The organism is Vibrio sp. HI00D65 (assembly GCF_001635455.1).
Lineage (GTDB): Bacteria > Pseudomonadota > Gammaproteobacteria > Enterobacterales > Vibrionaceae > Vibrio.
Map to the genome: position 1 here is coordinate 1 of NZ_LWEH01000011.1, position 115,343 is coordinate 115,343.

Annotated in this window: 75 protein-coding genes and 10 pseudogenes (1 of these 85 running past the window's edge); 40 read left to right on the forward strand and 45 right to left on the reverse strand. The window is 42.6% G+C overall.

What is annotated here, in order from left to right:
• Positions 1-108: 108 nt before the first annotated feature.
• Together A3712_RS02545 and A3712_RS02550 are read right to left on the reverse strand one after the other, a co-directional pair.
• The gene (locus A3712_RS02545; RefSeq protein WP_063522149.1) at positions 109-726 is read right to left on the reverse strand and encodes a peroxiredoxin; all 618 of its coding nucleotides are present in this window, start codon (positions 724-726) and stop codon (positions 109-111) included.
• Positions 727-1,023: 297 nt separating this feature from the next.
• Positions 1,024-1,785, reverse strand: coding sequence for a winged helix-turn-helix domain-containing protein (locus A3712_RS02550; protein ID WP_231891755.1), 762 nt, complete (start codon positions 1,783-1,785; stop codon positions 1,024-1,026).
• 259 nt (positions 1,786-2,044) lie between these two features.
• On the opposite strand from A3712_RS02550, the gene A3712_RS02555 reads away from it, so the two are divergent.
• Complete coding sequence (locus tag A3712_RS02555; RefSeq protein WP_063522150.1) at positions 2,045-2,335, forward strand: hypothetical protein; 291 nt, start codon at positions 2,045-2,047, stop codon at positions 2,333-2,335.
• A gap of 9 nt (positions 2,336-2,344) precedes the next feature.
• Positions 2,345-3,202, forward strand: coding sequence for an EAL domain-containing protein (locus A3712_RS02560; protein WP_063522151.1), 858 nt, complete (start codon positions 2,345-2,347; stop codon positions 3,200-3,202).
• Between the two features lie 144 nt (positions 3,203-3,346).
• Here A3712_RS02560 and A3712_RS02565 read toward each other — a convergent pair whose 3' ends face one another.
• The 6 genes and pseudogenes from A3712_RS02565 to A3712_RS26455 all read right to left on the reverse strand — a co-directional run.
• Positions 3,347-3,739 (reverse strand): hypothetical protein, encoded by a 393-nt coding sequence (locus A3712_RS02565; RefSeq protein WP_231891756.1) that lies wholly within the window; start codon positions 3,737-3,739, stop codon positions 3,347-3,349.
• Positions 3,740-3,822: 83 nt separating this feature from the next.
• Entirely contained in the window at positions 3,823-4,398 is a 576-nt protein-coding gene (locus A3712_RS02570) for a nucleoside 2-deoxyribosyltransferase (RefSeq protein WP_063522152.1), read from the reverse strand.
• 334 nt (positions 4,399-4,732) lie between these two features.
• On the reverse strand, positions 4,733-6,454 hold the full coding sequence (gene cydC, locus A3712_RS02575; protein WP_063522153.1) for a heme ABC transporter ATP-binding protein/permease CydC: 1,722 nt from the start codon (positions 6,452-6,454) through the stop codon (positions 4,733-4,735).
• Positions 6,447-8,231 carry a heme ABC transporter permease/ATP-binding protein CydD gene (cydD, locus tag A3712_RS02580; protein ID WP_063522154.1) on the reverse strand — a complete coding sequence of 595 codons (1,785 nt, stop codon included), beginning with the start codon at positions 8,229-8,231 and terminating at the stop codon, positions 6,447-6,449. The genes cydC and cydD overlap by 8 nt, the downstream gene beginning before the upstream one ends.
• 161 nt (positions 8,232-8,392) lie before the next feature.
• Complete coding sequence (gene trxB / locus A3712_RS02585; RefSeq protein ID WP_063522155.1) at positions 8,393-9,352, reverse strand: thioredoxin-disulfide reductase; 960 nt, start codon at positions 9,350-9,352, stop codon at positions 8,393-8,395.
• A gap of 708 nt (positions 9,353-10,060) precedes the next feature.
• A pseudogene (locus A3712_RS26455) lies at positions 10,061-10,534 on the reverse strand (reverse transcriptase domain-containing protein); the annotation flags it as partial.
• A gap of 232 nt (positions 10,535-10,766) precedes the next feature.
• On the opposite strand from A3712_RS26455, the gene A3712_RS02595 reads away from it, so the two are divergent.
• Together A3712_RS02595 and A3712_RS02600 are read left to right on the forward strand one after the other, a co-directional pair.
• The gene (locus A3712_RS02595) at positions 10,767-11,852 is read left to right on the forward strand and encodes a phospholipase A (protein ID WP_082856160.1); all 1,086 of its coding nucleotides are present in this window, start codon (positions 10,767-10,769) and stop codon (positions 11,850-11,852) included.
• A 1,594-nt stretch (positions 11,853-13,446) separates the two neighbouring features.
• Positions 13,447-14,229, forward strand: a complete 783-nt coding sequence (locus tag A3712_RS02600) for a hypothetical protein (RefSeq protein ID WP_157618697.1) — start codon at positions 13,447-13,449, stop codon at positions 14,227-14,229.
• A gap of 356 nt (positions 14,230-14,585) precedes the next feature.
• On the opposite strand, the pseudogene A3712_RS28800 reads toward A3712_RS02600, so the two are convergent.
• The 3 genes and pseudogenes from A3712_RS28800 to A3712_RS02615 form a co-directional block, all read right to left on the reverse strand.
• Positions 14,586-15,106: pseudogene (locus A3712_RS28800) on the reverse strand (IS5/IS1182 family transposase); the annotation flags it as partial.
• A 586-nt stretch (positions 15,107-15,692) separates the two neighbouring features.
• Positions 15,693-16,580 carry a LysR family transcriptional regulator gene (locus A3712_RS02610; protein WP_063522159.1) on the reverse strand — a complete coding sequence of 296 codons (888 nt, stop codon included), beginning with the start codon at positions 16,578-16,580 and terminating at the stop codon, positions 15,693-15,695.
• 297 nt (positions 16,581-16,877) lie between these two features.
• Entirely contained in the window at positions 16,878-17,888 is a 1,011-nt protein-coding gene (locus A3712_RS02615) for a linear amide C-N hydrolase (protein ID WP_063522160.1), read from the reverse strand.
• A 733-nt stretch (positions 17,889-18,621) separates the two neighbouring features.
• Between A3712_RS02615 and A3712_RS02620 the strand changes: the two genes are divergently transcribed.
• The 5 genes from A3712_RS02620 (at position 18,622) to A3712_RS02645 (ending at position 23,753) form a co-directional block, all read left to right on the forward strand.
• Positions 18,622-20,148, forward strand: a complete 1,527-nt coding sequence (locus A3712_RS02620) for an amidase (protein WP_197465785.1) — start codon at positions 18,622-18,624, stop codon at positions 20,146-20,148.
• Positions 20,149-20,263: 115 nt separating this feature from the next.
• Positions 20,264-21,124 (forward strand): LysR family transcriptional regulator, encoded by an 861-nt coding sequence (locus tag A3712_RS02625; protein ID WP_063522161.1) that lies wholly within the window; start codon positions 20,264-20,266, stop codon positions 21,122-21,124.
• Between the two features lie 124 nt (positions 21,125-21,248).
• Positions 21,249-21,863, forward strand: coding sequence for a CSS-motif domain-containing protein (locus tag A3712_RS02630; RefSeq protein WP_063522162.1), 615 nt, complete (start codon positions 21,249-21,251; stop codon positions 21,861-21,863).
• A gap of 1,046 nt (positions 21,864-22,909) precedes the next feature.
• Positions 22,910-23,326: an SRPBCC family protein gene (locus tag A3712_RS02640; protein ID WP_063522164.1), complete on the forward strand. Its 417-nt coding sequence runs from the start codon at positions 22,910-22,912 to the stop codon at positions 23,324-23,326.
• A gap of 70 nt (positions 23,327-23,396) precedes the next feature.
• Entirely contained in the window at positions 23,397-23,753 is a 357-nt protein-coding gene (locus tag A3712_RS02645; RefSeq protein ID WP_231891757.1) for a MarR family winged helix-turn-helix transcriptional regulator, read from the forward strand.
• Between the two features lie 112 nt (positions 23,754-23,865).
• Here the strand turns inward: A3712_RS02645 and A3712_RS28805 are convergent, their stop codons facing one another.
• The 6 genes and pseudogenes from A3712_RS28805 to pyrE all read right to left on the reverse strand — a co-directional run.
• Complete coding sequence (locus A3712_RS28805) at positions 23,866-24,699, reverse strand: EamA family transporter (RefSeq protein WP_082856163.1); 834 nt, start codon at positions 24,697-24,699, stop codon at positions 23,866-23,868.
• Positions 24,700-24,760: 61 nt separating this feature from the next.
• The gene (locus A3712_RS02655; RefSeq protein WP_063522167.1) at positions 24,761-25,321 is read right to left on the reverse strand and encodes a Crp/Fnr family transcriptional regulator; all 561 of its coding nucleotides are present in this window, start codon (positions 25,319-25,321) and stop codon (positions 24,761-24,763) included.
• Between the two features lie 419 nt (positions 25,322-25,740).
• On the reverse strand, positions 25,741-26,061 hold the full coding sequence (locus A3712_RS02660; protein WP_063522168.1) for a hypothetical protein: 321 nt from the start codon (positions 26,059-26,061) through the stop codon (positions 25,741-25,743).
• 216 nt (positions 26,062-26,277) lie between these two features.
• Positions 26,278-26,673 (reverse strand): lipocalin-like domain-containing protein, encoded by a 396-nt coding sequence (locus A3712_RS02665; RefSeq protein ID WP_063522169.1) that lies wholly within the window; start codon positions 26,671-26,673, stop codon positions 26,278-26,280.
• A 174-nt stretch (positions 26,674-26,847) separates the two neighbouring features.
• On the reverse strand, positions 26,848-27,258 hold the full coding sequence (locus tag A3712_RS02670) for a rod shape-determining protein (protein ID WP_082856164.1): 411 nt from the start codon (positions 27,256-27,258) through the stop codon (positions 26,848-26,850).
• Between the two features lie 125 nt (positions 27,259-27,383).
• Positions 27,384-27,812: pseudogene (pyrE, locus tag A3712_RS02675) on the reverse strand (orotate phosphoribosyltransferase); the annotation flags it as partial.
• 440 nt (positions 27,813-28,252) lie between these two features.
• Between pyrE and A3712_RS02680 the strand changes: the two are divergent.
• The 5 genes and pseudogenes from A3712_RS02680 to A3712_RS02705 all read left to right on the forward strand — a co-directional run bounded on the left by A3712_RS02680 (position 28,253) and on the right by A3712_RS02705 (position 33,448).
• A complete protein-coding gene (locus A3712_RS02680; protein WP_157618699.1) occupies positions 28,253-28,603 on the forward strand; it encodes a hypothetical protein in 351 nt (116 codons plus the stop codon).
• A 1,048-nt stretch (positions 28,604-29,651) separates the two neighbouring features.
• Positions 29,652-30,404 (forward strand): hypothetical protein, encoded by a 753-nt coding sequence (locus tag A3712_RS02690; RefSeq protein ID WP_063522173.1) that lies wholly within the window; start codon positions 29,652-29,654, stop codon positions 30,402-30,404.
• 649 nt (positions 30,405-31,053) lie between these two features.
• The gene (locus tag A3712_RS02695; RefSeq protein WP_063522174.1) at positions 31,054-31,770 is read left to right on the forward strand and encodes a glycosyltransferase; all 717 of its coding nucleotides are present in this window, start codon (positions 31,054-31,056) and stop codon (positions 31,768-31,770) included.
• Positions 31,742-31,934 (forward strand): annotated as a pseudogene (locus A3712_RS28695) (hypothetical protein). The gene A3712_RS02695 and the pseudogene A3712_RS28695 overlap by 29 nt, the downstream one beginning before the upstream one ends.
• A gap of 992 nt (positions 31,935-32,926) precedes the next feature.
• Positions 32,927-33,448: a 4'-phosphopantetheinyl transferase family protein gene (locus A3712_RS02705; RefSeq protein WP_063522176.1), complete on the forward strand. Its 522-nt coding sequence runs from the start codon at positions 32,927-32,929 to the stop codon at positions 33,446-33,448.
• Between the two features lie 425 nt (positions 33,449-33,873).
• Here the strand turns inward: A3712_RS02705 and A3712_RS02715 are convergent, their stop codons facing one another.
• Both A3712_RS02715 and A3712_RS02720 read right to left on the reverse strand, forming a co-directional pair.
• A complete protein-coding gene (locus A3712_RS02715) occupies positions 33,874-35,055 on the reverse strand; it encodes an MFS transporter (RefSeq protein ID WP_063522178.1) in 1,182 nt (393 codons plus the stop codon).
• Position 35,056: 1 nt separating this feature from the next.
• Positions 35,057-35,404 (reverse strand): Ldh family oxidoreductase, encoded by a 348-nt coding sequence (locus A3712_RS02720; RefSeq protein WP_063522179.1) that lies wholly within the window; start codon positions 35,402-35,404, stop codon positions 35,057-35,059.
• Positions 35,405-35,667: 263 nt separating this feature from the next.
• Between A3712_RS02720 and A3712_RS02725 the strand changes: the two are divergent.
• The 3 genes and pseudogenes from A3712_RS02725 to A3712_RS02735 form a co-directional block, all read left to right on the forward strand.
• A pseudogene (locus A3712_RS02725) lies at positions 35,668-36,806 on the forward strand (ISL3 family transposase); the annotation flags it as partial.
• A gap of 1,171 nt (positions 36,807-37,977) precedes the next feature.
• A complete protein-coding gene (locus tag A3712_RS02730; protein ID WP_063522180.1) occupies positions 37,978-38,610 on the forward strand; it encodes a 2OG-Fe dioxygenase family protein in 633 nt (210 codons plus the stop codon).
• A complete protein-coding gene (locus tag A3712_RS02735) occupies positions 38,588-39,844 on the forward strand; it encodes a cysteine desulfurase-like protein (RefSeq protein ID WP_063522181.1) in 1,257 nt (418 codons plus the stop codon). The genes A3712_RS02730 and A3712_RS02735 overlap by 23 nt, the downstream gene beginning before the upstream one ends.
• Positions 39,845-39,982: 138 nt before the next feature.
• On the opposite strand, the pseudogene A3712_RS26460 reads toward A3712_RS02735, so the two are convergent.
• Positions 39,983-40,186, reverse strand: a pseudogene (locus tag A3712_RS26460) (type 1 glutamine amidotransferase domain-containing protein); the annotation flags it as partial.
• Between A3712_RS26460 and A3712_RS02740 the strand changes: the two are divergent.
• Both A3712_RS02740 and A3712_RS02745 read left to right on the forward strand, forming a co-directional pair.
• Positions 40,181-40,564: pseudogene (locus A3712_RS02740) on the forward strand (LysR substrate-binding domain-containing protein); the annotation flags it as partial. The pseudogenes A3712_RS26460 and A3712_RS02740 overlap by 6 nt on opposite strands.
• Positions 40,565-40,864: 300 nt before the next feature.
• Positions 40,865-42,115 carry a sensor domain-containing diguanylate cyclase gene (locus A3712_RS02745; protein ID WP_063522182.1) on the forward strand — a complete coding sequence of 417 codons (1,251 nt, stop codon included), beginning with the start codon at positions 40,865-40,867 and terminating at the stop codon, positions 42,113-42,115.
• 108 nt (positions 42,116-42,223) lie between these two features.
• On the opposite strand, the gene A3712_RS02750 is transcribed toward A3712_RS02745, so the two are convergent.
• From A3712_RS02750 to A3712_RS02765, 4 genes are all read right to left on the reverse strand, one after another.
• Positions 42,224-43,048, reverse strand: a complete 825-nt coding sequence (locus A3712_RS02750) for a DUF2797 domain-containing protein (protein WP_063522183.1) — start codon at positions 43,046-43,048, stop codon at positions 42,224-42,226.
• Between the two features lie 424 nt (positions 43,049-43,472).
• Complete coding sequence (locus tag A3712_RS02755; protein ID WP_063522184.1) at positions 43,473-44,843, reverse strand: SLC13 family permease; 1,371 nt, start codon at positions 44,841-44,843, stop codon at positions 43,473-43,475.
• 199 nt (positions 44,844-45,042) lie between these two features.
• A complete protein-coding gene (locus A3712_RS02760) occupies positions 45,043-45,795 on the reverse strand; it encodes a SanA/YdcF family protein (protein WP_063522185.1) in 753 nt (250 codons plus the stop codon).
• A gap of 160 nt (positions 45,796-45,955) precedes the next feature.
• Positions 45,956-47,644: an NAD-dependent malic enzyme gene (locus A3712_RS02765; protein WP_063522186.1), complete on the reverse strand. Its 1,689-nt coding sequence runs from the start codon at positions 47,642-47,644 to the stop codon at positions 45,956-45,958.
• A gap of 183 nt (positions 47,645-47,827) precedes the next feature.
• On the opposite strand from A3712_RS02765, the gene A3712_RS02770 reads away from it, so the two are divergent.
• Both A3712_RS02770 and A3712_RS02775 read left to right on the forward strand, forming a co-directional pair.
• On the forward strand, positions 47,828-50,224 hold the full coding sequence (locus tag A3712_RS02770; RefSeq protein ID WP_063522187.1) for a helicase-related protein: 2,397 nt from the start codon (positions 47,828-47,830) through the stop codon (positions 50,222-50,224).
• A 203-nt stretch (positions 50,225-50,427) separates the two neighbouring features.
• Positions 50,428-50,805, forward strand: a complete 378-nt coding sequence (locus A3712_RS02775; RefSeq protein ID WP_004738481.1) for a hypothetical protein — start codon at positions 50,428-50,430, stop codon at positions 50,803-50,805.
• A gap of 111 nt (positions 50,806-50,916) precedes the next feature.
• Here the strand turns inward: A3712_RS02775 and A3712_RS02780 are convergent, their stop codons facing one another.
• From A3712_RS02780 to A3712_RS02810, 7 genes are all read right to left on the reverse strand, one after another.
• A complete protein-coding gene (locus tag A3712_RS02780) occupies positions 50,917-52,020 on the reverse strand; it encodes a phosphoribosylaminoimidazolesuccinocarboxamide synthase (RefSeq protein ID WP_063522188.1) in 1,104 nt (367 codons plus the stop codon).
• Between the two features lie 237 nt (positions 52,021-52,257).
• On the reverse strand, positions 52,258-52,665 hold the full coding sequence (locus A3712_RS02785) for a SulA-like leucine-rich domain-containing protein (RefSeq protein ID WP_063522189.1): 408 nt from the start codon (positions 52,663-52,665) through the stop codon (positions 52,258-52,260).
• A 330-nt stretch (positions 52,666-52,995) separates the two neighbouring features.
• Positions 52,996-53,184 (reverse strand): hypothetical protein, encoded by a 189-nt coding sequence (locus A3712_RS02790; RefSeq protein ID WP_063522190.1) that lies wholly within the window; start codon positions 53,182-53,184, stop codon positions 52,996-52,998.
• Positions 53,185-53,349: 165 nt separating this feature from the next.
• Positions 53,350-54,408, reverse strand: a complete 1,059-nt coding sequence (locus tag A3712_RS02795; protein WP_063522191.1) for a J domain-containing protein — start codon at positions 54,406-54,408, stop codon at positions 53,350-53,352.
• A 154-nt stretch (positions 54,409-54,562) separates the two neighbouring features.
• Positions 54,563-55,228, reverse strand: a complete 666-nt coding sequence (locus A3712_RS02800) for an OmpA family protein (RefSeq protein WP_063522247.1) — start codon at positions 55,226-55,228, stop codon at positions 54,563-54,565.
• 116 nt (positions 55,229-55,344) lie between these two features.
• On the reverse strand, positions 55,345-56,034 hold the full coding sequence (locus tag A3712_RS02805; RefSeq protein ID WP_063522192.1) for a DUF2786 domain-containing protein: 690 nt from the start codon (positions 56,032-56,034) through the stop codon (positions 55,345-55,347).
• 210 nt (positions 56,035-56,244) lie between these two features.
• On the reverse strand, positions 56,245-56,928 hold the full coding sequence (locus A3712_RS02810; protein ID WP_063522193.1) for a DUF3334 family protein: 684 nt from the start codon (positions 56,926-56,928) through the stop codon (positions 56,245-56,247).
• A gap of 221 nt (positions 56,929-57,149) precedes the next feature.
• On the opposite strand from A3712_RS02810, the gene ydiJ reads away from it, so the two are divergent.
• The 4 genes from ydiJ (at position 57,150) to A3712_RS02830 (ending at position 64,539) form a co-directional block, all read left to right on the forward strand.
• A complete protein-coding gene (gene ydiJ / locus A3712_RS02815; RefSeq protein ID WP_063522194.1) occupies positions 57,150-60,185 on the forward strand; it encodes a D-2-hydroxyglutarate dehydrogenase YdiJ in 3,036 nt (1,011 codons plus the stop codon).
• 67 nt (positions 60,186-60,252) lie between these two features.
• On the forward strand, positions 60,253-60,714 hold the full coding sequence (locus tag A3712_RS02820; protein ID WP_063522195.1) for a methyltransferase family protein: 462 nt from the start codon (positions 60,253-60,255) through the stop codon (positions 60,712-60,714).
• 142 nt (positions 60,715-60,856) lie between these two features.
• The gene (locus tag A3712_RS02825) at positions 60,857-62,494 is read left to right on the forward strand and encodes a trypsin-like serine protease (RefSeq protein WP_063522196.1); all 1,638 of its coding nucleotides are present in this window, start codon (positions 60,857-60,859) and stop codon (positions 62,492-62,494) included.
• Positions 62,495-62,883: 389 nt separating this feature from the next.
• Positions 62,884-64,539 carry a S1 family peptidase gene (locus A3712_RS02830; protein WP_063522197.1) on the forward strand — a complete coding sequence of 552 codons (1,656 nt, stop codon included), beginning with the start codon at positions 62,884-62,886 and terminating at the stop codon, positions 64,537-64,539.
• Between the two features lie 94 nt (positions 64,540-64,633).
• Here the strand turns inward: A3712_RS02830 and A3712_RS02835 are convergent, their stop codons facing one another.
• From A3712_RS02835 to hutC, 6 genes are all read right to left on the reverse strand, one after another.
• A complete protein-coding gene (locus tag A3712_RS02835; protein ID WP_063522198.1) occupies positions 64,634-65,359 on the reverse strand; it encodes a DUF3581 domain-containing protein in 726 nt (241 codons plus the stop codon).
• A 207-nt stretch (positions 65,360-65,566) separates the two neighbouring features.
• Positions 65,567-67,099: a histidine ammonia-lyase gene (hutH, locus tag A3712_RS02840; RefSeq protein WP_063522199.1), complete on the reverse strand. Its 1,533-nt coding sequence runs from the start codon at positions 67,097-67,099 to the stop codon at positions 65,567-65,569.
• Positions 67,100-67,113: 14 nt separating this feature from the next.
• Positions 67,114-68,808, reverse strand: coding sequence for a urocanate hydratase (gene hutU / locus A3712_RS02845; protein ID WP_063522200.1), 1,695 nt, complete (start codon positions 68,806-68,808; stop codon positions 67,114-67,116).
• A 60-nt stretch (positions 68,809-68,868) separates the two neighbouring features.
• Complete coding sequence (hutG, locus tag A3712_RS02850; RefSeq protein WP_063522201.1) at positions 68,869-69,930, reverse strand: formimidoylglutamase; 1,062 nt, start codon at positions 69,928-69,930, stop codon at positions 68,869-68,871.
• Entirely contained in the window at positions 69,917-71,161 is a 1,245-nt protein-coding gene (gene hutI, locus A3712_RS02855; protein WP_063522202.1) for an imidazolonepropionase, read from the reverse strand. The genes hutG and hutI overlap by 14 nt, the downstream gene beginning before the upstream one ends.
• 113 nt (positions 71,162-71,274) lie before the next feature.
• Positions 71,275-71,988, reverse strand: a complete 714-nt coding sequence (hutC, locus tag A3712_RS02860) for a histidine utilization repressor (protein WP_063522203.1) — start codon at positions 71,986-71,988, stop codon at positions 71,275-71,277.
• A 177-nt stretch (positions 71,989-72,165) separates the two neighbouring features.
• On the opposite strand from hutC, the gene A3712_RS02865 reads away from it, so the two are divergent.
• A complete protein-coding gene (locus tag A3712_RS02865) occupies positions 72,166-72,909 on the forward strand; it encodes a sporulation protein (protein ID WP_063522204.1) in 744 nt (247 codons plus the stop codon).
• Positions 72,910-73,018: 109 nt separating this feature from the next.
• Here the strand turns inward: A3712_RS02865 and A3712_RS26465 are convergent.
• Positions 73,019-73,244, reverse strand: a pseudogene (locus tag A3712_RS26465) (DUF3187 family protein); the annotation flags it as partial.
• Between the two features lie 128 nt (positions 73,245-73,372).
• Between A3712_RS26465 and A3712_RS02870 the strand changes: the two are divergent.
• The 4 genes from A3712_RS02870 (at position 73,373) to A3712_RS02885 (ending at position 84,889) form a co-directional block, all read left to right on the forward strand.
• Positions 73,373-74,824 (forward strand): trypsin-like serine protease, encoded by a 1,452-nt coding sequence (locus A3712_RS02870; protein ID WP_063522205.1) that lies wholly within the window; start codon positions 73,373-73,375, stop codon positions 74,822-74,824.
• Positions 74,825-75,869: 1,045 nt separating this feature from the next.
• Positions 75,870-82,637 carry a TcdA/TcdB pore-forming domain-containing protein gene (locus A3712_RS02875; protein ID WP_063522206.1) on the forward strand — a complete coding sequence of 2,256 codons (6,768 nt, stop codon included), beginning with the start codon at positions 75,870-75,872 and terminating at the stop codon, positions 82,635-82,637.
• Positions 82,638-82,860: 223 nt separating this feature from the next.
• Positions 82,861-84,006: a hypothetical protein gene (locus A3712_RS02880; protein ID WP_063522207.1), complete on the forward strand. Its 1,146-nt coding sequence runs from the start codon at positions 82,861-82,863 to the stop codon at positions 84,004-84,006.
• Between the two features lie 10 nt (positions 84,007-84,016).
• Positions 84,017-84,889, forward strand: a complete 873-nt coding sequence (locus A3712_RS02885; protein ID WP_063522208.1) for a hypothetical protein — start codon at positions 84,017-84,019, stop codon at positions 84,887-84,889.
• Positions 84,890-85,113: 224 nt separating this feature from the next.
• Here the strand turns inward: A3712_RS02885 and A3712_RS02890 are convergent, their stop codons facing one another.
• Complete coding sequence (locus A3712_RS02890) at positions 85,114-85,581, reverse strand: hypothetical protein (RefSeq protein WP_017106387.1); 468 nt, start codon at positions 85,579-85,581, stop codon at positions 85,114-85,116.
• 941 nt (positions 85,582-86,522) lie between these two features.
• On the reverse strand, positions 86,523-87,422 hold the full coding sequence (locus A3712_RS02895) for a LysR family transcriptional regulator (protein ID WP_063522209.1): 900 nt from the start codon (positions 87,420-87,422) through the stop codon (positions 86,523-86,525).
• A 113-nt stretch (positions 87,423-87,535) separates the two neighbouring features.
• On the opposite strand from A3712_RS02895, the gene A3712_RS02900 reads away from it, so the two are divergent.
• From A3712_RS02900 to A3712_RS02930, 7 genes and pseudogenes are all read left to right on the forward strand, one after another.
• A complete protein-coding gene (locus A3712_RS02900) occupies positions 87,536-88,147 on the forward strand; it encodes a short chain dehydrogenase (protein ID WP_063522210.1) in 612 nt (203 codons plus the stop codon).
• Between the two features lie 889 nt (positions 88,148-89,036).
• On the forward strand, positions 89,037-90,965 hold the full coding sequence (gene thrS / locus A3712_RS02905; RefSeq protein WP_032549211.1) for a threonine--tRNA ligase: 1,929 nt from the start codon (positions 89,037-89,039) through the stop codon (positions 90,963-90,965).
• Positions 90,966-90,967: 2 nt separating this feature from the next.
• Positions 90,968-91,519: a translation initiation factor IF-3 gene (gene infC, locus A3712_RS02910; RefSeq protein ID WP_080566530.1), complete on the forward strand. Its 552-nt coding sequence runs from the start codon at positions 90,968-90,970 to the stop codon at positions 91,517-91,519.
• 104 nt (positions 91,520-91,623) lie between these two features.
• Positions 91,624-91,818, forward strand: coding sequence for a 50S ribosomal protein L35 (rpmI, locus tag A3712_RS02915; RefSeq protein ID WP_004738430.1), 195 nt, complete (start codon positions 91,624-91,626; stop codon positions 91,816-91,818).
• A gap of 42 nt (positions 91,819-91,860) precedes the next feature.
• The gene (gene rplT / locus A3712_RS02920; RefSeq protein ID WP_004733517.1) at positions 91,861-92,214 is read left to right on the forward strand and encodes a 50S ribosomal protein L20; all 354 of its coding nucleotides are present in this window, start codon (positions 91,861-91,863) and stop codon (positions 92,212-92,214) included.
• A 209-nt stretch (positions 92,215-92,423) separates the two neighbouring features.
• Positions 92,424-92,738 (forward strand): N(4)-acetylcytidine aminohydrolase, encoded by a 315-nt coding sequence (gene yqfB, locus A3712_RS02925; protein ID WP_008224694.1) that lies wholly within the window; start codon positions 92,424-92,426, stop codon positions 92,736-92,738.
• Positions 92,734-92,922, forward strand: a pseudogene (locus A3712_RS02930) (hypothetical protein); the annotation flags it as partial. The gene yqfB and the pseudogene A3712_RS02930, both read left to right, overlap by 5 nt.
• Positions 92,923-93,045: 123 nt before the next feature.
• Here the strand turns inward: A3712_RS02930 and A3712_RS02935 are convergent.
• The 5 genes from A3712_RS02935 to A3712_RS02955 form a co-directional block, all read right to left on the reverse strand.
• The gene (locus A3712_RS02935; protein WP_063522212.1) at positions 93,046-94,284 is read right to left on the reverse strand and encodes a leucine-rich repeat-containing protein kinase family protein; all 1,239 of its coding nucleotides are present in this window, start codon (positions 94,282-94,284) and stop codon (positions 93,046-93,048) included.
• Between the two features lie 115 nt (positions 94,285-94,399).
• Positions 94,400-95,974, reverse strand: coding sequence for an ATP-binding cassette domain-containing protein (locus A3712_RS02940; RefSeq protein WP_063522213.1), 1,575 nt, complete (start codon positions 95,972-95,974; stop codon positions 94,400-94,402).
• 491 nt (positions 95,975-96,465) lie between these two features.
• Complete coding sequence (locus A3712_RS02945; RefSeq protein WP_063522214.1) at positions 96,466-97,053, reverse strand: TetR/AcrR family transcriptional regulator; 588 nt, start codon at positions 97,051-97,053, stop codon at positions 96,466-96,468.
• Positions 97,050-98,486, reverse strand: a complete 1,437-nt coding sequence (locus tag A3712_RS02950; protein WP_063522215.1) for a coniferyl aldehyde dehydrogenase — start codon at positions 98,484-98,486, stop codon at positions 97,050-97,052. Before A3712_RS02950 ends, A3712_RS02945 begins: the two co-directional genes overlap by 4 nt.
• 233 nt (positions 98,487-98,719) lie before the next feature.
• A complete protein-coding gene (locus A3712_RS02955; protein WP_063522216.1) occupies positions 98,720-99,424 on the reverse strand; it encodes a class I SAM-dependent DNA methyltransferase in 705 nt (234 codons plus the stop codon).
• 352 nt (positions 99,425-99,776) lie between these two features.
• Between A3712_RS02955 and A3712_RS02960 the strand changes: the two are divergent.
• The 3 genes and pseudogenes from A3712_RS02960 to A3712_RS02970 all read left to right on the forward strand — a co-directional run.
• Positions 99,777-100,112 (forward strand): annotated as a pseudogene (locus A3712_RS02960) (arginine decarboxylase); the annotation flags it as partial.
• On the forward strand, positions 100,112-101,041 hold the full coding sequence (speB, locus tag A3712_RS02965) for an agmatinase (protein ID WP_063522218.1): 930 nt from the start codon (positions 100,112-100,114) through the stop codon (positions 101,039-101,041). The pseudogene A3712_RS02960 and the gene speB, both read left to right, overlap by 1 nt.
• Positions 101,042-101,697: 656 nt before the next feature.
• Positions 101,698-115,343, forward strand: the 5' portion of a protein-coding gene (locus A3712_RS02970; RefSeq protein ID WP_063522219.1) for a retention module-containing protein. 3,904 nt of this gene lie beyond the right edge of the window; 13,646 of the gene's 17,550 nt are visible here — the first part of the coding sequence; the start codon lies at positions 101,698-101,700; the stop codon falls past the right edge of the window.

Consider the following 115,343-nt stretch of genomic DNA (forward strand, 5'->3'; position numbering starts at 1 on the left):
CTCGGGCGATTGGTTTAGACGATGGATTGGCTTGGTGAGATAAGCTAGGGCGGGGAAACCGGGTGGGAGAGTAGTGGGCGACAGAATGGCCCACTACTGAAGTCTGGATTAGAAGTATTTTTTCGCTACTTCAACAGCTTTGTCCAAATCTGGAATCATAGTCAGCTCTGGAACTCGCTGAATATGAACGATTTTGTTGTCTTTATCGACAACGAATGTGCTACGAGCAAGTAAACCAAGCTCGTTGATTTGTGTGCCTGATTCAAAACCAAAAACGTGGTCTTTGGCATCTGAAAGCAAAGTTAGGTTGTCTGTAATACCTTTCTCATTCTTGAATCGATCCAGTGCGAAAGTCGTGTCTGCACTTAGGCCGATGAATTCAATGTTATCTGTCAGTTCAGGGTTTGCTTTTACAAAGTTAGAAAGATCCTGAGCTTGTTGGTTACATACTGGTGTGTCAATCGAAGCCAGTACACTAAAGATACGCACTTTGTCTGTTTTTGCTGTGGTATCGTACGGCTGGTTTTTGTTTGTCATCAAGGTTACTGAAGGCAGGTAATCACCAACAGCCAAGCTATTACCGACAAGGTTGAACGTTGTCTCGTAGTATAAAGTCAGCGTATTATCTCTCCCTGTTGGAGCTGTTTCACTGGTTGTTAAGTAGTCCGCAGCACCAGCCGTTGTAGTTAAAATCAGTGCCGCTAGCGTGATTAGCGTTTTTTTCATGTTGAGTCTCTTGAATTATATTAGTTAAGCTCAGTTTCAAGCGGAGCGAACTCTAGCTAAATAAGATGTGGTTTGTGCAAACCAACAGATAATGAAAATCACACCGTTCGATTTTATTATAAAAATATCAACGACTAAGAGAATAAGGCCCTATTTAAAATGAGATTTTACATAAGCTGAGTATCTTGGATATTTGTAATATTCTAACTTCAGAACTGTCATTTTTTATTTTGTATGAATTCAAGTAATTATGGGCTTTATTCTTATAAACTATCGAAAGTCAGTCTCAAAAACACCTTAGCCATTTTTAGTTACTGTTATATCAATATGTCTGGCTCTACAGTCCTTATATGAGCTTACTCGGATTATCCCCTCCATACTATCAAGGTCTAACATCCCCGCATGATCAACAAGGTTATATGAAATGTTTTCTGTGGACACCAAACGCTGAGTCATATTTTTGTTTATATTATTTGTGTTATAGCAACCTCTAATGAGTGACAAGGAGGAAATGGCCAGCATTAACATGAATAGCTTCTTAAGATAAACCAGAGTTTCGTGGGGTTTATTCGGCAGCTCTTGGTGATCGTTTACTTCGACAGGTACTGAAACTTCACTCGTTGCTCCATCTATTGCAGCAGCGGCTATTGTTTCATCCTCCTGGGTTTCGGAAGTTACATTGGTTTCAGTTGGTGAATGGCTTTCAGTAGGTAGATGGGGTTCTGGTAGCTCTTCATTGGATATTTTCTCAAGCAAATAGCCTGCTTTACTCACCGTGGTGAGCTTTGTATTTTTAATACCAATCGTTTTGAGCGACTTTCTTAACGTACTGATCGTATTGGTTAGAGATTGATCAGAGACAATGGCACCATTCCAACATTCACTAAAAAGCTCATCTTTACTCACACATCGACCATTGTGGTTGTGCAAATAGAGTAAAACACGGAATGGTTTTGGCCTTAATTTGATTAAGGTTTTATTTTCGATATTCATTATCGAACGATCGCTCAGGTTTATATGTAACTCATCATTAATTACAAGTGAATTATCATTAATCATTCTACTTCTCTCAAATTAATTATTTTTATTGTTATTACGCCTAGACCAACTTGTCGTCGATTCTATTTTTTTTCATCGCTTTGGCTATCAAAAATCAAGTTCGTTTGAAAAATGTTTGGAATGTACATTTGGTGTGTTTTTAGTGAGTTTTGAATGATGTGGTTTAGATTGGGCGCAAGTACGATAGACGCATAATTCACGGATAGAACATCAACAGATATAGGGATTATTAATAACGTTGTTTGTTTTTGGAGTGAAGATGAAAGTCGTATCAAAAGAAAGTGTTACACGTGTTTTAGGCAGCATTGAAGAATATAAACAGGTAGCTTGTGTTGAATCCCAAGGCTTAGATGTCATCAGCTTACTGGTTCGCCTATGCCACCTTCAGAGCAAGAAGATCTCAGAAGACGATCGACAAGTCTTAGTGGACCACATCAAAGATTTGATATCAGAAGAGCTAGTCTTTGCCCAAAAAATGGAACTGGAAGAAGCTGAAGCGATATTAATGGATTCTGTTAGCCCGCTATGTAATCCTGCACAATCCAAGTGAGGCTAACTGATGCTTGAGTGGAATTCTGAACACTGTCGACACGAGATGTCGGTTCTTGGATTTAAAGTGCATAGTGCCTTTCAGTCGATTAATGACGCTGACCAAAACGTGTTTGGCTATGAGGCGATATGCCGAGTAGAGATGCAAGGTGCAAAGGTAAACGTTAAACGCTTCTATAAAATTCTTGAGGACTTTGGTGAGAAGTCTGAGTTTAGGTTTAAGTTTTTCTTGAACATTATGCACTTGAGAAACTTTCGGAACTCGAGCATCTTCGGTCGTGATCTGAAGCTGTTTCTCAATGTTACTCCATGCTTTTTTAAGTACTTTTCATACGGGAACGACTTAAACAGCTTATATCTCCCGCTAATCAAGGAGGAGCAGGTAGACTTGAGTCAAATCGTCGTAGAAATTGTCGAGGACTATTGCCCTTTAGCTGACATAGAGAGTTTACATCGAGGTACTGAGTACCTCAGAAACATAGGTATCTCGTTCGCACTGGATTACTTTGGCTCTGGCTGGGCGGGTTATAGCCGTATGGCAGTCGTGAAGCCTGACTACCTCAAAGTGAGCCGTGAAATGTTGATTGAGTTTGCTATGAGTAGCTCTCAAGACGACAACCTTTTGGAAGAACTGAACACCATTACGACGATACAAGGTATTAAGGTGATTTTTGAGGGGATTGAGAACGTGGGTAACTTACGTTCTGCGGCCCAGTATGGGGCTGATTATTATCAGGATTACCACATAGATTTCCCTAAATCTTATCCTGTAAACATGCTAGACCAGGGTGTTGTCACACCAGATGAAAAATTCAGGCTAAACACTTATCTCAATAAGAAAACCAGAATTACTAGTAAAAGCGCTTAACTCACCAAGTGACTGAACCCGCGATCCAAAGAATCAATTTGTCGATTTCCCTTATCTGAACTATTACTCTTTGGTTCACTAACCTCTCGTGTGGGAGGTTAGCTTTTTGGCTAGTGACATCGATATGAGTGTGTTGAATTTGAATTACTTTGGATTGAACGGTTTAGACGTTGGGGGAGGGCTATCGGTATTCAAACGATGATTACAGTTCGTTTTCTGAATTACTTTCTGAATCAATTCGCTTTTGCTGTAAGTGCAATAAGCATGGAGAAATCTCTCAACCTCTTCAATTTCAACTTGATTCACTCTGCACGATACATACCCTTCCTCCTGATCAACACCAAGCTTAATGTTGTAAAGATGCTGTTCTCGATCCACAAAAAGACAAGTCCCTTCATTGGTACAAATACTAACGTTGGCGTTTTCGTTTGAGTTAATCGAAGACCATAAGTCATCAAATGATGCTTTGATCGCATCATAGTCTTTACGTTCCGCTACTTCGTCTCTTGTGAGAGACATCATGCACATCTCGCTCATAGTTTTCCTCTCTATTCACAAAAAATTTTCCCAGCATTGTGAGGATGCTGGGAAAATCAATGTCATTCAGTTTAGATAGCGAGTTACGCAGCCTTAGCGTCGCTCTTTAGCTGTTCTAGACAACGCATGAAAGCACGTAGGTTACGATACACGTCTGTTTGATCATAAAACACGCCAACATTCTCTAATTCTATCGGGCCTGATACTGCGTTATCTAGCATTAGGTTATCAACTAAACCAAAGTTTTCTAGCGTCATGCCGATGCCATCCACATAGGTTTGCTCATCGACTTGCTTAGCGTTTGGCAGTTGGTCTAGGTTTCGCTTTAAGAAAAGATCAGAATTATTGCTGTAGGCAAGTACCGTTTTACCTAGCGCTTTACCAAAGCCCATTTCATAGGCTGTACCCACATCGCAGCTCGCGCCTCTGAAAGGCGTCATGTTGGCGATGACGATATCACAGCTCTCGATAAGCTCTTCATTAGCTCGGCCAATCTTTAAGCCATTTTGCTGAGGGCTAGGTTCATTCAACTCTAGAATATTGTCGAGTGGGAAAATACCCTCGAAGCCATAAGCTTCACAAATCTTCTTTTTTTGATCACCGATAGAGACAGCGTCACTTAGAAATACCTCTGGTCCTGCTAGATAAATACGTTTCAACGTTTAACTCCTGATTCGCAACAGTGCTTGTGTTAGTGCTGATATTTTTATCTATTGGACTGTTTAAGTAATAACCGAAAGTACACGGTTTGCTAATGTGTAGTTTTGGTGTGTTTTTAGCTTTATGGTTTAAAAAGTGATTCACAAGCGCTGTTTTGCTTAAGCTCATGATTTGAATATCACTTTGAGGCTATTTCTTGTTAGTTTAAGGCGGGAACGTGACGGTGAGTCGAATGGGAAGGTGACCTCTTTAGATGCAGCAAAATCGATAGGTAATAAAAAAGCCCGAGTATGAACTCGGGCTTTGGATGTTTCTTTGTCATCGATGAGGCGACTAGATTGCCTGACGAAGTTGGAAATAGCGTCCTTGTTCGTTCAACAGTGTTTCGTGAGAGCCATGCTCTACAATCTCACCTTGTTCAATCAGAACGATAGAATCCATCGCTTCCAGACCAATCAAACGGTGAGTAATGAAGATAACCGTCTTACCTTCAAAATGCTCTTCAAATAGTGCCATGATGCTCTGCTCAGTTTGCTTATCTAGGCCTTCTGTAGGCTCATCAAGAAGCAGGATAGGGGCATCATGAAGGATGGCACGTGCAATACCAACACGGCGCTTCTCGCCACCAGACAGTTGACGACCACCGTCACCTAACCAGCTATCAAGACCATTGTTCTCTAGCAGCTTTTCTAAGCCAACGTCTTTAAGAATGTTAGCTAGGTGCTCATCGTTAGCATCTGGCTTCGCAATCAACAGGTTGTCGCGTAGGCTGCCATTCAAGATGTCGACACGCTGGCTGACCACACTGATCGATTCACGCAGTTGTGATTCGTTCCATTGTGTTAGTGCAATGCCCGCGATAGAGATATAACCTTTCTTAGGATCCCAGTAGCGAGTTAGAAGCTGAATCAGTGTCGATTTACCAGAACCCGTTTGACCCACAATCGCAACCTTGTTCGTTGCCGGAATTGTTAGGTCGACAGCGTTCAGAACACTGCGCTCAGAGTCAGGGTAGTTGAACGTCACGTTTGAGAACGTAATATCAAGTGGCTTGTTGATGTCTAGCTTTTCTTTCGCGAACTGAACTTCAGGCTCGGACAGAATCACTTCATTCAAGCGACGTGCAGAAGACAGAGTCTGACCTAAATGCTGGAACGCGCCTGCGATAGGCATCAATAGTTCAAAACTAGCCATGGTTGCGAATGCCATTAACGCGATGAACGGATCAGGGGCATTGCCGCCAACACCATCAGCCGCTAGCCAAAGCATAAGAACCAGTGTCAAACCGTTGAACAACATTAGCGCTGCTGAAGCCATACCGGTTAGGTTAGCGTTCACAAGCTGGTTCGCCATCAGCTTCTGTTGGGTCTCTAAAATCGCATTACGGTAACGCTCTTCTGCACCAAACAGAGTCAGTTCGCTGTAGCCTTCAATCCAATCCAGAGTGGTAACACGAAGATCCGCTTTGTTTTGTGTAAGCTCACCACCGTTACGTTTACCCAGCTTGTAGAATAAGACAGGCCAAATCAACAGCATGATAAGCAGGATAGAACCTAAGATAAGGCCTAGCGAGCTATCAAACCACATCAAGAACAGAGTCAGGAAGAAGATACCAAACACACCAACCGTCACAGGGCTTACTAAGCGCAAGTAAACGTGGTCCATGGCGTCGACATCAGCAACCAAGCGGTTCAGTAGGTCAGCGTCACGTAGGTTTGAAATACGACCTGGGATCAGCGGAGCCAGTTTCTTGAAGAAGAAGATACGCAGATCAGTTAGTAGTTTGAATGTTGCATTGTGGCTCACAACACGTTCACCCCAACGACCCGCAGTACGGCTCATTGCTAAACCACGTACACCACCGCCCGGTAGCATGTAGTTGAAGGTTTCACGTGCAATCGTCAGGCCTGCAACCGCAGAAGCTGAAATGAACCAACCGGATAGCGTTAACAAGCCAATAGAAGCTGACAGAGTAGCAAAAGCCAGAAGCATACCTAGCGATAGTCCAAACCAATGCTTTTTATAGAGTTTCAGGTAAGGCACTAAATCACGCATCTAAATTACCCTTATTGTCTTGTTGAGCTAAGTTCGCGTTCAGCATCTCTTCGAATAAACCACCCGCAGTCGAAAGCTGAGAGTAATGACCTTGTTCCACAAGACCACCATCGCGCATAACCATAATGTTATCGACCGATTGAAGAGGAGCCAGTTGGTGCGTCACAAGCAGGGCAGTGCGACTTTCAATGTTGCTGTTGATGCCTTTCATCACTAGCTGCTCACTACGAGTATCTAGGCTAGCAGTAGGTTCATCAAGCAACCAAAATTGGCCGTCTTGGATCATTGCACGAGCCAACGCCAAACGCTGAGATTGACCAACAGACAGGCCGCCAGAACGATCAGAAATCATGTAGTCCAAGCCATGCTCATTAACGAACTCACTAGCGAAAGATTGGTCTAGCGCGTTTTGAACTGTTTGATCGGTAATATCTTGCTTACCTAGAGTGACGTTGTCACGAATGCTGCCGTGTAGCAATAGAGGGTTTTGGCCAACCCAGCTGACAGTCTTACGCCAAAATGCCAAGTCTAAATCGCGCAGTTCAATACCATTGATTTTCAAGCTTCCTTCATAAGGCATGAAACCAAGAATGGCATTAATCAAACTTGTCTTACCCGCACCACTTGGGCCAACTAGTGCAGTTGATTGGCGAGTGTTCAGTACGAACGAGATAGGGCCAACCAGTTGAACACCTTCAGGGCTCAATACTTTCAGATCTTGAGCTTCAATATTGATGCCTTGAGCAGGGTCTAGTTGAGTGTCACCTGATTTCACCTTAGTGATGTCGGTTTCTAAGAACTCAACAATACTCTCGGCTGCACCCACTGCTTGTTGCTTCGCGTGGTAGAAAGTACCTAAGTCACGCAGAGGTTGGTAAAACTCTGGCGCCAAGATAAGGATAAACAGACCTGCGAATAGCGTAATGCCAACACCGTAGTGGCCGAAGTTAAGCTCGCCGATGTAAGTGAAACCAAAGTAAACCGCCGTCATCGCAATCGAGATAGACGTGAAGAATTCAAGCACAGCAGACGACAAGAAAGCGATCTTCAATACATCCATGGTGCGCGTTCTGAACACCTCTGATGCACCTTTCAACACTTCTGTTTCAGAGCTCGTGCGGTCGAAAAGACGAATGGTTGTCATTGATTGCAAACGGTCGTAAAAGTGACCAGAAAGACGTTGAAGCGCTTTGAAGTTTTTACGGTTTGCGTCTGCGGCTTTCATGCCCACTAATGCCATGAACATCGGTACCAGTGGCGCAGTCAGCAAGAAGATAAGGCCGGCTGCCCAGTTTACCGGGAATACCACGACCAAAATAATGAATGGAATCAATACCGACAAAGACATCTGCGGCAAGTAACGTGAGAAGAAGTCTTGCATGTCTTCAACTTGTTCTAGTAACAGTGTTGCCCACGTACCGGCAGGCTTACCTTTGATGTAAGCAGGGCCCAGCTCGCGTAGCTTGTCTAAAATGAGCTGCCTAATGTAGACGCGGATCTGTTCACCACAGCGATAACCTGCGATTTCACGACCCCATGTACAGCCCGCACGGCCAACGACCGAGAGTGCCAAGCCAGCAAAATGACCAACCAGTTCAGATTTATCGACATTCTCGATGATCAACTGGTGAAGAATAGAGGCGAGAAGCGCTGCTTGAGCAATTAAAAACACACTTGAAAGGACGCCAAGGCTAATCGCAATAATAAGCCAGCGTTTTGCTAACTTACTTTGTTGTTTAAGCCACTTATTCAAGCTGCGTTGTTTTTTCTTATCCATTATGAAGGCTTAATGATAATTATTATTCGTTGAGGGCGGCTAGTATACAAAAGAAAGCCCAGTGGATATACCATTGGGCTTTAGGGATTTACAACAAAATGTGATGACGCCCTGCATCTACAAAGGCGAGAGCATCGATAATCAAATCTGCAATCTCAGATTTACTTATCGTTAAGGCCATCTAGGAAGCGTTCAGCATCCAGAGCAGCCATACAACCAGTACCAGCAGAAGTGATCGCTTGGCGGTAGTTGTGGTCCATAACATCACCTGCAGCGAATACGCCAGGGATGCTTGTTTGTGTCGCGTTACCTTCAAGACCAGACTGAACGATGATGTAGTCATCTTTCATATCTACTTGGCCTTTGAAGATTTCAGTGTTCGGTTGGTGACCGATAGCGATGAACGCGCCCATTACGTCGATGTCTTCTGTCTTGTCAGACTGAGTATCTTTAATGCGAACGCCTGTTACGCCCATATCGTCGCCAAGAACTTCGTCTAGCGTGCGGTCAGTGTGAAGAACAATGTTGCCGCTCTCTACTTTGTCCATTAAACGCTTAACAAGAATCTTTTCAGCGCGGAACGTGTCGCGACGGTGAATCAGATGAACTTCAGACGCGATATTCGATAGGTAAAGTGCTTCTTCAACGGCAGTGTTACCACCCCCAACAACAGCTACTCTCTGGTTGCGGTAGAAGAAACCATCACACGTTGCACAAGCAGAAACGCCACGGCCTTTGAATGCTTCTTCAGACTCTAAGCCTAGGTACTTAGCTGATGCACCTGTTGAGATGATCAACGCATCACAAGTGTACTCGCCAGAATCGCCTTTAAGACGGAAAGGGCGGTTTGATAGGTCGACTTCGTTAATGTGGTCGAACAGGATCTCTGTTTCAAAGCGCTCTGCGTGCTCCTTCATGCGATCCATCAGTGCTGGGCCTGTTAAACCTTCAGCATCACCCGGCCAGTTTTCTACTTCTGTTGTGGTTGTAAGCTGACCACCTTGCTGCATGCCAGTAACCAAAACTGGGTTTAGGTTTGCACGAGCTGCGTAAACTGCAGCTGTATAGCCAGCAGGGCCAGAACCAAGAATCAATAAATTACAGTGCTTTACGTCGCTCATGAGGTCTCCGAAATTGAATTTGTTTTAATTTATAATCGCTTAGGATTGTATGGAAAATATGGAGGCAATAAAAGTGTAAACAAGGGCTGAAGTGTAATTAATCGTTATAGTTTAGAACTTAACCGAACTAAGTGACGGTCTTGTATTTCAACGTGTTAACTCAATATCAATAGGTTATAGAAAGTTTAACTGTATATAAAAACATATTGCTTTGTATTTAGGGAGATTCTGTCGCCAATTTGTCGCCACGAAATGAACATCCAGAGTTCTATTTTCCAGATGATAAAGGAGAGTTTCCTTGGGATAAGACAGGTTGGGCAGATGAAGGCGACAGGCCTATCAAAACTGAAACATCGAACTCTTCTTTAGGCAGTGCTCACGAACATTTCAGAGAACATTCTCCCCTAATAATATTCCCTTATGAAGGTGCTGGACTAAAAAAAACCTAGAATAAGCCTCCAAATTTGCATAACAGTTAACCGTAGGATTTTAAAATTTTGGCGCTAACATACGCCTCATCAAATGGAATGATACAAACATACGGAAAATCAATAACTGAATGTAAGAGTTAATCATGAACAAGAAAAATATCTTAGTGGCAGCCACTCTATCTTCCATTACTACTGGCGCATTTGCCTTTGATTCATCTCGTGTTAGCGGTGAAATCATTCTTTCTACTGGCCTTTTGGGTTGATAAAGTATTTCAAGGCGATAATAGTTCGACCATCCTTTAAGCTTTGGATTAATTAGTTTGATACGGTCGTTCAAAACAAAGGTTACGTGTTTTTTGATGAGTTCACGCAGTTTACTTGAGAACGTCGACGTATTGACCTTCCTCGGTTTAATTAGTAGCTTTCCTTTGTACTGCTAAGAAGTCAGCAATCAATGGTTTGATATCGTTCTCCTACAAATCCTTGGAGGCGCAGGTGACGACGAAATCGTCGGCATATCCAATAAATGTAGCGTTTGCTCTTTTCTTAAGAGCGGTAGACTTAATAGCGATTCGAGCTCCGATAACGTCATTGACATCAAGGTTGTGAAATAGAACCGCCTTGAGGCGTGCTCTAATCAGTGTTGTTAAACAACCCTTTGGCCCCCGCATCAACATTCGTTTATTCATGGTGATATTACCATGAGCCATTGATGCCCAATTTTGTCGAAACAAGCTTTAATATCCAACTCAGGAATTCATTGAGCCGATTTCTTTTAACTTAAACAGATGAAACGTTATGCAAACGCACCAGCATTCTTTCTATGTGGTCGAAAGCGTAGGAATCAAGAGAAGAAAGAGCGCGTGGAGCAGCAACAATTGGCGTTGGACTAAACAAAGGCCCCTTTTTAGGGGGCTCATACAAAGCCATCTTCTTTAGAAAGTAGTAATTTACTTTCAGAACTTTGATTATAAGGGATTTTAATGCTGCATTATAGATTCATAATATCTATTGGTCACAGGAAGCTTGACTGTTGTGTTATTTTCATTGCAGTCACCTTAAAGAAGGAAACAAGAATTTTCAAATGGAGTTGTGTTGCTGTAGTGGTCTGGTTACTGGGGAGTAGTGTTGGAGTTTCTCATGCCCATAATGATAGTATGAATTCGTGCTTATTGAAGCGCATTCAATCTGCAGGTAATGATGTCACCGTGGAAGAACTCAATCGTAGGTGTGAGGAAGAGTTAGCATCTCAGAAGTCAAGCGAATTGCACACACAGGCTTTTGAAGATGATTCTGAGAGTGTAATTGAAATCCGTCGTGAAGCTGATTTGAATGCTCGCGAGTCTAATTTTGTCATTTCTGCCTATAGAACTAACTATTTTATGGTTACCTATGACAACTCTCCTAATAACGCATCATTTGAAGCTCCTGACGGGACACTTGATGAAGAAGAAATTAAGTTTCAGGTAAGCTTTCAGATGCCTATTGCGACCGAGCTATTTGAAGGCGATACCGACTTGATGTTTGCCTATACTAGTACAGCTTGGTGGCAATTATTTAACGAAGAGATTGACAATCCATTTCGCGAGACCAATTATGAGCCTGAAATATTTTTTAATCATAATGCCAACACCGATGTATTCGGCTTGAAATTAACGAATTGGAATATCGGTATTAATCATCAGTCAAATGGACAATCAGGTGAGTTATCCAGAGGTTGGGACCGCCTTGTCGCTACCACAGCGTTCGAGATAACGGATGATTTTGTTGTCGCTTTGAAAGCTTGGCATATTTTGCGCACTCAAGATCGAAACACAGATATCGAAAGATATATGGGTTACGGTGAGATTGGGCTCGGCTGGGCGCCTAACCGCAATACTTTTACGGCCTTGTATAGACCTGCAACTGAAGGTCATGCAACTCAGCTAAGCTGGAGTTACCCTGTAAGTGAATATCTGCGGGTGTACGCGCAATACTGGAACGGTTACGGTGAGAGTTCGCTTAACCAAAGGATTCGAACTGAGCGTATTGGGCTAGGTATCGCACTTAATGATGTCCTTGCACGATAAAGGACAGTTGGAGTGATTAACTCCCAGTATGCATAGTGACTTGTTACGACTTTAACTAATATTGTGCTACCTAATTTTTATGCAATATTTTTCCGCTTTGGGTTTGATTATTAGCTCTTAATTTACCATCAAGTTTGTCTACCTTATTATTTTATCTTAATTACTATGGGTTAAATAGCTATATTCATCATGTTCAGCGCTCTTTGCTAATTTAATAATATATAGGCCATTAATTAAATGGTGCGCCCCACACCTTAACTAAACCTAGCTATGCCGCTGAACTTCTGAAGGTGTATCATGTCGACTATTAAAACTATCGGTATAGTTCTTGGTAAATCTATTTTTTATGTTGTATGAAGAGTCACAAGAGCGAAGGTGAGAATTACCTCGTTTAGTAATATGTCTAAAAGAACAGACTTTCTTCCAATGCTATGTTGCCTAGGTACAAGGCCTAAAGCTGTTGATGTATCGTGACTACGTTTAAATTTCTGTTCATCTCTCATCTAAGATTTTAACGATGTACTCACTATCGGACCAATGCCTGACATTGAGATTAAGCTTAGGCATGTATCATCTGCTTTAACAACTGTATCCATATAATTGTATATCTTTTTCTATGTCTAGTAACTGTAGGCATTGGTGGTGAATTAACATAGGGCTAGACCATTAATTCATTGTTGCAAACCAACCTTGTTATTTTGGGGCTTTGACTTGCAAAACGGGGATTACCATACATTGGCCAAAAATGTTTTGAATATCTCTAACTCTTAACTCAAATATTTTTAATTTTGCTTAATTGCCCTTGTTCAATAAGGTACCTAATAACTCTTGAGTAACGGACGTAGTATGTGATTAGACGAAGCAAAAAATCGGTTACTAGCGACAAGTGAAACGGCAGAAAAGCTGCTTGCTCAGGTTAATTATTGATATGTCAAGAAAATACAACCTAAAGAGAATATCATGAAAGGAGTGCTGTTTCAGCTGCACAACGCAGGAGAGATTGACTTTTTCGAGATAGCCAGAGGAGTCAATAAAATCTCCAACGGACATGTTTTTTTCACAATTCTACATGCCTTTGTGCGCGACCCTACTGGCTTGTAGATAGCCGTTAAGATGAAAAGCATTTGAGATTAGCATATATCAAACCTGACATACCCAAGGGTTCATATAATCTATTACTTGATAAGGGTATGCGCGCGAAGTGTCATCAAGATCAGAAACAACTGCTTCACGCATAGGTTAGATCTATGTCCTCTTTTATCGACATTGTTATCTTTTTAATAGGGGGAAGAGCATATTTGGGCCTAATGGGACTGTTCGAAAAATTAAAACACATTTCTTCTTGGAATCGACTCACCTATTGAGCCGATGTATCTTCTGTCTCAATTAATACTGAATAACTGATATTCATGATTAAGAATATCTAATTTTGCTATTGTAAACATAAGCTTAATTAATGGATTGTTTAGCGGCTTTGTAAGTATCATTCATATAATTCGAATTCATGGAGTGTTTGGGTTAGATGTTTTCTTTTGGCACCTTACAGTGGTGCAGAACAATGTTTTTATTAGGGAAGCAATGAGCTATGACGCGAGTGAAGAAAATTATTTTACCTATTACGGTAACGGCGTTATTGATGGGGTGTACGCAACTAAATACTCCGAGAAATAGTGATAATGTTCCTTATTGCATTCCTGTCGAAGATACTCAGGTTAGCAATGTTGTTACGCCATCAACCTATACAGAAAATGCATATAGCGTTCCTGAGTATGACCCGATACTAGAACAACCAGCGGAAGATCTCTCTTTTGGTGCAACCGCTTTTGAATCACCTTATAGCGATTCGCTGGATATTGAAGAGACGCCTACCTCTTCGACCGGTGCTGAGTCAGCATATTTCGAATATCCATTAGAGCTAGAGACTACAGCAACTGATTTTGAGGCAGCGTCACCTTTTAGTGATAGTGAACTGTATGAGATGCCAGACCCAAACAATACGGGAGTTGCTGTACGAGAAATAAGATTTGGACAACGCTCTCCAACGGCTTACTCTCCAGATTCCACTGCACCTACTGCATATTCATCTAGTGTTGGTTCAATATCTACTGAGCCGAGACAACTAGGCGGAGAAAAGCGACTGTATATTCAAGTATTTGCGACGATTAGTGAAGATACTGCTCATGATGTGGTAGAGGACGTCAGAAGGTTCTTCCCTGATCAAACCTCAGTTATCCGCTCTGCTGGTATTTATCGTGTTCCTATAGGGCCTTTAGAAGAAAACGAAACGAAAGCGGTAATGGATGAGATAAATCAGCAAAAAGACTATAAGACAGCGTTTGTACTCACTCACTATAGTGAGCAAAATGAAGGGAGCTAAAGTTAACGTTTAAATGAAGTCAGCCTCACCATATTGGTGAGGCTGACTTCTTGTCTTTGGCAATATGTGAATAGAAGAGCCTTCCCCAGATTTTTTGTGCCTATGGGTATCGAGATTGGGAGTTTTTGAGTTAAAAATCAAAGCAAATCATGAGGCGAGGTTTCGATTTATCGGATGGACTGTTTTTAATGACTTTTATGAATTCTACACGAAGTAAAAAACACTATTTATAAATAATTTATATTGAGGGTATATTGATCTTTACTGTACAAATCCCCTGTAAATGAATTCGAAGCCACATTAAAATACTGGCATAGTTTCTCTTTAGCGAAATCATTTTCTACCAAGTTACATTACTTACATAAGCACCAACTCATATTTTCCTAGTCTATATTTTGCCCATAATTTCGTTTGGCAATAACCGTTTTCCCCCACGGTCTTGAACAAAACAGGGGAAAGGGTCGTTGTGATATCCTTTACCAGTAAGCATTGGTACTCATATCGTCGAGTTGCACCACTAAACTTTCTAAATGTACTATGTCGTGTCGTTGACCTTCTGATAAATCGAAGAAAATCGGTAAATCAACACTATCCTCGGTCAAATGTATTTTTCTCGAGTTTTCCCCATAGCTTTTTCCTATTTGTTCTGAGCTTTTAGTAGCAACACCAATGCTATGTTGATGGTCTCGAACGAGAGCCATTTATGAAGACTCGTTCAAGTTTAGATGAAAAATTTCTCTAACCAAAGGTTAAAGCGTCCATTCACCAGATTTGGAGGGCAAACCTCGCCATGGAGTGCCCTCCAAATCTGATAGAGTCTTCCTTCAAAAGTCACCCGATGCTTAGGTTTGTCATAGATACGACCTGTGCTTTCCATAACGTGCAGTCGAAATTCCTATCGAGTACCAGTTAACATTGTTCTTATCCATGCTCTGGATAACGCATAAATATGGATCTATCTAAGCGTCTGATTGCAACGTAATACAATGTCTTAGGTGGTTACATTTGATGGAGGGTTGTATTGACTACGAGTGATTCATGGAGGATTCTGATTGTCTTACTGGCTCTCATTTATGCTCGCTCTGGTATACCCTATACCCGCCTTGAGTGATTGGATGGATCCCATTTACCTTGTGCGCCTAGCGCTTCGGGGTGCTCTCGAATTTTTTCCTTGTTGCACTTTTTATCGGAGCGCATTTAATGTATGAAACTTTTGTTCCGGTCTCGCTTAGTTGGTTTGTGCTAATTTAGTTATACGTGTGACGATAAATAACGAAAGTTAAGTTCACTCATGCGTTAGCTCAGAGGAATCATGGCAATACATTACGAAATTCACTTTTGTCAAAACAGAGGTTTAGCTCGGGAAGTAATGTAACAGTGAGTTTTTGTGACTCGTCACACAATAATTGACCGATGAATTGTCAATGTAACAATTTCAATGGTGTGAAGTCTTACTTTAGCAGTTAAAGCTTTTGTTCTAACACTTGTTCTATAAACCACGTTCCCGCAGCACCTAGCCCACTGCGCCAAGAAAGCTCTACAGGCCATTTCAAAGAATTAGCATAGTGCCCTACATTTAGTTTAGTTACTAGGCCATGTTCTATAAGTGGCTGGGCGAGCTTTGTTGGATAAGCTACAAATCCCGCACCGTAGAGAAGCATGTCTTGTAGTTGGTCGTGATTCTCGTAACGTATTAAACGAGGGCTATAACGCAATGACTCAAGTAACTCGTTGGTAGCAACCTTACCTTCTAATGATAACAACTGAGGATATTGCTCTAGATCTTCTGATGTAATTTCTCCTTTTAGTTTAGCTAAGGGGTGAAAAGGAGAAGTTAAAAAACACCATTCGATCATATCCACGACTTGTGTATTTGACCCTCTGTGTGGATATAGGCCTCCTGGAGAAATCATAATATCGATCCCCATTGCTTCGGTATTGGTACACAAACGGTGCCTTTCTGCGTCAACTAAAACAAGCTCTAGCTCTGGAAATTTATCAGTTAATATGGCAATCACGCGAGTGAAACGTGGGTATAAGGTCATACTATGTGTTGCGATAGTCAGAGTCGGTTCTTCTCCACTTTGCAGCGATCGTGCTTTTCTCTCTATCGCTTGGAGGCGGGGAACGATTTCAAGCGCTTGGAAGTACAGCGCTTTTCCTTCTGGTGTTAATGAAGGAGATTTCCCAGTAACACGTTCAAATAAACGAATGCCAATATCAACTTCCATTGATTGTACTGCTTGATTAACAGCCGAAGCACTGACATTGAGTTTTCTGGCCGCGGCAGAAAATGAGCCTGTCTCGGCAATGCAAACTAAATATTGAAGTCGTTCGGTATTAAGTAACACATTATTATCCTAGAAAAGAAAGTGTTCACACTGTGCTTGAATTTAGTACGTAGGTAAAGAGCGAACGAGGCATTTTGTGCACTAGGAGGGAGCTAACCAAAGGCTATTAATTGAGGATTTTAAGTGTTTAATAGACTAAGGCACTAGTAGCTCAAATGTTACATAATCTTGGGTATTCCATATTTGTCTAGATTGAAGGTCATCAGGGTTCTACAAGGATAACACAGTCTTTTGGTACAGATCATGGTTCGCTGTAACCAACGAACCATGATGTAGCCTTGAATATTAACTACGTAATTACTTAGCGGCTTCTGCGTTAGGGTGAGCACCTAGTACGACTTCTGCTGCTTGATTGTTATCGAACATCGTAAAGTTGTAACTCTCTACTTGCCATGTGTCGTAACGGTCTAGGTAAATCGCTTTCGCATTCTGGTCTGTATAGACTGTCCATAGTGTTGGGAAGACGTCATTAAGATAAGGGTCAATTTGGTCATAGCCAGCAAAGACCGTTGTTCCAGCAGCTTTCAGGCTATTCAAGGCCTCGCCACTGTCTGTAACGTCACGCTTATACATATCTTCAACCACTTTTTTAGCGCGTAGTCGTCTATCATAAGCGCGGATCGTTGCACCCGGTTCTGCTTTCTCTTTATCCAAGTTGATATGGAAGCTGAACTCAGGATCATTGGATAAGTACTGGACACTCGGTGCATCCGTCATATCGCCGTGATAGATTTTGACCTCGCCACCAACAAACTCAATCACCGCGCTATCACCATTGGCGTCGGTGAGGTGATAATGCACAGGCGCTGGAAGGCATTCATTTTCATGGCCTGGCAAATCACATAATTTGTCTTGCACAACATCAATCTTGTCTAATGTAGCAACGACCTCTTCAACCGAAGCGAAGTTATCGACCGCGTAATTAGCGAATTGTGATGCATCTACATCAGGCACGCCGGCGCGGTTAGGTGCCATTTCGGTGTATTCCAAACCAAGGTAAAGAATACGAGCGACCAAACCTTCTTGGTTCATTGCTTCGGCGACAATTTGTGGCTCGAATGATTTGATTTTGATAGACGCGTATTTGCTGGTCGTGTTAACTGACTCTTTGGTTGTGCTGTACTGATTTGAGGCTCCTTTACCTGTGCCGACGACCACAGCATCATCGTGTCCAAACCAATCCATGGTTCTCACTGAGAGACTAGCATCACCATTATTGTAGATTGCTGATGTGCATGCTGTTACATCTGCGACGTAACCTGCTGATAGTGTTGCGACAAGAGCTAAACTTAGTACGGACTTTTTCATAATGACCTCACTTGTTGGGTGTCGTGTTTTGTTGAGGTCATAATAGAGAACTATTGTTAACAGCTTAAATGAGCACATGTAAGCCATGCTTACAGGGTGAAGGCGGTAACCGTTTATTGAACCGAGTATTTTACCGGTATGCTAACGCATTCCTTTGACAAAATGAGAGGGTTACCGTCCATGGAAGAATGAAGATAGATGAGAATATTAATGTATAAAATCTCCTGTGTACTTCACTGAACTTAATGATTAATACGATTGTAAAATGGAAGAGGCGTTCCACAATAGCTGAACAAGTATCTAACTTAAGGCTGTTTAGTTTAGTCCGTGAGTATAGAAAATCCAAGTCATATACTTGTAATGCTATTAATTTAGAGTGGCGTCGTAAAAGTAAATGTCGCACTTATGTATCGTATAACTTAGTAAACTAAAGGGGGAGGGGGGAACTAATAAACTAATGCTAAGTTGTTATTAAGCACAGCAATCTAATATCCAACTTATGACGAGAGAGTATTTGATTGTCATTACATGTTTGTTCAAATTTTATATTGTTAATTTTCATTATAGTCGTAGCGGATAGCTTGAACCTGGTTCTTTTGCTGAATCTTGTCTTAGTGACCATGGTTAAAAGCCTTAAGTTCATCTTAAGTAACCTGACTTTTATGATTACGAATTTGCATATAGGATGAAAGAAACCAATACTGTAGATGTAGACTTATGGAGGATAGGAATAATGTTAAAGAGTATTATGGTTGGTTCCCTCGGTCGGAAAATTAATTCGTTTACAACGATGCTTTTATTTGTGGTTTCAAGTTCAGTCTTTGCATATACAAATGAAGAGCTAGCATATATGCCAGCCGCTCATTTGATGGAAAAGTACAAGACTTTAGAAATAAAGCCATCTCAAGTGTTAGAAGCACAAATTAAATTAATTGAAAGCGAAAACACGACAATAAACGCTATCACATATAAACACTTTGATGAAGCCAGAATGGCTGCGAGGGAGTCAGATTTAAGGTATAAAAATGGCAACCCACGAGCTTTAGAAGGTATTACTGTAGCCATTAAAGATGAGTTTGACAAAATAGGTTGGATTACAACGGCTGGCACTTTAGTGCTCAAAGATGCCCCCCCTGCGAAGGTCAATCATCCTGTTATTGACAAGCTAGAGCAAAGTGGAGCGATTATGCATATCCAAACGACTGTACCGGAGCTCTATTTTGCTGCAGTTACTTGGTCAAACCTGTGGGGAGTGACAAGAAATCCGTGGAACCCTGACTTTACTGTTGGGGGCTCCTCAGGTGGTTCAGGGGCCGCATTAGCTGCTGGTTTTTCTACATTGGCACTAGGGAGTGATATGGGAGGCTCCACCAGAATTCCTGCTGCATTTAATGGCTTGTATGGTTTGAAAGCACCTTTTGGACGAGTTGGAACTACAGCCGGTAACGCGTTCCTGTTACCAGCAGGAGAAGGTCCTCTTGCAAGGAACCTAAAGGATATGTTGCTTCTATACAATGTTATTTCAGGGAAGTCCAAGTACAGCATAACATCACTTCCTAAAAAGGAAGTTCCGCTTACTTACGAGAGCATTAAAGGGATGAAGATTGCATACTCGCTTGACCAGGGCTGGGCGGTAATCGATGAAGATACGAAGAAAAATACTCTGGCTGTAATCGAGATCCTTAGAAAACAAGGTGCGATTGTTGAAGAAGTTAAGCTAAATGATTCGGATATTACCAACAAGCAAATAACGTTGGCACTACAGTCAGGGTTGTTATCCGGAAGTTTTGGCGAGGCTATGAAATCTCTTGGCGAATATGAAGAGCTATTGACTTCATACGGCAAGCACTTTGCTAAAGTAGCCCAGTCTGATTTAGGATCGGAAGCAATGGCTTATTATGAAAGCACAGTATCTTCATACTATCGTGTAATCCAAGACAAGGTATTCTTAAATGGGTATGAAGCTCTTATTATGCCAACTTTAGCAACAAATAATATTAAGGCTGACTTCGACCCTATAAACGATAATCTAAAAATATCGGGAATGTCAGTGGACTCAATTACAGGTTGGATGCTTACTCCATTGTGGAACCTCCTCAATTGGCACCCTGTTGTTAATATCCCATCAGGTATGGCAAGTAATGGTGTACCAACAGGTGTTCAAATAATAGGTGCAACTTTTGAAACGGAATCAGTATTAAGAGTAGCAAGTGGGTATGATTCAATTTCTGAAAATCTTTTTTCCTCAAAATATAAATAAACGTATATAAATCAAACAATTCGCACTCGTTATGGGGGCGAATTGTTTAAAGTTTCTAAATAAATCACTATCTTCGTATTATAGCTCAGGATGTGAATTTTAAAAAAGGTTGAAGATGTTATCTAATGAAAAAATCAATATAATAATAGATATCGTAAAAACTAGTTCATTCTCTCAAGCTGCTAGGTTAAACAGAATTAGTGTTTCAGCAGTATCACAGGCAATAGATTATCTAGAAGCTGATATAGGTTTTTCTGTTTTTGAACGAAAGCCAGGTAAAAAGCCTATTTTGACTAAAAATGGCCATAATCTATATCTGCACTGTTTAGCTGTTAATGAAAAACTTAATAACTTAAATGAGTTTCTATCTTACAAGGGGTCTGAACCTGAATCTTTAGTAATATACATAGATGAATGGATAGCCTCTCAATCTATAACTTCTAAAATATTGGAGGTCGTTACGAGTAATTTTGATGGTAATATATCGATTGTGAACTCATATGACAAAGATTTAGTCGATATATATGTAGGGCTTGGTGAATTGGATAGCCACAAGATGTCAAGTGATAAAGTTATATCTGTCATATGTTGGAAGTTGGTTTTTTTTCAATCACATTGTCTTACAACCGTTAAGGACGAAAAAAAGATAGAGAACCTTTCAGAGCACCAGCAGATTGTAATAAAGCGTTCAAAATTTCACTCTGATGAAGTAGAGAATTCTATAATGTATAGCCCAAATTTAATTATTTGTTCAACATTACAGCAATTGCAGTGTTTGCTAGAGCAGGGAAAAGGGTATGCAATTCTACCAGATATCGTAATTGATAGTATTCCGAGTGTTAAGAAAAATGCTATTCATTTTGACCTGGAGAGTAGCGATAAGTCAATGTTTTGGCCGATGATTGTGAGATGTAAATCAACACCTAGCCTTAAGATAAAGTCCATTATTGATAATATAAACACTTATGATTTTTGATGGACTCTTAATGTTACATTTATTTTATTTTCATAGGTTTTATAGCAAGGTATGATTTTCGAAAAAAGATTAAAAGATGGTCATATTCTTTTCATAGCCTTACTACCATTTTTTTGTATTGATTTTGTTTTATTACTTTTCAATTAATAACCTGAGAGAGCAATTACAAAATCATTTACTTACGGCTGTAGAAGAAATTAACAATATTTTAGCCTTTGGAGAACAGTCAAATAAAAGAGCACTTAGTTTAAGTTTCCACGACCTGAGCTGTGATGCTGAGGCCGCTGACTTAAGAGAGAGCGTAGTCAGTGAACCTTATGTTAGAGCGACTAACTTAGGCTATCTCGGTAATATTTATTGTACTTCACTTTGGGGCCCCGTAAGTATCGATAACCCTGTAAGTGGCTATATCAAAGATAGCCTCCTATTAATGCACAAAAGCCTAGTTTCTGACACACCTCTTCTCGTTATTAGGACTGAAAAAAATAAACGAATCGCTTTTAGTGAGATTGATGGTATTTATATTCAGGAAGTATCGTTGGATCCTGATTTAGTTAATCTATCTGTTCAACTAAGCGGTCCAATAAACTCCCCGCCTCATCTTCACGACAATATCCGTATACAATTTGCATTATTTAAACTCCTTTTAAGCACATTGTTTTGCTCTTTTAAAAGAACAAAACAATGTGCTCTCTCTCAAGAGCCGTGCTACAAACTGGCTTGTGTATTCTTGTTGTAGAATACGCACACCCAAAGGGTATGGTGTCTGGTATTCCCAAGTAACTCTGTTCAACCACTCAACCACTCAACCAGCATGCTTAATTGAGTAGAAAAACAGCCTTGGACGTCGCCCCAGATAAGGCTCCTGAACTTTTTAAGCATATTACGCAGGCCTGCGCCCATCGGCGGCGCTTTTTGCAATAGTGAAGGCAGCCACTCTTACGGTGATGCGGGTGTTGGTATGCAGATGGAATAAAAAGCCGACGAATGTGTTTTTCGACTTTGAGTTCAAAGACTGCGATATCAACGTAGTCAGTATGAATCAACATGAATGGGGAAGACAATGTTTAAAAACATCAGTAGCGCACAATGGATTTGGTTTTCTGACGGAGATGTTCTCAGATTTGACTTTTCCTCTGCCTAAAGCTGTTTCGCTTCCACAGGAGAGGGTTCTTTATCGTCACAAGAACAATTTCTAGCTCAATACGCTTTCACTAAACAGCCTTTTGTGACGCTATCCCTGAGCCAGTCGCTCCCTAATATTAAAACGCAACTAAAGGTAATTTTTTGTTTTTTCGCTGAAAAGTACAGACTTATTTTCAATAGGACTCTTGTAGAGGTAGAGAACGGATTGTTCCCTATCAAAGGGATAAATGGTTCAGGAAAAATGACGTATCTATTAGGTTATTAATCCTACACCGGTGGTTTTTTATTTCAATCCTGCTTACCGATTGTCTTGGCTTGAGTGTGAGGACAGAGAACGTTTCGGCTGAGAGATGCAGGCATTGTGCCATGGAATATGACATATTCTCTCTGACGTGCTCTAAGGGAAGGTGATCTCGGTATGTTTCTTATGGTTGAAATTTGCCGCCACTATATCGCCATTCGGTTACTAAAAATGACAATAACCAGCTGATTTTTACTATATTATTTAATCCTTGAGATTATAGTTTAGAACTTAATCGAGACAAACGTTTTTCGTGGCTGGAAGTGATGTTGCAAATATACCTATTATCAACTATTGTAAATTAGTTTACTATTTTACAATCAACTAGGACGGTAAAAGTGATTTTTGAAGAACGTATTTGTATTGAAGCATCACCTCAAGACATATATTCGCTATATGTCGATGTAGAAAACTGGAATCAATGGGATAAAGAAGTGGTCTACTCTTGTCTATTGGGGGCATTCGAGGTTGGTGTGAAAGGCGTTTTAAAGCCGACCAATGGACCTAAATCAAAGATAGTAATTACGGATGCTACACCAAATAAGAGCTTTACTGTCATAAGCAAACTGCCATTCTGCCTCCTATCATTTGAGCACCAGTTACAGGCTAAAGGAGAAATAACGGAGGTAACTCATAGGGTTCAGTTTTCGGGGTTAACCAGTTTTTTGTTTGGGAAAGTCGTGGGAAAGAAAATTTATGATGGACTACCGGCTACTCTTGAAGGATTAAAAAAAAGGGCGGAGAACAATGTTTAAGCATGAGCTCCCATCGGACAGCGCAGGGCTACAGCTCTGGGTTGCTTACAATAGATGGCACTCGGAGGTAATGAAACTCCTTAAGCCGCTAAACATCAACCATACTCAGTTCGTTATACTCGCCTCGGTACTATGGTGTAACAAGAACAAAAACGAAACCACGCAAACAGAAATAGTCAATATTACAGGCTTGGATAAGATGACATTATCAAAGTCGATGAAAGCGCTGGTTGCGAATAATCTTATCACTAAAGATAAAGGTGTTAGAGATTTACGCAGCTTTTCTCTGAGACTCACGGAAACTGGAAAAACTCTAGCAATAAACGCAATAGCGCAGGTGGAAGAGTTAGACCAACTATATTTCGAAAGCTTAAAGGGCGAAAGAGGACGATTTATTTCCCTGTTAGCGGGCCTTCAAGTCCCTTGAATTAAAACTCACTATTGGACAATTGTGAGTTCGGCGTTTCAAACATTAACGATACATCATAGAGGGGCGATATCCGCAACCTAGTACCAACTTCCCGATAGTTGTCATACGATTAACCAAAAAGTGTAATGGTTAAAGCTGACACTATTAGCCCAAATATCGATATGCAGAGCCTCTTTGTTACAGTCTCATTATACTTATACCAACCAATCAAAATTGAAAACACAGTCGAGAATCGCCTGAGCGAAGATACAAAAGCAACGTTTCCTATCGAAGCAGCTTGATAAAATGTCAGTAAAGTTAGTAGGTGAGCCAGAGCGGGGACAATTAAAGAAGAGAAGTCACTTAAACTTGTAGTCGATGGCCGTATTCTGAGCAGAAAAGGCAAATAATATAAGAACATGACTAAGCATATGTGCGCCGTCCAATTAACAGCTCCAATCTGACCAGAACCCTCTTTATGAATGATTGAGCTAAGTGACCAGAGCAGAACGACACATATCATGCTGTTTACCGCTTTGTCTTTTATTATGCTTATTAGATCTAAACTCTCACCATAAAATATAAAAAAGATCGCAGAAATTATCCCTATGAATCCAAACAAGGAAGGGGCTTCATTGTAAAAAACAAAGTTAAAAACTAGCTGGAATACAGGAACAAAGCATAAAAGAGGAATGACTTTGGCTAAGGACCCATTGCGTAAAGCTAAGAGATAAAATGTCATAGTAGCAGCATCAAACGTGGCAGCCGAGAACATCATTATCACTAGAACAACGTCGTAGTTCACCTTTTCGAGAATGAATATGCAGGATAGACAAATAGGACAAAGAGTGAGCAACATTACCGCTGTAGATTGTATTGCTGATAATCTAGATGTCGACTGTTTTAATGAGACATCCTTCATGGTTAAAAAAGCAGCGGATAAAAGAGAAAATAAAACCCACAAAATAGAGTTCTTTAAGTAAAGAATAGTGGTTCTATGTTCTATTGAAATTCAATGGTGTTAATTAACAATTGTTAATGCGGTTTTTTATTCTTGATAAACTAACAGGGCTTATCCCCATGTAATTAGCAATATCAACGCTTGTTAAGTGTTTGACCCAATGCGGAAAATCATTAACTAGATGCTTATATCTTTCTACGTGTGTATTGAGCAGAAAAAAACTTTCCTTTTTTTCTTTATAAAGCAGTTGCCGTTCTAGGAGCTTAATTTTTGTGTTAACCCATTCTTGAGAATTAAGCATACTCATTGGTACTTTAATGAATTCTACTTTAGTTAATGATTCAATTTGATAGCTAGACCCTCGATTCTCTATCCAACTCGAAAAAAGTATGCAAAGGCTTTGTGGAAAATAAAACTCCTTACATCGCTCTACTCCTGAATCGGAATAATGGCAGGCCTTCAAGATACCAGAGATCAAATAGAATGCATGTGTCTGCTCTTCGCCTTGACGTAGCAATACACAAGATTCATCGACTAATGAAGTTGAAAACGTAGAGAAATAACGTTCAGGATGACCGATACCGAGTCCTTCAAAAAATGAGCATACGGATTCTATATTTTTCATATTACCTACAATATTCCCTTGAATGGTCGGATTTTCATTACCCTACACGTAAGCCCTTCATACAAAAATGAAAGTCAACCACAATAATATCTAACTTGTATAGGGGCACAACTGAGTTAAGAAGTGCATCCTGTGAAGTGTGATCACCAAGCGATTCTGTCGTACCTTAACTACCAAGTGACTTTATCGTTAGCCCAATTACCGAGGGAAATGGGATGTTTGCCGAGAACGGCGTCAACACGTCTTTGGACAGAAACGGATTAGGGTTTGGACTCTAACGCGCTCGATATCTAACAGAAAAAGTATCTGTAAGCCTTGAATGCAAGTTCTTATCCAAGCAGTGGTTAAATTGGGGCCGAATTTTGTTGACCAGTACGTATGGGCTTAGAGAGTTTGAACCTCCAATACCCCAGTTACCTTCAGTTTGCCGGTGAAAGAGAACGTTTTATATTAGAAAAAACAAAACCACCAATCGTAATAATAGGTAAAGATACTATTATTCTTAAGTTTCCTTCTAACTGAAAATAACCATCTAAAATGATAGAGGAATAGACAATCGGCACAGATACTAATGCGAATATGCATGATTTTTTAAACTCAAGAAAATACTTCTCTCTAACAAGTAAAATCCAGAAACTAAAGTAACTCAATAACGATAATATCAACAATCCTTTGAAGTTAAGCACTAAGGTTAAAAACCAAAAAAATGCTATACTTAGTACTTTTTCACTTTTCTTCATAACACCCCAATATCAACACTTACTTACTCCTACACCACTCTCATATGAGTATGATCTTATCCTCTTTCATCGAATTATATTGGATAGAAGAGAACCAAGCTCATGAAATTTGTAGAGCTTGATCTAAATAGCTTTTGGACAAAACCTTGTTAGCTTAAATGACTTAGTTTCATCAAGAGCAGGTATGAAAAAGTATCTTAAAACCATAGTCTCTTGTTAGGTATCAACTTTTGACCGTACTAGTATGACTCGCTCTTTTAGCCCTTTACCAGATAGCCATAAGCGACCATCTCCTAGTAGCTTTACTTCACGCTCCATACGTTCACCTATTACAGATTGAACGCTAGACTGAAGCCCAATGTGAAACACACGGTTGTTCTCTAAATCTAATTCATAAGTAGCGGTATAGAAGTTTGATTCTCTCTTTTTATCTTCGTCAGTCGGATTAGGTAAGGGCTCTCTATTCTGTGCGACGCTAACGAATCCATTGTCAGTATATATTAGAGTACCGTTTTGTTTTCCCGGCCAGTTAAACAACTCACCTGATTCTCGATGAATGATGAACTCATCTAGGGACCAAACGCCAACTAGTACTTCCTTTGATAGTTTCATTTGTGCTTCCTTAAGCTCCTTGATACCTAACGCCTTGCTAACGGGCGATAACGCAATATCACCCAACTTAAAAATTGTGCCCTAAACGCCTTGTTAAATGGCCATGTTTCTCTTCATGTCTTCAAAAGTAATTGTGTTAGGATCTAACTGTCTCCCGACGTAAGTGATGACATCTCATGCACCACAGCTCAGGGCAAGTTCTCTTAATACTCTTTCCTCAACGTTTGTTAAGCCACCTTCAACTTTTTCTAATTGGTGCACTATGATTCGAGGTGACAGTTTAAAGGGTTTCGATTTGAGCACTTCGCGCACTCCATGCTGTATCAGTTTTTCAGCAACATAAAAGTCAGCAATAAAAGAACGTGGATGCGAAAATGGGTTAATGACCTGAATGCCTGTGCCGGACTGCAACCTAGCCTCTGAACCAACACTTTTAATCAAACTTTTTGTACCTGGTGTTTCTACTGCCAAATATGGCTCGTACTCTAATTTTTTTCCATTTCCTATCGTTTGAATGACTATTTTCCTTTCACTCAATTCCACTAATAGATCATTAGAAAACAGTTTTCTAATAAACATACTCATTACTCACCTTTGAGTGAGGTAGTCAACTTAGCCATTTAACGCCACGTTCAGGTGCGCCAACCGTGTGCCATAATGTGGAGCGAAGCGAAACCGGCACGCGTTTGGCTTCACTCTTAAACGTTTTGTTATAACCCGACCGCTTTTTCTAACTCTGACTTTGTGAAGAGAGGGCTAAACTTAAGACCCAATTTTTCTAAGTTCTCTCTGCCACTACCTTCTCGGTCAATTACACAAACGACATTATTGACAATAGCACCACGAGCACGTAATTCGTTAACTGCGTCAATTATTGCTCCACCCGAAGTTACAACGTCTTCAACAATCAAAAGTTCCTGATTGTCTATTCCGCCGCCCTCAGCTAACTTACACGTACCATACTCTTTAGCTTCCTTGCGGACGAATAAAACTTGCTTTTGAATTCTTAAAGAGAGTGCCGTAGCTATTGGAATTCCGCCCATTTCAAGACCAGCCAATTGGTCAAAACTTGAAGGCAAAACACATTCCAAGTGCTCTGCGATTGCTTGTAAAACTCGTGGGTTCGATTCAAACAAGTATTTATCGAAGTATTCTGTCTAGTATCTTAATGACGTAAACAATACATCTTTTTTTCTATGAATAACAATACTTTAAGTTCTACAGTTCCGTGCCTACATCACTAAATACAGATTTTTTCTGTAAAGCATGAATTGATAAGCAAAATATGTTCCAGCCTGATGTACGAATAAGTGTTAGACGATTTGCCAGCAAGCTGTTGCCACAATAGTTCTCATGCTTAATTCATACGTTCTAAACACACTTTGGGGCAAAGAAGTGTTTGTCGAAATGGGCGTCAGCACGTCTTTGGACATATGCTTGTTAAACCTTGCACTCTAACTCATACCTATCGGATTAAGGAAAGTATGGCAAGCAATCACAATATGCAATCTAGTGACACGTTATGCTTTTTGATACTATCAAACATCTTAAAGTTTAGTTTGTTAATGGGATTAATAGCATGAGACGAAGGAAATCAGATTTGCATTTGATTTTAATATTATTAGTTTTTCCAGTGTATCTGTATGTCTTATTTGTAAAATTTATCGGTAGGCTTTTTAATCGGAAATTAAGTGATGAGGTTGCTTTATTATTTGGTTTTATTCTTCCTATTAGCGTTATTGGGGGAGGAATTGTTATCCAAGAAAAGTTGCAAGCCCATCCAGAAGTAAGTTTGGATTTTATTCAAACAGATGCTAAATCTTTGTCTAAAGATGAAAAAGTGTCCATTTGCCATGCCATAAATGGATACTTGGACTTAAGTTTTGATTATGAAATTGATGGTGATCGTGTAATTGAAAAAGTGGCGTAACTAAAGAATCATTTTGTGATTTTAAGTATATTAAGGTGAAAACAGCTGAAATTAAAGAGAAGAACCTAAACAGTTGCTACCAACTTACTAAAGCACAAATTAACCGAGGCGGTCAGCCGACTTACACTGAATATAATCCACAATTTTCCACTTATAAAGATGGAATGATATATTGGAGATGTGATCATGGAGGTAGGCGAAAAAGCACGATAGTTCATACTAATCAAAGTCAATACAGTATTTATAGGTATGAGATTCAACCTGATATTCTATTAGTTAAAGCTAACGAACGTTTTTCTACTTTTTTAAAAGTAAGATACTTCGTTCAGTGCAGCTTAATGGTAAGGCCACTGATTATGTTCAGAAAGGCTTAAAAATAAGTAATAGTTGGCAATTTAATCAAACCCCAAACTTAATTGATAACTTTAGCAATCTAAAAGATAACAGCTAGCGTTTATCGCACTAACCATAGCGCCTATTATCTGAATTACGATTTTGATGGCGCTTAAATGTCCTTTGGGAGAACTTACAGTTAGTAATCATTTAAGTGTTGTACGTAGCGGTAGTTAAAACGCTGCCGTTTAGATTACTTTTGGGAGATACCGAACGTATCAAACACAACCATTGGACAAAAACCATTTTCGGAAAATCGAACATTAGCAAAACATTAATAACTTAAGGTATGGCAAAGTGAAAAAAGCCCACTTCCAGAGGTTGAGAAAGTGGGCGAAAGAATACAACACAATAAAGCAGAGTTTGCAGATACAATATTTCATGCATCTATGCTAATATTTCAACGGGTTATCTATGACCAATAACTCATATTTGGACAATTATTTGCTAGTGCTTTTGCTAAATTAACAAACCATTAATAACCACAGGTATGGCAAGTCTACTTGTGAAGAGCTAGTGCGATGAGTAGTATCGCACTAGCAAAAGTATTGGTTTAGGTACGCACTAAGTGCAGTTACGTTAAATGCAATGCTTAACTGATTGTAATATGAAAAAATCCGACTTCCTCCTCACCACCTTTAATTTAGGCGTTTGTATGAAATACATTTTAACGATATTCATTTCAATACTACCGATTGTTGTAAGCGCAGAAAACATTACCATCCGAGACTCAGTACGAGATCGCTCTATCCCGATAGAAATTAACTTTCCCATAGAATATGAAAATTGCACTCACCAAAAACGTTGTCAGGTTGCATTTGTAAGTGCTGGTAATCGCGTACCATTTACAAAGTACAAATTCATAACAAAAAGCTTAAATGAACATGGATATATGACTGTTTCGATAGATCATGAACTTCCTAATGATCCTCCACTTTCAAAAACAGGTGACTTATACCAAACGCGTATAGAGAACTGGAAGAGAGGGGCGAAAACTATAAAATATCTTAAAGGAAAATTAGAATCTCGCTTCCCAACCTATGACTTTAACAAGTTAACTTTAGTTGGTCACTCTAACGGAGGCGACATTTCAGCGTGGTTTAGTAATGACAATAACGATTATATTCATCAACTAATAACGCTAGACAGCAAGCGGGTGTCGTTACCTAAAAATAATAACATTAGAGTTCTATCAATAAGATCACCAGAATACCCTACAGCATTAGGTGTAATACCAACAATTGAAGATCAGAAATTATATGGTATCTGTATTGTGGATATGTCAGCATCAAAGCATATGGATTTTACCGACTTTGGCGTCGATAGAGTTCAAAAAAAAACCATCAAAACAATGTTGGGTTTCCTAAAAAATAAAACTTGCACAACCTTAAGATCGGAAATCGAATAAAACCATTCAATGTTGGTAATGAAGAACATCAAAAATCGGTGTTCATTATTCCTATTATGCTAAATGTGTGAGTTTGCTATCAAAAACAGCCCTCAGACGCCTCGAGCGCTCATAGCGAAGATTTTAGACACTTGTTAAAGGTCATCTGCTGCCATAACGACTTGTAAGTTTGTGACGCTTTCAAAGCGATTTACAGGGCAAAAATTAGCAAATTCATTTGAGCTAAGAACCGCACTCTAACACCCATTTTTTCTTTGTGAGTGTTAGGTTTCAGATGAGTTCTATTTGGTCAAAACACACTCGCATGTGAATAGAGACTTTTTGGCGAAACCAATTTAGGGGCACAACTGAGTTAAGAAGTGCAACCTGTGAAGTGTGATCACCAAGCGATTCTGTCGTACCTTAACTACCAAGCGACTTTGTCGTTAGCCTAATTACCGAGGGGAATTTCGTATCAACACGCGCACTAAAATCAACCTCCACCAAGTAGAGGCCAGTGAAAGATGAATAGAATCCGAAATATGACAGTTAGGACCCTATTCAAAGTGAAGCCTTCAAGCTTAAGGAAACAAAGCCTTGAATCCATATAGAATGTATTTATAGTTAGTGGTTAGTAAATCTCATTGAGAAAAAACTTGGGATAGTGACAATGAATGTAAAAAAAATATCAGTTATAATTCCTGCCCACAACGAAGAAGGCTACATAAGAAGCTCTATTGAATCGGTTATAAATGCAAGCAGAAATATTAAGATTGAGACCGAGATAGTTGTCGTTTTAAATAACTGTACAGATAACACAGAGTCTATCGCAAAGTTTTATGATGTCACCCTAGTTAAGGAAGAAACTCCAAATATATCAAGAGTTAGAAATACAGGCATAAAAAATGCCAGCGGGGATGTTATCGTTACTCTCGATGCAGATAATACAATGGATCCAGGCGTATTAGCTGAAGTTGTTAGACAATTGGAAACAGGTAAGTATATTGGTGGTGGTATAATTGCTCGTCCTGATAGATATTCGGTAGGAATATTAATAACAGCTTTATTAGCGATTTCAATTATCTTTCTGAAAATGAGAGTATCATTAGTTCTTTTTTGGGCCAAAAAGAAAGATATTGAGAGAATAGGTTATTTTGATGAAGATTTGTTGATGGCTGAAGACATTGATTTCGCGCTCAGATTAAAAGAGTTAGCCAAGAGAAGAAATTTGAAATACGGGACAATAAGTAGATCTAAGGTTACGTGCTCTACAAGAAAGTTTGACCAATTTGGTGACTTTTTTGCGCTTAAGCTAAATTTCAAAGAGTTACTTAAAGGTAAAAACAAAGAGTTATCAGATCGATACTGGTATAAAACTGGAAGGTAAATCAACGGTCATCTACATACCAAGCCGTTAATCATTTACTTCAAAAAGATACCCACCCGAACAATTTTCGATTCTCATGCAAAACTCTAGAGGAGCACGGACTAATCATGCCCAAGAAAGTGGACTTGGATTGGTATGTAAACATAACGCCCAAGGGATTTTAGATGGTGCTGTCTTGGCTAGACTGAAAAGGTGGAGCTTTACTGTGCCGGTATATTTGATGTGCGCTTTCAGAATTTAGAACACCTACTTTCAATTACACGTAACTCATCATTGGACATTTATCATTTAGCCATACACTCTTTGAGAAACTGTCATATGTTATTTTTACAAACTCAAGTGTGAATAATAAGTTACAAAAATTGATTTATTATTCTTTTGGTTTTATGGCCACTTCATTCACAATAAATTGTTCCTGAGCTAGAAAATTGAAGAGCTTCTTCAGAGCCACGTTAAAGTCATTGTCGGTCTCGCTGGAGCACACTTTCTTTTTCCACCAAAAGCGAAATTGACTATTAACCATTCCCTTAGTAATCGATTGAATGTCTCTCGCATCGGTATAGTCACATAGAAAAATAATGAACAGGTCAACAATCATGGTATGTTTATTGGCTGTTTTCTTGGTGTATTACCTAGCGAGAAAAGTATAGAAGTCTTCATGCAAATCAGTGAGTGAGTCTCTAGATGGCTGAGTTTCTTGTTTGTGGGCTCATAGGTGCCCTTTAAGTTCTATTAAGTTCATACCTTTCCAATTCTGTGATTTTTATATCAATGCAATGCATTCTTCGGCTCTTCAGAAATGAAATACCCTATGCCAAACTCTGCGATATCAGATTCGAACTGAGGGCAAGCCTCTTTATCATCATCGAAGCGTTGCTCATACACAAACGAGGACTTGGCTTGTTCTTCAACTTCCAGAATCCAAGTCGCTTCATCCTCACCTCTATAAATCTCTTTACAGTTTTTTTTCGCTAACTAAACGAAGGGGGGATAACCATGCAAACGCTTGGCATTGCCAGTTAAGCTAGAAAAACACTTTGATAAGGTCGGGAAGCCGACCACCAACAGCTAAACGGGGTTGGTGTGGATGTAACTAAAAATTGCAACTCCATGCTGATATAATCCATTCATTGAAAATCAATATGCAATTCGAAAAATGACCTTTATTACAGCTGGTAAAAACCAGTGCTTAAGTCTCCCTGAAACCATAAAAATTTCTCATCTTAACTACGAAAAAAGTAGCTACCGCAGGGAACTCTTTGATGAGCTTGGCGTTACTTTTCCTGAGTCGTTAAATAAGGCGGTGGATAAACGTTGTGCTGAGTACTTAGCTGGGCGTTATGCAGCTAGTAATGCATTGCTAGAACTAACTGAACAGAGATATTGTATTTATCCTAATCAAGATCGATCACCAAACTGGCCGATTGGTATAACGGGATCTATCTCGCATAATAGTTCACAAGCGATTGCCGCTGTTGCGTCAAGCGAAGTTCATCCTATTTTGGGTATCGATATTGAAGAGTGGATTGACGCTGAGGTTGCCGATGAAATTGGAAAAGAAATACTAATTTTTGAAGAATATCAAAGGTTAGGGGAGTGTAGGCTTTCGTATCAGCAAGAGGTAACATTGATTTTTTCCGCAAAAGAGCCTTTACAAAGCGCTTTATCCTACGGTTAAACGGTTTTTTAGTTTTGAGTATGCTTCTGTAAATAATACTGACTGTGAATTAGGGTGTTGCACTATTTCGTTAGAAAAAAAACTATCCGAACAATGGCAGAAAGGAGCGAGCTTCAAAGTAAGGTTTTCCACAAGTATAGAGGGAGTCGTTACTTTTCTTTGGGAAAGCTTACAATAGGTCCAGACGTCAAACATCACCCCGACAACCGTGAATCACAAGAGCTCTTTGTGTGTGGCAACACTGACAATACAGATATCATTGGTACTCTAAATATTTTAAAGCAGGAATTCCGCTTGCTGGACTGTGGAGAGTAGGCATTAGCCACTTGATGAATCAGGAGTTTGCACCTAAAGCAATTTAGTGTGAGCCATATAATGGGAATTCCCTAGCGACTTCGCTAGGGGAGAATGCCAACAAATATTAGTTACGGTATTTGTACAAATACGCCTTGTTCTTTTAAAAATGGAGAGCGTAAAACCAATATCGTTACTATTAGAAACATTGTAAGAGCAAAAAACCAAGCTAACTCTATACCTAGCCAATCAGAAAGAAAGGCAAGAAGTATAGTTGAAAAAACAGAAAAGAAAATAAACAACCTTTCATTGTATGCCATTGCATTACTTATTCTTCCTTTTGAAGTGTAATTCATAATTAATGTATTTCTCATTACTCTAATATAAGAGTGGCTTAAAGCTAAAATAAATAACATTACATATAAAGAATAAATCCCTACATTTAAATAGGGTAGAAGCATAGAGAGAACAATTAAAGAAGAAAAGCAAATATAGTGCTTCTTAAAATCTTCTATTGATTGAGGACTAGCAAGGCTACCCACTATAGCTCCTAATCCATAAGGGATAACCATGATTCCAAAATCACTTGATAACGCATTAAAAGAGTTGAACAAAGGGGGGTATAGTACATTTAATGAAACAACTAAGACATATGGCGCAATAGTTAAGGTGATTATTTTATTATTATCCCCACATTGAAAGCCCGAAGTGTAAGCATGCTCCAATTTATTGCGATGTTGGGGGGTGTTGACTGGCTTCTCATTCTCAATCCAAAACGAAATCATTATAGAAGCAATAAAACAAATTAATCCGAACGAACAAACATAAACAAGAGAGTCATCACGAATAAATATATACGCGAACCCTCCAGAGAAAACAGTAATTCCTTGTCTAACAACCTCAAGTCCCTTATTGGCTTTGTGTATCACGCCATCTCTAAACTTACGCTTAACATAAATACTACGCACAACTTGATCCGCAGTCTTTACCATAGTGAGAATTGCTGTTGCCAGTACAACCAAAGTCAAGTGATAAAAAACAGGTAAACTCTTGATATCTGGGTAAGTTATAAGGAATAAACATACGAGAGTGCCCAAGGTGTATATGCCAATTAATACTAATCTGGACCTATACTTATCAGAAAGTCTACTGATATAAGGGAGGGCAAAAAAAGAAAATATATAACCAGAAACCAAAACATATGAAAGGTACATGGAAGAATCAAAGATATTTTCTACGTACCAAGAAATGGCCGTAATAAAAACAGAGATAGCAACACCTGAAGTAAATGATGAGAAAAATATGTAAAACACCCTAACTCCTAAAAGAAAAAATCATAGTGGAATGTGATGTTATTTTTTTATTTTTAGCAGCTCCTTGTTGCTTAACGATTTCGTTCAAAGCAACATAACCTAGAACACCACTTGCGTCATATAGTTCTGTTATCTCGTTTTTCAACAGCTGTATTGGCGATTTTTTTGGGTATTTATGTAATTGGTCGATTATCCACTTAACTCTAACCAAACCGTGAGAAGTTACACCGCGCTGCTCAGAGTAAAGCAATTGCTCTGTTAATTCGTTTGCTTGTTTATCTGAAAGCTGCGCGTCAACAAATATTTTTTTGACGACGCTTTGTAATAGCTCTATGGCTATTTTCTTCATAATATTTTTCTCTTTTTTAACATTTATTTAATTTAAGTATTCTATCCATTAAATTTTTTAAAACTGAGATTACGCGCTCATATTCAACTGGTTTCATTTTCATGTATGAAAACTTATTTTGTGATTTTAAGTTGTAACATAGCAATGTGTGACTTACGGGTATGATGTCTCTTCTCCGGTTAAATGAGTCTGAATACATACGAGGTTTATTGATAATACTCTTATTTACAATGCTTCTTTCTCTAGAAAATTAGTGGTTTACCTTGCCGTTATTATCTTCCACATTGTTTCACTTTAAAGGGCAATGTGTTAAGTCTATTTTCAATAGAAGAAGCCTCTCCATCGCTATTAGTTCGTTGTCGTCGAGACAGGCGGTTTAAAGTTAAGAAGCCGATGGCAGACTCTCCATGCACCGTCGAGCACTACATTCGAAGGCGGATTCAAGCTCTTCCTGTTAGTGGCCGACCATGTACGATTGAAGTAGAGTTCGCTCAGACTCGAGATCAAACCGGTAGAAGGTTGATTGAACCTACTGAATATGTTGCCAAAGGAAGTCGTTACACGGCCCGATTTTGCAAGTTCATCAGCGGTTTATGCCGCCATATGAGTATCCATGCTGTTTCTCAACATTTAGGCATTCGCTGGGAAACCGTCCAGAATATCGATAAGGAGTACTTACGAGCGAGCTTACCTTCCTTGGAGCCTGAGAAATTGACCAACCTAATGCATATTGGTGTTGATGAGGTAACACGAGCGAAGAGGCATGACTATATGAGGGGGGTATATGACCTAGTTTCTGGCCACCTCATTTGGACAGAGCATGGTCGAAAAGCCAAAGTGCTCATCACTTTTTTAAGCGGTTATCAGTAACAACGAGAGAGGGGATTAAGGCAGTTTCAATGGATATGGGGTAAGCTTATCAATCAGCTGTTAGGAAAATGTTGCCCAACGCAGATATCGTCTTCGATCGATTTCATATGATGCAAAACTACTGCATTTTAATGAAAAAAGAGAGAGCAAAAGCGTTTAAGAACGGCTCCCACGAGGAGAAGACAATGCTCAAAGGCATGCTCTTTCTCTTACTGAAAAATGCGATCAAGTTGAATGATAAACAATCCAACAGACTTGACGATTTACTCGAAAGCAATAAGACCCTATGCATCATTTATATGCTGAAAGAGCAGCTACAAGCGATTTGGGACGAGCCTTGTTACAACACAATGGTGGCTGCACTCGAGCTTGGAGTCGTCTTGTGAAATCCACTCGAATTCTCTCATTAAGTAACTTTGCCGATGAACTTCTATAAAGGAAGGTTGGTATCTTTAACTACGCGAAGTACAAATTAACTAACGCTCGAGTAGAGGCTGGAAATGTCTCTATTTGTTGGCTCAGGCGAAGAGCTTTTTTATAGGGGAAATGACTCGGTTCGAAGTACGCAAGAGCTTTTGCTCTGAATTGTTTCGGTGCATAAATGTGTTAAGGAAGAGCACCCCACGTTTGTAAACATGTGCCGATTCTCTCGGAGCTACAACTATTGCCATAGTGGATTTCCAATTCCCAACCATAACACTCCACATTAAGCATCTTCGAGACTAAAAGCGCAATCGACTCGCTCTCTTAAAAGAAATGAGCCATTTGGGGCGGCCGAGTTCCCCCCGAACTCAATCTGTTCCAGACGCATAGGCAAAGGTTTGTAGATTCTGGTGTGATTGTAAATCAACCAATTTCAGTTTGTTATGTAAAAAATCAATAGCTTGACCACTGATAGATAGGCCGTATTTCAATGTGCAAAACATACAAATAAAGTATTCAACGTCGCCTGTGGCAATATCGCCATAGTGGTTTTCAATTGGTTGTTATTTGTATTACATGGAGGGCATTCACCAGTAAATATCCGTCAATTTAAAGAAAAACAAGAGTTAAAATTTACCAGGGTTGTTGAGATAGCCACTGCAAGCAGCGACCTAAAAGTAGTTCACCTATTAGTTAATCAAGTGGATGTATGCTTTAAATAGCAGAGATTAAAGATGGTGCTATTCAGTCATCAAACGGAATGAAAGTTTATTAGTTTCCTGATGCAAACTTTCAATATCTCGAAAGACATTTTTGCTGGGCGATGTGCTTGAAGTTTGTGGCAGATAGAAAAAGATCTCTAGGCGTATTACTGGCTTTGCACAAAACGTAATGCACTCTGATAGTTAAGCTCAGCGGATTATTTTACTTTCAATGTCAGCTGCCAGGATAAATTGTAACGAGAGCTTGTGATCCTTGATCACGCACCTTCTGCCGATGATAAGCCTGACACTCCACTGAGCGCTTAGATTCTTTAATTTTTCTTATTATGTTGTTAAAGCGCTTAATAATAATGTATTAGTCTTTTATGGGAAATTAACTTGGTTTTTAATTTTAATAATTACTCAGTCATTGGTTTTTTATTCTTTTGTTTTGGTCTGATCGCTACTGTTTTTGGTATATAAATGCTTTTTACTTTTTACGCTTGAAATGTCTAAGCAAGGGGGGATAATTAGATATATAACATTATGTTAACATTCACTCGTTCATGGAGAAGAGCAATGAGAGATACATTTTTGATAGAAGCTTTTCAAACACCGCAAGGTGTAGCCGAAGAGCTCCAACCGTATTTTGATAATTTAGATATGGATATTTATATTGATAGCAAGCATCGTTTTCGCTCATATGCTCGTTTTCAATTTGAGAATGACAAAATTGTACGTCTGCCTCATTCCAAGTTCGTACAGTCTTCAGACGTGAATCGAGTTCTTGGTGATGTAGAGCGAGATTTCCCCAAAATGGAACAGAGATTAGTAGAAACTGAACAATTTCAACGTCTACTCAAATCATTTATAGAAAGAACCGGGTCAGACAAAGATCATGCTGTGGTTGATGTTCACCAAATCCGTGTGACTTGTGATTCAGATGCTACGAGTTCTCCTGCTCCTGAAGGGATACATCAAGATGGTTTTAATTTCGTAGGTATATTTTGTGTACGTCGTAAAAACATATCTGGAGGGGCTACCCAAATATTTAAATCACAAGTCGAACAGCATCCTCACCTCAATACGATTCTTGAGGAAAATCAGTTTGTGATTCTTAACGATCAACGTTATTTTCACCATATTTCAGAAACACTCTCAAGTGAACCAGGTCAAAAAGGAGTTCGTGATGTCTTCGTTTTTACCGCCTAATTTAGATACTTTAAACATTATACGACAACAGTTTAGCGCTCTTAATCAACATTTTGGCGCCAAGCCTGTTACCTTTTTTGATGGCCCTGGCGGAGCACAGGTTCCAGAAAGTGTTCTAGCGTCTATGACTGAATATTTAGGGCATTTTAATTCAAACTTAGGTGGGCATTATTTTTCTAGCCAGAAAACTACAGCTCTGGTGCAGCACGCTAGGGAGGCTGCGCAGGCTATGCTCAACGCTGAGTCTTCAGGTAACATCGTATTCGGTGCAAATATGACTTCGTTGACATTTCAACTTAGCCGAGCAATCAGCCGCGATTGGCAGGCTGGCGATGAGGTGATTGTTACTGCGCTAGACCATTACTCAAATGTATCGAGCTGGCAACAAGCAGCAGACGATAAAGGCGCGATTGTTCACCAAGTTCGTGTCGACGAGTCAGATTGCAGCCTAGATATGGCACACTTTGAGTCGCTACTGAACGAGAAAACCAAACTGGTTGCTGTGACCTTTGCTTCAAACACCACCGGTTCAATTGTTGATGTCGCGAAAGTTATAGAGCTTGCACACCAACACGGCGCTCAGGTGTATGTTGATGCTGTGCACTATGCGCCACACCATTTGATTGACGTTCAGCAGTTGAATTGTGACTTCTTAGCGTGTTCGGCATACAAGTTTTTCGGTCCTCATCTTGGAATTGCTTACATAGGCCCCCAATGGTTGCATACATTAAAGCCATACAAAGTTGAACCTGCGACCAACATTGGTCCTGGCCGGTTCGAGACTGGAACACAAAGCTTTGAGGCCTTAGCTGGTTTTACCGCTACAGTGGAATACTTGGCACAGTTTGGTGAGCCTACGGGTTCATTACGTTCTCGCTTAGAGCAAAGCTACGCGCTTTATAATAAGCATGAAAGCCAATTGAGCGAATACTTCCTAAAGCGCTTGGGCGATCTTGAAGGCGCCAAACTCTACGGTAAGACAGAGTTTGATTCAAACTTAAGAACGCCAACATTCGCCATTACCTTTGATAACCACTCTCCAGAATTTATCGCTAAGAAGCTGGGCGAGCATAACATCTGTGTGTGGAACGGACACTTCTACGCATTAGGTTTAGTGAAGCAGTTGGGTATTGAAGAGCAGGGTGTAGTGCGTATTGGTTGTATGCATTACAACTCGATTGAAGAAATAGACCTACTGTTCAACGTGCTTGAGGGCATTGTTAGAAATAACTAAAAGCGGGTTACAGAATTAGAAAAGAGCATACTTCTCTCAAGAATATTGAGTCGGGAGTATGCTCTTTTTTTTGACCTTGCTTAGGGGACTCGCGTCAGTGAGTCGGACAAGCTATAGATCCATCAAGCTATGGCTTGATTAAGAAAGGTGCTCAACAATCGCGACACCCACAGCGTGTGCACTTGTCGGGTTTTGACCAGTAATCACTCGCTCATCAGCAATCACAAGCTCTTGCCAAGGTGGAACCTTGTTGAAACGCGCTGCCCCGCGAACTAGCGACTGTTCCAGTAGGAATGGAATGTCGTTGATGGTGCCAAAGTCGCTCTTTTGTTCACGAGTAAAGTGTATATCGACAAATATGGTGCTTCCACTAATCCAGAACAGTTAAAACAACATAGCTGTATTATTACTAATAGTGACCAATGGCCGTTTGAGCAAAATGGAAAGCCATTGAATGCGGTAAGAGTGTATGGTCGTTGGAGAAGTAACAACTCAAGTGCGGTACTGAAAGCTTGTGAAGAGGGACTCAGCGTTGTGTACCTTCCTAGAAGCAGTTTTAATGGCGGGCTAACCAATGGCAAGCTGGTTCCGGTGCTAGAAGAGTATTGGGGCTCAGGTACAAGCAGTTGGATTGTTTATCAGAACCGACGCTTTTTGCCTCAGAGAGCACGGCTAGCGATAGACTTCTTGGTCTCTTATTTTTCTGATTGGGATGAGTAGTGCTGTCTAAGCTAAGAAGCTAGGACAGATAGAAACCAAGGAAGGCAAAAGATAGAAAAGTTAATCATTACATTGCTATAGGTTATCTATTTTTGTTTTTTGGCGCGCGTAATCAGGTTGAGATGCTTGTCTACTTTTGGTAACTCGTGCTAACGATTGATTTGTAGAGAAGCAATCAACAGTACGATATACTACACGGTATATTAATGTCCCTTGACGCTTGAAAGCTTCTGTGGAAAGGTTAGTGGGATATGTTGCAATGCTCCAGTGATGAAGTATAGCTAGAGTATGGAGTTGGTAATGTCTTCAATAAATTTCGAATCTACGTACGGCGTAATTATTATTCAAGATATGAATGTGGTTAGTGTTGATGCCAACTACGCTCGTATTTATGGGTACCAATCTCCAGAAGAGTTAAAGTCCCAAATTGATAGCTTTCTTGATCTCATATCAGAAGACTTTCATGTCGCTGCCTACAAAAACTACCTTGAAACCGTCAGTGGTCAACGCGATCCTCAAGTTCACACCTTTACCAATGTGGATCGTAGTGGCAGAGAGTTTACGGTGTTTTCTATTGATCATGTGACCGAATGGCAAGGAAGACCTGCATTACAAGTGACGGTGATCGACTTGAGCCCTGCGATTCAATTGCAGAATATGATGCGCAAGCAAGACCAGATGTATCAAGACATGATTATGAAATCAGGGCAGGGAATATTAGTGCACCGAGATTTCAAACCTTTGATGGTGAATCAGTCTTGGGTGAACCTGCAAGGTGGTAAGTCGATAGAGCAGGTATTGCAGCTCGATTCTATTCTCGATTTAGTGCCACAACAAAATGTAGAAAGTATCTGTCAGCGTTATCAAGCGGTGATATCGGGTGAACCATCAGGCACCAGTAATGTGGTAGAGAATATTGGCTTAGATGGTGTCCATCGTTTCTTTAATATCTATGACAATTCGATTATTTGGGAAGGTCAGCCAGCTGTACAGGTTGTACTTGAAGATGTCACCCAAAAGGTGATGTTGGAAAAGCAGCTCGTGCATCAAGCGCACTACGATGAGATGACGGACTTACTCAATCGCCGTGCCATTTATGAGTGGTTTAGAGAGCACGTGGCTTCTGAAAATCATCTCGTGTGTATGCTGCTCGATATTGATGATTTTAAATCGATTAATGATACATACGGTCACATGGTCGGTGACGAGGTGATTTGTGCATTAGCCAATATTACCAAGCGCAGTGTCGAGAGTGTGGGTGGCGTCGCGGGTCGCTGGGGTGGTGAAGAGTTTATAGTCTTTATTCCGAATGCAACGGCAGGAATGTCACATGAAATCTCTGAACAAATTCGCCAACAGTTTAATCAAGCTGAGTTCAAAATCGACGAACAAACTCGATTTAATTCGAGTGTCAGTATTGGAGTGAGCGATAGCCGTGCGTGTGAAGAGGGTATGACGATTGATGCTTTGGTTAACCTTACCGACCAATCACTTTATCGCGCCAAAGCCAATGGTAAAAACTGTGTAGAAGGGGGCATGGTCGCGCTTTAGTCTTTGCTCGTTATTTTTTAAAGCGGATCGTCCCATCTGAAATAAAAATGCCCTGAAGCAGAAGTATCAGGGCATTTTTGTATCTCACTTTTAATGGTGCTCTGCTGTTTAAGCAGAAACCTCAACTTCGTAAGAACCAAATTTACGGATGTTAATCACGCCCGTATCTAGGATTAGGTATTGGCCTTTAATGCCTTGCAGAACACCAGATACTTCAGGGTTCTTATCGAAGTTATGCGAAACAATCTTCACTGGGTGCTGTTCAACTGGGTAGCTTAGTGAAGTGATGTTTTCACTTAATACTTCGATAGCATCGTTACCGAATTTTGCTTTGATCTCTTGGATCTTATCTTCAACCAGTGGAAGCAGCTCTTTTGCTTTCTGTATCAGTTCCATGTTGTCACCATCGCCTTTCAGCAGTGTGCGCCAGTTGGTCTTATCTGCAATGTGTTTTGCTAACTCAACTTCGATCAGGCCAGAGATTTGGCGAGTTTTTACCTTAAGGATTGGTAGGCCTTGTGTTGCGCCTTGGTCAATCCAGCGGGTCGGGATCTGCGTATGACGAGTAATACCCACTTTTAGGCTTGATGTGTTCGACAGGTAAACGAAGTGATCAACCATGCAGTTTGCTTCGCCCCATTCAGGTTCACGACAGGTGCCTTCATCGTAGTGGCAAGTCTCTGGCTTGATGATGCACATGTCGCAGCTTGCCAGCTTTTTCATACATACAAAGCAATGGCCTTGAGAGTAGCTTTTCTTGGTTTTCTTGCCACACGAGCAGCAAAAAATATTACCAGTGTGAGTTAGGTTGATGGTTTTACCAATCAGAGGATTTAGCTCTACAAACTCTTCGCCTACAGGCAAACGGTAGGTTACCGCGCCATCCAGGGAAGCACTCATCTTCTTGAGTGTTCCTTTCGCTAATAAAGACATGACATTACTCATTGTATTTTGATTGTTATTTCGCCGGCTCGCTTGCCTTGTAATCAGGCAATACGGCTAACGATGATTATGCGATGAGTATAACAAATGGCGCCTGTTTTTATACGCAATATCACTTGATTCTCTACGTAAATAATATGTTGCCTATCGGCTGGACACGTGTTGTGCCAGGTGTGGCGTGGAGGTGGCTTTTAGAATGGCAATGATTACGTGATAAGGATGTAAATACCCAAACAATAAAGGTGGCGAGGTGCCACCAAAAAGGGAAATCTTTTTAAATGCCCGAGTAGTGATAACCTCGAGTAAATGATGGTTTCAAATAGAGTGGGCATTTTTATACTGGCTGAGCGGGGGAACTGCCGCCAGTTAAGTCAAAGCTTTTGCTTATGCAGCTCTCTTTATCAGCGTTAACTTCTTACCAGAAGATCCAAGCGAACAGTGTTAGCACTAGGATACACACTAGGTTTAGAACCATACCGATTCGCATCATCTCTTTTTGCTTGATATGACCTGAACCAAATACAATCGCGTTTGGTGGTGTTGCAACAGGTAACATAAAGGCACAAGATGCAGCGACAGCGATTAATGCAGACAGGATAACTGGCGACATACCTAGTGCTTCAGCAATGGTTGCGAATACTGGTACTAGCAGTGCAGCACTTGCTGTGTTACTCGCAAACTCTGTTAGAAATACCACGAATGCGACTACCGCTAGAATCGTTAGTAGAACACCTGCCGTCTCTAGGAAGCTACTTAGTGAGTGTGCAAGGAATACGCTGGTGCCAGTCGCTTTAAGGATGTTACTCAGACAGATACCACCACCGAATAGAATCAATACACCCCAGTCGGTTGTCTTCTCAACATCTTTCCATTCCACCGCTCGAGAAGCGCCAAGCAGTACGATTGCACCAATCGCCACTAAGCTATCGAACTTAGAGAAGCCGCCGATCATTGCGTTGATTGGCTTACCGAAAATCCATAGCGTCACTGTGAGTAGGAAGATAGACAGTGTGATTTTTTTGCTGTTTGTCCATTCTACTGGCGCGTGGTCTAGCTCAAACTTGTGGTTTAGTTTTGGCTTAGTCATCACGTAAAGAATCAACATTGCGATTGGCAATAGAATCATTGAGATTGGTAGGCCAAGTGCCATCCATTCTGTGAAGCTAAGACCAACTTCCGCAGCAGCGATTGCGTTCGGTGGGCTACCTACTAGGGTTGCGATACCACCGATAGAAGCACAGTAAGCGATACCAAGAAGCACGAACACGTAAGTATTGCGGTCTTCATTTTGGTCTACTTTGTTCATGATGCCAAGAACCAGAGGAAGCATCATAGCGGTCGTTGCTGTGTTAGAAATCCACATCGACAAACCAGCACTCACACCGAATAGCATGAATACCGCGACCGACATTCTGCCTTTTGCAATCAGCAGTACTTTGTCGGCAATCGCTTTATCAAGTTCTTGCTTGTTGAGCGCAGCAGCAAGAGCAAAACCACCCAAAAATAGGAAGATGATTGGATTGGAGAAGTTCGCCAATGCAGCGGGCGTGTTGAAGACACCAAACAGGACAGCCAAGAGTGGAACGAGCAGAGCGGTGATGCTGACATGAATAGCTTCGGTTAACCACAGAACCGCAACGAACACGAGAATACTCAAACCAGTATTGACTTGTGACTCGAAAGGAAGGGTGTTGAGCAAGAGTGCGAATAGCATGAAATTACCAATTAATATCATGTTGTTGCGGGTAAACAACCAGTGTTTCAGTGTAGTAAAAAGTGCCGTCATAAGGCGCTCCTTTTGTTTATCCTCGTTTATTTATGCACTGGCTTACTTGAGCCGTGCTTATTGTTTTTAGAGGAATATTGACTTCATGTAGGGTTGGGCTTTGTTTAGGGAATGTTACTTAAGTTAATAAAGGAGCGTTGGTGTGTTTTTGTGTAACAGTAGGGAAATGTGAGGCAACAAATTCAAAATGTGTAGATTTCTACACATCGGTTTCTGAAGGGGTTAAAATAGGGCTTGGAATTGGTGATGTTTCTTGTTTTGGACTAGGCTGAATCGGCTCTTTCGGGCCAAGGAATTTCGGGGTTGTGCCCATAACATACAGGTCTAGAAAAGCTTTGGTGCGAGCAAAAACTTCACGTAAACGTATTGATGTTCCGGAGTGGTGAGTAGGGCCGGAAACCGCTAAACATTGCGCGTGAATGTCATACGAGTTAGCGATGAATAGTGCTCGTTCACAGTGGAATTTTTGAGTGATGATCAGGAAGTTGTCGGTATCGAAGATCTTCTTCGCACGAACAATCGAGTCTAAGGTTCTAAAGCCTGCGTAGTCTAGGTTGATACGTTCATCAGGAACACCCGCTTTTAACAAGTCGCGTTTCATGGTCCACGGCTCATTATAAGAGCGGTGAGCGTTGTCGCCACTTAATAAAAATTGGTCTACTTTTTCACGTTCGAACAGCTCAATGGCCGCTTCGATGCGGTGTTTGTAATAGTCGTTGAGCGTCCTACCCAAGTATTTGCTGGTACCCAGTACGACGGCAACCTCAACTTCTGGCACCTCATCGATGTCATAGATGAGGCGGTCTTCCGCTTGCCACGAAACCCAATAATCAATCGCAATCACCGCAGCACTGCCTACCAAGAACACTAGGAAGGCGCCATACAGAAAACCTTGCAGCTTTTTGTATGCTTTTAGTAAGTAGTTTCGGCAAATGTGAGAATTGAATTTCACTCTCGGCATAGTCCTTTGACTGAGCATTATTTTTTGAGTGCTCGATAATACCAAATAAAAATGAGAAAAATCAGTTAAAAAGACAAGACAATGTAAAGAAAAAGCCCCTTCATTGGCAGGGGCTCTTGTAAGAGTGGTATTTGAGAACAAGTAGGCTCTGTTAGAATGCAGTACGCTTGTAGCGACGGTAAACCGGCTGCCAGAAGTGCTGGTCAATCGCTTGTTGTAGTGCTTCTTCAGTGATTTCTAATGCAACACCTTGTTCAATCGCTTTTTTACCAACAGCAAAAGCAATCTTCTTAGATACAGTGTGGATCTCTTCCAGTGGTGGAAGTAGAGCGCCAGAGCCATTGATTGCTAGTGGAGAACACGTCGCAAGTGCACGGCTCGATTCCATTAGCATTTCGTCAGTGATACGTGAAGCGTTCACAGCTAACACGCCAAGGCCAATACCCGGGAAGATGTAGCTGTTGTTACACTGAGCGATTGGGTAAGTTGTGCCGTTGTGAACTACTGGCTCAAATGGGCTACCTGTTGCTACTAGTGCTTTACCATCTGTCCAACGAATGATGTCATTTGGTGTTGCTTCAACACGGCTTGTTGGGTTCGATAGTGGGAACACGATAGGGCGTTCACAGTGAAGGTTCATCTCTTTGATCACTTCTTTGCTGAATAGGCCCGGTGCACCAGATACACCAACTAATACTGTTGGTTTAGCGTGACGAACAACGTCTAGTAGAGAGAAACCTGTACCGTCGCTTTCCCAGTCTTTAGTGTTCGCGTTGGTTTGAACTAGGCGTTGTTGGAAATCAAGCAGGTTCTGCATGCCTTCCTGTAGTAGGCCCCAACGGTCAACCATGTAAACTTGAGAACGCGCTTGCTCGTCGCTGATACCTTCAGACACCATCTGAGCAATGATCGCTTCTGCGATACCACAACCAGCAGAACCAGCACCTAGGAAGGTCACACGTTGATCAGACAGTTTGCTACCTGCTGCTTTACAAGCCGCTAGTAGAGAACCAACAGTCACAGCTGCTGTACCTTGGATGTCATCGTTGAAACAACAGATACGATCTTTGTAACGCTCAAGTAGAGGCATTGCGTTCTTCTGTGCGAAATCTTCGAACTGAACTAGCGCATCCGGCCAACGACGTTGAACCGCCTGGATGAACTCTTCAACGAATGCATCGTAATCAGCACCTGTGATACGAGGGTGACGCCAGCCCATGTACATTGGGTCAGCAAGACGTTGAGGGTTGTTTGTACCAACATCAAGTACGATTGGTAGCATGTAAGCTGGGCTGATGCCGCCACACGCGGTGTACAGTGCTAGTTTACCGATTGGAATACCCATGCCACCGATACCTTGGTCTCCCAAACCAAGAATGCGCTCACCGTCCGTAACCACGATAACTTTAACATTGTGGTTTGTCGCATTATTCAGTAGATCATCGATACGATCGCGGTTCGGGTAAGAGATAAACAGACCACGGCCACGACGGTAGATATTTGAGAAGTTCTCACATGCTGCGCCAACCGTTGGCGTGTAAATGATAGGCATCATTTCAGAGATGTGGTTTTGAACTAAACGATAAAAAAGCGTTTCATTAGTGTCTTGGATGTTACGAAGGTAGATATGCTTGTCCATATCACTTTCGAAGTTACAATATTGTTTATATGCACGTCCAACTTGCTCTTGGATTGTTTCCGTTGTTTCTGGTAACAAACCTTCAAGGTTAAAAGAGCTACGCTCTTCTGCAGTGAATGCGCTGCCTTTGTTTAGAAGGGGTGTACTTAGTAGAGCAGGACCAGCATAAGGGATATATAGGGGGCGTTTATCGTTGTTCATTGGATGCCTAATATGGGAGAAAGGGTAACTGAAAAATGATAACGGTTTAGTTATTCAATTGTAAATAGTTTCTCCCCGATCTTGGCAAACAAAATGATATTCTTTCTCCTATTCCACAGTTATCGAATTCTAACGTCATAATTCGTTATACTTTACTCACATTTTTTCTCGGCTCTCCTTTTTATGTCTCAACTTCCCATTGATAGCTATCAAAGAACTTTCCATCAACAGATCGCCGATTCTCACCTTGTTGTGGAAGCTGAAACAGGTTCGGGTAAATCAACGCGCTTGCCAATTTGGGCATCTCAACATGGGCGTGTGCTGGTGGTGGAACCAAGAAGAATCGCTTGTACATCGTTAGCTAAGTTTCTAGCGAAAGAATCGGGTGAGAAGCTGGGCAGTAAAGTGGGTTACGCCATCAAGCTAGAATCGCAATACAACGAGCAGACTGATGTAGTGTTTGTCACGCCCGGTATTGCTTTACGTTGGTTAGCGGAAGATGGGCTAGCCGGTTTTGATGTGATTGTGGTGGATGAATTTCACGAAAGGCGTTGGGACATTGACTTGCTGGTGGCGATCCTCAAGCAGAAGGCGAGCCACCGTTTGGTCATCACATCGGCAACGATCGAAGGGGAGCGTCTCGCTGATTATCTAGAGGCGAACAGGATCAGTTGTGAGGGGCGAACTTATCAGGTTGATATCGAGCATCGAGCAAATGAATCTAGGGCTTTACCAGATAGTCGACATCTAGAGCAACGCATCGCTCAAGAAGTGAATCATCAACTTATTGCATCGCACGGCGATATCTTGGTTTTCCTTCCGGGCAAGAAAGAGATTGTGCTGTGTGAGCAAGTGTTGGCAAAACATCCGGATCTGCAAGTTGTTAAATTGCATGCCTCAGTAAGTGACAAGGAACGAGATCTCGCGCTATCTGGTCGCAATGTGGCTAACGACGATGGCGATGGAAACGATGGCAGAGGCTTGCGAAAGGTCATTCTCGCGACTAACGTTGCTGAAACCTCGCTAACCATTTCCGATATTGGTGTGGTGATTGATTCTGGATTGGAAAGAAGAACCGTTCAGCGTAACGGCAGAACCACTTTGATGTTGAAATCCATATCACGGGCGAGTGCCATGCAACGTGCCGGACGTGCAGGTAGAGTAATGGACGGTGTTTGTGTTCGTTTGTATGGCGAACATGCGGCATTAGAGCTAGTCACGCCACCTGAATTGCAGCGAGAAGAGCTGACTGAGCCGATGTTGGCGGCGGCATGCAGTGGTTTTACTTTGGAGAGTTTATCTTTCCTCGACCCCATTTCAGAAAAGTCGCTACATAGCGCAACACAAACTTTGTTGACGATGGAAGCGATTGACGACGACCATCAAATTACCGAGCACGGCAAAAAGCTTTACCCATTACCGATTGATGCTTTGTATGCCGATATTGTTACCCGCATTAAAACCAAAGCACTGAAAGAGGCGATGGTCGATCTCACGGCTGCATTGTCTGTGCCTTCTCGTTTATATCAGTTACCCAATAATGCTGAGCACTTGGAAGCGCTCGCTCAGCAAGAAAAAGAGGGCTGTGATTTAACCTTGTTGATTCAGATTGTGCGTGGTCGTGATTATCCACCCCTAGAAATCGATCAGCAAGCTTTGGTAGAAGCGCAAGGGCTTGCCGAGCAAATGCGTGAAGTGTTTGAGCTTCCTCACTTGGAAGTTGCCTCTCGATACCAACGTACCGCTCTACTTGAAACCATCATTAAGTTGCATCCTGAGTTGGTATTTGTACGTCGTTTAAAAAGAAGAGAGGCGTTTGCTAACGGTTCACTAGAGGTGGTGCTTGGTCGACAAAATCGCTTTCCTGATAATGCGCAGGCTATGCTAGTGTTTGATACTCACAGCCTTCCCGGGCGAGGAGTTAAGCAGACATTGACTCTCGCAACGACCACTGCACCAATTGTGCTTGATCTGATGGTTGAGGCGGAACTTGGCGAATGGCAACAGGGCGAAACCGTGGTCAATGATAATGGTGTGTTTACCGAGATGGATTTAGTATACGCCAGTCGCACAATCACCACAAAACTGGTTGCAGCAGAAGGTCAGTTGTCTTTAAAGCCTATTGTGGATCTGGTGGTAAGTGGTACTCAGCTTCCTGGTTTTGTTGAGGTTCGTACTCTAGAGATCAAGCATTGGCAGCTGTACGTCAAACTTGGGCTGGATGAGCAAACCAAGTTTACCTCCGATACCGAGCAACTGAGCTTTGAATCATGGTTTATTGAGCAGCTTGAAGTGCTGGGGGTTACTGATGTCAGTGAGCTTGAGATGTTTGATGCTTCGGACATTCCTTTTGAAGGTATCCCTAGTTGGCTATACGTAGAGTTCGCTGAAAAGTACCCGTTTTCGCTCACTCTTGCTGACTTGAACTTGGAAGTTGAGTATCTTGTGGGAAGAAAGCTGATTTACGTTCATCATCAGTCGGGTAGTAGAAAAACACCGCCGAAACGATGGGAGTTACCGACTTGGTCTGGTTGGCGTATTCAGTACAAAAAGGCGAGCCGAATTATTGATATAAAATAGATAGATAAGTTTTATCTTCAAAATATTAATCAAATAAGCGCATATATGATTTTTCAGTGGTGATTATGTTACAAATTTGATTTTTATATGCCATTTCAATCAATCAAAAGGTCATAAAAGATCATTCTTATATATCCTATTGCTATAAAGAAAGAGTTGATAGATATTGAGTATATTGTGTTGCCAAAGTGTCGGGGGACATCATGGATAATCAGAAAGAGACGCGTGTAGAGTTTGATTACACAACTTTTCTTGGCGCCTCGTGCAGTAAAAAATGGACTTTTCTGGAAGCACTCACCACTATCGCTCCAGTGTTCAGTACCGTTTGGCGAGACAGTATCAAAGAGCTAGCAAGCCCAGAAGATCGCTTATGGCAAATGGCACTAAAATCGATGTCTACACGTAAGAGTGATGAATCGAACATCGTTACTTTGCTCAAGCTTGCCAAATTAGAAGGCATCAATGAGCTCAAAGTAGTGATGCCATATTCTCTTGAAGAAGAGCAGATCGAGTACATCGAATCGCGTAGTCATTTAGTGATTGCAGGTAATACTGGAGAAGAGTTTACTATTCGACTGTAAGCCTTCTACAAGTGAGGGCGATGCTCAAACAAGACTGAAAACTACATGTAAAAAGGGCCTCAATGTTGAGGCCCTTTTTGTATCGTGACGGTGTTTAAATCGACAAGATGATTAATCGATTAACCCGTAGTCAGCACGCAATACGTCGATGATCTCTTGTTTAGGATTTTCGCTCAGCACAATCTCAGCGCCGGTAATCTTTGCTGCGATATCAAGGTAAGTGCGAGAAAGAGACATCAGTGCATCCAATGGCAATTCATTGTCACGCGCTAGCGCTTCACGCTCAGGCATACGCTCTTTATTCAGCAGAATATCGGCATCAGGGAAGTAGTTAAGTAGGAACTGGCGGAAACCTTCTTTTGAGTTTTCAACGATGTTGCCATTATTGTATTGCTCTGTATCCCAGATACGAGATGAGTCAGGTGTGCCCACTTCGTCCATGTAGATAAGCTTCTCTTTACCTTGTGCATCGTTCACGTAACCAAACTCAAACTTGGTATCAACGAAGGTTTGATCGACTTTTTCTAGTGCGTCACTGATAACGCTAAAGCCTTCTTTCAATAGCTTCTCGTAGTGCGCGATATCGCTCTCTTGTGAGAAGTTAAATGCTGCAAAGTTATCTTGGATGTTCTGACGCGTGATATTTACATCGTCCGCTTCTGATACACCAGGAATGCCTTTCAAAATACCTTTAGTCGAAGGAGTGATAAGAAGCTCCGGTAGTTTCTTATCTTTCTCTAGACCTTCTGGCATTTCGATACCACAGAATTCACGCTCACCATTTGCGTACGCACGCCACATAGAACCTGTGATGTATTGACGACAAATCGCCTCAATCATTACCGGGCGAGCTTTTTGTACAATCCATACGAATGGGTGAGGGATATCAAGAATGTGGCTGTCAGCAAGACCGTTGTCTTTAAAAAGCTTGAACCAATGGTTAGAAATAGCATTAAGCGCTGCGCCTTTACCAGGAACACCTTTCAGGTTGCCTTCACCACGCCAGATACAATCAAACGCAGAGATACGGTCACTGATCACCATGATAGCCAAAGGAGCATCAGGTGCTACTTCGTAGCCTTTCTCTTTAATTAGTCGTTGGCTATCTTCTTCAGTTAACCAGTAAACCGAACGAACCTTGCCACTGTGGACAGGTTTATCAGTGCGGATTGGGAGGTCGTCATTTACGGCAAGAACTTGATCAGCGAGGCTCATTTAGACATTCCTATCTTTTATCAAACGTCATACAGAGAAGTGCAATGTGCACATGATTAGACGGGCATTATACCCAATCTAACGTTTGCTTCCAGAGAAAAAGCAAACGTTTGCTAAATCTGCTAATCAAATAAAAACCCCTGCCTAACTATCCACCAAATTTAAGGCGAATTGTAGGGCAGGGGAAGGCAGTATATTTGGACCATATTAATGAGCTATCTTGTTGAGCTATGTTGTTTAGTGAATGCGCTCTGAGTTCACATCCATGAAGAAAACTTCACACTGGAAACGCATACCTAATGTTCTTAAGTATTGTTGGCTAAACTGATCAATCGATGCGCTAGCAACGATCGCACTCGCATTCTTAGAGCGGATCGCTTTCTCTACTGTTTCAGCTTCGGTCATTTGGTGAGAAGCTTTCATATGAATAACGCGGTCGCAGCATACGTTATGTTTCTGCAGATGCTTAGCGGATGGTCTTGGTGTTTGAGCTGTAAATAGTAGCCATTGGTGTTGATTGGACAGCAACGCTATTTTCGCAAATAACGCTTTATCAGTTGAATGATGAGCTGAGTGAGAAGCTGATGCAAATGCGCCGTGAATTAGCGGGCTAGAGTGTTGTGCTTTAACGTGTGCTTGAATCATTTTGCTGTCCTTATATACATGCTGTATGTGTATACAGTATTTTTTGTTGTTTATAAGATCAAGCGTTTTTTTGCGGGAATATTGGACGATTTCTCATGTTGAAATGAGATTTTAGTGATTAAGATATTGAAACTATTGTATAAATTGAATTTGAATGATTTTGCTATTTTGTCTCAGAAATGGAAAAAATGTGAGCTTCACACAGGTGTATACAGTAGTTTTCTGTAAAGACCACTGCATACACCTGTATAGAAGATAGGAAGACAAGAAGATAAACGCTGGGCACAAAAAAAGCGCCTAAGGCGCTTTCTTATATTTCAACGGTGTAGCTTATCTACGTGTTGCTTGGGAGAGTTTTGCTCTCATTTCCATCTCACCAATATTGAACTGGCGAACATCCATGGTCGCGATATCATTGCAGTCTTTGCATGCATGATGGCACTTACCATCTAGGTAGTCGTGCTTTTTTACTAGGCTTGGCTTTTTGCACCAATCACAAACGCCTTCTATTGTGAACATATTCTCTCCTCACCTGTTTAAGTCAGGTGTATTTTCGGCGAAAATTATGACACAACAGAGACCTATTAGTTAATAGTTTGTTACTCGTTTTTGAGAGGGTGATCGATTGCAATACTAATAAAATCGATATCCCTGTGAGATGGAAAGATAAAGGTACGTAATTGTTTACGATTTCGTAACACTTTGTAAGATGGTTTTTAGCGCGCTGTTCAAACGTTTCATTTCTTCATCACATCCTTGACCATCAGGGTGATAAATTTTCGATAGTTGTTTATATCTCACCTTAATGCTTTTCTGGTTAGGAATAGAGCTCGGCGTGTAGCCAAATAGCGCACAAGCTAGCTGTAAATTGTTTGAACTTTTTTGGCCTTTTTGTTTATTCAATTCATTGAGCATGGTCTGTAATTGACGCTTTTGCTGCTTAATGGTGCGGTTCATCTCGCTCAGTTGCGTTTCGAGCACCTGTTTCTGCATTCCTAAGTCGCTCGATTTTAAAGTGTGTCTTTTTCGCGAGATCACCAGAGTCGCGCCGATACTCACGAAAATAATCATTAACGCCAATGCCGTACTAATCTCATAGTCAGAGCCATTTAGGTTAGAACTGAAGAGGTTAGATTGCACATGCTGAGACAAACCTTGACTGTTGTTTATTTCAGAGCCGATACCCTCGTCGAGCTGCTCGATTGAAGAGATCTGTTTTGCACGTTGTTGATTGAACTGTGCTTCAAGAACACGGTTGTAGCCATCTTCTGCGTCTGGGTTGTCTGGTAATGCTGCTTCATACCAAAGTTGTGCCGCGTCTAGCGGGCTGAGTAGCGCAAGTTCTGGGGAAGATTCGTAGAGCTTGGCGATTTCTACTGCCGCTTGCTTGTTCCCTTGCAATGCTGCTTTGATAAACCATTCTAAGGCCAATTTGTTGTCGGGTTTTCCATCCGTCCCTGCTAAGTAAAGTTCGGCCAATTTGAATTGTGCATTCGCGCTGCCGTTTTCTGCAGATTGTGAATACCAATAGAATGCATCATCGATGTTCTGAGAGACGCCAATCCCTAATTCATACGCTTGTGCTAATTGGTATTGTGATGCTGAATCTTTAGGTGATGAATCGGCTGCATTACTTTCTTCACTGTTATTTTCCGCATGGGCGAGGGAGGAAAGCAATAAAACAAGGGTTAGAAGGAAAGTTCTAGGGGACGGTAGTGATCGAAAGTTGGATAGGATAAGCAAAAGATAAGTCTCGTAAAAAGCCCAGTGCCGATATCAGTATCAAGACGCTTTGTAGTGAACAATAAAGTCATACAGCTTTAAATGAGCCAATCGACTGACAAGCCACTATATAGCGGTTATTTCAATAGATAAAGGAAACTGGGCTTCAATCGTGCTATTTAAGCGGCAAGATTTGAATCTCTACGCGGCGGTTACAAGCACGGCCTTGAGATGTGTTGTTGTCACATAGAGGGTAACGCTCACCGTTACCACGAGCAATGGCACGGCCTGCAGCTACATCTTGAGAGATCAAGAATGCACGAACAGATTCAGCACGGCGCTCAGAAAGAATTTGGTTAGTCGACTCACTGCCAGTGCTGTCAGTGTGACCTTCGATCACTAGGCTAGTGTCTGGGTATTCAACTAGGATACGAGCAACGCCACGAAGTGTGTTGTGAATGCTTGGTTCAAGCGCGTAAGAACCAGAATTGAAACCGATGCCGTTTTCAAGGCGAAGTAGAAGTTGGTTTTCGCCGACACGTTCTACCTGAACACCAGAGTTCATCAACTCTTCACGAAGTGCTGCTTCTTGTCGGTCAAAGTAGTAACCAATACCACCGCCAACAGCAGCACCACCGGCAGCACCAATAAGAGCACGTTTACCACGGTCTTTAGAGTCACCGGTAGCTGCACCAGCAACGGCACCAGCGATTGCACCGATTAGAGCGCCTTGAGTTGCAGAGTTAGTCTCAGATTCGCCAGTAGTAGCGTTTTGGCGTTGAGTTGCCTGACAACCCGTAAGTGCGACAGTAAGCGCTAGGGCTAGTGTGATTTTTTTCAACGTATTTTCTCCATCATGTACTTTTGTCAAACGCATGAATTACGAGTGACAAACATATAGTCCTATAGACCCTATTGATGGTTTTTATCAATACGTTGAAGCAATGTAAAGAAGCTCTATGATTTAGATATCTTTTTAGGTGTCTGTGCACCAGCAACTGGTCGATTAACAGACAATTTACGGCCTTTCTTAAAACCAACCTCATAATCAGCTGTGAGGTTTTTCATCGCCTCTTTAAGTTGTTGTTTGAAGGTTTCGCGATCGATATTTTTGAACTCTTTATCGATGTAGTTATTGATCTTGTTGTTCGACTCTTCGTCTGGCGTGATCGTTGGTAGCTTCTCAAGTGCGCCTTCAACCCAACCTGATACAAAGGAATTTACGCGACGGGTTACTTCTAATGTACCGGTACCAGACCCCGAAAAACTGTTACGGAATTGGCCTGTATGCTCATTGAGTTCACGGTAGATGATATCGAAAGCAAAGGCTGCAAAGATGGCACGATCGGCTTCACCGATGAACTCTACGCGTTTTAGACCTTTGTGGTTGAGCAGTACAGCTTCTACGCCGAACTTAGTATTAATACCACGAATAACACGAAGCAGTGTTGAGCTGATATTTGCAGGTAACAGGTGCGTGGATTGAGTCTTGCCCATCTTGATAAATTCAATATCGTCTTTCTCAAGACCATATTTCAGCATCAAGTTATGCGCCATTTTGATTGCATTGGCAGCTTCGTTGACGTTAGCAGAATTACCAAGCTCAAGACACTTAGCTATTTTCTTTAGGGCTTTTTTCTTATCCATCGACTACTTAATCATTACCGCAAATTTTGAAAAGTCCGACATTTTACATGTTTTGGTGGGCAACAGAAAGCAAAACTCACTCAGTGGGCGATTTGGGTTCGTAACAATTAATTTGACAAAACGGACTTTGGAGCATAGACCAAAACGCCATCAAAAAGATAGATGGCGTTCGTGACACGGTTTTTTTAGAATGACTAGAGCATTCGCAAACTAGATACCCAATTCATCAAGCAGATCGGCTGCTGCATCGTTGCCTGAGCTTTGAGCTGACTTATTGCCTTCCTGCATCTTTTTCTGAGTTGCTTCGAGAATGCTATCCGGGCACTCGTCTTCTGCAATCTCAAATTCTTCTAGCTGGATGAACTCTGTTTTGTCCATAGCCAGCTCAAGGTAGAATATGTTGTTGTTTTCAGTTGAGAAGGTCACACGACGAGCTTGTGGGCGATCAAGGTTAGTATCAACAGACAGGTTTACTTGCTTGTTCAGTGCCAGCATTTTAGGTTGGTTTTGCGTGATGTTGGTTTGCAGCTCTTTGCGGATCTTATTAGTGAAATCACCAACTAGCTGGTTCATTAGCTCACCTAGAACATCGCCTACCTCATCAGATGTATGTAGCACTGCTAATTCATTTTCAGGCATGCCCATGTTACGCATGTAATTAGTATAGATCTCTAATGCTGCTTTCGACGTAAAATTAATGACAACAAGACCAGAGAAGCCGCCGTCAAAAAGAACAAAACATCCGAAGTCTGGCTTTAGGCTCGTTTTGTTGATCTTCTGCACCATAGCGGAATATGACACCTGGGAAGCCGTCGCTGAAGTAAGTACGCTTGAGACTGATTGGCAAAGCTTAAGAAGAATGTCTTCAGTGGTGACTGTTTTATTTTTTTTCATTGTGATGTGCTCGTGGACATGCCTTAAACAGAACGTTATTCAATATATGTTACTGAATTAAGACGAAAATGACTATTTCTCCATTCTTGCACTGACATTCTGATTTGATCATCTTTTTATATGATCTCAATAGTAGTAAAGTGACGAAATTCAAAGAAATTTATTAAAAATCTCAGATAACCCAATGCTGATAGGATCAGCGAAGTAGGGGCAGGAAGCAAATGTTACCAAGACTTCAACTCAATGCTGATGTCGATCCAGTTGTTGTACGCTTTTTAGATGAACTAAAAACAGCGGGCTTTACTGGCGACATTGAATCTCAATATTCTAGCCGTTTGGCGGTCGCGACTGATAACAGTGTCTACCAGCAACTGCCCCAGGCTGTCATTCTTCCCAAAACAACATACGACGTTGTGCTTATCGGTAGAGTGGGTTCTAAATCTGCTTATGAACGCGTGACTTTTTCTCCTCGTGGTGGCGGTACCGGAACCAATGGACAATCTCTAACTAAAGGGGTTGTGGTTGACTTATCACGCTTCATGAATCAGGTTCTTGAGATTAATGAGAAGGAAGGCTGGGTACGAGTTCAGTCGGGCATCGTTAAAGATCAATTGAACGACGCGGTTCGCCCTTACGGTTACTTCTTCTCTCCAGACCTTTCAACCAGTAACCGAGCGACACTTGGTGGCATGATTAACACTGATGCATCAGGCCAAGGGTCATTGAAGTACGGTAAAACATCTGACCACGTGTTGTCTTTGCAAGCGGTATTCGCCGATGGTTCGTGTTTAGAGTCTGATTTATCACACGGCTTACCGGAAGTGGGTGAGTTTGCTCATCATGCGCTTGCAGTTACCGAAGCGGTGTGTCGTGAAAAACGCGCTCAAATCCTCGATAAATTCCCACCATTGAACCGGTTCTTGACGGGCTACGACCTCAAGAATGCTATCAATGATGACGATGACAGCTTTGACCTTACTCGTGTTCTATGTGGCGCAGAAGGCTCTTTAGCATTCATTACTGAAGCCAAGTTAAATCTAACTCCAATTCCGAAAGCGCGAACTCTGGTTAACGTGAAATACAACACGTTTGACTCTGCGCTGCGTAACGCACCGTTCATGGTTGAAGCGAAGGCTCTCTCTGTAGAGACGGTCGATTCAAGAGTATTGAACCTAGCGAAACAAGACATTGTTTGGCATACCGTGAGCGACCTGCTGGCGGATGTTCCTAACAAAGAGATGCTTGGCATCAACATGGTTGAGTTTGCGGGCCAAGATGAAGCGGAAGTCGAACAACAAGTTCATGCGCTGACAGCCAAACTTGAAACCATGGTTGAGAGCGAAGAAGCGGGCGTGATTGGCTTTCAAGTATGCAGTGATTTGGCGAGCATTGGCCGAATCTACAACATGCGTAAAAAAGCGGTAGGCCTATTAGGTGCGGCGAAAGGTCGTTCTAAGCCAGTCGCTTTTGCTGAAGATACTTGTGTACCACCTGAAAACTTGGCTGACTTCATCGCTGAATTTCGAGTGCTACTTGATTCGAAAGAGCTGAATTACGGCATGTTCGGTCACGTTGATGCGGGTGTTCTACACGTTCGCCCGGCTCTTGACCTATGTGACCCTATGCAAGAAGCCTTGATGCACGAAGTTTCTGATGAAGTGGTTAAGCTGGTGGCGAAATATGGCGGCTTAATGTGGGGTGAGCACGGTAAGGGCTTCCGTTCTGAGTACGGTCCTGATTTCTTCGGTGAGGAACTGTTTACCGAACTTCGACGTGTGAAAGCTGCATTCGACCCACACAATAAGATGAACCCAGGCAAGATCTGTACACCTTTAGAAAGTGATGCTGAGTTGGTTAAAGTGACCGACACCAAGCGTGGTTTCTATGATCGCCAGATCGATGTTCAAGTGCGCGACAGCTTTAAGCAAGCAATGGAGTGTAACGGTAACGGCTTGTGCTTTAACTACGACACGAGCTCGCCAATGTGTCCGTCAATGAAAGTCACTGCTGACCGTCGCCATTCACCAAAAGGTCGTGCCGGTTTAGTCAGAGAGTGGTTGCGTCAGCTAACTGAGCAAGGCGTGGATATTCTCGATTTAGAGCAAGAAGCGCTAAAAGACGATACTCCGGTCAAAACTATGGTTGAGCGCGTTCGTAACACCATGAACAAACGCCACGAGTACGACTTCTCGCACGAAGTGCACGAAGCGATGAATGGTTGTCTTGCATGTAAAGCGTGTGCAAGCCAGTGTCCGATCAAAGTTGATGTACCAAGCTTCCGCTCACGGTTCTTAAACATCTATTACTCACGATACCAACGCCCTGTGAAAGATTACTTGGTGGCTAACATTGAAACCATGCTGCCACTCATGGCGAAAGCGCCGAAAGTTATCAATGCTGCATTGGGTCAAAAGTGGATTCAATCTGCAACAGCGAAAACAGTCGGTTATGTCGATGCGCCGCTGATGTCGGTGCCTACGCTCAAAAATCGTCTGGCAAGCAAAGAGCTGCAACTTTTTGATATTCAATATCTAGAAGGGCTGTCTTCGGAAGAGAAGAAACAGCATGTATTGATTGTTCAAGACCCGTTTACCAGCTTCTATGATGCAGAGGTGGTTGAAGACTTCGTCACTCTGGCTCAAAAGCTTGGCAAAACACCAGTGCTACTGCCGTTTAAACCAAATGGTAAGGCGCTGCACATCAAGGGCTTCTTAAGTCGTTTTGCACGCGAGGCGAAATCCACTTCTGATTTCTTGTCGATGGTCGCAGATATTGGTATTCCGCTCGTGGGTGTAGATCCAGCTTTGGTACTTTGCTATCGCGACGAATATGTCGAGATCTTAGCGGATAAGCGTGGTGACTTTGATGTGCTAACTGTTCATGAATGGTTATTACCATCGCTCGGTGACTATGAAGCGCGCTCTGCAAGTGAAGAGATGTGGTATTTATTTTCTCACTGTACCGAGAAAACCAAGATGCCAAATGCTGAAAAAGAGTGGGGTGCTATCTTCCAACACTTTGGAGCAGCCCTTACTAGCGTACCTGTAGGCTGTTGTGGCATGGCGGGGACGTTCGGACATGAAGTCGATAAGTTACAAATGTCGAAAGACATCTACGGTTTAAGTTGGAAGCCAAGGATGCAAGACTTACCAAAAGAGCGCTGTTTAGCAACCGGATACTCTTGCCGTAGCCAAGTTAAGCGTTTTGAAGGTGAGAAGCTCGCCCACCCATTACAGGCACTCGCACAAATTCTTTAAACTATTTAGCCCAGCAATTGCTGGGCTTTTTTCTAAACTAACAATGGAATTGTTAATAAGGAAAGCTATGAAATTTCTTGAGTTGAAAGTCCCACCAGTTGCTCTGTTTATATTGGTTTTAGTCGCCTCTTATTTCAGTGCGCAACAGTTGAGTACAGGCGCGATCGGGATGCCGTTTAAGTTCATCATTCTTGGTGTCGGAATCGTTTTGAGCGGCGTTATTGGATTAGCTGGTGTTTGGGAGTTTCGAAAACAGAAAACGACCGTTAATCCAATTAAAGTCGAAACCGCCTCTACCGTCGTTGATAGCGGGGTTTTTGGATACACGAGAAACCCAATGTATTTAGGCCTTTTCATTTTACTGTTCTGCTTTGGTTATTTCTTCCAGAATATTTTCAGCGTCTTGCTGAGTTTTGCTTTTGTTATCTACATGAATCAGTTCCAAATCAAACCAGAAGAGCGAGCGCTAGAGCAATTATTCGGTGCCGAATATGTTGATTACAAACAAAAGGTTAGACGTTGGGTGTAACAAACCTCCTTAAAGCAAAGCTACAACGTAAAAATGTTACCATTTAATCGATACCTATCACACTTAGTTATAAATTTGGTTTTATATCTACCTTTTATAAAATAGCCTATCTACATTATTAAAATAAATAAAAGGCTAGGTAATGAAATTTGTTCAGGCTAAATGGTTGTCGTTAGGCTTCTGTGCAGTGGGTTTGTCTTCAACATCGGCGTTGGCAGATGTTTCAGCTCGAATTATAAACGGTAAAGAAGCAACACAAGGTAATTGGCCATTTATGGCTGCGCTAGTCTCAAAAAATGTGAACGCTTATGACGGTCAGTTCTGTGGTGCGAGCTTCATTGGCGAGAGATATGTCCTAACTGCTGCTCATTGTGTAGACGGTAATGGCCGTGAAGATCTCGATGTGGTAATTGGCGTAACCAACCTCTCTGCCTCTCAAGCTACACAACATAGATACGCTGTTGAGAATATTTATGTACATCAATACTATAACTCTGTAGTTACAGGCAATGATATAGCGATTATCGAGCTCGTCGATAAGCCATCGGAGTCTGTGGTTAATCTCGTTGATGGTTATGTTCGAGGTAACCTGAATGATGGTCAGATGCTAACGGTGATGGGATGGGGAGATCAGGACGCATCAGATGGATATGCATCTAAGAGTGAACTGTACCAAGTCAACGTTCCTTTAGTTAACCAGTACCAATGTAATAGTGTTCCTCACAGTGGCTATGCCTTTATTGGCAGTGATGCATTCTGTGCGGGGTACAGTGATGGTGGTTATGACTCTTGTCAGGGTGACAGTGGTGGCCCAATCGTTGTTTCGACAAATGGAACATATGAGCAACTGGGCATTGTAAGCTGGGGTAAAGGCTGTGCACAGGCCAACGCCTACGGAGTCTATACTAATATTAGTTACTTTGATGATTGGATTAATGAACAGAAAGCAGGGTTTAGTTACCGTCAAATAGAAATGCTAGGTGCAAGATTATTGGCGCCTATCTCACATACCTTTGAATTCATAAATAAGTCCGATCAAAACATCGAAGTAAACCATGTTTATCCAATTTCTAGTAATGATACCGTTATAACGGACAACGGATGTAGCACTTTAACAGCAGGACAAAGCTGTGAAGTAGTGGTGAGTTATAACCTAAACTCAATTGGCGAACATGAGTTTGGCATTAATGTTGACACTGATTCACTATTGGGCACGGTCACATCAAAGGCTTCTGTGATTGGAGCGAGATCTGTAACGAATACTGTGGACTCTCATGTGAGTGTTCCAAACAGTGGTGTTTACAGCACACAAGCGTGGGGTACCGAAGGATCAACAATCGTCTCTCCATCAATAGGTAGCAGCGAATCGACCATGTTGGTTGTAGAGGGGATACCTACCGGTACAGTCTCTTTCGATGTGACGGTATCGTCTGAATTGGATCATGATTACCTTGAGATCTATATTAACGGTCAAGAGTTCGACAAAGAATCAGGTCAGCTTTCTGGTTCAGTGAACTTGCCGATGGTTAGGGATTCCAACAACAGCCTTATGATTAAATATGTGAAAGATGGCTCTATTTCTTACGGGGATGATAGAGTTACAATGAAAAACTTTGCTTATACCGATGAGATAAAGATATCTAAATCAGAGGGCACGCAGAATGCAAAAAGCTCTGGTAGCAGTGGCGGTTCTATGGCTTGGCATTGGTTATTTGTGCTTTTAGGCGGTGCGCTCGTTCGTAAGTCATTTTCACCAATGAAGATGAAAGGTGATCAGTAGGCTACACTACTTGCGCTAGCTTAAGACTGATAGCCAACTTATCACCTGTAGTTAAACGCGAAAGCCCAGCTTGATGAAATCAGCTGGGCTTTATTGATCTGAATTCACGGTTATCGCTACCACCAATTTCTGTTTCTAACTTGGTGCCAATCAGTTCCAAATTAAACCAGAATAACGAGCATTAGAGCAATTGTTCGGTGCCGAATATGTTGATTACAAACAAAAGGTTAGACGTTGGGTCTGATTTACTCTGTGGGGTAATCAGTTAACCAACCACTAATATCCGTTACGTTTTCAAGGTAAGCCATATTTTGATGTACTTAGCGTTTATATTTATTTTTTATCAAATAGCCTACCTGTCATTATTAAAACAAATGAAAGGTTAGGTAATGAAAGATATCCAAACAAAATGGCTGCCATTAAGTATTTATGCGGTTGGCCTCTCTTCAATGCCAGTGTTGGCAGATATCTCCCCTCAAATTATCAATGGGAACGAAGCTGAAAAAGGTAGCTGGCCATTCATGGTCGCGCTTGTTTCAAAAAATATGGACGCCTACGAAGGGCAGTTCTGCGGTGCAAGTTTTATTGGTGAGCGATATGTACTCACCGCAGCACATTGTATCGAAGCAAGCAGCAACCAAGATTTTGAAGTTGTCATTGGTGCCTCTGATCTTTCTTCGCCCGACGTAGATCAGCACCGTTATTCTGTTGAGCAAATTTATGCCCATGAAAGCTATACTCAAGAGCCTGCGAGTAATGATATTGCCATTATTGAGCTTAGTGATAAGCCCATGGAATCTGCGGTTGACCTAGTCGATGGTTATGTCCGTGATAACTTGAGTGCAGGTCAGATGTTAACCGTCATAGGTTGGGGCGACCAGAGTTCATCGCAAGAGCAATACTCATCCACGAGCCAGTTGCATCAAGTGAATGTTCCGTTAGTTAGCCAGCGAGATTGTAACCTTGGTGAAGGAGATGGATATTCAGATATTGGTTCTGATGCTTTTTGTGCCGGTTACAAAGAGGGTGGCCTTGATTCATGTAGCGGGGATAGCGGTGGCCCAATCATGTTATCCACTAATGGTCACTACGAACAGTTAGGTCTTGTGAGCTGGGGAGAAGGTTGCGCACAGCCAGAGGCATACGGTGTCTACACCAACATAAGCCACTTTGCTGACTGGATAGGTAAGAAGACGGCAGGCTTTAGTTACCAAACTAAAGTTATGCTAGGCGCTCGACCTTTGGGGCCGATTGAACACAAGTTTGAATTTACGAACAAATCTGATCAAGAGGTTAACGTAACCAACGTATCTTTGGCTACCGGTACAAACGATCCTATAACCTACAATGGTAGTGCGATTATAAAGAGCAATAGTTGTGCGACGTTATCACCGAATGAAGGCTGTGATGTAGTTGTAAGCTACAACATAGACTCAGTGGGGAACCATGATTTTGGTATCAAGGTGTTAACCGACTCACTAGCGGGTGTAGTGACATCAAAGGCATATGCTATTGGCGCGAATGAGGTTTCTAATACGGTGAATTCACTCGTCACGATACCTAAGAATGCAGTCTACAGCACAGAAGCTTGGGATGTTGAAGGGGATACGATAGCGTCACCGGATATTGGTAATAGCCAGTCCACCGAATTCATTGTCGACGGGATCCCCGCTGGTACCGTATCTTTGGATCTCACTGTCTTTTCTGAAGAAGATCGTGACTACATGGAGATCTACATTAACGGCTTTGAAGTTGGCGCGTTTGCAGGCCTATTATCTGGCACTGTTGAACTGCCAATGGCGAGAGCTAAAGACAATAGCTTCATGATTGCGTACAGCAAAGATGAGGTGGGTTCTGCAGGGCATGACAGAGTGACCATTAAGAACTTTGCTTATAGTAACGAGATTAAAGAGTTAAGCTTGGTGGAAGATCCAACTACCAAAAAGACAGGTGGTTCAATGGGTTGGTATTGGCTAGCGGTGCTGTTGGGTGGCACGGTGATGCGTAAGTCACTTTCGTCATTGAAGAGGAAAGGGACTCAGTAAATAACAGTGCCTTAAACCAAGATCTATTGTTTAGAATGAAAAAAGCCTAGCTTGAGGATATCAAGCCGGGCTTTTTAATTCTGTATTAGCTTACTTAAGCTGCTGCTGCGAACTGAGCTAGAAACATCTCTTTGCGTTCGTTGAAGCGGTTTACTAGGTCGTCTACAGAAGCTTGGTCGTATGGCTTAAGGCCGCTTGCTACCATGCGCTTCACGCCTTTACCGACTACTTCGCCATCTTCTTTGAAATCGAAGTTCAGTGTCACGATGCCGCGCTTGCCTTCAACGTCAAAAGTCGCACCAGAGAATTCAACTTCTGGGTGGGAAAGGTCTAGGCGAGAGAACTCAACTTCCATGCTCTCGTAAATCACAAGAGGACGCTGGCAGTTGATCATCATTTGTTGTTCTTCCATAAGAGGAACCATGATGTGAGGGAAGTTCATACCAGAGAACTTAACATAGTTTGTTACTACGTGCTCGATGAAGGCTTGATCGTGGCTCTTCTCACCTTCACAAGACATGTGTAGGTACTCTTTACCATTTGCATCGATAAGTGAGCTCTCTTTTTCACACTTGTTATCAACGCTTAACGCAATACCGTTACCAACCATACCTGAAAAATCAAAACGCATTTTTTGGCTGATACCTTCTTTTCGCAGAAGAACCGCAAATAAAAGATCGCCAGGAACACAGAAGCGCTTGTTGTCTTCATCGTGAATTGGGTTGAAATCGCCGGCTACTTTTTTAGCAAAGTGGCTTGCTTGTTCACGAGTGAATTGAAATTGATTGTCTTCAGTAGAAAAGTAAGGTGTCAGAAACATAGTATCGCTATTAGTCATCAAATCTGGGGTGGATTATAGCTAACTAACTTCGATCTAATGGTCTATCCAGTTAACTTTGCATATATAACAGACAATTAGATAAATACGTTAGATGGTATGTGAGGGTTTTAAGGGGGATATGGTGACTGGCTCATGCAACAAGGGCTAATCTATAGCCCTTGTTTATGTGACGTGTTATTTCACGACTTAGAAACTACACAAAATACCTTCAGGCATTAAGTGGTTGTGCACGGACAATTTGAGCAATAAGTTAGCTTGCTCGATGTCCGGTGCGAAGTAGCGGTCTTTGTCGTAGAAGCTGACTTTTTCACGCAGGATCTGTTTCGCTTCTTCTACTCGAGGTGAAGAGAGGTTTGGCGCCCTAAAATCCAATCCTTGCGCTGCTGCTAAATACTCAACCGCCAAGATTCCACGAGTGTTCTCTGCCATGTCACGAAGACGACGACCTGCAAAGGTTGCCATAGACACATGATCTTCTTGGTTAGCGGACGTTGGTAAGCTGTCTACAGAAGCTGGATGAGCCAGTGTTTTGTTCTCACTAGCTAATGCTGCTGAGGTAACTTGAGCAATCATAAAGCCAGAGTTAACACCGCCATTGTCGACTAAGAACGGTGGAAGTTTGCTGAGGGCGCTATCAATCAGCAGTGCCATTCGACGCTCTGACAAACTACCGATTTCAGCAATGGCTAAGGCTAGGTTATCTGCGGCCATAGCAACGGGTTCAGCGTGGAAGTTACCACCCGAAATGATGTCACCATCGTCGGCAAAGACTAGTGGGTTGTCCGATACGGAATTCGCTTCAACCATCAGTATTTCTGCTGAGTTACGGATCTGCTGTAGACACGCGCCCATCACTTGAGGCTGACAACGCAGTGAGTAAGGATCTTGGACCTTTTCACAACACGTGTGCGATTCACCAATCTCACTCTTCTGGTCGAGCAGATGACGGTAAGCCAACGCTGCGTCCATTTGCCCACGGTGACCACGAACGCGGTGAATTCGAGGATCAAATGGGCGGCGGCTACCTAGCGCAGCTTCCACAGACATCGCGCCACATACCGTCGCAGACGCGAACAAGTCTTCTGCTGCGAATAGGCCTTCTAAGGCGAATGCGGTGGATGCTTGCGTACCGTTGAGTAGAGCTAAACCTTCTTTAGGAGCGAGTGTGATTGGCTCTAGTCCCGCGATCTTCATCGCTTCTAAACCAGTGATAATTTTACCGTTGTGACGAGCTTGACCCTCACCAAGTAGAACGGTACTCATGTGAGCAAGGGGAGCAAGGTCGCCTGATGCGCCGACGGAGCCTTTTTGTGGCACACAAGGGTAGACTTGCGCGTTCACTAGATCGATCAGAGCATTGATCACCTTGAGTCGGATACCTGAGTAGCCACGAGACAAGCTGTTAATCTTAAGTACCATCATCAAGCGCACAGTTTCGTCAGACATGAATTTACCGATGCCTGCTGCGTGAGAAAGTACGATACTTTTCTGCAGAACTTCGAGATCTTCTGGAGCAATCTTGGTGTTCGCCAGTAAGCCAAAGCCAGTGTTGATGCCATAAACTGTGCGGTCTTTTGCAATCACCTGTTCGACAACCTGCATGCTCGCTTCAATATCTGGAACAGCTTCAGGGTCTAGCGACAAATTCACCGGGCTGCGGCTGATTTTACGCAGTTCAGATAGACCTAGATGCCCTGGTTTAAGTAATAAATTCAACATGTTCTCTCCAGACATTAAAGGCGACGAAGTTCTTCGTTTAGCATAGGTAAATCAAGTTTCTGTTCTTTTGCACACTGCTTAGCAATGTCGTAACCCGCATCCGCATGACGCATAACGCCTGTTGCTGGATCATTATGAAGTACGCGAGCAATACGCTGTGAAGCATCTTCACTGCCGTCACAACAAATCACCATACCTGAATGTTGCGAGAAGCCCATACCAACGCCGCCACCATGGTGTAAAGAAACCCAAGTTGCGCCGCCAGCTGTGTTTAGCAGTGCATTCAATAGAGGCCAATCTGATACGGCATCTGAACCATCCATCATGCCTTCTGTTTCACGGTTTGGACTTGCAACCGAACCTGAATCTAGGTGGTCTCGACCGATAACGACTGGTGCCTTCAGCTCGCCATTTTTCACCATTTCATTGAAGGCTTGGCCTAAGCGTTCACGATCTTTCAAACCTACCCAGCAGATACGTGCCGGTAGACCCTGGAACTGAATGCGTTCACGCGCCATATCCAGCCAGTTGTGCAGGTGAGGGTTGTCTGGAATCAGCTCTTTTACTTTTTGGTCTGTTTTATAGATGTCCTCTGGGTCACCAGACAGTGCAGCCCAACGGAATGGACCGATGCCTTCGCAGAACAGTGGTCGAATATAAGCAGGAACGAAACCCGGAAAATCGAACGCGTTCTCTACGCCTACTTCTAATGCCATTTGGCGAATGTTGTTGCCGTAGTCCACGGTCGCAGCGCCGCGATATTGCAGGTCTAGCATCGCTTGAACTTGAATCGCCATGGATTTCTTAGCTGCGTTAACGACTTTTGCTTCATCAATGGCGCGCTCTTGTGCGGCTTTCCCCATCGTCCAACCCTGAGGCAGGTAGCCATTCAGAGGATCGTGGGCAGAGGTTTGGTCTGTCACGACATCTGGCGTGATGTTGCGCTCTACTAACTCAGGGAACACATCAGCAGCGTTACCCAACAGACCAACAGAAATAGGTGTGTCAGACTCTTTAATGATGGCCATCGCTTCATCTAAGCTGGTGGCTTTCTTGTCTACATAGCCAGTACGCAGACGGTAATCGATTCGTGATTCATCACACTCAACCGCAATCATTGAGAAGCCAGCCATGGTCGCTGCAAGAGGTTGAGCACCACCCATGCCGCCAAGGCCACCTGTAAGTACCCATTTGCCTTTTGCTTCGCCTTGGAAGTGTTTCTTCGCGATAGCGACAAAGGTTTCGTAAGTACCTTGAACAATGCCTTGTGAACCGATGTAGATCCAGCTACCAGCGGTCATTTGGCCGTACATCATCAAGCCTTCTTTATCGAGCTCGTTGAAGTGTTCCCAGTTTGCCCAGTGTGGAACAAGGTTCGAGTTAGCGATTAAAACGCGAGGTGCGTTTTTATGAGTTGGGAACACGCCTACAGGTTTACCCGATTGAACAAGTAGTGTTTGGTCGTCTTCTAAACGCTCTAATACTTCAACAATCTTGTCGTAACATTTCCAATCGCGTGCTGCACGACCAATACCACCATACACAACCAGTGCATGCGGGTGTTCTGCCACATCAGGATCTAGGTTGTTCATCAGCATACGTAGTGGTGCTTCTGTTAACCAAGATTTTGCGCGCAAAGTGGTGCCATGAGGTGCGCGAATTTCGCGAGTCGTGTCGAGACGAGGGTCACTGTTGTGGTGTTCCGTCATTTTGAAATTCCTTCTGTTTCACGTTATATCGTTGTAGTTGTATTTATCTGTATAGCTGGTTTATTCACTGGCCATTGCACTGGCAATATCCCAACACAAACGAGCCGCCAATCGAGCCGTTTGGCCATCGACGTCGTAGTCTGGGTTGTATTCCGCAATGTCCGCGATAATGAGTTTCTCACTGTGTTTAAAAATCTGTTCTAGGAAAGGCGCGAGCGCTTCATAGCTGACGCCTCTTGCCGCTGGGGCACTGACACCCGGCGCAGTCGCCGCAGGGAAGACATCGAGATCAATAGTGAGATAGAGGTAATCACAATCAGCGATGAATTTTTGCAACTTAACCAGTTGAGCTGTTTGGTTTACTTGGGTGATGTCGCGGTCATGCTCGTACCACACACCAAGTTGGTCGGCTTTGTTGAACAGCGCTTTGGTATTGCTGGCAGCACTTACCCCTAGGCAAGCGTATTGAAATGGCCACTGATGTGCGTGGCAGTATTCACTAATCTGATTAAATGGTGTACCTGAGCTTGGCTTGACGTCAGCGATGTCGCTTTCAAATTCACGAAGATCAAAATGAGCATCAAAGTTAACTATGCTTATCTTAGGTTTGTGAACTGATTGAGCGTTATGCAGGCCGTCGGATTTATGTGAATGGGCCGTTTGATTTAGATGCTCAGCGAGACCTTGGAAAGACGCCCAAGCCACTTCGTGACCACCACCGAGGGTAATCACTTTGCTGGTTGATAGTGCATTGGCAATCACATCTGCACACTGCTTTTGGCTAACTTCTAGTTGATCATCGTTACATTTGATGTCACCAAGATCAGAAACGCGTGCATCATTGTGCCAAGCCATATTAGCTAACGCTTTGCGAATCAAATTAGGTGCTTGTTTTGCGCCAACACGTCCTTTATTTCTTGCAACACCGGCATCGCTAGCAAAGCCAACCAATGCAACAGTGTTATCATTAAGTCCGTTATGTAAATCAGTACTTTGTACTTGCTTGGTAATGTGATGAACTCGAGTACCGAGCTCACCATCTTCAAGATCATTGCGTCCCGTCCATACAAAGTTATGAGTAGTGGATACTGTGTTAATGCTGTTGGATTTAGATTGAGTCATGACACACCTCGCCATTAACAATGCGTTTATGCAGGTGCGGAACACCAACTTGATAGCTTAAGTCGGCAGGGTGCTCGATATTCCAAATAGCCAAATCAGCAGAGTAACCCACTTCAATTTTGCCTCTGTTTTGCGACTCGCCAATGGCGGCAGCTGCATGGCAAGTTACCCCGCGTAATGCTTCTTCCGAGGTTGTGCCAAATAGGGTACAGCTCATGTTCATCATCAGCGTTAAATCCGCAAAAGGAGAGGTGCCGGGGTTTAAGTCGGTCGCGATTGCCATTGGGATGTTGTGCTCGCGAAGTAGGGAGATTGGTGGCTGTTGAGTCTCTTTCAAAAAGTAAAAAGCGCCCGGTAATAAGGTGGCGACTGTGCCTGATTCGGCCAGCTCTTTTACACCTGCTTCATCTAAGTACTCCACATGATCAACAGAGAGAGCATTGTATTTAGCAGCAAGCGCACTGCCACCCATATTCGAAAGCTGTTCTGTGTGCCCTTTGATCGCTAGCCCATGTTCTTTAGCTGCCGCAAATACACGCTCGGTTTGTTCTAGGTTGAAGCCGATCGATTCACAGAATACGTCGACTGCGTCGGCTAACCCTTGCTCAGCAGCCTTGGGGATGATCTCTTGGCATACCAGATCAACGTAGTGGTCGGGTTGTTCTTTATATTCAGGTGGTACAGCGTGTGCTGCGAGTAGTGTGGTGATAACCTTAATACGACGGTGGTTTTCTAAGGCTTTAGCAGCACGTAACATCTTAAGTTCGTCATTAAGCGTTAAGCCATAGCCAGACTTTATTTCAACGCTGGTGACACCACTTCGTAGAAGGCCGTCTAATCGAGGCAGCGCCATCTCAACCAGTTCGGCTTCTTGTGCGGTTCTTGTCGCCGTTACCGTTGCTAAAATACCACCGCCTTGTTTTGCGATGTCGGTGTAGGACACCCCATTTAGACGCTGCTCAAATTCATTAGCACGATTACCAGCAAACACCAGATGTGTGTGGCAATCAATCAGTCCTGGGGTAACGAGCTTATTTTTGCAGTCGTAGATGATGTGATCAACAGAGCGGCTAGCACTCGCAGTTTCACAATGAAGTGACTCATCGCTTGAGTGTGACAGGGATACGATATTACCGTTTTCGATAACGATATCTTGCGGGGAAGAAGGTTGATAACCGTCGGCTCCCGAGCTCATCGAGACCACTCGTGCATTTTTGAGGATCAAATTCATAATCACCTAGATCTTTGCCAAACAATAAATGTATATACAAATAAATAGGCTAAATACTGACCAGAATCAAGTTGATGTTGCAAAAATGTGATCGGCGATCTGGATGATATTCTTTAATCTAAAACTATCTTAGAGCTTAATTTATACTTAGAGCCTGGGTGGTAGAGTAATGCAAAGCTGACAAGGCGTTCCTTGCTCCATGTTCTTCTATTAAGAAGCAAACAAGGTTCTGATTCCGTTAGTTTTAATGCCTGACGGATATTGGAGTCCGGGATGATGGCTTCGACCGTGTGTTCAATCGCACTCAACGGGCAACTTTTGGAAAGGTATTCATTTGGTGTTGAGGTTGAAAAGTCTTGTTCTAAGTATTGGGGAGCCGCTTGTGAGTTTACCCAGCGAGCTTCTAGTTGTATCGGTGTGTTGTCGGCAAAGTGGATGATTTCACTATAGAAGATTTCCGCATTGATCATCACACCTAACCGTGTAGCGGTGATCTCATCAGCCTTGATACTATCGTGTTTGGTCACTTGGCTTGTGTACGTTTGGCCACGGTCTTTGATTTCTTGCGCGATGTTGTTGATATCAAGTAGGGGAGATTGTGCTTTTTCCTGTGGTTCACACACAAAAGTGCCTAGTCTTGGTTTTCGAATTAGCTTGCCATCAGACACAAGATCTCGAATGGCTTTATTCACCGTCATTCTACTCACGTTGAACTGCTCTGTGAGTTCGAGTTCCGTGGTGATTTGATAGCCAACCGGCCAATGACCATTGCTGATCTTATCGTCTATGAACTGTTTTATTTGCAGGTAGAGCGGCGCTTTCGACATAATGAAACCTTATTTGACTATACAAATAGAGTAACGGATTTTTTCACGATTTCAATATTTCCTCAGAGGATGTGAGCTTGTTCAACATAGATAGCGCAAATATCTTGATTCTAAGGGGCAAGTGTCGCAAATTGTCAACACGCCCTAGTTAGTCAAATAATTACAAAGAGAAAGGATATGTTTAAGAAATTAAAGGCCTCGCTAGGCATAGGTGCAGCTCAGGTCGATACCGTCTTAGACAATATTGACGTTTTCCAAGGTGGCGAGTTGTCTGGTAACGTTCACATTATTGGTGGTGATGTTGAGCAACAAATCGACATGATTAACTTGGTTCTCAACACAGAAGTGAAGGTGGAAACAGAAGACAGCACTAGCTACGAAACCTTTTCACTCGGTCGTATTCAAGCTGTAGAGCCGTTTGTGATTCAACCCGGTGAAACTAAGTTGGTGCCATTTCACCTTAAACTGAACGATGAAACGCCAGTGACGGCATTGAACGCAAAAATGAATCAGTGCCATGTTTGGGTAGAAACCAACCTAGATATCGGCTTCGCAATTGATCCTAAAGACCGTGATTTTATCTCCGTTCACCCATTGCCAACAGTCGCGAAAATCATTCAAGGTGTTGAAGCTTCGGGCATGACAATGGTGAAAGCAGACGTAGAGAAGGGCTACTTGAAAGGGAATACCTTCGCTTCACGTTCGGGTTGTTACCAAGAGATTGAATTTCGTAGCGGCGGCTTCGTGAATAATAAAGAAATCGAACTGTCGTTTATTGTAGATGGCTCTATGGTGCACTGCTTAGTCGAAATTGACCGTTCACTGAGCTTCCGCGGTGACCAATACATCTCATTCAGCCTGCCAGCAAACGCGGCTGACTCTGACATTCGCACTGCAGTCTCAAGAATTTTGAGTGCGTAATTGCCTCTCTGTTAGTCGTCGCTCTGTCTATTAACAGTGATAATACGATTTCAAAGCCGAACTTAACTGTTCGGCTTTTTTTATTCCATCACCTTCTGTTTAATTAGATTCACCACTGGTGCCGATAAGCCAATTGAAAGGCCACATCGGTCGAGTTGTCCATATTGAAGATATTCTCAATGATGGATACCCTCTACTGGCGAGCGTTGCATCACATAGCTGTAGCCAAAAATTATTTCAATGTTTGTTTGTTAAAGTTGGTTGTCACCATATTTAGCACCTTTGTACCATTTAGTCTTAATGTGCAATTCGTGACTGACGATGAATGTTTTTTGCAAACTCTATTCATAAACAAGCTAGAATTGATAGTGTTGTAAATAAAGAATAAGGTTTCATTTCTGATTAAAGCAAAGCGTGTAACATGTTCGGTATTTTCCTACTCTATTACAGAAGGTATGTTCTTATGAGAAGATTCTCTTCGACACACTTTAAAGCTTGCTTCTCAACGCTATTATTTACTGTTTGCTCACACTCAGTGTTCGCTAATGGTGACCTGAAAATTAATGACGGTGAGCATATAGAAGCAGGGAAGTACCCATATTTTTCAGCTTTAACCCTTGATTACGTGGATTATGACTTTCCATCAAGAGTTAACTGTGGCGGTGTCATTATTGCAGGTCGGTATTTTTTGTCTGCTACCCATTGCTTTGCAGAAGGTGATAGTCCAGACCCATGGTGGTATGGAAAGCTGCCAGGACAACAATTTCCAAAAGAAGGTAAATTGCGTTTAAGTGCAAATATAGTTGTTGGTTTGGAAAAGGTTGCTTCTGATAATAAAAAGCCTGAAATATTTACTCAGGTAGTGAATATTTCGGGAGAAAGCAGTCAATGGGGAGACGATGACTGGATGTATAATAAAGATATCATCGTCCTTGATTTAGAAAATTACATTAACAAAGGCTTGGTGCTCGATAAAGCCGTTTATCTAGGAAACTATGAGGCTATGATCGACAAACAACCTGCCCGAGTTATGGGGTTCGGCAATACTCTCTGTTTGTCTGGGGACTGTAGCGACTTCTCAGATGACCCACGCCCCTCAGACTATTTGCTACAAACAACGGTTTCTTTAGAACGCGATTGTAAACTTAAACCCTATGAAATCCCGACAGATTTGGATTGGTGGCCGAGTAGTATGGACGAATTGGTCTGCTCAAAAAGCAACAAGTTTAGTTATGATGATAATGTGGGCTACAGTAATGCAAACCATGGTGACTCCGGTGGTCCTATAGTGGTAGAACAAAATGGAATTGATTTAACTTATGGAGTTACGCATGCGGGGATATACCAAGCTGATAGCTCTCCATCTTCTACCAATAGAGTTGTTCTGTACCAAGCGTTCACTAAACAGGTTATTAAACAGATGGCTCCATTTATAAACTCTTGGAACGGGCCTACCCTAATCAAAGTCAGTGAGATTGGTAAAGGAACTACCTTTACTATTCAAAATTTAACCCCTGATCCTGTGAATCTTTTGGATGATAGTAATGTGTATAGCAGTGACAATATCACTATGTATCCAGATTCAGATTGTAACAAAGAGGTAGACCCTTTTGAGCGCTGTGAACTAACCTTTACTCTTGATAAAGATCAAGATGGTCTTATTGAACTGAAAACTCCAAAAAATACGCTGACTATTGCTGTAAAATATGAACCTGCAAGCTCGTCGAATGAGAATCTTAAGCCCCTTAATCCAACAAATGTTAAGCCCCTTAATCCAACAGAGGGTAGTGAGGTTGGTGGTGGTGAAGCGAGTGGCAATGGTAGTGGCGGTGGTTTAAGTGTCTATGTCTTGTTTTTCCTTCTTATGACCTATTTTCTTCGTTCTTCATTTTCTAAATTGGAAGACAGAAAATGATAAAGTACCTAAACAGTAAACACAGGGTTCAGTAGATTAGTTCAAAATATATGGGGCTCAGTCGAGCAAGAGTCCCATAACTTTCTTCTTACTTATAATAGGTATTTACGAGTATCCTCTTCTGAATTTTTCCTCTTCCCGATACGCTCCCTTATCTTGCGTTTATGATTTCAGCGGCTCCGTCTTTATGCTGGATACTACATGCCTTGTTTGTAGTGAGACACTAGCAGATAAGTTGAGATTTACTTTTGCTTTCAAGCCTTATTCCGATTCATCGTTATTCTTTACATCGATACAGAGCCTCTTTAAATATAGAGCCGTAGATATTACCTGATGGTATTTATCATTCCGCTATTGTCCTATGCTTTAGAGTCATTACTGATTCATTTCCCCATCTCACCAATGTTCTAAATATCATAAAGTTTTAGATCGCATGAGTTGAAAAAGGTCCAACTGATTTAGGAAAAAACGCCTATTTATATAGATTTTTCCGAGTCTTATTCATTTGAAATGATAATTAGCAAGGTATTACGCTTCTAAATAATGATTGTATTTATGTCTGAAAAACTATCATATTTTCATTCCTTATTGGGGAAAGCCTGCATACATAAATTTTTAAAATTCGCGCAGTACGTTGTAACTTCTCTTACTTTGACTATATTGGGGAATGCAGATTTTTATGGTTTTTTTGTACCACCTACAACCTAAATTCTGATTAAACCTTATGTATTATTTTCGTTTAAATTTACATTATTTTAATTATTTTTCTTTTATCCTTCATTTTTGGTGCTTGAAATTAAATATACTCAAAATTTATTGATTGATTACCAATGGTTTGTTAGTTATATAAATCAAATTGCATTTTATAAATTAAACCATTATGAGAAAAAAACTATTAACGACAGCATTGGCGTCGGCCTTTATTAGTCCTTACTCGCTATCTAGTGAAGAGGGGAATGATATCCACATTTCAAATTCAGTTTATTCTTCATCGACTTTTGAAGAAAGGCAGTATCAAGTGGGATTTAACGCCTTTCTAAGTGCAATGCGTAGTACGCGTGATTCAATCTTAAACAGTCCAGCAAACAGGCGGCTGGTATCGGATATCAAATCAACGTTGAGTAAAGAAGGGCATTGGACAGTTGGGGCTCGCCAGCAGTACATCTTGTTAAAGTCGAATGTACATCAAGACTTTTATGACGCTTACTCTTCAGCAAAACCTCCTGTTTTAACACCTCTAAATACCGAAGAGAGTGAAGGTGTTTATCAAATGTTGCGTCAACTTGACGAGTCTAGTGCTGGGTTAAATATTAACATCCAGGGCTTCAACGAACGCCCCATAGCTGAAGTATCCAAGGCTAGTTTTATCAGCAGCGCGACTTCTGCCCGTTTTATTCCGGAAACGTTTTATTCCGAGCCAGAATCGCAGTCTCTTTTTACGTCTCGAATTACCCTCAATTTTACCAAAGAGTACTTACCGCAAGTGATTAGCGCTTTCGGCCATTTGTACTCTGGTGAAGTCGCAGATGTAGTCAGGCAGGCGAAAATTATGGCGCCGGCATATTTTGGCTCATTGACGGACCAAGCTGTGTTGTATATTGAGGGCGCGGACATCAACAATGCTCAACGAGTCATCGACTTTTTAGCGCAACGTATCCCGGAACAAGCTTGGGTTGAACACACCCCATTGGGTATGGTTTCACTTGCTAAAGGCCGAAATTATTCTGAAAGCTCACGTTTTGCTTTCTCCAGCCACGGTGGTGCAAGAGCGGTTGTTGCGACTGATGCGATTCTTGAAAACTTATTTGGTGGTGAGAGTCTAGCGGTTTTGCTACCAGAGGCGCTAAGCGCTCATGGTTATGATTCTTCTCGTATTCCTTTGCTCGACTCTGCTTTTGATTATAAATCTGAGCAAATGGACTCTATGACAGCGGCTGCTGATTTCATCCGTGATCCCCAACGATTCCTCAAAGAGCATACTCTTGATGTTACGCCTCTTATGGGTAAATACTCGCTTCATAAAGGCAAACCACTAATGCAATCAGGGACTGATGGTTACCAATTGGGGTTTGAGAATACCCAATTTTCCAGAAGTAACAAATTGCGAGTTATCGGTGAGCCTTTACTCGACAATATGCCCTCATTCATTGATATTGCTAAGTCTGCCAGAGTCGGCCAGGTTTTAGTGGCGGCCTCCAACAATGGAGGAACGATTGTTGTGGTCGATCAAGACGCTGATCACTATCGCATTTACTTTGACAAGCGTCCGCACGCCTACGTTCTGTACGATAATGTTGTTGCATTGCGAGATTTAAGTTCAGGGTATCGCATTGGAGATGTGACCAAGTTTGATAAAGGACTCGATGTTACCTTCTTTGTTTATAATGACAAAGGTTGGCAAAGCGTCGTACAGAAGCAGTCATTCAATAGTTTTAGTGATTTAGAGGTTCGCCGTACGGGCTCCACAACGGCGGTGTCTTTTATGCCAGTCGGTGAAAACTTAACTCAACTGTTTGAGCAAAATCGTACAAGCCTGCAGAAAGAGGTACTTGAGCTGGCAAAAAGGTTTGGTTTGTCTACGGCTCAGATTGAAGACCTCCCTTATGACCCAATGGAAGCGAAAGTGCTAGAAACGCACTCAAGCTTAAAGCGGTGGAATGAGCTGAGAACTCAACTCACTAAGAAGATCTCAGCGCAGAGAAAATCGCTTGCTAGACAAAGAATTGCTGAGCTCGCCAAGTTAAAACTACCCGGTAACTCAAATAACGCACAATCGATGAAGAAGCTATCGTTACTGCGTGCCAGCTTGTTGGAGCTAGACAACAACTCTCAATCAATGATTACCTTGTCTGAGCAGGTCGATCAGATGTGGCTGAACCTACAGCAAAAGTCAGAAAGTGGCCTAGGGCAGCTCATTGTTACAGACAACAGCCTAAGGACTGGCAATTTTGATAAGAGCCAAATACACCAACGTTTCTTGGTAAAAGAGAGAGCAATAAAAGATCTATCAGGCAGTAAAAAAGCCGCTTACGAGGACGGGTATAATAATTTTGAAGCGATTTGGCTTCCTGATTACGACGAGTCAATGACTCTGACGCAAAAGCAGTTATTGCTATTGGGGTCTAATGATCTCGATGCTCGGCAGCAAGGAGCGCTAATTAGGCGAATCAGCAATCAAATTACCAAAGAGAACATCACTAAGAACTTAGATTTTACCGCTAAGTTTAATCGAGAAATGTCTCGTTTAGGTGGTCGAGTTGTCGCGAGCCTACCTCAAGGGTTTGTGCTGACGCTGATGGGTGATGGTAGTGGGCGTTGTTACCCTCTGGTACGCGCGATGTCTGTTGCGATCTCTAGGGGTACAGAGTCTATCCGAAACTTTTCTGACAAGCTGTTTATCGGTGCTGCAAACCCACATGATGCGGAAAGCCATTTCTTGTTAGATGCACTTCGCAACCTGCACTCGAATTATGAGGCAAGAGAAAGCAGCCAAATGATCGGCCAACTCGATATTGCGGGCATTATAGCGGCTGTAGAACGTGGTCTCTCGGAGCAAGGACAAGTTTCACTAGCGGTCAATACGAGTACACATTCGGTTGGTGTTGCTGCGATTAATGATATGGGACAGAAACGTTTTTACTTCTATGATCCTAACTTTGCAGCTGTTGAATTTTCTTCGTTGAAATCTCTCAAAAAAGCGTTAGAAGCACATTTTGTGGTGCATGAGATGGCGGAATTCTACCTATCACTGGGGACCAAAGCTAACCCTGAATTCAACGTGCTAGCAATTGATACATCCAAAATGTCTCTAGTAGAAATTTTACCTGGTCAGCAGGTTTTCGACCTCTCTTCTGCAGAGCCGCTTAGCCCGGTGAGAGATGGAGACTCTATCGTTACTTTGAGCGACGAGGATTCCATTGTCACTATTGATGATGATGCATCTATCATGACGATTGACGATGATGAGTCTATTATCGTTTTAGAAAACTCAGAGAGTAAAGCACAACAGGATATCGCTCTGAGAATGAATCTAACTAAAGTCAAAGCTTATGAGCATGCCAGCTTATTATCCAGCGCGATAGAACGTGCGAAGACTCAGTATCGATTGCCAGAGGAGTGGTTGCCAGTAATAGGGAGCATTGAGGAGTCATCTCCCGGATATTCCGCTATCACTTTTGTTTCACCAGATGGGGTAATGGAACAAAGGGTACAAATTCAAGGGCGAGAGTTGATCCAAGTTAGTGAGTATCTCCATGAGCAATATGCCAACGTTAAGGCTCGCTTTGATCTTCGCACTGGCCAACGTGTTCCAACCTTTGAATTTGAAGACGTACAAGGATTCGATGGTTTGAATGCAGGTTTCGCGGTTCAGTCGGTTATCACTTGGTTTCAAAACGAAAAAAGAAGCGAAATCTCGGGTGAGAAAAGTAGTGCCTTACAGAAAGCACTGGAGATTCACAGCTACGTTATGGCAGGACAGATCTCCCATGGCCTTCTGATGGATGCTCAGCACATGGTAAATTTATTTAAGGTTGCCGTAGCTACCGATGCTGAGCTTGTAAACGCTACAGTAAACAGCCTATCAGGCATTGCGAACCAGGGCGTTGGATTGGTATTTGGTGCTGTGAATGTCAGTTTGAGCGCTTATGAACTTGCCCATGCGCAGAATGCTCAACAACAAGCAATCTTCGGAACTCAACTTGGTTTTAATGCGGTCGGCACTGTGATCGGCGGAGCCGCTTTGGGGGCTGGTATTGCAGAAGCTTCTACGACTGCTTTAGTACTGGGAGAAGCTGGAGCTATCGTCGGTGGTTTAGGGGTAGGCTTTACTGCATTAGCTGAAGCGTTTGGTGATATTGCGATGGATGCGCAACAAGTAGGGCACTACTTCTATCAAGTCGACAATGCTTACCGTGAAGGTGGATACCGTTATGATGCTGAGAAGAATGTTTTGTTGCCAATTCCTGGCGCGGTCATTAACCAAATTGATTTATCAAACGGCCAAATGGAGCTTGGTAGCCAAGCCCTTTACTCTTCTAAGCACGGTAAAACCGGATCCGGTTGGTTGAACTACTTCTTTTGGGCGGGCGATCTACCAAAAGCATTGAGAGACAAGTCTAAGGCTTTACCGCTAAGAGAGCGACTAGGCTATGGCTCGTACGTTGGTATCGATTCTCACAGCTCCACACTAGTGCTACCCGCAACAGGCAAGTCGTACATTGATTATGACTATGAAATCCTACCAGGCTCGACCACTAGGAACGACCAAGGATTCAGTATATTAAGATCGCTTGAAACGCATCTTGATTTCGACTTCGACTTTTACGTTTTCCCATCGGAATATGTCATACGCACTATGCGAGAGCAGTTCGTTCCGCACACTGTATCCGTAAAGCTGGGAGATATGGAGCGTATTGTCGTCACGCCAGAGGTTAAAGAGCTTGGTTTGAGAAAGCTGACTTACCATTTGAGTGCTGAATCGGGTAAACAAGAATTGATCGTACAGCCGCACGCGAAGTTCGTACTTTCAGAAGACTCTGCAGCATCGGTCAAGTGGGTGGTTGACGCGAGAGCTATTAAGGGAGCCACACCTGAAGTAACGAATGAAGTGTTGAAAATTGGCACCGTCACCCTGGATATCTCCTCGTTGAGCGAGTCAGTTGTCGAAGTATTTACAGACCAAGGTGAAATCTGGCAGGTGGAAGACTTAACACTGTCGTTGATCGCGACAGACGCTCAAAAAGACGAGAGCAGCTCTCATGTGATTGAGCACCTTGAAGCGTTAGCTGAAAAGCATCAGCTTCTTGGTGATTATGTTGTTATCAATAATTATGAAGAAGCCGGAGAACCTCTTGGTACCGCTTATTACGACATTAATAATGATCGTGTGATAGTGAGCCGCGATGTTTCTGTTGAACTCTCGCAGCAAGCGCAATTGCTAACGGCAACCAGTGATGAAGCTTGGCTGTTTAATCAGCAGTATGGCTTATTATGGAAAGTTGATATTGCCACTGGCGAGATGACGGGCTTTTACACGTTATTCCAGCCGTCTAGGCCTTCTATCTCTGTCAGCTTCAATGCTTGGACGGAGGCGAACGTTGTTCATGTTGCAGCCACGTACCATATGCCTGATCAGTCGCAAATCAAATATCTGTACCGTTTAACAGAAGGTGGATTAATGCTGACAGACATTCATGGCAATGAACGGTTGTATCAAGCTCTGGTTGCGCCAGTCGATTCGGCTCACAGACGTTTAATCACGGATTCCATGAGTTCGAGCGAATTTGCACCATTTGACCTTTCGGTTTACGAGAAAATGCCTACACAACTGGCTGATACCATTGAAGTTGCCGTTGAAGGTGAAACCCCAGTGTGGAGCATTATTGGCAAAGAAAAGGCAACAGTCGTGAGTACGTTACCTGCTATGGAAGAGCTCAAGTTGCTGCTTGTGGATGGGAATGTCGCGTATTTCTATAGTGAGAAAGAACAATCTATTTATCTTCAAAAAGAGGGACGAATTAAAAACGTTACTCTAAAAGAAGGTGACAAGGTTACTGCCCAGGAGCATGTCTATATCGCGAGTGACAATGGCGAAATTCATGTGTTAACGCCTGAGGGGACGCAAAGCCTGATCGCAATTAACCAGCAATGGATGGAGCAGTATCAGTACAACTGGCAAGATACGTTGGTGGCCAAATTTAACGGCACCAAACATCAGCTTATGATTTTTGGATTGTCAGATTTTGATGGTAAAGCTCTGAAAGCGTGGTATCTGCCGTCAAGTGAGCAGTTTGTTTTAATACCAAACCAATGGAGCGATAAGCAACTAAAACTGGTTGGTAAGAAAGACGACCAATCTGTTTGGCTGTTTGAGCCAATGACAGGCAAGTTATATACCCAGCCTTCTTTCGCTTTAGAACAAATGTATAACTTTACACCGGACTTCCGATTCATTGCCGACGGACTACTGACTGAGCCTGTTGAGTCTGATTTGATTGGTGAGGTATTGACTGACGTTTATGTGAGTCATGACGGTTATCGAGCAGAAACAGAGAGCGGGTTGGTGTTTGAGTTGACGGCGAATGAACTGCCAAAGCTTGTCGAAGTTAGTGAACATTGGCTGATAGAGAGCGAGGGGATACTAGACACTTTATCAGAACGTTTTGAAACTGGTGCCGTGATTCATCTAGGCAAAAACAGTGATCGCTGGCTTGTGATCGAAACGGGCAAAGAGATTCGTCTCGGCAAATCAGGACAAGCGATTTGGATTGGCTCGGTGGAAGGCCCTATAGTGCGTGAACTGTTCTTCGTACCAGAAACCAACGAGCTGATTCAATCCGATGATCAACAAGGGAGTATCTCGATAGGGAGCTACCAAGATGTGTTTAGAACTGGCGATGCTTGGTCACTCATTTCGGAGCCTACTCGTGGTGAGCTGATTGAAGTGGTCAAACTCGACGGTACAGATGCTATTGTTCTCTCGACATCGGGCCGCAGTAATGGCTACGACATAAATGATGCTATTGGTCGGTACAAACAAGTGTTAATCAACGATAACAGCCATGCTTCGTTTATTGACTTATCTGACTTTGATCGTGACCAAGTCGTAATCCAATACGAAGGAAACCAACTTAAATTGGTGATCGCGAACAGTACATATGTTGTGATTGAAGAGGCTGAACGCGCCTCAAAGAGTAAATTAGCGTTGAGGTTCGCAGGTGATGCACAGCCTGTACGACTTATCTACATAATATCAGCGCTGGATGCCCGTAGTATCGATGGTATTGTCGAATTAAGCGAATTAAATTTGTAGCGAATCAAATTTGCTTAACATATAAAGCCCCGAGAGGGGCTTTTCTATATCTCATTCTTAATTAACAAAATAGTATTTAAAAAATAATGATTTAACTTGATTTTATCTTATCAGCGATAATTACAAAAAATTCGACTTATTGTTATAAACATATCTTTTAGTGAGTGTGATATTTGGCTTGGTATGCAATTGGTTTTATTTGGCGTCGAAAGGATAAGAAAATATGATAAAGAAAACATCGCTGTTGGCAATTATGATAATAGCGCCCTATTCATCGAGTACATTTGCTGTACAAGCTGATACGTTTATAAAGGCACTTCACCACAACGATACGGCAAAGAGGTATACCGCTGAATATGTAAAAGATATATTTCTGCTACAGCAAGATTCAGACTACTCTAATATCGACTACAGTTCAGAGTGGTTACTTAATGATATTACTTGGCAACAAGCCTGGGGAGACTTTAAAAGCCATTATGATGTAGAACCGTCTGAAACTGTTTCCCTAAGTTTGTTTACCAAGGAAGCCGGTTACACTAAAGCGAGGCCAAAAATCGAGTTTTCCGAAGTTCAACTTAATCCGGGTGGTGTCTCTGTCCCAGGCAGCTTTTTCTACCACAACGACCCGTTAGCTGTTAGAGCAAATGTCGTGAAAGCTCAAGTTGATCCTGATATTTATCACAAAGCGTGGAGTATTTTCTCAGCTGAAGATGACTATTATAGTTTTAATGTACATGCACTAGTTTCAAAGTTTGCGTTAGCAGTTCAAATTGTGCGAGATAAGAGTCATATAATCGAAGAATCTAGTTGGAGAAGAAATGGGATCTATACCGATGTTATTGATAGATTTTTGAATGATACTTATCGATTAAATCAGATATCGGAAAGTGATAAAGAGTACTTAATAACGGTATTAAACGGTTCTATTAATTCTGTTATTAATCCATATAAGCATAACCGTAAATATCTCAAAACACAGTATCGATTAGCACGCCTTTCAGCAGCACTTGTTGATCGTGTGGGTTACATTGACTTCCCTTGTAATTCAGACTTTGAATACCGAGGTTCACAGAATACACGAAATCAGTGTTTTGTTGATATGACAGACAAAGCACTTTGGACTTGGTATACGCAAGAGTTCTCTCAAGCGATAACGCCAAAATATTCCCACACCAGCCAGCAAAGAAGCTTCTTAACTAATTTGTTGAATACGCTTTTGCCACTAGCGTTGGCGATGGAGGGGTTGAGTTCGTTTGACTTCTTTACTACTAGCGAAGCTGCTGAATTAGGAGCGGAAGGTCTCTGGGAAGATGAAGAGGTTGCCGCGAGCCAAGAGGCATTTATAACTGAATATTGTGAGATAGATTGAGGAAAAAATAATGAATAATAAAATGAAAATAATAGCTATGCCGCTTGCTATCTTCTCTGCTTCCGTTTTTTCTGCCGATGTCAATGTTTCTCGGGTTACTGAATCTGAGAGCGTAGCCACTACATTGCTTAATGACACTGTAGATAGAATTGTTGACTCTTATGGTCAGGCATATATTGACATTGTATCTCCAGCCAACTTTAAAAAAAGTGATGTAGAGCGAGGTGTCCAGAGAGTCGGTTCAAAGTCGATTGCACGATTTGAATATCATTACACCATGCCAAATGGAGAACGCGCTACTCGCATTTATCACTCATTTAGTGGTGAGACACCAACTCCGGGCTTACAAGGTCATACTGTTGACTTTACCCAAAAAATTGAGGCCGAAATGAGGGCTGATGAGCGCCTTGTTACAGGGAAAATTACAGAAGAGGAGTACAACAGTAGTGGTCGTTATTTTAGAGCTTCATCTTTTGCAAGAGCAAATGATGCTGAAATAAAAGCAATGAGAAGAATCGAAAGAGATATTCTTAGCGGAGATCTCGAATCGGGGGGAAATTTAACGGTGTTTGTGAATCAGCTTCCTTGTGAATCTTGTACTCCGTTATTTGAAGAGCAGTTGGCGGCATGGTCTCATATCGCTACTGCAGATGTCAGCTATTTAGGGCAGATACCAGAAAACTTCAATGATCTAGAGAATAACTCTTGGTACCAATACATGAGTGAAAATGACGGTTTAGCTCTTGGTGAAGAGGCTCAGCTTCAAGTTAGCTTTACTGCACATCGAAAAGAAAGAATAAAGTTTAATCTTTTTAAAAAGCGTGCGTTAAAGCGAAATCAAATAAGGAATGGAGCTAAGCCAACATCAGCTTGTAGTCTTTAGATATCAATGAGCATTCTTAAGTTAGTTTATTTTTTATAAAAATTATTAAAGATAAAAGTGATAATTAAAATGCTTGAAATAAAAATCTCACACCCTGAAGGGATGTGAGATTTTTTAACACTTTTTAAAAGTAAAAAATAGTTACCAAGTTTTGTTATTTCATACGATTCGCAAATGACTAAATAATTTATTGCATTGTGAAGATTTTTAGGGTGGGAGATTGATCAATTGTTCGTCGGTTCTGGGTTTCCACTATAGCTTGAGTAATAACCCGGACTTAGCATTATATCAGGGTCTCTCGTCGCAATTCCCATCCAATGTCTAGAATAACCAGGAATTTCTGCGTGAACATTCCAGTTATGCCAACTATCTCCATTGATATCATTGTGAAAGCCATATGATTGACAATCTGACAAGTACTTATAGTAATCCGATGATTCGCTAATAATAAGTGCTCCTTTGTGGATGTAGTGTGGAGTTTCCCATGTATCATACGTCATTGTTTGGAAGAATTTAAAGTCGCCGCGAATAGTGACTATGTTTTCATTGCTAGGGTTGTATTCATCAGTGTGAAGCCAACCCCAATTTGTTCCCTCGTCATTGCCGCAATAAATTTTTGCTTCAACTTCGCGAGAAGAAGCATTGTGAGACAAAGCAAAAGATGTTGCTAATAAAAGTATTTTTAATTTCATTATTTCTCAAATTTAACCTGATTTAAAATTGGAATTTATAACTAAATGATTACTTTTTCAATGTTTTATTTATTATTATCGGCCAGTGGTTAGATGTTATAAAAATAGATGGTTGGTGTAATTGTTATGTTATATGTAAATAATATTTAAGATTGAAGTGTACTGGAGTCTATTAATAAAATTCAAAATAAAGTCATGGGTGAAAATATTTAATTTACCTCGTAAATAAAGTGGTTGGGTTTTAAGTTGTTTTGGAGGTGTATAGACTACTGCATAAAAATGCTAATGCATTAAAGGGGGAAGGGAGAATATTATTTTTCGAAAGCTTCGTTTGTACTTCTCTATGTACAAAGGTTAGCCTGAAGCTAAAGCGTTACACTTAGTTGCACTTGGTAAAAATTCTGTCATGAAGAATTAATATATTTCGATAAACGGATCCTAAATGTGTAATGCTGTTTTCTGGGGTTAGCTATTAAACTTGTTTCAAATCTAAACTTAGCTTTTTAAGTTATACGACCAGCTGGAATCGTTGCTTAGCGACCTTTGACGTTTAAATATGTGCCAATCGGTTCTAGGCGTACTGTAGAGGTGACAATGAACGTTAACTTAGGCTTTTGATAATGGGCGGCTTGTTCCAATACTAGAATCTTGCTGGAGGGGGCGTAGATCAACTTGTATTTTATGTTCTGATCAAAAGTGTTTACTAACATGGAGTCGCTTGGCGATAGAACTTTTGCTATAGAAGTTTAGATAAGAAATAATGCTCAATTATTTTGTTTTTAGTATCGTGGAACTTACTCGACACGTGAAAATTGTTTCTAAATTGAGATAATCATCTATCCTAAAACTTAACCCTTAACTACGTTGTTGGGAGCAGTGGTAAAGAACCAATTACAAGCCTTCGTAAAGTTTGAGTCATCTAAATACTTTATCTATCCATATCAAACAAACCAGCGAGAATTCTCATCACGCCACATAAGGAGTGTGTTGATGAAGTCTCTTAGCTTCTTCGGGTAAAATCGCTGTTGTGCATATACCAAGTAAAAATGATGCTGTAAGCTGTGCCATTCAGGTAATACTCTGACCAGTCGACCGCTATCGAGCAACTCTTCAACAACAGGTAATGGTAAGTTAGCAAGCCCCATATGTGCTGTAGCGAGGGCTTTTATCCCTTCATAACTTGAACATGAGTATTTACCCTGAGAGCGAATTAATACGTCTTGGTGGCCGTTTGAAAATAGCGACCAATTGTTCCAAGTTAGGTTCAGGGTATTCTGGATACATTCCACATTTTGTATATCTTCAGGCGCTTTGATCACGTTGTTGGTTAGCCAATCAGGGGACGCAACAAGTATGTTCTTCATCGCTCCAAGGTTCTTGGCGATTAAGTTGTCAGGTAGGTCCTCATGAGCTCTTAAAGCGACATCAAACTCACCAAACTCTACATCTCTGAGAGCGGTAGTTAACTCCAAGTTAATTTTCATATTCGGATATTGTTTCTTGTATTCAGGGAGCATTTTTGTACAGAGTTGACTTCCCAGGCTACTCGGAGCTGTGAATCGGATATCACCTCTGTCTTCCGCTAATAAATCTTGAATGTTTTTCGAAGCCTTTAGCGTTAACTCCTCAATCTTTTGTGCGGTATCAAGTAGCTCTCTACCCGCTTCCGTCAATGTCACGCTTCGTGTCGTGCGGTGGAATAGGGTACATGTTAGGTCTGATTCCAATGACTTTATGTGACGAGAAACTAAACCTTTTGACACGTCAAGTTGTTCTGCTGCAGCTGAAAAGTTTTTTAATCGAGCGACTTTAAGAAATGTTTCGAGATGTGTGAGATTCATATTAGCTCCATTATGTAAACAGTGATGTGCTTTTTTAAGGTTTTTAGTATCACCCGTAGTGTTTATGCTATCAACCGTTCACTCATCGACACAACTTATTTGGAGAATGCAGAATGAAAATAGCAATCGTAGGCGCAAGTGGCACAATCGGTAGAGTAGTGGTTGAACTACTAGAAAGAGATCATGAGGTGATCAAAATGGGAATCACTTCTGGTAATGTACTTATTGATATAAGTAGTCGTGAATCGATTAGATCTGCTTTTGATAAGGTCGGCAATATCGATGCGATTATTAGTACGGCTGGTCAAGTTTCGTTTAAAGCATTCGGAGAGTATAGCGATCAAGATTGGGAAGTTAGCCTTCAGAGTAAGCTTATGGGGCAGATTCGTTTAGCTGAAGAAGGGCTTAATTATTTAAATGATGGCGGTAGTGTAACGCTAACTTCCGGTATCACTTCAGATTCCCCAATTCGTTTTGGTACGAGCGCGACGACAGTTGGTGGCGCCATCGAGTTCTTTGCGAAATCTGCAGGGTTAGAAGCCCCACGCGGTATTAGAATCAATGTGGTGAGCCCGACAATATTGGAGGAATCTATTCCTGTATATGGTGATTTCTTTCCTGGTTTCTTAACAATTCCAGCAAAAGAAGTAGCACAATCTTACAAGCGTTCAATTACGGGATTAGAAAACGGCTACACGTTTAAGTGTTTCGCTGGGAACAGTTAGTCAAATGCAGCTATTCGTTGAATTTGCCTCCTGATTAGGGGGCTTTTTAAGCATGGCCGGAATCATTGACTCATAAACAATTGAAAATATTCGTCATTACTCTGATAAATCTAACTTCTTTCTAGTGCGATATTGTTTATTCATCGCACTAATTTTCTAATACTTGTTAAATTCGTAAGGCTAACGGATCACTTTGTACAATATAGAGGCGATATTTATATAGAGTACGATTTATCTATAAGCGACATTATTGTTACGCTGACAAATACTCGACTAGCCCGCCGATAAGTAAGTTTAGTCAAGAATGGCTAAGAATAAATATCAGCATTCTTAGCCATTCTAATGTTACTAAATTACTCCTTACTTTTCTCGAACCAGTAAGTGTCCATTTGAGGTATCCAGTTTCGGTTTTTATCTTTTGGTAAGACGCCAGCCAATAGTAAATTCAGCTAGCTATTAAAAGCTTCAATAGAGTGCCCACCTTGCGCACCTTCAAATGAGAAAACCATTGGGCCTTTATTGCTGACTCCAGCTTGCCCCTCATGGCAGTAGATTTTCGAGGACAGTCAATCCTGGGCAGCACCTGTTCAATGGAATGCTGCTAGGGGATTGGCAAACCTTCCAAAGTACGTCTAATTCTCAAAGCTGCACTTTTATGATACGAGTTTGCCTAACAACGGCTTAGATTAGTAAATTCTATGGATTATTGTCATTTAGTATAATTTCGTTACAATGCTCTGATACCCACGAGCGAGGCATCTGTATTTGCTTCTCCGTGGGTATATTTATTATGCATATATCCCCAATCAGCGTACTAGTTGATTGAAAGACATATATTAAACATTTTCATGTGTTGCTTGGTGTGCAACACCACTGTAAAGGACAAATAATGCCAATTATTACTCTTCCTGACGGTAGTCAGCGTCAATTTGACAACCCTGTATCAACTCTAGATGTTGCCCTATCAATCGGTCCTGGTCTTGCGAAAGCAACCATTGCTGGTCGTGTTGATGGTGAGCGTGTTGATGCTTGTGATCTTATCGAAAACGATGCAAGCCTAGAAATCATCACAGCTAAAGATGAAGTTGATGGCCTTGAGATCGTTCGTCACTCTTGTGCTCACCTATTAGGCCACGCGGTTAAGCAGCTTTTCCCAGAAGCGAAAATGGCGATCGGTCCTACTATCGATAACGGTTTCTACTACGATATCGACCTTGAGCACTCTCTAACGCAAGAAGATCTAGAAAAGATCGAAAAGCGCATGAAAGAGCTAGCGAAGACCAAGTACCAGGTTGTTAAGAAGAAAGTTAGCTGGCAGGAAGCGCGTGATGCTTTCGAAGCTCGCGGCGAAACATACAAAATGGAAATCCTAGACGAGAACGTTTCTAAAGACGACCGTCCAGGCCTATACCACCATGAAGAATACATCGATATGTGTCGTGGTCCACACGTACCACATATGGGTTTCTGTCAGCACTTCACACTACTAAACGTAGCTGGTGCTTACTGGCGTGGTAACAGTGACAACAAGATGCTTCAACGTATCTACGGTACTGCATTCCATGACAAAAAAGCGCTTAAAGCTCACCTAGTTCGTTTAGAAGAAGCGGCTAAGCGTGACCACCGTAAGATTGGTAAAGCATTGGATCTATTCCACATGCAGCAAGAAGCACCAGGCATGGTGTTCTGGCACCACAACGGTTGGACTATTTTCCGTGAACTAGAAGTATTCGTACGTCAAAAACTGACTGAATACGATTACCAAGAAGTAAAAGGCCCACTAATGATGGACCGTGTACTTTGGGAACGTTCTGGTCACTGGGACAAATACGCAGAAGCGATGTTCACAACGTCTTCAGAGAACCGTGAATACGCTATCAAGCCAATGAACTGCCCGGGTCACGTACAGATCTTCAACCAAGGTCTTAAGTCTTACCGTGATCTACCGCTACGTATGGCTGAGTTCGGCTCATGTCACCGTAACGAGCCGTCTGGCGCACTTCACGGCATCATGCGTGTTCGTGGTTTTACTCAAGATGACGCTCACGTATTCTGTACTGAAGACCAAGTTCAACAAGAAGTTAAAGCTTGTATTGAAATGGTTTATGACACTTACACAACTTTCGGTTTCGAAAACATCGTTGTTAAGCTGTCTACTCGTCCAGAGCAACGTGTCGGTTCTGACGAAATGTGGGACCGTGCTGAGGCTGACCTTAAGCTTGCACTAGAGTCAATGGAGATTGCATACGAGATTCAAGAAGGCGAGGGTGCGTTCTATGGACCTAAGATTGAATTTACTTTGCATGATTGTTTGGACCGTGCATGGCAATGTGGTACAGTGCAGCTCGATTTTGCATTACCAGAGCGTTTAGGTGCAACTTACGTAGGTGAAGATAACGAGCGTCACACGCCAGTTATGATCCACCGCGCGATTTTAGGTTCACTAGAGCGTTTCATCGGTATTCTTATTGAAGAATACGCTGGCTTCTTCCCAACATGGTTGGCGCCAGAACAAGCAGTTGTAATGGGCATTACAGACAAACAGTCTGAATATGTACAAGAAATTACGAAAAAACTGCAAAAAAGTGGATTTAGAGTCAAAGCAGACTTGAGAAATGAGAAGATTGGCTTTAAAATCCGCGAACATACTTTGAAACGTGTACCGTTTATGCTTGTGTGTGGTGACCAAGAAATGGAAGCCGGCGAAATTGCAGTACGTACACGTAAAGGTAAAGACCTTGGCAAGTTTAAAGTGGATGACTTTATTTCATACATCCAAGCTGAGGTTTCAAGCCGTAAGCTCAATCTGGAGGAATAGCTATTAAAGGCGGAAGACGTGGCCAACAACCGGCCAAACAAAACCAGCACCGTTTAAACGGTGACATTCGTGGCGTTCGTGAAGTGCGTCTAACTGGCGCAGACGGCGAAGCTGTTGGTGTAGTATCAATCGCAGAAGCGATGGAAGCTGCAAATGAAGCTGGTATGGATCTAGTAGAGATCAGCCCTAACGCCGAGCCGCCAGTTTGTCGTGTGATGGACTACGGTAAGTTCCTCTTCGAGAAGAGCAAAGCTGCGAAAGAGCAGAAGAAAAAGCAAAAGCAGGTTCAGATTAAGGAAGTTAAATTCCGCCCTGGAACTGATATTGGAGACTATCAGGTAAAACTACGCAACCTGACTGGTTTCCTTGAAGACGGCAACAAAGTGAAGGTAACAATTCGCTTCCGTGGCCGCGAAATGGCTCACCAAGACATCGGTGTGGACGTTCTTAATCGTTTGAAAGCGGATACTGAAGAATTTGCAGTAGTCGAATCTTTCCCAACGAGAATTGAAGGTCGCCAGATGATCATGGTATTGGCCCCTAAAAAGAAGTAATTAACGGCTTTGCAAGTAATTGAACCCTGCAGCCTCTGGTTGCGGGGTTTTATTCGCCCTAATTACTATGTTATTAACAACTCAACAATGCGGAGTTATTCATCATGCCTAAGATGAAAACCAACAAAGGTGCTGCTAAGCGTTTCCAGAAAACTGCTGGTGGTATTAAGTTTAAGCACGCTGGTAAACGTCACATCCTGACTAAGCGTACTACTAAGAACAAGCGTCAGCTACGTCCGAACTCGATCCTTCCTAAGTGTGAAGTTGCTCAAGTTCTTCGTATGATGCCATACGCTTAATTCTTTTTAGTTTATAAATTCGTTTAGTTTAGGAGAAGCATAATGCCTCGCGTAAAACGTGGTGTACAAGCTCGTGCACGTCATAAGAAAGTTCTAAAACAAGCTAAAGGTTACTACGGTGCACGTTCACGTGTTTACCGCGTAGCTTTCCAAGCAGTTACCAAAGCTGGTCAATACGCTTACCGTGACCGTCGTAACAAGAAACGTCAATTCCGTCAACTTTGGATTGCACGTATCAACGCGGCATCTCGTCAAAATGGTCTATCTTACAGCCGTTTCATCAACGGTCTTAAGAAAGCATCTATCGAGATCGATCGTAAGATTCTTGCTGACATCGCAGTATTCGACAAAGCAGCATTCGCTGTTCTAGTTGAAAAAGCGAAAGCATCTCTATAATTTAGAGTTAGCTTTAAGGTTTAAGAAAAGGAGAACTTCGGTTCTCCTTTTTTATTACCTGTAATTTGACCTCTAGATATTCCCAACTCCTTCCTCCGTCAGTCTTGGGAGTGACGAGATAAACTTCCGCATCTAATTTTTATTCGCTTGAACAGGCATTCTGGTATATAAACATCTACCTAACCTTTAATGTTAAGCGACCGAGATAAATGACCGCACCAACTACTATGACGTTCTTCGAACGTTTTGAAGCTGACATCCTTTCTGGAAAAAAGACCATCACTATTCGCGATGAATCAGAGCGTGATTACCAACCGGGCAGCGTTGTTGAAGTATCAACGTTAGAAGAAGGGCGCGTATTCTGTAATCTTAAGATCATCAGCGTAGAACCAATCTTGTTCGATGAACTGGGCGAGTTCCATGCACAACAAGAGAACATGACGCTGCAAGTGTTGAAAGATGTGATTCAAGATATCTACCCAGGTATCTCTCAGCTTTACGTTGTTTCTTACGAGCTGGTTTAATCGCTTTAAGACGGTAGGGCGGTGGCAGTTAAAAGACGGCTTACTGCACGCTGAGATTACTAAAGGCGATAACCGATATGAATTTGCGGTTGTAGCGCGAGCAGACCTTAATATCCACTCTGCGGTGGAATATAAGAATGGCGAGCTTCATTTGTATCTGAAGTTGGTGCAAGCTGAGCGTTAACTCTTTTCGTCGAGCTTGATTAAGCAAGAGAGCCTCTAAAAAGCCAACAGTGATGTTGGCTTTGTTGTTTCTTGGCAAACTAACGAGCGTTAGCATTCTTTCAACTCGGTTTATTTGCTGCGTTTATGCTTCAAAACTTGCTAAGCGTGAGTACAATTCACTTTCAACATCTTGCTTGGCACAAACCGTTAGTAGGTCATTAATAAAGTACTTGAGAGCGCGAGCCTCGATGCGTCGAATGCCTTGTTGCTGCTCTTTTGTTAGGTAGCCGTAGATGGTCGCTGCTCCGAAATCACCAAAGATCATTTGGCCTTGCTCATTGACTAGGGTGTTGTGCGCGTACAAATCACCGTGACAAACCTTGTTGTCATGCAGGTGATTAAATACATCGATCATCTGGGTCACGATGTTGTCGATTTGCGAGATCGGAAGTTCAAAACCTTCTGGGAAAGTATCACGCGTGCATGTCTCGAGTGTTGGTGGTAGTCCTAAGTTGTAGTAGCTGTTTGGAATGAGTTCCATCACCAAAGCTAGGTAATCTTGTTCCTTTACTTGGGCGATAGATTTTACCAAGTTGTTATGGTGACCAGCTTGCAGGCACGCTTCCAGTTCATCGTGTGGGTAGCCGTCACTGGTGACTTCGCCTTTAAACACTTTAACCGCCACTTCCTGTGGGAAATTAAAGTCGCTGTTTAGCCAGCTTGCATGAGAGATCACGCCAGACGCGCCTTGGCCAAGTACTTGATTCAGCGAGTAGCTTTGAGAGCTAACCGTAGGCACGCTATCTAAGCTGCTAGGGTGTTTGCAAAACGGGTTACCCGCAAACGCTAGCCAGGCCAGTTTTGGTAGCTTGATAAGGAACTCTGGGAATTCAGTCAGTTGGTTTGCAGACAAGCGGACCAGTTCGAGGTTGGACAGGTTTTCCATGCTCTCAGGTAAAATGCGAAGCTGGTTGCCTGCGAGTGCCAGCTTTTGCAGTCGTGGTCTTTCACCTAGTGAGTTCGGTAGAACTTCGATGTCGTTGTCGGTCAGGATCAACCAGCGCAATTGAGGTGGTAGAGATACTTCGCTTACGGTTTTGATTTGGTTGGTCTTGAAACCGATCATTTCAAGCTTCGGAAGTGACCCAAGAACGTCAGGAAGGTGCATGAACAGGTTATTCGACGCAAAGATAATGCGCAGGTGAGTAAGCTGTGATAACTCTTCAGGTAAGCGTGATAGCTGGTTCCCCGAAAGATCCAGAATCTCTAGTGAATCGGCGAGGTCCAAGATTTCTAATGGAAACTCAGTGAGACCTTCTGATAATTTTAAGCGCTTAATACCTTTAAGTTGCCCTGATTTTAATTGCTCTAGAGTATGCAAACCTTAGCCTTATGAATAGATGTTCGAGGCGCGTAGTGTACTTGTCTCAATCGAGAAAGGCGAGTATTCGCAACAATACTCGCCTATCTAAGCTCACCAGTCGTTGATATTAAGGTTAAAGCTGAATACGATTTTGGCTAACGCCGACCTCCTCAACAAAATCCAAGTCATGACTGACTAAGATAAAAACCCCTTGGTATTCACGCAAAGCTGACGCTAGTATTTGCTTTGAGTCGATATCTAAATGATTGTCTGGCTCATCAAGCAGCACTAATGGGGAGTCTTGCTTATGGCTGACAATCAACATCGCTAGCTTCATTTTCTCTCCACCACTCAGGTGAGCGACTTTGCGGTACACAGAATCACGCCTAAAGCCGATGCCTGCTAACAATGTCCGAGCTTCACTTTCTGTGAGCCCATCACTATGTGTCATGAGGCTATCGAACATAGTGTTCTGGGTATCTAACAAACCAAAGTGTTGATCAAGGTATACCGTAGATCCTAAGCGTTTGATGGTACCGGTGTAGTGCGAGTGCTCGTTGTGAATCGCTTTTAACAGTGTCGATTTACCACAGCCGTTTGCGCCGCTGAGATAACAGCGTTCACCTTGTGACAGAGAAAAATTGATAGCAGTACCAGAACCATATTCAAGTCGGCAATCTTCAACCGTTAACAGCGCGTTCTTTTTCTTGCTATTACTCTGTTGGAGATACAAGGCCTGCGGTTTCAGTTGCTCTTTTTGTTCTTTAAGAGATTGAAGCTTATCTTGATTTTGCTCCTTTAAGTTATTTTGGCTAGTGGCTGATGCTGCTTGTGTTCGTCCCGCTTTGTCTTTCATCGCATCCATTAAGATCTTGGGCTGACTGCCTGATTTTCGCAGTCGATTTCCTTGCGCCTCTCGCTGTTGCGCTTTTTCTTTGTTGGCTTGAGCTTGTCGCTCCAGTCGTCTCTTTTCTGATTGGTGATGAGCAATCTGTTTATCGAGTGCATCGGCTTGATTCGACATTTGTTTGAAGTAATTATCGTAGTTTCCTTTATAGAAACGTAACCCCAAACTGTTGAGGTGGTAGATCCCTTCCATGTGCCTCAACAGGCTTCGGTCATGGCTAACCATCAGTATTTTGCCTTCAAACTGTTGGCACTGTTCTATTAACCAGCTGCGCCCGTCACTGTCTAAATGATTCGATGGCTCATCGAGAATCAGTATGTTGTGGTCTGACGTAAACAGTTGATGAAGCTGTAAAAGGGCAAGTTGCCCACCGCTTAATGTGTTGCATGGCGTGGCCAACTCGCTGGTTATTTTCAGATTGGCTAACAGCCTCTGAGTGTTTTCTTGCAAATCCCAATCTTCACCAACGATGTCAAAATGTTGAAGCTCGCAGCTGCCTTGTTCGATAGCATGCAAGGCATTGATTTTATTTGTGATACCTAAGAAATCAGCAATGCTGATCGTGCTATCCAAAAGTTGTGAAGGCAATTGTGAGTAGAAACCAATCGAGCCTTGTCTAGACACACTCCCAGATGTCGGCTGCGTTTGCCCCGTGAGTAATGAAAGTAGCAACGACTTTCCGGCGCCGTTTCTTCCAACTAAGCCAGTCAGTCGCGAGTTCAAATTGAAGGTGATGTCTTTAAATAGCCACTCACCAGTATCGAGCTGGAATGAGAGATTATTGGCTAAGATAGTAGGCATAAAAATACCTCTCTTTGCGTATAAACGAGTAAAAGGGGCGAGGCGCTTTTCGTGCAAGATCCTGCTGGATGCTAACAACAGATCGCCATAGGCGTTACTTAGATGGGTGACCAATAAAAGAGAGAAAGCGGTATTGAGATGGTTTCTCTCTTTTAGGTGCGCTCTTGAAGATGCAGGCCGTTAATTGGCGGATCTTTAAGAGCTTAATATGTCGCGAAAATAGATGACGAAGTAACGCCCACTAACCCCGAGTGTCCAAATGATTTTAAAAAATAAATCGGATGTCAGGATGTTAGTACTTCATTATGGCGTTATTCTCTTTTGAAATGATGGTGGAATGGTACTGAATACGGGCTTAAAAAGTCAACAGGGTAAAGTGATTAAAATGCACCCAAATAATAAAAGCGCCGATGAGGCGCTTTTATTGATTCGATGAAACTTGACGCTACTTAATGGCAGGGTATTTAGCTTACAGCCCGCTGATAGTCTAGCTAACAGGACGGCTGCGCTTGACCACCAATAGCACGCCAGCACATATCAAAACTGTCGTTGATATACTTTTCTGACTGCTCTGCCTGCGGCTCTTGCTGATCAACAAGCCAGTTCGCACAGATCAAAAAGTGGCTATGGATGAAGTGTCTAACGAGATTAATGTCTAACACCATCAATTCTTCGGCTTGCTGTCCTTTCAAAATGATGTCATCGAGTGACGCAAACATCTGCGAGACAATGACTTCGCGAGTTTGAGTCGTTGGGTCAAAATGCACATTGGTGAAGAACTTCATGGCAACTGGGTTTTCCAATGCCCATTCAATTCCGGTCATCCACATGAATTTAAAGGCTTGATAGCGATTTTGTTCAGCGATTTCTGTGTGTTGAGTCAGAGTAGAAAATAGCTCTACTTTCAACTCACGAAACAGTTCATCAATCAGTAGAGATTTGTTTTCAAAATGATGAAACAGTGTCGCTTTTGCTACACCAGCAGTCTTCGCTATTTGCCCTGTAGATGTGCCCTTTAACCCTTGTTGGGAAAAGAGTAGGAGTGCAGCATCTAGGATTTTTTGCCTTTTTGTCATCATCGATTCAGTACTTTGAACATCATTTTCTTGATTGGGTTGTTGTATGGAGGATGCATCAACTTAGTGAAGTTGATTTTGCCTCGAGTCAACACGGTTTTTGCATGGCTAAAGGTCTTGAAGCCTTCAATGCCGTGGTAGTGTCCCATGCCTGAAGGGCCAATACCACCAAACGGTGCGTCTTCCGCTGCCACATGCACTAAAGAGTCATTGATGCAAACGCCGCCTGAGTGTGTATCCGATAGGAATCTGTCTTGTGTTTTCTTGTCGTGACTCATTAGGTACAAGGCAAGTGGACGTTCTCTGGTGGTGATGTAGCTTATCGCTTCTTCAACTGAATCATAAGGCACGATAGGTAGCACAGGGCCAAACAACTCTTCTTGCATTGCCATCATGTCATCATTCACTTCGGTGAGAAGATGCGGTGTCATTCTGTGGTTCACGTCGTCTTGTGCCTGCTCGGTAACTGTGTGTATTACAGCACCCTTTGACTTCGCATCTTCAACCACGCCTTTTAATCGATTGTACTGGCGCATGTTAACTACTGAGGTTAAGTCTTTGCTCTCAATTCCTGCTTTATAAATCTTCTTGAAGTAGCGCTTGTAAGCGGTGATAAATGCATCGACTTTGTCTCGTGGCAGCAAGATGTAATCCGGTGCGACACAGATTTGACCTGCGTTTAAGCTCTTGGCAAACAGGATACGTTCAACCGCGTCTGCGACATCGAAATCTGGTGCGATGATGGTTGGAGACTTACCGCCAAGTTCTAGTGTCACTGGCGTTAAGTTCGCAGCTGCGGCTTTCATTACGTGCCTACCAACAGAGGTTGAACCTGTGAATAGGATATGGTCAAACGGTAGCTGGCTAAATTTAGCAGAAACGTCGGCTTCACCTTCGATGATTGCGACTTGCTCTTCACTGAAACCTTCGGCCAACATCGCTTTCAAAACACGGTTGGTTGCAGGGGTAAACTCAGACATCTTGAGCATTGCAGTGTTTCCTGCAGCCAATGCTGTGATGAGAGGGCCCAAAGAGAGCATCACTGGGAAGTTCCAAGGCACGATGATGCCAACCACACCTACTGGCTGATAATGCACAGTAATTTTGGCTGGTGTTAGCATCAAGCCGGCTTTACGACGTGAAGGCTTCAACCACTTCTTAAGATTTTTATCACTGTAATTGATTTGGTGTAGAGAGGGGGTGATGTCAGCAATTAAGCTGTCATGTTTTGCTCGATGGCCATAATCTTCTGATACCGCTTCAATTAACTGCTCTTGGTAGCGCATTAATAGTTTTTTCAAGACTGAGAGATCATTTCGTCTCTGCTCAAGTGTTGGATTAACGTTGTTACGGTAGTGATCTTGCTGTCGGTTGAATATTTGAACCATGTCTTTGGTGCTCGACGTGTTTGGTTCAAGTTCTAGATTATGGCTCATAGTATCCCCTAAATTCGAAGGCTGACCGATTGGTTGGTCAGTTGAAATTACAAGAAGTTAGGATCGAATACAAGATATGGACGGAAAAAGTTTATTTTTTGTGCAATGAACTGGCAATTTAGTTAAGTGGGCCCAACAACGGAAAAGCGGGTATTAAGGATGAAGTGATAGGTTTGCGAGAAGTGACAGTGTGCCTTTGGGGTAGTTAAAGGCACACCCGATTTGCTTGCGGGTTAGGCTGAAACTTTCTCGCAACGCATGAAGATGAAGTTAACGTTTTTTGATAGACGCCCGTATGTTTCTTCAGAGATGGCTTTGGCTTTCTCGTCGATTGTGCCTTCAGTGATTTGTGAAATCAGCAAGCCAGATTGGCTGACCGCTTGGCAAAGCTCTGTTAATGAACGGCGGTAGAAGCTTACCTGAACTGGTGTGCCGACCGTGTTCCATTCTTCTTGAATAAATTCGCGCTCAAAGTAGTTACCTGAGAGGGTGCACTCGAAATCCGCAAATGGGTGGTGAGTGGAAAACACGATGTAGCCACCTGGTTTCAAAACGCGATACACGTCATCAAAGACAGGCTTTAGATCTTCAATGTAATGCAGCACCAAAGGACACACAATGACATCAGCGCTGTTATCGGCTTCTTTGGGTAAACCAAGAGCTGCATCTTGCGTGTATGCGGTCACATTGGGGATTTGTTTTCCGTTCACTAGGTCAACCATATCTTGAGAAAGGTCGGTGCATGTGACTTTGTTGGCACCTTGGTCGATAAACCACTGTGCGTATATACCTGAGCCGCAACCAAGGTCGACAATATCGAGCCCTTTAACATCGTCTAGTAAGGCTATGGTTGATGGGCGTTCTAATAAGGCATTATAAATATTATCGCGAGCAGCAGAGTCGTATTGCTTTGCGTAGGTGGTGTACATTTCGGACATGATTTAACACTCATCAATAGGTATGGAAGTACAGGATACTGACTATCTTGGTGATAGCGAGAGTTGTGATAGTGAAGTGCCGATATTTGTCACAACCCTGACTTAACATCATCAAATTAGCTAAGAATTTTATGCGTCATTGTTATTTTATTCACCTAATTTTTTGTTAGAAAGTGCTTTATTTTTAATGCACTTCAGCCTGTTTTTTGCCCTAAAACCTTGTAATTCCTTAGTTGTCACTTTAAGTCGATCCGTCGATAAAAAACGTAATCGTAACCACAAATATCAATGGTTGGACTCGCTCTTAATAATATCGGTTAATGCAGCCAACAAATCGTGTTCGAACGTTTTATTGCCAGTGCCAGCTTGAAACCCAGATGAACCATACCCAATGGGCTTCTTCCTCGTAAGGGCGTACCAAGAGATTTTGGGCGATATGCATAACCTATTTGGTGATACGCACAGTGTTGTGGTAAATGTTGATGAAAGCGGAGAAGCGAACATTGATTACATCAACGAAGGTGACACAGTAGAAGACATGATGCGTTACGTTCACATTGACATGGACCTAATTCGTCAGAACTACAAAGAATTGGTCACGGCGAAAGTACCAGCGCAAGAGCAGCAAAGCGTACTTGAAGAGTTAGAGAAAGGCTTGATGGGTTACACCTATCTTGAGGATTTTTAATGAACGATCTATTTACGAAACCAGATTACTCGCTGTACTCCAATGCGATGACATTTATGCGTCGTCCTTTGGTGCAAAATCCAATCGACAACGATGCTGATGTGGTTGTATTAGGTGCGCCGCTAGATATTGCGACTTCTGGTCGTCCGGGCGCGCGCATGGGTCCTGATGCGATTCGTCGTGCATCGGTAAACTTGACGTGGGAAGGTAAGAAATTCCCATGGGACTTCAATGTATTTGAACATACCTCAGTGATTGATGCTGGCGACCTTGTGTTTGATTGCGGTGACGCAGAAGACCTAACTCAGCGTTTGGAAGCAGCAGCTGACGCGATTCTAAATAGTGGTAAAACTCTGTTAGGTTTAGGTGGAGATCACTTCATTGCACAGCCTTTACTGCGAGCGTATGGTAAGAAGTACGGTGAGATGGCATTGATTCACTTCGACGCACATACTGACACCTACAACCAAGGTAGCCGTTACGACCACGGCACTATGTTCTACCATGCACCGAACGAAGGTCTTATCTCGCCAGAATATTCGGTGCAGATCGGGATTCGTACAGAGTACAAACAAGAAGGTCATGGCTTCAACGTCATTAATGCTATGCAAGCCAATGACATGAGTGTGGACGAGATCATTTCTCAAGTGAAAGATATTGTTGGTGATAAGCCGGTGTATCTGACGTTTGATATCGACTGTCTTGACCCTGCTTTTGCACCGGGTACTGGCACGCCAGTTTGCGGTGGTTTGAACTCCGATAAAGTGCTGAAAATCATCCGTGGTTTACAGGGTATCAATATGGTTGGTATGGACGTTGTAGAAGTGTCTCCAGCGTATGACCAAAGTGACATCACAGCGTTAGCGGGTGCTACGATTGCACTTGAGCTGCTTTATGTTTGGACGGCGAATCGTCTAGCTAAATCATAAAATGTCGTTGTTGTAAGCATAGCATTGCTATCTGATTTAAAAGCCCACCATGTTTTACTTTGTGGGCTTTTTTGTTTTTCTGCCGCTTGACTGACTGAGCTATCGTAAAGGTGACAACGCTTGCGGTAGAGGTTGGTTAATCTTCTGCCAAATATCCACTATGCAACTTATTTTATTGTATTTTGGTGGTCTTCCGGGGGCGATAGTCTGCGTGTTGTCTCAAAGTTGGGAATAGTTGCTGTTTAGTTGTTGATACATAGCTCACTTCAATTAATGCCTTATTTTCGCTAATGATTTGTTAACTTTATTACGGTATAAATTTATGAAATTGAGAGGTGTAATTATATGTGAGTTTATTTGCATACAAATCAGCACCCTACTAACTTTTAACTAGTGTTCCGGAAATCCTTGGAAAATAGAGAAGTTTGCAAGAAGAGGTCTACTCCCGCAGATATGGCATTTTTTATGGGGAAGACTAGGCTTAAAGGTAAGTAAACTATAAAAAAACAGGTGAAATTTATTCTCTTTTTGTACCTCTTCGATGAACCGTTTGAATGTATTCCGAAGAGCGAGATATAAGTTACTGAAAATCTGAGATTGCTTTTATAAACAATGTTCACCGCTCTTTAGAAGCGGTTTGTGACATCGGGGGATATATGGATATCGAAGTTTCGCGTCAGACTGTGGTAGTCGAAGCTACCAGCGGAGATGTGGTTATAGTTAAGCCTGACGGCAGTGCCAAAAAAGTTTCGGTTGGCGATATCATCCGTGAAAATGAGATTGTTATTACCGCGCATGATGCTGAACTCCTAATAGGCCAGCCTAGTGGCCCTGTTGAGGTTGAAGGTAATTGTGTTGGTTGTGTCGATCAAGACTTGGCTTGGGCAGATGCGCCTATCGCCGGAGAGGTGAATATCGATTTGGCGCAAGTTGCTGATGATTCATTCACTGATGATGATCTTGCGGCTATTCAAGAAGCCATTTTAGGTGGTGCCGATCCAACTCAAATTTTAGAAGCTACCGCAGCTGGTGGCAGTCTAGGTTCTGCAAACGCAGGCTTTGTCACCATTGATTACAACTATTTAGAAACTCGTCCTTCGACCTTTTTTGAAACTTCAGGCCTAGAAGATCAATCTGTTGATGAAGATAGGGAAGAGCTTAGATCGATTACGCTCTCATCGGGTGGTCAATCCATCGCAGAAATACTGACCGAAGGGTCCATTTCTGGAAATACCTACCCTCAATCGGTGACGGTTACTGATACCTTTGTTGCGGGTAGTTTAGCGCTTGACCCAGATTTTTTTGCTCCAGAAACTCTTTCTCTCGCCTCGCTCCTTAGTGAACTCAATAGCGACATTACCTCTAATGGCCAACCGGTTACCTTTACGTATGATTCAGCCTCTAATTCGATTATTGGTGTTCAAGGTACAGATGAAGTGCTGCGCATCGATATTGATGCCGTAAGTATCGGAAATGACATTGAATTATCGCTGACCACAAGTGTTTTTCAACCGATAGATCATGCTCCGTCGATTGGTGGCGGACAGGTATCCTTTACGGGCGACCAAATCAACATTGCTTTTGACATACAGGGCCAAGACACCGCAGGTAATCAGCTCGTCACACCAATTAATGCGCAAGTAACCGTCCTTGATGGGGTAGATCCGTCTGCCGAAAGCGTGTCTATCGATAATGTTGAAACAAGCAGTGCTGCATCTGAAGGCACGTTTTCAAATATTGGTAGTGATAACCTACAGTCAGCTGTTTTTGACTCTAGCGCACTTGCTCAATTTGATGGTGTGCTAAGTGATAATCAGGCGACCGTTGCATCTTTGTCTGCTGATGGAAGTACCATCACACTGTCAATCCAAGGTAGTAGCGACGTTATTTTAACCGTTAGTTTAGATACTGACGGTACCTATCGATTTGAGCAGTTTAGACCAATAGAGCAAGGCGGCACTGATTCACTTTCTTTCTCTTTGCCAATCACGGTTACCGATTTTGACCAAGATGTCGTAACCAATACCATCAACCTCGCTATTTCTGATGGCGATAAACCAGTCATTACCAATGTCGACAGTATCGATGTTGATGAAGCTGGCATTGTTGGCGGTTCTCAAGAGTGGACGGCAAGCGTATCAGGAAGTGGCAGTGTCACCTCTGAAATTTTTGATAGTGACATTATCGATCATCATGAACTTGAACCTGCAGAGTTTAATACCGCTGGCACACTGATATCTAACGGTGAGGTTGTGTTACTCGAGCTGGTTGATGAAACCAATGGTGTGCGAACGTACGAAGGCTATGTTGAGGTTAATGGCGCAAGAATTACGGTTTTTGATGTGAAAATTGATAGCCCATCTTTGGGTAGCTATGAATTTAACCTTTATGAAGAACTATCGCATCAAGACGCTGAAGACTCGCTTTTAACCTTTGCACTGCCTATCTATGCGGTAGATGCAGATGGCGATAGGTCGGCGTTATCCAGTGGTTCAAGTACTCCAGAAGCCGCCCAGATTTTTATCAACGTTAAAGATGATGTCGTTGAACTGGTTGATGAGGTTGAATCTGTTACCGAGCCGACTCTAGCTGGCGATACTGTTGTGTCATATAACCTGTTTAATTTCGAAGGTGCGGATGGTTCGACAATTCAATCATTCAACTACGATGGTGTTGATTATTCACTAGATCAAAGCTTACTGCCTGATACCCCACAAACTTTCAGTTTTACTGAGGGTGTGGTCACTATCTCGCTAAACGGTGATTTCAGTTTTGAAGTTGCTCGTGATATCGATCATGCAAGTAGCGAAACTATCATCAAACAGTTTTCATTCTTTGCCGAGGACGGTGATGGCGACACTGATACATCAACGCTTGAGTTAAGTATTACCGATGGTCAAAACCCGGCAATCAATCTGATTCCACCTGTTACTTTATCTGAAACCAATCTTGCTGATGGCTCTTCACCAAGTGGAAGTGCTGTAAGCGCAACCAACACGATCACCTTTACTTCTGGTAGTGATGATGTAGCGAATTTCCGCATTGAGCCTACTGAGTTCAATGTCGGCGGTGCACTGAAATCGAATGGTTTTGTGGTCGAGATAAAAGAAGATTCGGCTAATCCGGGTACTTACATTGGTTTTATTACCGATGGTTCAAATATTGAAGTTCCAGTGTTCACGATAGCCTTCTCTACGAGCACACTAGGTGAGTACACCTTTACTCTGCTTGAAGCATTAGACCATGTGGATGGTTTAGATAATAACGATCTGAGCTTTGATCTGCCTGTTTATGCGGTAGACAGTGATGGTGACGATTCATTGGTGTCTCAACTGAATGTGACCATCGGTGATGATGTTCAAATCATGCAAGATGGCACATTAGATATTGTTGAGCCTAATCTAGCTGATGGCACGGTGACCACTAACACCATTGATGTGATGCCAAACCAAAGTGCTGATGGCGCGACGATTACTCAGTTCACCTATGACGGTCAACTTCGAACGCTTGACCAAAATGACACGGGGGAACAGCAATTCAGCTTCACAGAGGGTGAGCTGTTTATCACGCTGCAAGGTGAGGTGCGATTTGAACCAAACCGTAATCTAGACCACTCCTTGAGTGAAGACATCGTGAAGTTGATAGAGGTCACCTCAAGTGATTTCGATAAAGATCCAGTAACATCAACGGTTACTCTGACCATCACTGACGGTGATAACCCGACAATCGATGCGGTACCGAGCGTCTTACTTAAAGAAGCGGATCTCGCTGATGGCTCATCACCAAGTGGCAGTGCGGTTAGCCAAACAGAAACCATCACTTTTACCAACCAAAGTGATGATGTTGCAAAGTTCCGTTTGGAGCCGAGTGAGTTTAATACTGGCGGTACTCTGAAATCTGATGGCTTGGTGATTGAGATTCGAGAAGAACCTGCGGGTTCGGGTAACTACATAGGCTTCACCACAGACACTTCAAATGTCGAGACCACAGTCTTCACACTTGCATTTAGCAGCACGACATTAGGTGAGTACACCTTTACGCTTTTAGAAGCGATTGATCACACACCAATTCAAGGTAATAACGACCTAACGTTTAACTTGCCAGTGTACGCGGTTGATACCGATGGCGATGATTCTCTAATGTCGCCACTTGCTGTGACGATCACCGATGATATCCAAGTCATGGTCGATGGCGCGTTTACGATTGAAGAGCCGACTGTCGCTGATTTAGCAGCGGGTACGCCGACAACTACGACCGTGAATGTTCTTGATCAAGAAGGGGCAGACGGCACGACCATCACTCAAATCAATTATGACAACGGCACAGTGTTTACGCTTGACCAGAGCAATACTGGGGAGCAGAAGTTTGTGGTTGCTGAAGGTTCGCTTTACATCACGCTGCAAGGTAATGTGCGCTTTGAACCACACCGTAATCTCGACCATACAAGTGGAGACATCGTTAAGTCGATAGTCGTCACTTCAAGCGACTCAGATAGTGATGTTGTTACTGCTACAGTCACGTTGACTATTACTGATGGTGATATTCCAACGATCGACAATGTACCAAGCGTTACTTTATCTGAAACTAATTTGAGTGATGGTTCTACGCCAAGCGGTGCTGCAGTCAGTCAAACAGAGACGATTACCTTTACCAATCAAAGTGATGATGTGGCGAGTTTCCGTATTGAACCGACAGAATTCAATGTTGGTGGGGCGCTCAAATCAAATGGGCTGGTGGTGGAGCTAAAAGCAGACCCAAGCACACCAGGTGGTTATATCGGTTTTGTGACTGATGGCTCGAACGTTGAAACCAACGTGTTCACGATCAGTTTCTCTAGTACTACCCTTGGCCAATATACTTTCTCGTTATTGGAAGCGTTAGATCATGTGGATGGTTTAGCTAATAACGTTCTTAGCTTCAACCTTCCTGTTTATGCGGTAGATACCGACGGCGATGATTCATTGGTGTCACAGTTGAATGTGACCATCGGTGATGATGTTCAAATCATGCAAGATGGAGATCTAAATATTGTCGAGCCAACAGTTGCTGATTTGGCTGCGGGCACACCTACGACAACTACCGTTAATGTATTTGATCAAGAAGGGGCAGACGGCGCGACCATCACGCAATTTACTTATGATGGCGGGGCTGTATTAACGCTTGACCAGAATAATACTAGCGAGCAGAAGTTCGTAGTTGCTGAAGGTTCACTGTATATCACTATTCAAGGTGACGTTCGCTTCGAGCCGAACCGTAATCTCGACCATACTATCGGAGATATCGTTAAACAGATCGAGGTCACCTCAAGTGACTTCGATAAAGATACCGTGACCTCGACAGTCACCCTGACGATTACCGATGGTGATATCCCGACCATTGATACGGTGCCAAGTGTTACTCTGTCTGAAACCAATCTTGCTGATGGCTCAGCGCCAAGTAGCGGTGCTGTAAGTCAAACTGAGACGATCACTTTTACTAATCAAAGTGATGATGTGGCCCGTTTCCGTATTGAACCTACAGAGTTCAATGTCGGCGGCGCACTGAAATCGAATGGTTTTGCTGTTGAGATAAAAGAGGATTCAGCGAATCCGGACACTTATATCGGCTTCATTACTGATGGCTCAAATACTGAAATTCCCGTATTCACGGTTAGCTTCTCGACCACGACTCTTGGTGAATACACCTTTACTTTATTGGAAGCGTTAGACCATGCAGATGGTCTAGCAAACAATGATCTGAGCTTTGATCTTCCGGTCTATGCGGTCGACAGCGATGGCGATGACTCTTTGGTGTCTCAACTGAATGTAACCATCGGCGATGATGTTCAAATCATGCAAGATGGCACGCTAGATATCGTTGAGCCGAATTTGGCAGATGGCACGGTAACAACCAATACCATTGATGTAATGCCAAACCAAAGTGCTGATGGTGCAACGGTTACTGAGTTTTCTTTTGGTAGCATCGTTAAAACGTTGGATCAGAGCATCACAGGCGAACAGCAATTCAGTTTCACAGAAGGTGAGTTGTACATCACTCTTCAAGGTGAGATGCGCTTCGAGCCCAACCGTAACTTAGACCATTCCGCGAGCGAAGACATTGTTAAGTCGATAGTCGTGACATCCAATGACTTTGATAACGATCCGGTCACTGCAACCGTTACTCTGACGATAACCGATGGCGATAACCCGACTATCGATGCTGTTCCGAGTGTGGCACTTGAAGAAGCGGATCTGGCTGATGGTTCGTCACCAAGTGGTAGTGCGGTTAGCCAAACAGAAACCATCACTTTTACCAACCAAAGTGATGATGTTGTAAAATTCCGCTTAGAGCGGAGTGAGTTTAATACTGGCGCTACTCTGAAGTCTGATGGCTTAGTAATTGAGATCCGAGAAGAACCAACGGGCTCGGGTAACTACATTGGCTTCACCACGGACACTTCAAATGTAGAAACCACAGTCTTCACACTTGTATTTAGCAGCACGACCTTAGGTGAATACACCTTTACGCTTTTAGAAGCGATTGACCATACACCAATTCAAGGTGATAACGACCTAACATTCAACCTGCCTGTGTATGCGGTCGATAGTGATGGCGATGACTCTCTGATGTCGCCTCTGGCTGTAACGATTACCGATGATATTCAAGTCATGGTGGATGGTGCTCTCAGCATTGAAGAGCCGACAGTGGCTGACTTAGCCGCGGGTACGCCGACAACAACGACCGTCAATGTTCTTGATCAAGAAGGGGCTGATGGCACAACTATTACCCAAATCAATTACGATGGCACAGTGTTTACGCTTGACCAGAGTAATGCGGGTGAGCAAAAGTTTGTGGTTGCTGAAGGCTCACTCTATATCACGCTGCAAGGCGATGTTCGCTTTGAACCGAACCGCGATCTTAATCACTCGGGCGGGGATATCGTTAAGTCGATAGTGGTCAGTTCAAGTGACTTTGATAGTGATTTGGTGACTTCAACAGTCACGCTAATTATTACGGATGGCGATGTGCCAATTATCAACGTCATCCCTGGCGTGAGTCTTTCTGAAGTCGATCTGGCTGATGGTTCTGCACCAATAGGCAATCCAGTATCGATGACTCAAGTGATTACCTATACCGAAGGCAGTGATGATGTGAGTCATTTCAGAATTGACCCTGCTCAGTTCAATACTTCGGGGGCTTTGAAGTCGAATGGCTTAGAGGTTGAGATTAAAGAGCAGCCAGCGAACTCTGGTAACTACATTGGCTTTGTGAAAGACGGTGCTAACGTAGAAACCAACGTATTCACGATCAGTTTCTCAACCACAAATTTAGGGCAATACACGTTTACGTTGCTTGAAGCGTTGGACCATGCGGATGGCTTGCAGAACAACACCTTAAACTTCGATGTACCTGTTATAGCTTTGGATACCGATGGTGATGAGTCTGCGATGTCACCAATGACAGTGACCATTACCGATGATGTACAAGGTGTACAAGACGGGTCATTGAACATTGTTGAGCCTTCACTGGCTGATCTCGTTGCAGGTACTCCAACTACGCCAACCATTGATGTTATGCCGACTCAAAGTGCTGACGGCGCAAAGGTCACCCAATTTATTTACGATGGTGGTACTGCTGTCACCTTGGACCCGAATGTATCGACAGAGCAGGTGTTTACCGTAACCGATGGTTTACTGTACATTACGATTGAAGGCGAAGTTCGTTTTGAGCCAAATCGAAACCTGGATCATTCAGCGGGTGATATTGTTAGAACGATCGTTGTAACGACCAGCGACTTTGATAACGATACTGATACCGCGGATGTCACATTAACGATCCAAGATGGGATTGATCCGGTCATCGATGTTGTTCCGAGCGTGAACTTATCGGAAGTGAACCTAGCAGGTGGCTCAACGCCGAGTGGTTCTGCGGTGAGTTCAACACAAACCATTACCTACACCGTGGGGAGTGATGACTTAAGCCACTTTAGAATCGCGACCAACGAATTCAACCTAGGTGATGTTCTGAAATCAAATGGTCTTATTGTTCAGCTAAAAGAAGATCCTGCTTCACCTGGCGACTACATCGGGTTTACTGATGACGGGGCCGGTAACGTAACCAATGTATTCACCATTGATTTTGATAGTGTCAATAAAGGTCAGTTCACCTTCACGCTGATTGAGGCTCTCGATCACCTTGATGGCGCGCTTAATAACGACCTTAATTTCAACTTGCCTGTTTATGCGGTTGATACTGATGGTGATGACTCAGTCAAGCATGATGTTGTTGTCACCATTCAAGATGACCTCCAACAAATGCAAGATGGCACGTTAACCATCACAGAGCCAAATACTGGCACACCAACTACCTCGACAGTTGATGTCTTGCCTACGCCAAGTGCTGATGGGGCAACCATTACACAGTTCACCTATGACGGTGGCTCTGCGATTACTTTGGATCAAAGCATTAGCGGTGAGCAGGAATTTGTTTTCACTGAAGGCTCGCTGTTTGTCACCTTGGATGGTGATATAAGGTTTGAACCAAATCGTAATCTTGACCACTCTACAGGCGACATAGTTAAGCTGATTGAATTTACTTCATCTGATTTTGATAAGGATATTTCTTCTTCAACGGTCACACTCACTATCGTTGATGGTGATGGACCAACGTTGAATGTCGTTCCGAGTGTTAGCTTGTCTGAAAGCTTACTTGCTGATGGTTCAACGCCGAGTGGCAGCCCAGTCAGCGTGACTCAGACCATTACTTCACTTGCAAGCAGTGATGATATCGAGAAGATTGTCGTCGAAGTAGGGCTGTTTAATACCAGCGGTGTATTGAAGTCTGATGGCCTTGAATTGAGCTTGCGTGAAGAGCCTGCGGGTTCAGGTGACTACATAGCATTCACAACGGATGGCTCGGGTGTTGAGAAAGTTATCTTCACCCTAGAATTTGATAACACTAACCCGAGTGAGTACACGTTTACTTTGTTAGAGCGTTTGGATCATGTCGACGGATTAGGAAACAACGACCTCAGCTTTGACTTGTCGGTATATGCGCAAGATACCGATGGTGATATTTCACCGTCTAAACCGCTTTCTGTGACCATCAGTGATGACGTTCAATTGATGCAATCTGGTGCTCTTAGCATCACTGAGCCAAGCACGGGTACGCCTACCACAACGACATTTGATGTGATGCCTGCGCAAAGTGCTGATGGCGCCACCATAACCAAATTTACTTATGGTAGTCAGCCAGAAGAGTCTCTGGTGCAAACCAATACTGGTGAGCAAGAGTTCGTATTTACAGAAGGTTCGTTGTTTATCACGCTTGAAGGCGATGTGCGCTTTGAGCCTAATCGAAATCTGAATCATTCTGGTGGTGATATCGTTAAGACGATTACCGTGACATCAGAAGATAAAGACGGCGATATTGTTACTTCGACAGTGACACTGACCATTTCAGACGGTGCTCCACCGGTAATTGATACGATACCAACGGTTGCATTGGAAGAAGCGAGTCTCGTGGATGGCTCATCTCCGAGCTTACCTGTGAGCCAAACTGAAAGCATTACTTTCACAGCGGGAAGTGATGATGTGAGTCATTTCCGTATTGATACCACTCAGTTCAACACGTCTGGTGACTTGAAATCGGATGGCTTAGTGGTTCAGCTCAAAGAAGATCCAGCCACCAGCGGAACCTATATTGGCTTCGTTGAAAGTGGAGGTGTGCAAACAGATATCTTTACCATCACTTTTAGTAGTCTGGTGCTGGGCGAATACACGTTCACTTTATTGGAAGAACTCGATCATCTGCCTGTACAAGGCAACAACGATCAAGTATTCACTCTGCCAGTGATCGCGGTCGACCAAGACAATACTGATTCTGTGATGAAACCTTTGACTGTTACGATCACTGATGACATGCCTGTCATTACTGACACAACAGTGACCAGCATATTTGTGGTTGATGAAGATGATCTTGGATCTATAGTTTCTCAAGCAACAGGTGCATTTGTTACCACAGAAGGTGCCGACCAAGTAGAGGTTTACGAACTGCGTAATATCTCTGCCATTGAAGCGACATTGACCTCTGGAACCGAAGCGATTTCTATTACAGAAGTCGCTGGAGCCGCGAACACAACGACTTATCAAGGTACGACGACAAGCGGAACTCCTATCTTCACGCTCGCGCTAGCGAATGATGGCTCTTATACGTTTACGTTGCTAGGTCCTCTGAACCATCCAACAAGCCCAAATTCCAATACCTTGACGATTCCATTTGATGTCGTCGCGGTTGATGGTGACGGAGATGACTCTAATCAGTATGTATTGCCGATCGAAGTGCTCGATGATGTACCAGTAATGAGTACGCCAACGGGTGAGGCGGTGGTTGATGAAGATGATCTTGCTGGGATCGGTTCGGATCAATCCGAAGATACCATTATTAATGGACTATTCACCGTTGATGAAGGCGCTGATGGTGTTGTTAAGTACGAATTGGTCGATGAAAACTTAGTGATTGCAGGCTTAACTTCTGATGGAGAAAGCCTAGAGTGGCTGCCTGTTTCACAAAGCGGTACAACCTTCACTTATGTTGCACAGACGGTAACCAGCAATCAGCCTGTGTTTGAAATCATTTTTGATACCTCAAACAACAGCTATCAATTTGAGCTGTTTAAACCACTTAAGCATCCTGATGGCGCGAATGAAAACACCATAGTTCTTGATTTCTCGGTCGTGGCTGAAGATTTTGACCAAGACAAATCGAACGCGATCGGTCTGACTATTACTGTAACTGATGATGTTCCATTGGTGACCACTCAATCGATCACGCGAGTTGAGGGTCAAGGTTATGGCAACTCCAAAGTTAACATGTTTGCCAATGCGACGGATGTGGGGGCGGATGATGCAGCGCTGACTCGCATAGAGGGTATTACTAGTAATGGCGCCGACATCGTGTTCCGCACAGGAAACAATGGGCCATATAGTAGCAGCTTTGATATGAACAGTGGTGTCCAGCAGGTACGAGTGTATGAACAAACCGACGATGGTAGTGGCAGTATCGATACTCGTGAGCTTGGTAGACTGCGCATAAATTCCAACGGTGAAGTGGAGTTTAGAGCGACCAATTATCTTGATCATGATGGAGACACCATCGATTTCTCGATCAATGTGATTGCAACAGACGGTGATTTGGATACGTCATCAACGCCTTTGAACATCACGATCACGGATGAAGAGTCATCAGCAGTATCGCTCAAGGTGACTACCTTTGAGGATGCGGGTAGAGATTCGACAATCCCTTACGCAACGGGTGATGCTCCAAGCCTAGAGAATATTCAAGATAATCAGAGCGGTTTGCCTGATGCACCAGCAAAAATTGCGCTGCAGGTTAACTTGAAGGACCAAGATAACAACGAGACTATCGGGCAACTGACGATTCAAAGTGGTAATCACAGAGGGACGTTCTATTACTTTGATGGCGTGGAGTATCACAAGTTAGTCGCTGAACCAAACGGTGATATCTTGTTTGGTCCGCCTCAAATGCAGCAGAGCTTTGCTCCAAGCACGAACCAACCATTAGACATCATTGCGACAATCGATAACTTGTTCTTTGTTCCAGACCAAAACTACGGTTCAGATGACAATGGTGTGCGAATCAACTACGAGCTCGAAATTGATAACAACGGTATGCTTGACCATAAAGTAAATTCAAACTTTAGAATTGAGATTGAAGCGGTAGCGGATATTACCACTTGGGATGATGCGAATAGTACGTATCAATATCAAGTGAATGAGGATGAAGACAATGTGACGCTTCAGCTGAATGCAGAGTCTCAAGATACCAGCCTTACCGAGACGATTACTTATGAGCTTGAAGCGATTCAGGGTGATGGGAAGTTTGAGCTGTTGGATCAAAATGGCAATGTGTTAACGCCGGTCAATGGGGTCTACACGATTGCTGCCGCAGATATAAATAGCACAGTAGTTAATCCAATCGACAACTTCTCTGGACAAATTGAGTTCAAAGCAACGGCAATTACCGAAGAGACGCTCAACCCATACGATGATTCAGCTAACGGTGGGGTAGACAAAACGACCGCTCGCTCTGTAGAGCAAAACATCATCATTGATGTGACAGCCGATGCGGACCCAGGCTCGTTCAGCGTTAACCGAATTCGTATTAATGAAGACAATATTGATGATCCAGACTACCTAGGTCCTCTGGCGAACAAAGATGCCTTCACCTTGGATGAAGTGATCACCATGAATGGCTCGGTGGACACTGATGGCTCCGAAGAGTTGTTTGTTCGCATCAGCAATATAACCGAAGGTGCGGTGCTCTATTTCCTCGGAACCACTACTCCGGTTCCTACAATTACTATCAACGGTGTCGATTATCAGGAAGTGGCGTATTCCGATTTAGCCAATGTGGAGATCGTTCCGGCTAAACACAGCAATGAAGATTTCACGTTTGAGGTTACGGGTGTTGTTAAAGATACCGCGAACCTTTCTTCTGGGCCTCAGGTCGATGAAGAAATCTTAGGAACTAAAACGGTGAACGTTGAGGTTAAAGGGGTAGCGGACAGCCCTTACGGTGGTACAAACGGTACTGCATGGACGGAAATTACTGATAGTTCGATATTCGGTGTCCAAACTACGATTCAAGAGAGTCAAAATGGTGACAGCTTCGCTGAGCTTGATTTCACCGTATTGTCGGGTGAGAGAAGACCAGATAGCGGCACTACACCGTTACCTGACGACGGCTCAGAGGCTGTAACGGTTATTCTTTCAGGCATTCCTGAGGGGGTCGTTCTTGAAGATGGTGATGGAGCAACGATTGATCTGAATTTTGTCGGTTATGCAACTAGTCCAAATGGAAGTCCGGATTTATCTAAACCTATTTACGAAGCCAATATAACGGAAGCTGGGGTAACTTCAGGTATCCGTATAAGGCCAGTTGATTCATCTACGGAGAACATTAATATTTTGGGTAAAGTGGTCGTGACTGAGAATGATGGCCATACACTCTCTTTTGATAAGGAAATTCGTATACTTGTAGAGCCTAGGATTGATACCTCTGCAACCTACAATACGGTGACTCGTGGGGACGAAGATACGGCGATCAACATTGATTGGCACCCAGAGGGCACTGATTACATTGACGATGATGAGCACTTCACTTCAATCGTCATCAGTGGTATTCCAAGTGGTGTTGCAAGTGTGGTTGTAAACGGTGATGTGATTTGGAACTACGATGCCGTGGCCGGAACGCTAACCATTTCACCTAAGACTGGGCAGACTCCAGAAGCGTTCACTCAGATAGCACTGAACAATAATTTTATTCAGATAGTACCGGAACAAGATTCGAGCACCGATTTTACGCTTAATACGGTTGTCATGATTGAAGAACGCGATCATGAATATGTTGACATAACTGACCCAGGTCAGGGTATTGCAACAGCGACAATCACAGGTTCGATTGATGTTCGTGTGCGACCTGTGGTTGAGCCTGAAGATGTGAGCAACAAACTTGTGGTCGATGAGGTCGGAGGTCTTACAGATTTGAGTACAGTGGTCGCGGATGCTCTAACTGGTGCTCTTAAATTCACAACCAACAGTGATAATACATCGGTTACGGATGAGTTTGTTATTCGATACCAAGAAACTGATGCTTCGTCTGCTATCGAAGAGGTTGACCAGCTAGTTATTCAACTGACTAATGTGGACAACTCGGCGCTATCAGATGCTGTCCTCAATCAGCTGCTTGTAATGGGTGCCGCTTATGAAGGTAATGGTCGTTGGGTGGTAACCAATGAAGACCTGTTTAGTATTAGTGCACCAAACGGCCTTACGTTTCCGCCAGTTTCTGGAGTTCCAGGCGATTTTAATGACATCAAGATGACCATCTATAGTACCGTGATTGACCGAGGTGATGGCACTGAAACTGAGTCATCAGTTGCGGTTCAAAGGGAAGGTGAAGTGAATTTGTCATTCCCAGAAGTGCTTGTTGGCGGGAGCGAGGTGGCTGCAGATATTACGATGACACCAGATAGCGTTGTCGATGCTGCAGAGGATACACAGTTAGACTTGGGAACGGCACTAAATAGTCTGATCACCTTCTCTGGTGAAGACGCTTCAACTGACCAAGTGAATATCATTATTGATGACTCTGTGACCATCCCACCAGGAGTAACTTTCCCAATCAGTTTAGGAGGAGGCAGTGATGTTGACTTCGTAAACGGGAAGTATGTATTTGAAACAACCCTCGATCAGGGCGTTCTAACGGATTTTTCAGGCTTGCTACTCAACCTACCTGCGGA

Bases quoted from the DNA above. Each gene is read 5' to 3' on its own strand.
- A3712_RS02755 (WP_063522184.1), bottom strand. From the start codon at position 44,843: ATGACGGCACTTTTTACTACACTGAAACACTGGTTGTTTACCCGCAAC.
- A3712_RS02885 (WP_063522208.1), top strand. From the start codon at position 84,017: ATGAATAATAAAATGAAAATAATAGCTATGCCGCTTGCTATCTTCTCT.
- A3712_RS02790 (WP_063522190.1), bottom strand. From the start codon at position 53,184: ATGTTCACAATAGAAGGCGTTTGTGATTGGTGCAAAAAGCCAAGCCTA.
- A3712_RS02900 (WP_063522210.1), top strand. From the start codon at position 87,536: ATGAAAATAGCAATCGTAGGCGCAAGTGGCACAATCGGTAGAGTAGTG.
- A3712_RS02870 (WP_063522205.1), top strand. From the start codon at position 73,373: ATGAGAAGATTCTCTTCGACACACTTTAAAGCTTGCTTCTCAACGCTA.
- A3712_RS02765 (WP_063522186.1), bottom strand. From the start codon at position 47,644: ATGAACAACGATAAACGCCCCCTATATATCCCTTATGCTGGTCCTGCT.
- A3712_RS02690 (WP_063522173.1), top strand. From the start codon at position 29,652: ATGAAATACATTTTAACGATATTCATTTCAATACTACCGATTGTTGTA.
- A3712_RS02805 (WP_063522192.1), bottom strand. From the start codon at position 56,034: ATGGATAAGAAAAAAGCCCTAAAGAAAATAGCTAAGTGTCTTGAGCTT.
- rplT (WP_004733517.1), top strand. From the start codon at position 91,861: ATGCCTCGCGTAAAACGTGGTGTACAAGCTCGTGCACGTCATAAGAAA.
- thrS (WP_032549211.1), top strand. From the start codon at position 89,037: ATGCCAATTATTACTCTTCCTGACGGTAGTCAGCGTCAATTTGACAAC.
- A3712_RS02895 (WP_063522209.1), bottom strand. From the start codon at position 87,422: ATGAATCTCACACATCTCGAAACATTTCTTAAAGTCGCTCGATTAAAA.
- A3712_RS02555 (WP_063522150.1), top strand. From the start codon at position 2,045: ATGAAAGTCGTATCAAAAGAAAGTGTTACACGTGTTTTAGGCAGCATT.
- A3712_RS02735 (WP_063522181.1), top strand. From the start codon at position 38,588: ATGTCTTCGTTTTTACCGCCTAATTTAGATACTTTAAACATTATACGA.
- ydiJ (WP_063522194.1), top strand. From the start codon at position 57,150: ATGTTACCAAGACTTCAACTCAATGCTGATGTCGATCCAGTTGTTGTA.
- A3712_RS02810 (WP_063522193.1), bottom strand. From the start codon at position 56,928: ATGAAAAAAAATAAAACAGTCACCACTGAAGACATTCTTCTTAAGCTT.
- cydC (WP_063522153.1), bottom strand. From the start codon at position 6,454: ATGCGTGATTTAGTGCCTTACCTGAAACTCTATAAAAAGCATTGGTTT.
- A3712_RS02655 (WP_063522167.1), bottom strand. From the start codon at position 25,321: ATGAAAAATATAGAATCCGTATGCTCATTTTTTGAAGGACTCGGTATC.
- A3712_RS02780 (WP_063522188.1), bottom strand. From the start codon at position 52,020: ATGAGCCTCGCTGATCAAGTTCTTGCCGTAAATGACGACCTCCCAATC.
- A3712_RS02625 (WP_063522161.1), top strand. From the start codon at position 20,264: ATGTTATCTAATGAAAAAATCAATATAATAATAGATATCGTAAAAACT.
- A3712_RS02670 (WP_082856164.1), bottom strand. From the start codon at position 27,258: ATGAGTATGTTTATTAGAAAACTGTTTTCTAATGATCTATTAGTGGAA.
- A3712_RS02750 (WP_063522183.1), bottom strand. From the start codon at position 43,048: ATGTCTTTATTAGCGAAAGGAACACTCAAGAAGATGAGTGCTTCCCTG.
- hutG (WP_063522201.1), bottom strand. From the start codon at position 69,930: ATGACTCAATCTAAATCCAACAGCATTAACACAGTATCCACTACTCAT.
- A3712_RS02680 (WP_157618699.1), top strand. From the start codon at position 28,253: ATGAGACGAAGGAAATCAGATTTGCATTTGATTTTAATATTATTAGTT.
- A3712_RS02945 (WP_063522214.1), bottom strand. From the start codon at position 97,053: ATGATGACAAAAAGGCAAAAAATCCTAGATGCTGCACTCCTACTCTTT.
- A3712_RS02865 (WP_063522204.1), top strand. From the start codon at position 72,166: ATGTTTAAGAAATTAAAGGCCTCGCTAGGCATAGGTGCAGCTCAGGTC.
- A3712_RS02955 (WP_063522216.1), bottom strand. From the start codon at position 99,424: ATGTCCGAAATGTACACCACCTACGCAAAGCAATACGACTCTGCTGCT.
- A3712_RS02775 (WP_004738481.1), top strand. From the start codon at position 50,428: ATGGATAATCAGAAAGAGACGCGTGTAGAGTTTGATTACACAACTTTT.
- A3712_RS02620 (WP_197465785.1), top strand. From the start codon at position 18,622: ATGTTAAAGAGTATTATGGTTGGTTCCCTCGGTCGGAAAATTAATTCG.
- A3712_RS02745 (WP_063522182.1), top strand. From the start codon at position 40,865: ATGTCTTCAATAAATTTCGAATCTACGTACGGCGTAATTATTATTCAA.
- yqfB (WP_008224694.1), top strand. From the start codon at position 92,424: ATGACCGCACCAACTACTATGACGTTCTTCGAACGTTTTGAAGCTGAC.
- A3712_RS02890 (WP_017106387.1), bottom strand. From the start codon at position 85,581: ATGAAATTAAAAATACTTTTATTAGCAACATCTTTTGCTTTGTCTCAC.
- A3712_RS02830 (WP_063522197.1), top strand. From the start codon at position 62,884: ATGAAAGATATCCAAACAAAATGGCTGCCATTAAGTATTTATGCGGTT.
- hutI (WP_063522202.1), bottom strand. From the start codon at position 71,161: ATGAATTTGATCCTCAAAAATGCACGAGTGGTCTCGATGAGCTCGGGA.
- A3712_RS02720 (WP_063522179.1), bottom strand. From the start codon at position 35,404: ATGAAGAAAATAGCCATAGAGCTATTACAAAGCGTCGTCAAAAAAATA.
- A3712_RS02785 (WP_063522189.1), bottom strand. From the start codon at position 52,665: ATGATTCAAGCACACGTTAAAGCACAACACTCTAGCCCGCTAATTCAC.
- A3712_RS02880 (WP_063522207.1), top strand. From the start codon at position 82,861: ATGATAAAGAAAACATCGCTGTTGGCAATTATGATAATAGCGCCCTAT.
- A3712_RS02660 (WP_063522168.1), bottom strand. From the start codon at position 26,061: ATGAAGAAAAGTGAAAAAGTACTAAGTATAGCATTTTTTTGGTTTTTA.
- A3712_RS02560 (WP_063522151.1), top strand. From the start codon at position 2,345: ATGCTTGAGTGGAATTCTGAACACTGTCGACACGAGATGTCGGTTCTT.
- A3712_RS02705 (WP_063522176.1), top strand. From the start codon at position 32,927: ATGACCTTTATTACAGCTGGTAAAAACCAGTGCTTAAGTCTCCCTGAA.
- A3712_RS02595 (WP_082856160.1), top strand. From the start codon at position 10,767: ATGCTGCATTATAGATTCATAATATCTATTGGTCACAGGAAGCTTGAC.
- cydD (WP_063522154.1), bottom strand. From the start codon at position 8,231: ATGGATAAGAAAAAACAACGCAGCTTGAATAAGTGGCTTAAACAACAA.
- A3712_RS02820 (WP_063522195.1), top strand. From the start codon at position 60,253: ATGAAATTTCTTGAGTTGAAAGTCCCACCAGTTGCTCTGTTTATATTG.
- A3712_RS02835 (WP_063522198.1), bottom strand. From the start codon at position 65,359: ATGTTTCTGACACCTTACTTTTCTACTGAAGACAATCAATTTCAATTC.
- A3712_RS02695 (WP_063522174.1), top strand. From the start codon at position 31,054: ATGAATGTAAAAAAAATATCAGTTATAATTCCTGCCCACAACGAAGAA.
- hutH (WP_063522199.1), bottom strand. From the start codon at position 67,099: ATGTTGAATTTATTACTTAAACCAGGGCATCTAGGTCTATCTGAACTG.
- hutC (WP_063522203.1), bottom strand. From the start codon at position 71,988: ATGTCGAAAGCGCCGCTCTACCTGCAAATAAAACAGTTCATAGACGAT.
- A3712_RS02550 (WP_231891755.1), bottom strand. From the start codon at position 1,785: ATGATTAATGATAATTCACTTGTAATTAATGATGAGTTACATATAAAC.
- rpmI (WP_004738430.1), top strand. From the start codon at position 91,624: ATGCCTAAGATGAAAACCAACAAAGGTGCTGCTAAGCGTTTCCAGAAA.
- A3712_RS02565 (WP_231891756.1), bottom strand. From the start codon at position 3,739: ATGAGCGAGATGTGCATGATGTCTCTCACAAGAGACGAAGTAGCGGAA.
- A3712_RS02940 (WP_063522213.1), bottom strand. From the start codon at position 95,974: ATGCCTACTATCTTAGCCAATAATCTCTCATTCCAGCTCGATACTGGT.
- A3712_RS02825 (WP_063522196.1), top strand. From the start codon at position 60,857: ATGAAATTTGTTCAGGCTAAATGGTTGTCGTTAGGCTTCTGTGCAGTG.
- A3712_RS02875 (WP_063522206.1), top strand. From the start codon at position 75,870: ATGCGTAGTACGCGTGATTCAATCTTAAACAGTCCAGCAAACAGGCGG.
- A3712_RS02730 (WP_063522180.1), top strand. From the start codon at position 37,978: ATGAGAGATACATTTTTGATAGAAGCTTTTCAAACACCGCAAGGTGTA.
- hutU (WP_063522200.1), bottom strand. From the start codon at position 68,808: ATGACGGAACACCACAACAGTGACCCTCGTCTCGACACGACTCGCGAA.
- A3712_RS02950 (WP_063522215.1), bottom strand. From the start codon at position 98,486: ATGAGCCATAATCTAGAACTTGAACCAAACACGTCGAGCACCAAAGAC.
- A3712_RS02665 (WP_063522169.1), bottom strand. From the start codon at position 26,673: ATGAAACTATCAAAGGAAGTACTAGTTGGCGTTTGGTCCCTAGATGAG.
- A3712_RS02615 (WP_063522160.1), bottom strand. From the start codon at position 17,888: ATGAAAAAGTCCGTACTAAGTTTAGCTCTTGTCGCAACACTATCAGCA.
- trxB (WP_063522155.1), bottom strand. From the start codon at position 9,352: ATGAGCGACGTAAAGCACTGTAATTTATTGATTCTTGGTTCTGGCCCT.
- A3712_RS02770 (WP_063522187.1), top strand. From the start codon at position 47,828: ATGTCTCAACTTCCCATTGATAGCTATCAAAGAACTTTCCATCAACAG.
- speB (WP_063522218.1), top strand. From the start codon at position 100,112: ATGAACGATCTATTTACGAAACCAGATTACTCGCTGTACTCCAATGCG.
- A3712_RS02645 (WP_231891757.1), top strand. From the start codon at position 23,397: ATGAAACTCCTTAAGCCGCTAAACATCAACCATACTCAGTTCGTTATA.
- A3712_RS02545 (WP_063522149.1), bottom strand. From the start codon at position 726: ATGAAAAAAACGCTAATCACGCTAGCGGCACTGATTTTAACTACAACG.